Source organism: Afipia sp. P52-10 (genome assembly GCF_000516555.1).
Classification (GTDB): domain Bacteria; phylum Pseudomonadota; class Alphaproteobacteria; order Rhizobiales; family Xanthobacteraceae; genus P52-10.
In genome coordinates this window covers 461,374-576,716 of record NZ_AZSJ01000003.1, presented here as the reverse complement: position 1 = coordinate 576,716, position 115,343 = coordinate 461,374, and the positions used below count along the sequence as shown (strand labels likewise).

At 63.2% G+C, this 115,343-nt stretch carries 101 protein-coding genes and 1 pseudogene (1 of these 102 running past the window's edge); 56 read left to right on the top strand and 46 right to left on the bottom strand.

Annotated elements, in window-relative coordinates; all coding sequences use genetic code 11:
- The first annotated feature begins 23 nt into the window (after positions 1-23).
- The 3 genes from X566_RS03995 to X566_RS03985 are packed head-to-tail and all read left to right on the top strand — an operon-like array spanning position 24 to position 3,165.
- Positions 24-935: an SDR family NAD(P)-dependent oxidoreductase gene (locus X566_RS03995; protein ID WP_034463685.1), complete on the top strand. Its 912-nt coding sequence runs from the start codon at positions 24-26 to the stop codon at positions 933-935.
- Positions 936-994: 59 nt separating this feature from the next.
- Entirely contained in the window at positions 995-2,224 is a 1,230-nt protein-coding gene (locus X566_RS03990) for an ABC transporter substrate-binding protein (RefSeq protein WP_051443856.1), read from the top strand.
- 38 nt (positions 2,225-2,262) lie between these two features.
- Complete coding sequence (locus tag X566_RS03985) at positions 2,263-3,165, top strand: SDR family oxidoreductase (protein ID WP_034463684.1); 903 nt, start codon at positions 2,263-2,265, stop codon at positions 3,163-3,165.
- A gap of 87 nt (positions 3,166-3,252) precedes the next feature.
- On the opposite strand, the gene X566_RS03980 is transcribed toward X566_RS03985, so the two are convergent.
- Positions 3,253-4,152: a LysR family transcriptional regulator gene (locus tag X566_RS03980; protein WP_034463683.1), complete on the bottom strand. Its 900-nt coding sequence runs from the start codon at positions 4,150-4,152 to the stop codon at positions 3,253-3,255.
- 111 nt (positions 4,153-4,263) lie between these two features.
- Here X566_RS03980 and X566_RS03975 point away from each other — a divergent pair, with 111 nt between their 5' ends.
- Genes X566_RS03975 through mmsB form a run of 3 tightly spaced genes read left to right on the top strand, consistent with a single transcriptional unit; the run spans position 4,264 to position 7,836 of the window.
- A complete protein-coding gene (locus tag X566_RS03975; protein ID WP_034463680.1) occupies positions 4,264-5,760 on the top strand; it encodes a CoA-acylating methylmalonate-semialdehyde dehydrogenase in 1,497 nt (498 codons plus the stop codon).
- Positions 5,761-5,772: 12 nt separating this feature from the next.
- A complete protein-coding gene (locus tag X566_RS03970; RefSeq protein ID WP_034463677.1) occupies positions 5,773-6,912 on the top strand; it encodes an acyl-CoA dehydrogenase family protein in 1,140 nt (379 codons plus the stop codon).
- 36 nt (positions 6,913-6,948) lie between these two features.
- Positions 6,949-7,836: a 3-hydroxyisobutyrate dehydrogenase gene (gene mmsB / locus X566_RS03965; protein WP_034463674.1), complete on the top strand. Its 888-nt coding sequence runs from the start codon at positions 6,949-6,951 to the stop codon at positions 7,834-7,836.
- Between the two features lie 15 nt (positions 7,837-7,851).
- On the opposite strand, the gene X566_RS03960 is transcribed toward mmsB, so the two are convergent.
- The 15 genes and pseudogenes from X566_RS03960 to X566_RS03890 form a co-directional block, all read right to left on the bottom strand.
- The gene (locus X566_RS03960) at positions 7,852-8,979 is read right to left on the bottom strand and encodes an ABC transporter ATP-binding protein (protein ID WP_081740044.1); all 1,128 of its coding nucleotides are present in this window, start codon (positions 8,977-8,979) and stop codon (positions 7,852-7,854) included.
- Positions 8,976-10,685: an iron ABC transporter permease gene (locus X566_RS03955; protein ID WP_034463672.1), complete on the bottom strand. Its 1,710-nt coding sequence runs from the start codon at positions 10,683-10,685 to the stop codon at positions 8,976-8,978. Before X566_RS03955 ends, X566_RS03960 begins: the two co-directional genes overlap by 4 nt.
- A gap of 53 nt (positions 10,686-10,738) precedes the next feature.
- Positions 10,739-12,047, bottom strand: a pseudogene (locus tag X566_RS03950) (ABC transporter substrate-binding protein).
- Positions 12,048-12,208: 161 nt separating this feature from the next.
- Positions 12,209-12,829 (bottom strand): 2-hydroxychromene-2-carboxylate isomerase, encoded by a 621-nt coding sequence (locus X566_RS03945; RefSeq protein WP_034463670.1) that lies wholly within the window; start codon positions 12,827-12,829, stop codon positions 12,209-12,211.
- 33 nt (positions 12,830-12,862) lie between these two features.
- Positions 12,863-14,470 (bottom strand): acyl-CoA carboxylase subunit beta, encoded by a 1,608-nt coding sequence (locus X566_RS03940; protein ID WP_034463669.1) that lies wholly within the window; start codon positions 14,468-14,470, stop codon positions 12,863-12,865.
- Positions 14,471-14,474: 4 nt separating this feature from the next.
- Complete coding sequence (locus X566_RS23835; protein WP_193786188.1) at positions 14,475-14,978, bottom strand: biotin/lipoyl-containing protein; 504 nt, start codon at positions 14,976-14,978, stop codon at positions 14,475-14,477.
- A 2-nt stretch (positions 14,979-14,980) separates the two neighbouring features.
- The gene (locus tag X566_RS03930) at positions 14,981-16,465 is read right to left on the bottom strand and encodes an acetyl/propionyl/methylcrotonyl-CoA carboxylase subunit alpha (protein ID WP_034463667.1); all 1,485 of its coding nucleotides are present in this window, start codon (positions 16,463-16,465) and stop codon (positions 14,981-14,983) included.
- Between the two features lie 60 nt (positions 16,466-16,525).
- On the bottom strand, positions 16,526-17,695 hold the full coding sequence (locus tag X566_RS03925) for an ABC transporter substrate-binding protein (protein ID WP_081740042.1): 1,170 nt from the start codon (positions 17,693-17,695) through the stop codon (positions 16,526-16,528).
- 30 nt (positions 17,696-17,725) lie between these two features.
- The gene (locus tag X566_RS03920) at positions 17,726-18,772 is read right to left on the bottom strand and encodes a branched-chain amino acid ABC transporter permease (RefSeq protein WP_034463665.1); all 1,047 of its coding nucleotides are present in this window, start codon (positions 18,770-18,772) and stop codon (positions 17,726-17,728) included.
- 1 nt (position 18,773) lies between these two features.
- Positions 18,774-19,646, bottom strand: coding sequence for a branched-chain amino acid ABC transporter permease (locus tag X566_RS03915; RefSeq protein WP_034463663.1), 873 nt, complete (start codon positions 19,644-19,646; stop codon positions 18,774-18,776).
- Positions 19,646-21,502: a long-chain fatty acid--CoA ligase gene (locus tag X566_RS03910; RefSeq protein ID WP_051443854.1), complete on the bottom strand. Its 1,857-nt coding sequence runs from the start codon at positions 21,500-21,502 to the stop codon at positions 19,646-19,648. Before X566_RS03910 ends, X566_RS03915 begins: the two co-directional genes overlap by 1 nt.
- Entirely contained in the window at positions 21,499-22,275 is a 777-nt protein-coding gene (locus X566_RS03905) for an ABC transporter ATP-binding protein (protein WP_034467782.1), read from the bottom strand. Before X566_RS03905 ends, X566_RS03910 begins: the two co-directional genes overlap by 4 nt.
- Positions 22,272-23,072, bottom strand: a complete 801-nt coding sequence (locus tag X566_RS03900; RefSeq protein WP_034463660.1) for an ABC transporter ATP-binding protein — start codon at positions 23,070-23,072, stop codon at positions 22,272-22,274. The genes X566_RS03905 and X566_RS03900 overlap by 4 nt, the downstream gene beginning before the upstream one ends.
- Positions 23,073-23,108: 36 nt before the next feature.
- A complete protein-coding gene (locus tag X566_RS03895) occupies positions 23,109-24,929 on the bottom strand; it encodes an acyclic terpene utilization AtuA family protein (RefSeq protein WP_034463657.1) in 1,821 nt (606 codons plus the stop codon).
- Between the two features lie 7 nt (positions 24,930-24,936).
- The gene (locus X566_RS03890) at positions 24,937-25,719 is read right to left on the bottom strand and encodes an enoyl-CoA hydratase-related protein (protein ID WP_034463654.1); all 783 of its coding nucleotides are present in this window, start codon (positions 25,717-25,719) and stop codon (positions 24,937-24,939) included.
- Between the two features lie 378 nt (positions 25,720-26,097).
- Between X566_RS03890 and X566_RS03885 the strand changes: the two genes are divergently transcribed.
- Entirely contained in the window at positions 26,098-26,949 is an 852-nt protein-coding gene (locus tag X566_RS03885; protein WP_034463649.1) for an SDR family oxidoreductase, read from the top strand.
- A gap of 35 nt (positions 26,950-26,984) precedes the next feature.
- Here X566_RS03885 and X566_RS03880 read toward each other — a convergent pair whose 3' ends face one another.
- Positions 26,985-28,178: an acyl-CoA dehydrogenase family protein gene (locus X566_RS03880; RefSeq protein ID WP_034463646.1), complete on the bottom strand. Its 1,194-nt coding sequence runs from the start codon at positions 28,176-28,178 to the stop codon at positions 26,985-26,987.
- Positions 28,179-28,397: 219 nt separating this feature from the next.
- On the opposite strand from X566_RS03880, the gene X566_RS03875 reads away from it, so the two are divergent.
- The 7 genes from X566_RS03875 (at position 28,398) to X566_RS03845 (ending at position 35,794) form a co-directional block, all read left to right on the top strand.
- Positions 28,398-29,111, top strand: coding sequence for a TetR/AcrR family transcriptional regulator (locus tag X566_RS03875; RefSeq protein WP_051443853.1), 714 nt, complete (start codon positions 28,398-28,400; stop codon positions 29,109-29,111).
- A gap of 89 nt (positions 29,112-29,200) precedes the next feature.
- Positions 29,201-30,754: a class I adenylate-forming enzyme family protein gene (locus X566_RS03870; protein WP_034463643.1), complete on the top strand. Its 1,554-nt coding sequence runs from the start codon at positions 29,201-29,203 to the stop codon at positions 30,752-30,754.
- A 52-nt stretch (positions 30,755-30,806) separates the two neighbouring features.
- Complete coding sequence (locus tag X566_RS03865) at positions 30,807-31,592, top strand: enoyl-CoA hydratase/isomerase family protein (protein WP_034467777.1); 786 nt, start codon at positions 30,807-30,809, stop codon at positions 31,590-31,592.
- A 254-nt stretch (positions 31,593-31,846) separates the two neighbouring features.
- Entirely contained in the window at positions 31,847-32,575 is a 729-nt protein-coding gene (locus X566_RS03860) for a TetR/AcrR family transcriptional regulator (protein ID WP_160170437.1), read from the top strand.
- Positions 32,576-32,703: 128 nt separating this feature from the next.
- On the top strand, positions 32,704-33,225 hold the full coding sequence (locus tag X566_RS03855; protein ID WP_034467772.1) for a thiamine pyrophosphate-binding protein: 522 nt from the start codon (positions 32,704-32,706) through the stop codon (positions 33,223-33,225).
- A complete protein-coding gene (locus X566_RS03850) occupies positions 33,219-33,818 on the top strand; it encodes a thiamine pyrophosphate-dependent enzyme (RefSeq protein WP_034463640.1) in 600 nt (199 codons plus the stop codon). Before X566_RS03855 ends, X566_RS03850 begins: the two co-directional genes overlap by 7 nt.
- Before the next feature lie 305 nt (positions 33,819-34,123).
- A complete protein-coding gene (locus X566_RS03845; protein WP_034463638.1) occupies positions 34,124-35,794 on the top strand; it encodes a thiamine pyrophosphate-binding protein in 1,671 nt (556 codons plus the stop codon).
- A gap of 128 nt (positions 35,795-35,922) precedes the next feature.
- Here X566_RS03845 and X566_RS03840 read toward each other — a convergent pair whose 3' ends face one another.
- The 4 genes from X566_RS03840 to X566_RS25570 all read right to left on the bottom strand — a co-directional run bounded on the left by X566_RS03840 (position 35,923) and on the right by X566_RS25570 (position 38,910).
- Positions 35,923-36,801, bottom strand: a complete 879-nt coding sequence (locus X566_RS03840) for an MBL fold metallo-hydrolase (protein ID WP_034463636.1) — start codon at positions 36,799-36,801, stop codon at positions 35,923-35,925.
- Between the two features lie 43 nt (positions 36,802-36,844).
- Positions 36,845-37,636 (bottom strand): alpha/beta fold hydrolase, encoded by a 792-nt coding sequence (locus tag X566_RS03835; protein WP_160170436.1) that lies wholly within the window; start codon positions 37,634-37,636, stop codon positions 36,845-36,847.
- A gap of 194 nt (positions 37,637-37,830) precedes the next feature.
- Positions 37,831-38,490, bottom strand: a complete 660-nt coding sequence (locus X566_RS03830; RefSeq protein ID WP_034463634.1) for a sulfite oxidase-like oxidoreductase — start codon at positions 38,488-38,490, stop codon at positions 37,831-37,833.
- Positions 38,491-38,616: 126 nt separating this feature from the next.
- On the bottom strand, positions 38,617-38,910 hold the full coding sequence (locus tag X566_RS25570; RefSeq protein ID WP_409337825.1) for a DUF1127 domain-containing protein: 294 nt from the start codon (positions 38,908-38,910) through the stop codon (positions 38,617-38,619).
- Between the two features lie 135 nt (positions 38,911-39,045).
- Here X566_RS25570 and X566_RS03825 point away from each other — a divergent pair, with 135 nt between their 5' ends.
- The 22 genes from X566_RS03825 (at position 39,046) to X566_RS03720 (ending at position 66,466) form a co-directional block, all read left to right on the top strand.
- Entirely contained in the window at positions 39,046-39,918 is an 873-nt protein-coding gene (locus X566_RS03825; protein WP_034463632.1) for a LysR family transcriptional regulator, read from the top strand.
- Positions 39,919-40,019: 101 nt separating this feature from the next.
- On the top strand, positions 40,020-40,970 hold the full coding sequence (locus tag X566_RS03820; protein ID WP_034463630.1) for a 1-phosphofructokinase family hexose kinase: 951 nt from the start codon (positions 40,020-40,022) through the stop codon (positions 40,968-40,970).
- A 124-nt stretch (positions 40,971-41,094) separates the two neighbouring features.
- Complete coding sequence (locus X566_RS23830) at positions 41,095-41,532, top strand: hypothetical protein (RefSeq protein WP_051443850.1); 438 nt, start codon at positions 41,095-41,097, stop codon at positions 41,530-41,532.
- A 505-nt stretch (positions 41,533-42,037) separates the two neighbouring features.
- Positions 42,038-43,381, top strand: coding sequence for a hypothetical protein (locus X566_RS03810; RefSeq protein ID WP_244434672.1), 1,344 nt, complete (start codon positions 42,038-42,040; stop codon positions 43,379-43,381).
- A gap of 11 nt (positions 43,382-43,392) precedes the next feature.
- Entirely contained in the window at positions 43,393-45,189 is a 1,797-nt protein-coding gene (locus tag X566_RS03805) for a FecR domain-containing protein (RefSeq protein WP_034463627.1), read from the top strand.
- Between the two features lie 441 nt (positions 45,190-45,630).
- Entirely contained in the window at positions 45,631-47,931 is a 2,301-nt protein-coding gene (locus X566_RS03800) for a CHASE2 domain-containing protein (protein ID WP_051443849.1), read from the top strand.
- Between the two features lie 121 nt (positions 47,932-48,052).
- Positions 48,053-48,727 (top strand): Crp/Fnr family transcriptional regulator, encoded by a 675-nt coding sequence (locus tag X566_RS03795; RefSeq protein WP_034463624.1) that lies wholly within the window; start codon positions 48,053-48,055, stop codon positions 48,725-48,727.
- Positions 48,728-48,733: 6 nt separating this feature from the next.
- Positions 48,734-49,618, top strand: a complete 885-nt coding sequence (locus X566_RS03790; RefSeq protein ID WP_034467760.1) for a DUF6537 domain-containing protein — start codon at positions 48,734-48,736, stop codon at positions 49,616-49,618.
- A 107-nt stretch (positions 49,619-49,725) separates the two neighbouring features.
- Positions 49,726-50,133 carry a DUF3307 domain-containing protein gene (locus X566_RS03785; RefSeq protein ID WP_034463619.1) on the top strand — a complete coding sequence of 136 codons (408 nt, stop codon included), beginning with the start codon at positions 49,726-49,728 and terminating at the stop codon, positions 50,131-50,133.
- A 116-nt stretch (positions 50,134-50,249) separates the two neighbouring features.
- Entirely contained in the window at positions 50,250-50,777 is a 528-nt protein-coding gene (locus X566_RS03780; protein WP_034463617.1) for a cupin domain-containing protein, read from the top strand.
- A gap of 241 nt (positions 50,778-51,018) precedes the next feature.
- Positions 51,019-51,660: a flavin reductase family protein gene (locus tag X566_RS03775; RefSeq protein WP_034463615.1), complete on the top strand. Its 642-nt coding sequence runs from the start codon at positions 51,019-51,021 to the stop codon at positions 51,658-51,660.
- Between the two features lie 217 nt (positions 51,661-51,877).
- A complete protein-coding gene (locus X566_RS03770; protein ID WP_034463613.1) occupies positions 51,878-54,142 on the top strand; it encodes an acyl-CoA dehydrogenase in 2,265 nt (754 codons plus the stop codon).
- Positions 54,142-55,425, top strand: a complete 1,284-nt coding sequence (locus X566_RS03765; RefSeq protein ID WP_034463611.1) for an acetyl-CoA C-acetyltransferase — start codon at positions 54,142-54,144, stop codon at positions 55,423-55,425. Before X566_RS03770 ends, X566_RS03765 begins: the two co-directional genes overlap by 1 nt.
- A 7-nt stretch (positions 55,426-55,432) precedes the next feature.
- Positions 55,433-57,568 (top strand): 3-hydroxyacyl-CoA dehydrogenase NAD-binding domain-containing protein, encoded by a 2,136-nt coding sequence (locus X566_RS03760; protein WP_034463609.1) that lies wholly within the window; start codon positions 55,433-55,435, stop codon positions 57,566-57,568.
- Between the two features lie 498 nt (positions 57,569-58,066).
- Positions 58,067-59,023, top strand: a complete 957-nt coding sequence (locus tag X566_RS03755; RefSeq protein WP_034463607.1) for an ABC transporter permease — start codon at positions 58,067-58,069, stop codon at positions 59,021-59,023.
- Entirely contained in the window at positions 59,023-59,928 is a 906-nt protein-coding gene (locus tag X566_RS03750) for an ABC transporter permease (RefSeq protein ID WP_081740040.1), read from the top strand. Before X566_RS03755 ends, X566_RS03750 begins: the two co-directional genes overlap by 1 nt.
- Positions 59,929-59,961: 33 nt before the next feature.
- A complete protein-coding gene (locus tag X566_RS03745) occupies positions 59,962-61,668 on the top strand; it encodes an ABC transporter substrate-binding protein (protein WP_051443847.1) in 1,707 nt (568 codons plus the stop codon).
- A gap of 99 nt (positions 61,669-61,767) precedes the next feature.
- Positions 61,768-63,474, top strand: coding sequence for an ABC transporter substrate-binding protein (locus X566_RS03740; RefSeq protein WP_034463604.1), 1,707 nt, complete (start codon positions 61,768-61,770; stop codon positions 63,472-63,474).
- Positions 63,475-63,526: 52 nt separating this feature from the next.
- On the top strand, positions 63,527-64,504 hold the full coding sequence (locus tag X566_RS03735) for an ABC transporter ATP-binding protein (protein ID WP_034463601.1): 978 nt from the start codon (positions 63,527-63,529) through the stop codon (positions 64,502-64,504).
- A gap of 22 nt (positions 64,505-64,526) precedes the next feature.
- Complete coding sequence (locus X566_RS03730) at positions 64,527-65,552, top strand: ABC transporter ATP-binding protein (protein WP_081740039.1); 1,026 nt, start codon at positions 64,527-64,529, stop codon at positions 65,550-65,552.
- 47 nt (positions 65,553-65,599) lie between these two features.
- Positions 65,600-66,019 carry an acyl-CoA thioesterase gene (locus X566_RS03725; protein WP_051443846.1) on the top strand — a complete coding sequence of 140 codons (420 nt, stop codon included), beginning with the start codon at positions 65,600-65,602 and terminating at the stop codon, positions 66,017-66,019.
- Between the two features lie 246 nt (positions 66,020-66,265).
- A complete protein-coding gene (locus tag X566_RS03720; RefSeq protein WP_034463598.1) occupies positions 66,266-66,466 on the top strand; it encodes a hypothetical protein in 201 nt (66 codons plus the stop codon).
- Positions 66,467-66,478: 12 nt separating this feature from the next.
- On the opposite strand, the gene X566_RS03715 is transcribed toward X566_RS03720, so the two are convergent.
- The 3 genes from X566_RS03715 to X566_RS03705 form a co-directional block, all read right to left on the bottom strand.
- Complete coding sequence (locus tag X566_RS03715; protein WP_034463594.1) at positions 66,479-67,339, bottom strand: SDR family NAD(P)-dependent oxidoreductase; 861 nt, start codon at positions 67,337-67,339, stop codon at positions 66,479-66,481.
- Between the two features lie 255 nt (positions 67,340-67,594).
- Entirely contained in the window at positions 67,595-68,824 is a 1,230-nt protein-coding gene (locus X566_RS03710; protein ID WP_034463591.1) for a lytic murein transglycosylase, read from the bottom strand.
- A gap of 129 nt (positions 68,825-68,953) precedes the next feature.
- Positions 68,954-70,411 carry a short-chain fatty acyl-CoA regulator family protein gene (locus X566_RS03705; protein ID WP_034463588.1) on the bottom strand — a complete coding sequence of 486 codons (1,458 nt, stop codon included), beginning with the start codon at positions 70,409-70,411 and terminating at the stop codon, positions 68,954-68,956.
- A 189-nt stretch (positions 70,412-70,600) separates the two neighbouring features.
- Here X566_RS03705 and X566_RS03700 point away from each other — a divergent pair, with 189 nt between their 5' ends.
- Both X566_RS03700 and X566_RS03695 read left to right on the top strand, forming a co-directional pair.
- Positions 70,601-70,807 (top strand): hypothetical protein, encoded by a 207-nt coding sequence (locus X566_RS03700; protein ID WP_034463585.1) that lies wholly within the window; start codon positions 70,601-70,603, stop codon positions 70,805-70,807.
- Positions 70,808-71,137: 330 nt separating this feature from the next.
- Positions 71,138-71,695, top strand: a complete 558-nt coding sequence (locus tag X566_RS03695) for a hypothetical protein (protein ID WP_034463582.1) — start codon at positions 71,138-71,140, stop codon at positions 71,693-71,695.
- Positions 71,696-71,819: 124 nt separating this feature from the next.
- On the opposite strand, the gene X566_RS03690 is transcribed toward X566_RS03695, so the two are convergent.
- On the bottom strand, positions 71,820-72,713 hold the full coding sequence (locus X566_RS03690) for a metallophosphoesterase (protein WP_034463579.1): 894 nt from the start codon (positions 72,711-72,713) through the stop codon (positions 71,820-71,822).
- Positions 72,714-72,836: 123 nt separating this feature from the next.
- Here X566_RS03690 and X566_RS03685 point away from each other — a divergent pair, with 123 nt between their 5' ends.
- Both X566_RS03685 and X566_RS03680 read left to right on the top strand, forming a co-directional pair.
- A complete protein-coding gene (locus tag X566_RS03685) occupies positions 72,837-73,337 on the top strand; it encodes an NUDIX domain-containing protein (RefSeq protein ID WP_034463577.1) in 501 nt (166 codons plus the stop codon).
- A gap of 84 nt (positions 73,338-73,421) precedes the next feature.
- A complete protein-coding gene (locus X566_RS03680) occupies positions 73,422-73,943 on the top strand; it encodes a GNAT family N-acetyltransferase (protein WP_034463575.1) in 522 nt (173 codons plus the stop codon).
- A 63-nt stretch (positions 73,944-74,006) separates the two neighbouring features.
- Here X566_RS03680 and X566_RS03675 read toward each other — a convergent pair whose 3' ends face one another.
- From X566_RS03675 to X566_RS03655, 6 genes are all read right to left on the bottom strand, one after another.
- Entirely contained in the window at positions 74,007-76,211 is a 2,205-nt protein-coding gene (locus tag X566_RS03675) for a TonB-dependent receptor domain-containing protein (RefSeq protein ID WP_051443845.1), read from the bottom strand.
- 163 nt (positions 76,212-76,374) lie between these two features.
- Positions 76,375-76,752, bottom strand: a complete 378-nt coding sequence (locus tag X566_RS24590) for a DUF2946 family protein (RefSeq protein ID WP_152539787.1) — start codon at positions 76,750-76,752, stop codon at positions 76,375-76,377.
- 196 nt (positions 76,753-76,948) lie between these two features.
- Complete coding sequence (locus tag X566_RS03670) at positions 76,949-79,012, bottom strand: membrane protein (RefSeq protein WP_034463574.1); 2,064 nt, start codon at positions 79,010-79,012, stop codon at positions 76,949-76,951.
- A 105-nt stretch (positions 79,013-79,117) separates the two neighbouring features.
- Positions 79,118-81,973, bottom strand: a complete 2,856-nt coding sequence (locus tag X566_RS03665; protein ID WP_034463569.1) for a DUF4159 domain-containing protein — start codon at positions 81,971-81,973, stop codon at positions 79,118-79,120.
- On the bottom strand, positions 81,970-82,896 hold the full coding sequence (locus X566_RS03660; RefSeq protein ID WP_034463566.1) for a DUF58 domain-containing protein: 927 nt from the start codon (positions 82,894-82,896) through the stop codon (positions 81,970-81,972). The genes X566_RS03665 and X566_RS03660 overlap by 4 nt, the downstream gene beginning before the upstream one ends.
- Positions 82,896-83,897, bottom strand: coding sequence for a MoxR family ATPase (locus X566_RS03655; RefSeq protein ID WP_034463563.1), 1,002 nt, complete (start codon positions 83,895-83,897; stop codon positions 82,896-82,898). Before X566_RS03655 ends, X566_RS03660 begins: the two co-directional genes overlap by 1 nt.
- 308 nt (positions 83,898-84,205) lie before the next feature.
- Here X566_RS03655 and X566_RS03650 point away from each other — a divergent pair, with 308 nt between their 5' ends.
- From X566_RS03650 to X566_RS03625, 6 genes are all read left to right on the top strand, one after another.
- Positions 84,206-84,799 (top strand): DUF1285 domain-containing protein, encoded by a 594-nt coding sequence (locus X566_RS03650; protein ID WP_034463560.1) that lies wholly within the window; start codon positions 84,206-84,208, stop codon positions 84,797-84,799.
- Positions 84,800-84,850: 51 nt separating this feature from the next.
- Entirely contained in the window at positions 84,851-85,540 is a 690-nt protein-coding gene (locus X566_RS03645) for a CoA pyrophosphatase (protein ID WP_409337805.1), read from the top strand.
- Positions 85,537-85,800, top strand: coding sequence for a DUF6111 family protein (locus tag X566_RS03640; protein ID WP_034463557.1), 264 nt, complete (start codon positions 85,537-85,539; stop codon positions 85,798-85,800). Before X566_RS03645 ends, X566_RS03640 begins: the two co-directional genes overlap by 4 nt.
- A complete protein-coding gene (locus X566_RS03635) occupies positions 85,797-87,044 on the top strand; it encodes a CCA tRNA nucleotidyltransferase (RefSeq protein WP_244434671.1) in 1,248 nt (415 codons plus the stop codon). The genes X566_RS03640 and X566_RS03635 overlap by 4 nt, the downstream gene beginning before the upstream one ends.
- Before the next feature lie 124 nt (positions 87,045-87,168).
- Positions 87,169-87,939 (top strand): TSUP family transporter, encoded by a 771-nt coding sequence (locus tag X566_RS03630; RefSeq protein WP_244434670.1) that lies wholly within the window; start codon positions 87,169-87,171, stop codon positions 87,937-87,939.
- Positions 87,936-88,811 (top strand): serine hydrolase, encoded by an 876-nt coding sequence (locus X566_RS03625; protein WP_081740038.1) that lies wholly within the window; start codon positions 87,936-87,938, stop codon positions 88,809-88,811. The genes X566_RS03630 and X566_RS03625 overlap by 4 nt, the downstream gene beginning before the upstream one ends.
- 63 nt (positions 88,812-88,874) lie before the next feature.
- On the opposite strand, the gene X566_RS03620 is transcribed toward X566_RS03625, so the two are convergent.
- From X566_RS03620 to X566_RS03605, 4 genes are all read right to left on the bottom strand, one after another.
- On the bottom strand, positions 88,875-89,150 hold the full coding sequence (locus X566_RS03620) for a YodC family protein (protein WP_034463555.1): 276 nt from the start codon (positions 89,148-89,150) through the stop codon (positions 88,875-88,877).
- A gap of 119 nt (positions 89,151-89,269) precedes the next feature.
- Positions 89,270-90,013, bottom strand: coding sequence for an HAD family hydrolase (locus tag X566_RS03615; protein WP_152539786.1), 744 nt, complete (start codon positions 90,011-90,013; stop codon positions 89,270-89,272).
- Entirely contained in the window at positions 90,004-90,894 is an 891-nt protein-coding gene (gene hemF / locus X566_RS03610) for an oxygen-dependent coproporphyrinogen oxidase (RefSeq protein ID WP_034463553.1), read from the bottom strand. The genes X566_RS03615 and hemF overlap by 10 nt, the downstream gene beginning before the upstream one ends.
- A complete protein-coding gene (locus X566_RS03605) occupies positions 90,894-91,364 on the bottom strand; it encodes a tRNA (cytidine(34)-2'-O)-methyltransferase (protein ID WP_034463551.1) in 471 nt (156 codons plus the stop codon). Before X566_RS03605 ends, hemF begins: the two co-directional genes overlap by 1 nt.
- A 291-nt stretch (positions 91,365-91,655) precedes the next feature.
- Here X566_RS03605 and petA point away from each other — a divergent pair, with 291 nt between their 5' ends.
- From petA to X566_RS03570, 7 genes are all read left to right on the top strand, one after another.
- Entirely contained in the window at positions 91,656-92,183 is a 528-nt protein-coding gene (gene petA / locus X566_RS03600; protein ID WP_034463550.1) for a ubiquinol-cytochrome c reductase iron-sulfur subunit, read from the top strand.
- A gap of 53 nt (positions 92,184-92,236) precedes the next feature.
- Positions 92,237-94,297: a cytochrome c1 gene (locus X566_RS03595; protein WP_034463548.1), complete on the top strand. Its 2,061-nt coding sequence runs from the start codon at positions 92,237-92,239 to the stop codon at positions 94,295-94,297.
- A 461-nt stretch (positions 94,298-94,758) separates the two neighbouring features.
- Positions 94,759-95,433, top strand: a complete 675-nt coding sequence (locus tag X566_RS03590) for a dienelactone hydrolase family protein (RefSeq protein ID WP_034463547.1) — start codon at positions 94,759-94,761, stop codon at positions 95,431-95,433.
- 249 nt (positions 95,434-95,682) lie between these two features.
- A complete protein-coding gene (locus X566_RS03585) occupies positions 95,683-97,851 on the top strand; it encodes an anthranilate synthase component I (RefSeq protein WP_034463546.1) in 2,169 nt (722 codons plus the stop codon).
- The gene (locus X566_RS03580) at positions 97,848-98,306 is read left to right on the top strand and encodes an SAM-dependent methyltransferase (RefSeq protein ID WP_034463544.1); all 459 of its coding nucleotides are present in this window, start codon (positions 97,848-97,850) and stop codon (positions 98,304-98,306) included. The genes X566_RS03585 and X566_RS03580 overlap by 4 nt, the downstream gene beginning before the upstream one ends.
- Before the next feature lie 17 nt (positions 98,307-98,323).
- Positions 98,324-98,863 (top strand): adenine phosphoribosyltransferase, encoded by a 540-nt coding sequence (locus X566_RS03575; protein WP_034467737.1) that lies wholly within the window; start codon positions 98,324-98,326, stop codon positions 98,861-98,863.
- Between the two features lie 120 nt (positions 98,864-98,983).
- Positions 98,984-99,658 carry an MgtC/SapB family protein gene (locus X566_RS03570; RefSeq protein WP_409337824.1) on the top strand — a complete coding sequence of 225 codons (675 nt, stop codon included), beginning with the start codon at positions 98,984-98,986 and terminating at the stop codon, positions 99,656-99,658.
- Positions 99,659-99,774: 116 nt separating this feature from the next.
- Here X566_RS03570 and X566_RS03565 read toward each other — a convergent pair whose 3' ends face one another.
- The 4 genes from X566_RS03565 to X566_RS03550 all read right to left on the bottom strand — a co-directional run bounded on the left by X566_RS03565 (position 99,775) and on the right by X566_RS03550 (position 103,612).
- Positions 99,775-100,443: a hypothetical protein gene (locus X566_RS03565; RefSeq protein ID WP_034463541.1), complete on the bottom strand. Its 669-nt coding sequence runs from the start codon at positions 100,441-100,443 to the stop codon at positions 99,775-99,777.
- Between the two features lie 183 nt (positions 100,444-100,626).
- Entirely contained in the window at positions 100,627-101,394 is a 768-nt protein-coding gene (locus tag X566_RS03560) for a hypothetical protein (RefSeq protein WP_034463540.1), read from the bottom strand.
- A 296-nt stretch (positions 101,395-101,690) separates the two neighbouring features.
- Positions 101,691-102,857: a M48 family metallopeptidase gene (locus tag X566_RS03555; protein WP_034463537.1), complete on the bottom strand. Its 1,167-nt coding sequence runs from the start codon at positions 102,855-102,857 to the stop codon at positions 101,691-101,693.
- A 194-nt stretch (positions 102,858-103,051) separates the two neighbouring features.
- A complete protein-coding gene (locus X566_RS03550) occupies positions 103,052-103,612 on the bottom strand; it encodes a LemA family protein (protein WP_034463534.1) in 561 nt (186 codons plus the stop codon).
- Between the two features lie 243 nt (positions 103,613-103,855).
- Here X566_RS03550 and X566_RS03545 point away from each other — a divergent pair, with 243 nt between their 5' ends.
- On the top strand, positions 103,856-105,262 hold the full coding sequence (locus X566_RS03545) for an adenylate/guanylate cyclase domain-containing protein (protein ID WP_034463532.1): 1,407 nt from the start codon (positions 103,856-103,858) through the stop codon (positions 105,260-105,262).
- A gap of 10 nt (positions 105,263-105,272) precedes the next feature.
- Here X566_RS03545 and X566_RS03540 read toward each other — a convergent pair whose 3' ends face one another.
- From X566_RS03540 to X566_RS03525, 4 genes are all read right to left on the bottom strand, one after another.
- Positions 105,273-106,247, bottom strand: coding sequence for a small ribosomal subunit Rsm22 family protein (locus tag X566_RS03540; protein ID WP_034463526.1), 975 nt, complete (start codon positions 106,245-106,247; stop codon positions 105,273-105,275).
- A 246-nt stretch (positions 106,248-106,493) separates the two neighbouring features.
- Positions 106,494-109,958, bottom strand: a complete 3,465-nt coding sequence (gene smc, locus X566_RS03535) for a chromosome segregation protein SMC (RefSeq protein ID WP_034463524.1) — start codon at positions 109,956-109,958, stop codon at positions 106,494-106,496.
- Between the two features lie 223 nt (positions 109,959-110,181).
- Positions 110,182-110,844, bottom strand: a complete 663-nt coding sequence (locus X566_RS03530; RefSeq protein ID WP_034463521.1) for a DsbA family protein — start codon at positions 110,842-110,844, stop codon at positions 110,182-110,184.
- Between the two features lie 125 nt (positions 110,845-110,969).
- Positions 110,970-111,461 carry a DUF721 domain-containing protein gene (locus X566_RS03525; RefSeq protein ID WP_034463518.1) on the bottom strand — a complete coding sequence of 164 codons (492 nt, stop codon included), beginning with the start codon at positions 111,459-111,461 and terminating at the stop codon, positions 110,970-110,972.
- 61 nt (positions 111,462-111,522) lie between these two features.
- On the opposite strand from X566_RS03525, the gene mutY reads away from it, so the two are divergent.
- Entirely contained in the window at positions 111,523-112,635 is a 1,113-nt protein-coding gene (gene mutY / locus X566_RS03520) for an A/G-specific adenine glycosylase (protein WP_034463514.1), read from the top strand.
- Between the two features lie 108 nt (positions 112,636-112,743).
- On the opposite strand, the gene X566_RS03515 is transcribed toward mutY, so the two are convergent.
- Positions 112,744-113,415 carry a YafY family protein gene (locus X566_RS03515; RefSeq protein ID WP_034463511.1) on the bottom strand — a complete coding sequence of 224 codons (672 nt, stop codon included), beginning with the start codon at positions 113,413-113,415 and terminating at the stop codon, positions 112,744-112,746.
- A gap of 76 nt (positions 113,416-113,491) precedes the next feature.
- Between X566_RS03515 and X566_RS03510 the strand changes: the two genes are divergently transcribed.
- On the top strand, positions 113,492-113,923 hold the full coding sequence (locus X566_RS03510) for a PaaI family thioesterase (protein WP_034463508.1): 432 nt from the start codon (positions 113,492-113,494) through the stop codon (positions 113,921-113,923).
- On the opposite strand, the gene X566_RS03505 is transcribed toward X566_RS03510, so the two are convergent.
- Positions 113,920-115,188 (bottom strand): flavin-dependent oxidoreductase, encoded by a 1,269-nt coding sequence (locus X566_RS03505; protein ID WP_034463506.1) that lies wholly within the window; start codon positions 115,186-115,188, stop codon positions 113,920-113,922. The genes X566_RS03510 and X566_RS03505 overlap by 4 nt on opposite strands.
- A 149-nt stretch (positions 115,189-115,337) precedes the next feature.
- Positions 115,338-115,343, bottom strand: partial view of a site-specific DNA-methyltransferase gene (locus tag X566_RS03500; RefSeq protein ID WP_034463504.1) — the final stretch only. It continues 1,128 nt past the right edge of the window; only the last 6 of its 1,134 coding nucleotides appear in the window; its start codon lies off the right edge, out of view; the stop codon is at positions 115,338-115,340.

The window sequence follows — 115,343 nt, the reverse complement described above, 5'->3', positions numbered from 1 at the left end:
CGTTGATAGCGAGGAATCTGGATATGGGCCTGCTGGATGGGAAGGTGGTGATCGTGACCGGCGGCGGGCGCGGGGTCGGCCGTTGCATTGCACTCGATGCGGCGCGCGAAGGTGCTAAGGTTCTGGTCAACGACCTGGGCGGGGACGAGGCGGGTCGCGGCGGCGAGATCGGGCCCGCGCAGGCTGTCGTGAATGAAATCAAGGCGTTGGGCGGCGACGCGCGTGCCGACGGGCACTCCATTGCCGATTGGGACGAGGCGCATCGCATCGTCCAGCATGCGCTCGATGCCTTCGGCCGCCTCGACGGTGTCGTCAACAATGCAGGCATCCTGCGCGACAAGATATTCCACAAGATGTCGCGTGAAGAGTTCGACGACGTCGTGCAGGTGCATCTGAAAGGCTACTTCTATGTTTCGCGTGCCGCTGCCGATCCGTTTCGCAAGCAGAACCAGGGCGCGTTCGTGCACATGACATCTACATCGGGATTGATCGGCAACTTCGGCCAGGCCAATTACGCAGCCGCCAAGATCGGCATCGTCGGTTTGTCGAAGTCGATCGCGATGGATATGCAGCGTTTTGGTGTCCGTTCTAATTGCATTGCGCCGTTTGCCTGGACACGACTGGTCGGCACCATTCCTGCGAACACGCCCGAGGAGCAGAAGCGTGTCGAGGGATTGAAGAAGCTGGAGCCGGAGAAGATATCTCCGTTTGCAGTGGCGCTGCTGTCCGATGCGGCAGCCAATGTCAATGGTCAGATATTCGGCACGCGCGCCAATGAAATCTTTCTGTTCGGGCAGTCTCGTCCGATTCGCTCCGTACACACCGCGGAAGGCTGGTCGCCGGATACGATCGTGGAGCGCGTGTTTCCGGCGATGGACGCATCGTTCTATCCGCTGCATCGATCGGGCGACGTGTTCTCCTGGGATCCGATCTGAGATCGGCCTCTCAAATCTCGGCGGAGCTTTCACCAACGAAGATCGTCAACGTCGTTCAAATGGAGGAAGCAGTGATCAAGTCGAAAGGAATCGTGGTTGTCGCAGCGCTCCTGAGCTTGGGATCTGCGGCGTCTGCTGCTGAGAAGGCTTATGGTCCTGGCGTGACTGACACGGAGATCAAGATCGGCAATACGTCGCCCTACAGCGGTCCGGCATCTGCCTTTGGCATGGTTCCGAGAACATCGGCGGCGTACTTCCGAAAGATCAATGCCGAGGGCGGCATCAATGGCCGCAAGATCGTTTTCGTTTCCTATGACGATGCCTACTCTCCGCCGAAAACCGTCGAGCAGACCCGTAAGCTCGTGGAAGGCGATGAGGTTCTCCTGGTGTTCAATTCACTCGGAACGGCGACCAATTCCGCTGTTCAGAAATATCTGAACGCGAGAAAAGTGCCGCAACTGTTCGTATCGAGCGGGGCGGCAAAGTGGAACGATCCGAAGGGCTTTCCGTGGACCATGGGCCTCGCTCCCAGCTACGAGAACGAGGGTCATATCTATGCCAAGTATCTCTTGAAGGAGAGGCCGGGCGCACGGATCGCCATCCTTTATCAGAACGATGATTACGGTAAGGATTATCTGAAGGGCATTCGGCTTGGCCTTGGCGACAAGGCGCCGTCGATGATCGTCGCCGAAGAGGCGTTCGACGTTTCGGAGCCGACCATCGACTCCCATATCGTCAAACTGAGATCGACCGGTGCCGATGTTCTGATGGACATCGCGACACCGAAATTCGCGGCACAGACCATCAAGAAGACGGCTGAGCTGGGCTGGAAACCATTGCATATTCTCAGTTACGTTTCGGCATCGATCGGCAGCGTCATTAAACCGGCAGGGTTCGAGAACGCGCAAGGGATCATCTCGGCGGCATATTTCAAGGATCCAAATGATCCGAGGTGGAGGGGCGACCCGGGTCTGAAGAACCTCAATGCTTTTCTCGATACGTATTTTCCGGATGCCAATCGCAGCGATACGTTGATCGTCAATGGATACAACGCGGCTCAGCTCCTGGTACAGGTGCTGAAACAATGCGGTGACGATCTCACGCGTGAGAACGTGATGCGGCAGGCGAGCAGCCTGAAAGATGTCCAGCTGGACATGCTGCTTCCGGGCGTCACGGTGAATACATCGCCGAGCGATTTTGCGCCGATCGAGCAGTGGCAATTGATGCGCTTCGAGGGGTCGAACTGGCATCTGTTCGGCGACGTCATCGTCGGCGAGCCACCGGGCTGAACGATTGCAATCGTCATCACATCAAGAAAGGACCAAGGATGGGACAATTGTGCAAGGGGCGGGTGGCGATCGTCACCGGCGGCGGCCGCGGACTTGGGCGCGAGTACGCGCTGATGCTGGCAGAGCAAGGCGCCAGGGTCGTCGTCAACGACCTGGGCAGCAGCCAGTCGGGCGAAGGGCACGATCTTTCGCCAGCGCAAGAGGTGGTCAATGCGATCAAGGCGGCCGGCGGCGAGGCGATCGTCAACGGCAATGACGTCAGCGACTGGGCCGGCGCCAAAGCGATGATCGACGAGGCGATCAGCACCTTCGGCAGTCTCGATATCCTGATCAACAACGCCGGCATCTTGCGCGATCGCATGATGGTCAATATGACCGAGGCGGAGTGGGATGCCGTCATCAAGGTGCATTTAAAAGGCACGTTCGCGCCGTCGCATCACGCGGCGCAGTATTGGCGGCAGCAGGCGAAGGCGCGCGGTGCGCCGGTCAACGCGCGCCTGATCAACACGTCGTCGGCGTCGGGCATTTTCGGCAATGTCGGGCAGACGAACTATGGTGCGGCCAAGGCCGGTATCGCGGCATTCACGATCATCAGTGCGATGGAGCTGAAGCAATACGGCATCACAGTGAATGCCATCGCGCCGCGGGCCCAGACCCGCATGACCGAAGGTCTGCGGCAGCGGACCGAGGAGGAAATCCAACGCCGCGATCCGCGTTGGGTCGCGCCCATCGTGGTGTGGCTCGCCAGCGAGGAATCGGTCGATGTCACGGGCCGGGTGTTCGAGGCGGGTGACGGCATCCTGAAGGTGGCGGAAGGCTGGCACGCCGGGCCGGGGATCGAGCCGGTGGAGGATCCGAACGAACTGGGGCCGAAGATCGCCGCGTTGATGAAACAGGCCCGACCGAATGCGGATATGTGGGGGCGGGACATCCAATCCTGATAGCCAGCTTTGGAAAGTCGCGCTCGCCGCGCTGGATTTATTCCATCTGTGGCGAGCGCGTCTTCTTGGGCTCACTCAAATTGGCCCTCATTCAAAGAGGGTTCGCTCGCTCTCGACCTGTCCAATGATGAACTCGCTGACGGTGCGCACGCGGGCAAGGTTGCGGATGTCGGTATGGACGACCAGCCAGAAGCTGCGAATGAGTTCGATGGTTTCGGGAAGAATGCATTCGAGCTCAGGGTGAGCGCGGGCCATGAAGGTCGGTAGAATACAGATGCCGGCTCCCGCCAGCGTCATTTCAAGCTGTGCGACCAGGGTCGAGCTCTTCAGCAAAGCCCTTGCGTCCTTGGCGGCTAGCCGCAGGTAGTCGAGCTCGGGTGTGTAGAGCAAGTCGTCGACGTATCCGATGAACCGGTGTTGACTGAGAGCGGCAAGAGTGTCGATGCGCGGGTGTCGCCGCAGGTAAGCGGAAGCTGCGTACATCTTCAGGCGATAGTCGGTCAGCTTGTAGCCATGCAGCCGCTTCTCCTTCGGTCTGCTGAGGCCGATCGCGATGTCCGCCTCACGCTTGGACAGGCTGAACACCCTGGGCAGGGCCACGAGCTGCACCTCGAGGTTGGGGTGCGTTTCGGTCAGCCGGCCGATGCGGGGCGCGAGGAAGAATGAACCAAAGCCATCTGGCGCGCCGATCCGTACGGTGCCTGAGAGGCTGAGGTCGGTATCGGCGAGATGGCTCTGCGATGTGAGGGCGATTGCCTCCATTTCCTCCGCTGAGGGGAAAAGCTTTTCACCGGCGGGCGTGAGCTTGTAGCCACCAGGCTCCCTGTCGAACAACCGTGCCCCCAGCGCCGTTTCGAGCGCGGCCAGACGACGGCTGACTGTCGAATGTTCGACCTTGAGCCGTTGGGCGGCGGAGGTTAGTTTTCCGCTGCGCGCAATGGCCAGGAAATAACGTAGATCGGACCATTCGAAGGCGTGTTTTGGCATGTGAATTGTCGCACAAGGACTGTGCAATTATAGCAGTTGCCGTGCAAAAACAAACGCGCAATATCCAAGCAAACATCCAACGAGACTGAGCGGTATAAGCGGAGGAACACCATGCGCGAGATTGGTCATCTGATTGGCGGGAAGGCGGTTGGCGGGAGTTCCGGCCGGTTCGCGGAGGTGTTCAACCCGGATACGGGCGAGGTGCGGGCAAAGGTGGCCTTGGCCTCGCGCAGCGAAGTCGAACAGGCGATTGCCAATGCCGAAGCCGCGCAGCCGGCCTGGGCTGCGACCAATCCGCAGCGCCGCGCCCGCGTGCTGTTCAAGTTCCTGGAGCTGATTGCCAAGGAGACCGATTCGCTGGCGGCGATGCTGTCGTCGGAGCATGGCAAGACCCTCCCCGACGCCAAGGGCGACATCCAGCGCGGCGTCGAGGTGGTGGAGTTCGCCTGCGGCATCCCGCATCTGCTGAAGGGCGAATACACGGAAGGCGCGGGTCCCGCGATCGATCTCTACTCGATGCGCCAGCCGCTCGGCGTGGTTGCCGGCATCACGCCGTTCAATTTCCCAGCGATGATCCCGATGTGGAAGTTCGCGCCTGCGATCGCTTGCGGCAATGCCTTCATCCTCAAGCCCTCGGAGCGGGATCCGTCGGTGCCGATGCGGCTCGCCGAACTGATGCTGGAGGCGGGCCTGCCGCCGGGCATCCTCAACGTGGTCAACGGCGACAAGGAAGCGGTGGACACGCTTCTGACCGACGCCCGCGTCAAGGCGATCGGCTTCGTCGGCTCGACGCCGATCGCCGCCTACATCTATGCGACCGGCACCGCGCACGGCAAACGGGTGCAGTGCTTCGGCGGTGCCAAGAACCACATGATCGTGATGCCGGATGCGGACCTCGACCAGGCGGTCGATGCGCTGGTCGGCGCGGGCTACGGCTCGGCGGGCGAGCGATGCATGGCGATCTCGGTGGCAGTGCCGGTGGGCAAGACCACTGCGGATCGGCTGATCGAGAAGCTCGTGCCGCGGGTGGAGGCGCTGAAGATCGGTCCCTCGACCGATACCCAGGCCGACTATGGCCCGATGGTGACCCGAGCGGCGGTGGAGCGGGTCAGAGAGTATGTCGATATCGGCGTCAAGGAAGGCGCCAAGCTGTTGGTCGATGGTCGCGGCTTCAAGATGCAGGGCTATGAGAATGGCTTCTTCATGGGCGGCTGTCTGTTCGACAATGTCACGCCGACGATGCGCATCTATCAGGAGGAGATCTTCGGCCCGGTGTTGTCGGTCGTGCGAGCGCAGACTTACGAGGACGCGCTGCGGCTGCCGTCGGAGCATGCATATGGCAACGGCGTGTCGATCTTCACCCGCGACGGCGATACCGCGCGCGACTTCACCAACCGGGTGCAGGTCGGCATGGTGGGCGTGAACTTCGCGATCCCGGTGCCGCTCGCCTATCATACCTTCGGCGGTTGGAAGGCCTCCGGCTTCGGCGATCTCAACCAGCATGGTCCGGATTCGATCCGCTTCTACACCAAGACCAAGACCGTCACCTCGCGCTGGCCCTCCGGCATCAAGGACGGCGCAGAGTTCGTTATCCCGACGATGCGGTGATCGGTTACGCCGATGGATTTCCATCTGACCGAAGAGCAGCGTGCGTTCCAGGAGAGTGCACGCGCCTTCGCGCGCGAGGAGATGATGCCGCATGCGAAGGCCTGGGATGAGGCGTCCACCTTTCCGGTGGAGACGTTGCGAAAGGCGGCAGCACTGGGATTCGGCGGCATCTATGTGCGCGAGGATGTCGGCGGCTCGGCGCTGACACGGCTGGATGCTGCGCTGATTTTCGAAGAGTTGGCGCAGGGCTGCACATCGACAGCGGCCTACATCTCCATCCACAACATGGCGGCGTGGATGATCGATACTTACGGCAGCGATGCTCTGCGGCGTCGCCTGCTGCCGAAGCTCTGCAGCATGGAGCACTTCGCCAGCTACTGCCTCACCGAGCCGGGAGCTGGTTCGGATGCGGCGAGCCTTGTGACGAAGGCTGAACGGGATGGCGACCATTACGTGGTCAATGGCGCGAAGGCCTTCATTTCCGGCGGCGGGCGGTCCGACATCTATGTGGTGATGGCGCGTACCGGCGGCCCCGGACCGAAGGGCATTTCCTGTCTCGTGATCGAGAACGGCACGCCCGGCCTGAGCTTCGGCGCACAGGAGAAGAAGCTCGGCTGGAAATCGCAACCGACGGCGGCGCTGATCTTCGAAAATTGCCGCGTGCCGGTCAGCAACCGTGTCGGTGAAGAGGGCGAGGGCTTCAAGATCGCGATGGCGGGGCTCGACGGCGGACGGCTGAACATCGCCGCCTGTTCGCTCGGCGGAGCGCAATTCTGCCTCGACCGGACCCTCGACTACATGCGTGAGCGCAAGCAATTCGGTACGCGGTTGGCGGATCTTCAGGCGTTGCAGTTCCGGGTCGCCGATTATGCCACTGAGCTGGAGGTTGCACGGCTGATGTTGCGGCGGGCGGCCTGCGCCGTCGGCGATAAGGAGGCCGGCGCCACCCAGCTCGCAGCGATGGCGAAGCGTTTTGCGACCGACGCCGGTTTCGAGATCGTCAACGGGTGCCTGCAACTGCACGGCGGCTATGGCTATCTGCAGGATCACCCGATCGAACGCGTGCTGCGCGACGTGCGCGTGCACCAAATCCTTGAGGGCAGCAACGAAATCATGCGGTTGATCATCAGCCGCAATATCCTGGCGTCCTGACGGACAGTCACACACCATTGCGGGGAGGATTGGATAATGGCGCGGATCGGATTCATCGGACTCGGCAACATGGGTTTGCCGATGGCGCAGAACCTCATCAAGGCGGGTCACGAGCTGCAGGGGTTCGACATCTTCCCGGCCTCGGTTGACAGGCTCGTGGCTGCCGGCGGCAAGGCTGCCGCCGATGCCGGCGCAGCGCTAAAGGGGGCGGACGTTCTCATCACCATGCTGCCGTCCGGCAAGGAGGCACGGGAAATCTACCTTGGCCCCAAGGGGCTCATTGCGCAGGCCGCGACCGGAACGTTGCTGATCGATTGCTCGACCATCGATGTCGCGAGCGCACGCGCGGTCGCGGCTGCTGCCGCCGAACGCGGCCTGGAAATGCTGGATGCGCCGGTGTCGGGGGGAGTCGGCGGCGCGCAGGGCGCGACGCTCACCTTCATGGTCGGCGGCAGCGACCAGGCATTCGCGCGGGCGAAGCCCTACCTTGAGGTTATGGGTAAGACCATCGTGCATGCGGGCGGTTCCGGCAACGGACAAGCCGCCAAGATCTGCAACAACATGGTGCTGGGCATTTCCATGATCGCGGTTTCCGAAGCGTTCGTGCTGGCGGAGAAGCTCGGGCTCGATCACCAGAAACTGTTCGACATCGCGTCGAAATCGTCGGGACAGTGCTGGTCGCTGACGACCTATTGCCCGGTACCGGGGCCGGTGCCGACTTCGCCTGCAAACCGGGATTATCAGGCGGGCTTCACCGCAGCGATGATGCTGAAGGATCTCAAGCTGGCGCAGGATGCGGCCCGCGAATCCGGTGCATCGACACCGCTCGGTGCGGAAGCTGCGATGCTCTACAATCTGTTTGTCGGGCAGGGAGCGGGCGCAAAGGATTTCTCCGGCGTCGTCAATTTCCTGCGCGGAGCATAAGCAAGCGCTCGCACGTCATGCTGCGAGCCAGTGGATCGAACCGGTCGCGATCGATACCGTGACCGGTTGGCCGAGCGCATAGAGTGCATCGCCGGCGCGAAACGGCATGTCGGCTAGGATTTCCGCGCTCCCCAAGCGAACGCCATAGCGCACGCTCGCGCCGAGAAACTCACGATAGCTGATAACACCGGAGATTCCGGCGTTCGGGACCGGAGCGTCGGCAAGAAGCGTGACGTCCTGCGGCCGGAAGACCATGCGCGCGCCTTCCGGGATCGCGGCATCCGGTGCAATCGGGATTCTGAGACCGTGGCCGGCGTCGAATGCACGCTGCGAGCCGGCGCCCTGCGGCCTGCCGGCGAGGATGTTGGCGGTGCCGAGAAAGTTGGCGACGAACAGGTTGGCTGGAGCTTCGTAAAGCTCGGTCGGCGGGCCGACCTGCTGGATTTCACCCGCATTCATGACCGCGACCCGGTCGCAGATGGTGTTCGCTTCTTCCTGATCGTGCGTGACGAGGATGGTCGTCAGGCCGAGGCGCTGCTGCAGGTCGCGTAGTTCGCGGCGGACTTGTATGCGTAGCTTGGCATCGAGATTCGACAGAGGTTCGTCCAACAGCAGGATTTTCGGCTCGACAGCGATGGTACGGGCCAATGCGACGCGTTGCTGCTGGCCGCCTGAGAGCTGGGAGGGCCGACGATCGGCAAGCCTGGTGAGGCCCACGAGATCGAGCGCAGCAGTGACTCGCCGGGTCACTTCCGCGCGCGGCACGCGCCGCTCCTCGAGGCCGAATGCGACGTTACGCGCGACCGATAGGTGCGGCCAGAGCGCGTACGATTGGAACACCATGCCGACGTCGCGCTTCCAGGGCGGCAGATGGGAGATGTCCTTGCCGCCGACGATCACGCGGCCGCTGTCGGCTTCGGCAAAGCCTGCGATCAGGCGCAGCAGGGTGGTCTTGCCGCAGCCGGACGGGCCGAGCAGGGCGAAGAATTCCCCAGGGGCGACGCTGAGATCGATGCTGTTGAGAACGCGGTTGTCGCCGTAGGCGAGGCTGACTCCCTCGATGCGCAGATCGATCGCCTTAAGGTCGATGTTCGGCGCGGTGCCAACCGTGTCGCGCCGTGCCGAGTGCGATATCGCCGTCATGAGATGCCAGCCTTGATGGTGCGGTCGCGTTCGACCAGGTATTGCGAGAGCACGGTGCATGCGGCAACCAGGATCACGGCGATGACGCCGAGAGCTGCGCCAGGACCGCGTCCGGCCGGAGACTGCATGAAGACATACAGTCCATACGCCAGCGGCGCGTCGGCATTGGCCTGGACCAGCATCAGCGTCGCTGAAAGTTCGACGGCGGCGGTGGCGAAGCTGGTGACGAAACCTGCGACCAATCCTCCGGTCATCAGCGGTACGACAATGCGACGGACGGTGCGGACCTTCGTCGCGCCGAGGTTCTCGGCGGCTTCTTCCAGCGAGACGGAAATCTGCTGGAGGGCCGCGAAGCAGGCACGGAGCGCGTATGGCAGGCGGCGAACCGCGAGTGCCAGAACGATCACGATCCAGAGGGAGGCGACCGGCGTGCCGTCCCAGAGCTGCACGCCGTAATAGGTGCGGAGATAGCCGATGCCGAGCACGATCCCGGGAATTGCGAGCGACGCGGAGGCGATCCAGTCGAGCCATGTCCGGCCGATCAGTTTCGTCCGCAGGACCAGATAGGCGATCGCCGTGCCGATGATGATGTCGATCAATCCTGCAAGCGAGGCATAGATCAACGTATTCTTGATATAGAGCGAGCTCTCGCTGAACACCCGACCGTAATGCGCCAACGTGTAGGCGTCCGGCAGGGGAGAGAACGACCAGATGGTTGCGAACGACAGAAGCAGCAGGCCGATGTGCGGAGCCAGCACCAGAAGCAGAACCAGCGCGACCACCGCATAGGCGACGGCGGCTTCCCACGGGCGCAGGGTGCGTCGGGCGAGGCCGCCACCGCCTCGCTGCACGGTGGCATAATCGACGTTGCGGGTCGCCAGCGACGACACCCACATCGCCGCGACCGAGGTTACGATCAGGACCACGGAGATGACATAGCCCATCGGATCGGCAATCCCGATCGAGGTGACGCGCAGATAGGCCTGTGGGGCCAACATGTCCTTGACGTTCAAAAGCAGCGGCGTCGCCAGGTCGTCAAAGACCTTGACGAAGACCAGCGAAGCTCCGGCGATATAGCCAGGCATGGCGAGGGGAAAGACAATGCGGCGGAACAGGCGGAATCCATTCGCGCCGAGGTTCTGCGCCGCCTCCTCCATCGAGCGATCGATATTGCGAAGGGCCGCCGACAGATTGATCAAAATGAACGGAAAATAGTGCAGCGACTGCACGAAGATGACGCCGTTCAGCCCTTCCATGAAAGGAATCTTGATCCCGATCCAATCATCCAGCAGGAGATTGAACGTGCCGTTGCGACCAAACAGAAGCTGCATGGCCACTGCGCCGACGAACGGCGGCATGATCAGCGGCAGAAATCCGAGCACCTGAATAGTAGCCGCGCCTTTGAATGCGAACCGCGTCGTGATGTAAGCGAGTGGCAGCGCGAGAAGCGAGGCGCAGATGACGGCGGCCGCGGAAACGTAAAGCGAATTCCAGAATGCGCGCACGAACAGATCGGTGCGCGCGAAATCCAGGAAATTGACCAGGGTGAAGGCGCCCGTGCCCTTCTCGGTAAAGGCGACCCAGATCACGGTCGCGACCGGCCATACCAGGAACAGCACGAGGAACGTCAGGATGCCAAGGGCTAGAGCGATTTCACCCCATTTGATCCGTGCGCCAGCCGCAGGTGCGATCGAGAGCGATGTCATACCGCTGCGATCCTACGGATAGGGCCGCGTGCGAGTCAAACGATCCGGCATCGCTATCGGATGAGTTTCAGCGCATCCTCTGCCTTGGTCTTGGCTTGTGCATAGTTGGTCTTGGCGAAGGAGGCCCATTTCTGCTCGAGTTCGGCCTGACGTGCGCCCTTCTCCTTCGTGCCGGTGAATGCGCCGGCGGTTTCGCTGGCGGAAGCATCGGCCTCCGTGATCGGCATGGCGGAAACCAGTGTGCGCGCTTCGGTCAGCAGTCTTTGCGCCTCTGGATGGGGCTTCTTTGCGAGCGCCGCCTCCGCCGTCTGGATAGTCTTCGTCGCCTGCTTCAAATCGGCAAGTTGGAATGTGATGATCTGGTCGAACAGAGCGTCGACGATGTTGGTGCGAACTTCCGACTTCTTGACGTCGAACTTCACCATGCTGTTCAGACGCGGATCCTTGAACGGATTCGGATAACCGGCCGGAGCCTTGTCATAGATCGCAGGGTTCACGGGCAGGCGGCGAATGCTGGGATCGAACAGCATCTGCTGCCCGGCGGGTGACAGCAGGAATTCGACGAAAGCCTCCGCGCCGGCCTTGTTCGGTGCGTTGGCAACGATGCCGACATTGGCGGGAACGATGGTCGTGACCGATGGGTAGACGAACTTCACGGGGAATCCAGAGGCCTGGGAGGCGAACGCGAAGAAGTCGATGACGATGCCGTAGCCGACCTGGCCCGAGTTGACCGCCTCCGGCACGCCGAACGACCGTTCGGTGACATCGCGGAAATTTCCGGCCACGGCCTTGATCGTAGCCCAACCCTTATCCCAGCCTTCACCCTGAAGGATCGTTTCGATGGTCAGGTGAGTCGTGCCGGATCGGGAGGGAGCTGCGATGGAGACATGGTCGAAGTAGGCAGCGCCCGCCAGATCCTGCCACTCCTTCGGCTCCTGGAGCTTGTTCGCCTTGACGTAGCGCTCCCGAGGCGGCGAAGCCGAAATAGTAGCCTTGCGGATCGTTGATCGGGAATTGACCGATGGTTTCCGGAATGCCCGTTGCCTTCGGCTTGTAAGCCTGCAGCAGCGATTTTCCCTTCAGCACTTCGAAGGCGTCGGGCGCCGAGGCCCAGAACAAGTCTACCTGATTGTTGGCTTTTGTCTCTTCGAGATACTTCACGCCCGAGTTGGTGTTGCGGTTCTGAACGTCGAGCGTGACGCCGGGGACGGCGGCTTCGAACGCTTTCTTGATCGGATCGGTCAAATCCTTTGAGTAGGATGTCACGACGCTGATCTTGCCGGAGGGGCTCTGGGCCATCGCCATCGATGATGCGAACAGCAGAGCTAGGATTGCGGACGTCCAACGCAGGTGTTTCAGCATCGATTCCTCCGGCCTTGCATGCGTCTACCCCGACGAAAATCGGGTACGGAGCGCCATGGTTTCTTGTCTGATAGATAACATCAGACTGTCGCCGGCAAAAAGCCGAAATTGACCGTCTTCCGTCTCGGAGAAGGTCAGTCAGCAGACGGCCGAAACGGTCGTCAGCTTTCAGCCGACACCCGTTGACGGAGCCACCAGTCCATATGCGGAAGCCGGTCTGCGCCGAAGAACGGCTCGTTGTCGATCACGACGAATGGAGAACCGATCATGCCCTTCACCGTGGCGGCCTCCACAGCGGCGCGCAAGGCCGCCTTGGCGCCGTCGCCGGACGCAGCCGCAAGGATGTCGCCGCCCTTGAGGCCAAGCTTGTCTGCGACGTCAGCCATGACCTCGGGATGGGTGATGTCACGATCATGCACATAATGCGCTTGCAGCGTCGCGTATCCAAAGCGCCTCGCCATCGCCGGATCGGCGCGTTCGATTGCGTAGAACATCCGTGCTGGCAGCGGCGAGACGGCGGGAAATGCAGTCGGATGTTTGTACGTTACGCCGTAAACCTGTGCGGAACGCAGCATGTCGTGAAGCAGATATGTGCGCTTGGCGGGAGCCTCCATCGGCGGTGGCAGGCCCTGGGTCTTGAAAACAGCGAATAGCAGAATCGGCCGCCATGTCACTTCGCGGCCATGTCGTGTGGCGAGATCGTTGAGGCCATCGGCGATCAGCCAGGCAAATGGCGAGGCGAAGTCGAAGTAGAACTCGATCGGGGCTGCCGCTTGCGTCACGATATCTCTCCGGCCGTGCGCGCCGCGATCCGGCTACATCCGGAATACACCGAAGCGCGGTGCTTCGATCGGCGCATTTAGCGTGACCGACAGCGCAATGCCAAGAGCGTTGCGGGTATCGACCGGATCGAGAATGCCGTCGTCCCACAGCTGCGATGTCGAGTAGTAGGCGCTGGATTGCCGCTTATATTCGTCGAGGATCGGCTCACGGATCGCGGCGATCTCCGCCGATCCGAGCTTTTCGCCCGCGCGCTGGAGCTGCTTGATCTTGATATCGGCGAGCACATTGGCAGCCTGTTCGGCGCCCATGACCGAAATCTGGTGTTGCGGCCAGGTGAACAGGAAGCGGGAGTCGAAGGCACGGCCGGACATGCCGTAGTTGCCGGCGCCGAACGAGCCATTGACCATAACCGTGATCTTCGGGACGTCGGAGCCCGCGACCGCCATGATCATCTTGGCGCCGTCCTTGGTGATGCCGCGATGCTCGTACTCCCGGCCCACCATGTAGCCGGTGATGTTCTGCAGGAACAGCATCGGTGTGCGGTTCTGGTTGCAGAGTTGCATGAAATGAGCCCCCTTCAGCGACGAGTCGTTGAAGAGCACGCCGTTGTTGGCGAGGATGCCGACCTTGTAGCCCCAGACGTGGGCGTAGCCGCAGACCAGCGTGGTGCCATATGCGGGTTGGTATTCATGGAAGCGGCTGCCATCGACGATGCGGGCGATCACCTCGCGCATGTCGAACTGCACCTTGATGTCGCGCGGGATGATTCCGTACAGCTCCTGCGGATCGTAGTGCGGAGGTTCAGGGTCGATCCGCTCGATCGCGAACTTCTCGCGCCTGCGGAACTGGGCGACGATCTCGCGGGCGATGGCGATTGCCTGTTGCTCGTTGGCGGCAGGGTAGTCGGCCGTGCCGGAGATGCGCGTGTGAACGTCGGCGCCGCCGAGATCTTCGACCGTCACGATCTCACCCGTGGCCGCCTTCACCAATGGCGGGCCGCCAAGAAAGATCGCGCCGGTGCCGCGCACGATCACATTGTATTCGCTCAGCGCCGGGATGTAGGCGCCCCCGGCCGTGCAGTGGCCCATCACCAGCGCCACCTGCGGGATGCCCATTTTCGAGAGGATCGCCTGGTTCCGGAAGATGCGGCCAGCGTAATAGCGGTCGGCGAACAGCTCGGCCTGGGCAGGTAGGAAGCCGCCGGCGCTGTCGCAGATATGGATGACGGGCAGCCGGTTCTCGATGGCGATGTCCAGCGTGCGGACCATCTTCTTGATCGTCAGCGGATACCAGGCGCCGCCTTTGACACTCGCGTCGTCGGCGCGAATGATGACTTCGCGGCCGGCGACGATGCCGATGCCGCTGACATTGCCGGCTCCCGGCACGTCTCCATCGTAGTCCATGTTGGCGGCGAGGGTGGACAGTTCGAGGAAGGGCGTGCCTGGATCGAGCAGCATCTCGATGCGGTCGCGCACGAACATCTTGTTCTGCCGCGACAGCCGTTCGAGGTCTCGCTGCGGTCGCTCCAGGCGGGCGCGGTGCTGGCGGGTGCGCAGCTCGGCGACGACGGTCTCGTTGTGCGCTACGTTGGCGCGGAATTCATCGGAATGGATATCGAGTTTGGTTTCGATTCTGCGCATCGCGTCAGCTCTTTGTCTCGGGCGCGAACGTGACGAGCGCTGCCGAGCGCTCGAAGGTGCGGCCTTCGGAGACGTGAACCGTCTCGACGGTGCCGTCGCGCCAGGCCTTAATCGCGGTTTCGAGTTTCATGCTCTCGATCACCATCAGCGTGTCGCCGCGGGTGACCTGTGCGCCGGGCGCAACATGCACGGCAATGACGACGCCCGGCATCGGCGCGACGGCGGTGTCCTCGGCAGAGGTGCCGTGATCGCCCGCGTAAAGATCAATCGGTTCGAGATAGCGAAGCTCGTAATGCTGGCCGTCGAGATGGACGTGCAGCGTATTGCCATCGACTGCGATCAGCGCATCGGCGGCGGCTCCATCGAGTATGAGGCGTTGGCCGCCGTCGCCGTCCGGCGTCGCGGCGACGACATGCTGCGAACCGCCGATATCCAGAGTGTATCGGCCGGCATTCCCGCCGAGCCAGAGGGTGTAAACATCGTCGTTGAATTTGAAAGTGTGTTGCATGATCAGTTCCGCCATCCGCCGATGGCGGCGTGCAGGGCTGGAATGGCGTCCGCGGCATCGCGTACGGGGCGGGTGTTCAGGGCCGCGGCGGCGAGCAGCCGCGTGACGATTGCTGACGATGGCGCTGGCTCCGTAGCAAGGCTCGGATTGGCGTCGAGAAAGCCGGTATGCACTTCGCCCGCTCCAAATGCCGGGTGATTGACGAGACGGCGCAGGAAGGATGCGTTGGTCTCGCAGCCGAGCAAGGCGAAGCGGGCCAGCGCCGTGTCGGCCCGCGCGATGGCTTGATGACGATCGGTGCCGTGTACGATCAGTTTCGCCAGCATCGGATCGAAGGCCGACGTGATCTGCTGGCCCTGTACGATCCCGCTGTCGATGCGGATCCCGTCGCCGGCGGGCCACCGCAGAGCAAGGGCCCTGCCGGTGGTCGGTGCAAACCCCCGCGACGGACTTTCCGCATACAGGCGAAACTCGATGGCGTGGCCCGATACGAAGATGTCGTCCTGTGTAAAACTTAGCTTTTGCCCCGCTGCGATACGAAGCTGTTCGCGCACGAGATCAATGCCGGTCACCATTTCCGTCACGGGGTGCTCGACCTGAAGGCGGGTATTCATCTCCAGGAAATAGAACTCACCCTTGCCATAGATGAACTCAATGGTGCCTGCGTTGCGATAGTTGGCCGCCTGGGCGATGCCTGCGGCGGTTTCGCAGATGGTTTTCCGTTGTGCATCACTTAAGGCCGGTGATGGAGTCTCTTCGACGATCTTCTGAAATCGCCGTTGCACCGAGCATTCGCGCTCGAACAAATGGACGACATGGCCATGTGCGTCGCCGAGCACCTGCACCTCGATATGGCGCGGCTGCTCGATGTATTTCTCCACATAGAGCCGGCCGTCACCGAAGTAGCGTTCGCCTTCGCTGCGGGCGCGCGCAATCTCCTCGTTCAGGGCGGCAGGATCGCGAACGATGCGCATACCCTTGCCGCCGCCGCCTGCGGAGGGTTTGATCAGCAGCGGAAATCCCACCTTGCGCGCACGTTCGGCAAAATTGCTCGGGTCGTCGTCCTCGATTGCCGATGGCGCGACGGGAAAGCCATGCTTGGCGACAAAGGCGCGGGCGCGGATCTTGTCGCCCATCAGTTCGATGGCGTCCACCGTGGGGCCGACAAAGGCGATGTCTGCCTTGGCGACCGCACGCGCGAAATCGGCATTTTCCGATAGGAAGCCATAACCCGGATGGATCGCTTCGGCGCCAGTCGTCTTTGCAGCCGCTATGATCTGCTCGGCATCGAGATAGGCCGCGACCGGGCTGCGTCCCTTGATCTCAATAGCTTGATCGGCCATGCGGACCGCAGGGCTTGCGGCATCCACCGCGTGATAGACCACGATGCCCTCGATGCCGAGTTCGCGTAACGTGCGCAGGATACGTACGGCGATCTCGCCTCGGTTGGCGATGAGAACGCGGCGGAAGGGCGGTTTGTCTGTCATCGATCGATAGCCGTCAATTCACGAAAGCGGGCGCCCGTACACAAGCGCCCGGAGTTGGTGTCAGTACTGAACGAAGTCGGTCAGCGACTTGAAGGTCTTCTTCTCGAGATCGAGCTGATAGACTTTGACCGCTGTGCCCGAGAGCTGCTTCGGATTGTCGAAGCTGATCGGCGCCATCAGGCCGGCGGTATCGAAGTTCTTTATTTTCCGCAGTTGCTCCACCGTACAGGCGCGGGTCAGTGCCTTGCCACAACCTTCCATCGCCTTGGCGATCACCTTGAGGCCGGCATAGCCGAGCACGGTGTAGCGGTTGTAACCCTTCAGTTCGTCTTCGGAGACGTATTTCTTGGCCTGCTCGATGAATTTGTCATTGGCCGGTTCGTTCAATGCGACGTAGTCGCTGACGAGATAGGGGTATCCGGCGGGCGCCGAGAGATTGACCGACGGCGGCATATCCTCACTCCAAACCGCCGCGACCTGGAGGGGCATATTCAGCTTCCGAGCCTCGCTCAGGATATTCGCAGCGCCTGCAATGATCGCGCCATTGACGAGCACGTTGACGCCGGCATCGCGAAGCTGCGCGACCTCGGCGGCGAAGTTGGTCTGGCCGCGCTTGTATTTTAGACGGATCGCATCCTTCAGCTTGAATTGCTTGATGGCGCGATCGTAGCCTTCTTCGACCGCCGCACCGAAGTCGTCGTCTTGCCGGATCAGGCCGTAGACGGCATTGGCGGGCTGGATCTTCTCATGGATATGCTTGACCTGTGCGAAGAACGCATCCTGATAGGTCGCGCCGACGGTAAAAACGGTCGGGCGAACGGGGGTGTAGACCAGCTCGTTCGGCGTGGTGGTGACGACCGTCGGCAGGTTGTTGTCGGTGATCAGCGGCATCATCGCGAGAATGTTGGCGGAGCCGGAGGTGCCATTGAGCGCGAAAATCTTGTCGACCTCGACCAGCTTCTTCAGCGCCTGGAACGACCGCGAAGGCACATAGCCGTCGTCCTCCGTTGCCATCACGATCTTGCGGCCGTGGATGCCGCCCGCAGCGTTGATTTCCGCGGCAGCGATCTTGGAGCCGAGCGAGACGGCGCGGCCAATGAAGGACGCCGGGCCGGTCAGAATGTTGACGTCGCCGATCTTGATCTCAGTATCGGTGACGCCGGGATCGGCTGCCAAAGCCGCGCCCGACAGCATCAGTAAGCCTACGCTGGATGCCAGTATCCGATTCATTGTCTCTCTCCCTGTCCTTGTTGATTGTCGTCAGTGCGCGAGCGGCCAGTTGCTCCAATATTTGCGGGTGTCCCGCCACAGGCCGATCAGTCCATCCGGCTTGAAGCGCAGGAAGGCGACGATCACCACGCCATAGGCGATACCGCGGATCTCGTAGACATAGGTGGTGTAGGTCGTTGAGTTCGGATCACCGAAGGTGGCGAAGGCGATGCGGATCGCCTCCGGCAGGAGCGTCAGGAAGATCGCACCGAGGATCGCACCGGCGATCGAGCCGAGTCCGCCGAGGATGATCATCGCCAGCGCCTCGATCGACAGGATCAAGCTAAAAACGTCAACATTCACGAAGCGGATCTGGAGCGAGAGCAGCGCGCCAGCGATGCCGACGAAGAACGACGAGATCATGAAGGCAAGCAACTTGTAGCGCACGAGGTCGATGCCCATAGCGCGGGCGGCGATGTCGTGATCGCGGATGGCAATCCAGGCGCGGCCGATGCGGGTGCGCGCGAGATTGAGCGCTGCCAGCACGGTCAGGACGGTGATCGCCAGAACGAAGTAGAACAGGTGGCTGTCCTTGGCGAGATCGAAGCCGAATACGAATACTTTGGGTAGGAAAATGCCATTCGGTCCGTGGGTCAGCTTCTCTGCATAGAGAATGACGTGGTTAACGATGAAGGCAAAAGCGAGTGTGGTGATGGCGAGATACAGCCCCTTCAGCCGCAAGGATGGAATTCCGACAAGCAGGCTGAGCAGGGCTGCGATCAATCCAGCCGCCGGTAACGAGAACCAGACCGGCCAGTGATAGTCGGCGAGCAGGATGCCGTTGGCATAAGCGCCGATCGCGAGAAATCCCGATTGTCCAACCGAGATCAGCCCAGTCATTCCGGTGAGAAGGTTGAGGCCGACCGCGCCGACAATGGCGACCATCGCCGCGGTCGCGATCGTGAGAGCGTAGTTGCCGGCAGTAAGCGGCATCAGCAGCAGGATGACGCCGAGCATGCCGATCGCGGTCCATACCAGCGCGCTGTCTGTGAGCGCGGTCAGTTCGGCGTAAGATCGTTTGAAGCTTCCGGTTCTCATCTCACACCCGCTCGATCTCACGTTCGCCGAACAGACCGTAAGGACGGACCATCAGCACGATGACGATGACGGCGAAACCAGCGATCTCACGCAGACCTTGGCCGAGATAGCCTTGCGCCAGGTTCTCGATGACGCCGATCACGAGGCCGCCGATGGCTGCGCCAACGATCGAATCGAGGCCGCCGAGGATCACGGCGGGGAACGACTTCAACCCCTGGAACCACATGTCGGGGCCGAGCTTGAAGTTGGCCGCGAACAGGACGCCGGCAACGGCGGCGATGGCCGACGACAGCACCCAAGCAAGGCTGTGGATGCGGTTGACGGCGATGCCCATCAGCATCGCCGCCTTCTCGTTGGCAGCAACCGCGCGCATGGCGATGCCGTAGCGGCTGAAGCGCAGGAAGGCCCAGGCGGCGGCAACCAGCACGGCGAGCGCGGCCATCGCAGCGAGCTGTGCGGGATAGAACGGCAACGGACCGATGCGGATGGCGTCGCGCGGCAGGCCGATCGGGAAGTCGAACGGGTCCGGCCCCCAGATCATGATGGTGACGCCGCGCAGGATGACGGCCAGCCCAATCGTTACCATGACGATGGCGAACGGTGGTTCGCCGAGCATTGGCCGGATGAAGACGCGCTCGAGCCCGAGGCCAATCAGCATGGCGACGGGGATCGTCACGGCCATCAGCGCAAGGAATGGCAGGTTCAGCGAACTTGCAATCGTGAACGCGATGTATGCGGTCAGCATCACGAGTTCGCCTTGGGCGAAGTTCACGACGCCGGTCGCCTTGTAGATGACCGCGAACCCCATCGCGATCATGCCGTAGGCGGCACCCGAAACGAGACCGGAGGCAACTAGCAGGGCGAGGAATTCCATCAGGCCGCGCTCCCGTAAATGGCTTTGATTTCGACGGCGAACTTCTCGTCGATCACGCGGCGGCGGATCTTCATCGTCGCGGTCAGCTCGCCGTCGTCATGATCCAGCTCCTTGGACAGGATGACAAACTTGCGGATGTTCTCAACGCGGGCGAAGCGTGCATTCACCTTGTCGACCTCGATTTGGATCAGGTCGGAGACTTCGGTGTGTTCGGCGAGATTGCGATAGGTGGTGTAGGGCAGGCGCTGCTGCTGCGCCCATTGACCCACTGTATCGTAGTCGATCTGAATAAGGGCGGCGAGGAACTTGCGGCCATCGCCGAGCAGGATCGCTTCGCGGATATAAAGAGAGTCCTTCAGTGCGTTCTCGATCAGCGAGGGGGTGATGTTCTTGCCGCCGGAAGTGATGATGATGTCCTTCTTGCGGTCGTAGACGGTGACCTCCCCATCGCTCTCGAATTTGACGATGTCGCCGGTATGCAGCCAGCCGTCCTGCAGCGCGCGAGCACTGGCGGCATCGTCGAACAGGTAGCCAGCGAACACGGATGGACCCCGCAACAGCAGTTCGCCGTCGTCGGCAAGCTTCTGTTCGAGACCCTCGATCAGCAGGCCGGAGCTGCCGGAAAGCGTGAAGCCTGGCTGCTGCATGTGGGTGACGCCGCCGGCTTCGGTCATGCCGTAGATCTGATACACCGGGACGCCAAGTACCCAAAAGAACATAAGCACCGTCGGTGACACCGTCGCGCCACCGCAAAAGCCGTTGCGCACACGATCAAGGCCGAGAAAACATTGCAGGCTGCGATAGCAGACGAGCCATAGCAGAAAGAACGTTATACGATCGCCGATGCTCGCGAGCCGCCCGCCGTTTTCGAGGCGGCGTTCGGCGATTGGTGTGCCGAGCCGCATGCAGGTCTCATACACGCGTCGCTGCAGCGGGCGAGCGTCCTTGATGCGGTACTGCACGCTCTGCTGCATCTTCTCCCAGATGCGTGGCACGCCGAGAAAGCCGAGTGGGGCGATCTCGCGCAGGTTCGTGACCACGGTATCCACGGACTCGGCGAAGGAAACGACGCATCCGGTCAACAGATGCATGAGCGTGGAAAAGCTGCGCTCCGCGACATGACATAGTGGCAGATAGCAGACGACGGAATAAGTCGATGCGGAAAGACCTGCGGTCTCGACCACCTTCGACGCCGGATACAGCATGTTGCGATGGGTCAGCATCGCGCCTTTCGGCATGCCGGTGGTGCCGGAGGTATAGACGATCACGGCCACATCGCCGGATTTGCCGGCGGTGAGAGCCTGATCGACCAATGGTCCATAATCGGCTTCGTGCTTGGCGCCGAGTTCCAGCAACGCCGCGAACGACATCAGGTTGTTCTGGCGATAATGCCGCATGCCTTTCATATCGACGCAGACCAGACGAACGAGATCGGGTAGGCCGCCCTCGTTGCGCTGGGCATCGATCACCTTGTCGGTCTGCTCCTGATCGCCGCAGATGACGATTTTGGCCTGGGAATGGCGGACGATGTACTGCAACTCGGGCCAGGGATTGGTCGGATAGATGCCGAGACAAGCCCCACCCAGCATCTGCGCGGCCATGTCGGCGTATAACCACTCCGGAGTGTTCTCGCTCGCCACCGCCAGCCGATCGCCGGCGCGGAAGCCCAGCGCATAGAGGCCGATAGCGCATCGGCGTGCGTTGGCGAAATATTGCTGCCACGATGTTTCGCGCCAGATGCCGCGGTCCTTCTCGCGCAATGCGAGTTGATCGGGGTGGGCGTCGGCGCGACGCTTCAGCACCTGTGGCATGCTCAGCGCGGCGAGCGTTGCAGGCGAGAGGTCGAGCGTCGTCATGCTGCCGACCTCCTGGCGCCGAGATAGGCGTCGATCACCGCCGGATTGGCGGAGACGTCCGCCGGCGTGCCATCGGCGATCTTGGCGCCGTAGTTCATCACGCAGACATGATCGGAGATATCCATGACGATCCCCATATCGTGCTCGACCATCAGCACGGTGAGGCCGAGCTCGTCCTTCAGGTCGAGGATGAAGCGGGCGATGTCCTCGCGTTCTTCCTGATTCATGCCGGATACCATTTCATCGAGTAGCAACAGCCGAGGCTGGATCGCCAGGGCCCGGCCGAGTTCGACGCGCTTCTGCAGGCCGTAGGAGAGGGTGCCGACTGGCTGGTCACGGATGTCCTCGATCTCCAGGAATTCGATGATCTCCTCGGCGCGTTCCCGCGCGGCGATTTCCTCGCGACGTGCGCGACCGAAGAACACGGCCGCCGAGAACGGATCGGTCTTCAGGTGCGTATGCATGCCGACCAGCAGATTGTTGACCACGGTCTCGTGCTTGAACACCGCCAGGTTCTGGAAGGTACGGGCGATGCCGAGCTTGGCGAGCGCATAGGTCGGCAGCCGGGTGATCTCGGCGCCATCAAACAACACGCGGCCGCCGGAGGGTTTGAAGATGGCACTGATGAGATTGAAGACCGTGGTCTTGCCGGCGCCGTTCGGGCCGATCAAGCTGCAGATGCTGCCTTGCTCGACGGCGAAGCTGACGTCGGAGACGGCTTTGATGCCACCGAAGCTCTTGGAAAGGTTTTCCAGCTTGAGGAGTGCGGTCATGACAGCCACCGCTTGCGGCGCTTGTAGTGCTTGACGTCGCGCATGCTCTTGCGTTCGCCGGCGTCACCGAACCCGAGGTAGAACTCCTGCACGTCGAGATTGGCCTGCAGCCGTGCGGATGGCCCGTCGAGGACGATGCGGCCGTTCTCCATGATGTAGCCGTAGCTGGCGACCGAGAGCGCAAGCTGAGCATTTTGTTCGACCAGCAGCACCGTGAGCTTCTGCTCGGTGTTGAGGCGTACGATGGTATCGAAGATGCCGTCGACGATCTGCGGCGCGAGACCGAGCGACGGCTCGTCTAGCATCAGGATGCGCGGCTGTGCCATAAGCGCGCGGCCGATCGCCACCATCTGCTGCTCGCCACCGGAGAGATAGCCCGAGATCTGGTTGCGCCGCTCCTTCACGCGGGGAAACAGGTCGTAAACACGGGCCAGTGCGTTACGCACCTCGCCGCGATCGCGGGTGTAGCCGCCCATCAGCAGGTTTTCTTCCACGGTCAACGTGGCGAACAGCGCGCGGCCTTCCGGCACCTGCACCAGCCCGCGCGAAACGATCCGATCCGCCGACCAGCGGCTGATGTCTTGGCCGTCCAGCCGCACGATACCGCCGCGGATTTCACCGTCCTCGCGGTCGAGTACGCCCGAGATCGCCTTCAGCACGGTGGACTTGCCGGCACCGTTCGAACCAAGCAGGGCGACGATTGCGCCCTCGCTGATATCGATGGAGATGTCGCGCAACGCTTCGATGGCGCGATCGTAGAAGACCTGGATGTTGGCAAGCGTGAGGATGGACGCCATCGTCTCAGCCTTCGGTTGTGTGGTCGCGAGGAGCTCTCACGAGGCAGCTCCTTCGCTCGCAGCGAAGTTCGCCAGAGGTCCTTGCGCGTTAAGCCATGCACGCGGCACCTGGATTGGTGCATCGAGCAGCATCTGTGCGAACGCCTTGCCTTGCGGGTCGTGGCGCAGCGAGGCGACGCCGCCGCCATCCAGCGCGCCGTGCAGCACGAAGTTGAAGCCATGCAAGCCCGGCAGCGGAAACCGCTCGACCGGCCCCGTGACGATATGGGCGAAGTAGGTCTTGACCGCGTCGGCCGTCAGCGAGGTATCGATCGCATCAACGAACTCCGGCCGCCGCGCGAGGACGCCGATATTGGCGCTGTCGCCTTTGTCGCCGCTGCGGCCATAAGCCAGAGCGATCAGCGGCACGGTGGCAAGAGGACCGGCAGGCGGAGCAGCGGGTGGTGGCGGAGGAGCATCAGCAGACGGAACAGCCGCGGATGCGGTGGAGACCTTCACGTCATATGTGCGGTCGCCGATCGTCACCCGCGGCGTCAGTCTGCTCTTGTCGATCAACAACGAATGCAACCGCACCAGCGGCGCAACCTTCGGACGCCCGGCGGCAAAGCCGGTGATGCCCTGCGCCATCGCCGTTGCACTCGGCAGGAACTCGCGGGAGAAAATCTCGCACGCTTCCTTATCGTCGTGATGCACCGCGACTTTCAGGATCACCTCGCGCGAAGCGCCTGCGCGGGCGTTCGCGCCATAGGTCTCCTCTGCGCCGAGCACCTCGATCGAGGTGCGGCGGAAGTCACCGATGCTGCGTGCTGTCATCAGTCGACGGCTGCGGGCGAGGATCGCCTCAGCCGTTCGGCGCGCCTTGGCGGCCGCATCGCGGCCCGCGATCATCATGGTGCCGGAAGCTTTGAATCCGTCGGCGTAAGTGGCGCTGACCTTGTAGCTCGGCGTTGGCGCCGTGCCTTGCGCTCCCGAAATGCGCACGAGGTTCGGGCCGATCTCATCGATCCTGACATTGCTGAAGTCGCACACGACGTCGGGCAGGATGTAACGCTTAGGATCGCCAATTTCGTAGACCACCTGCTCGGCGACGGTTTGCCGGTTGATCAGCCCGCCGGTGTGGTCGGGTTTGGAGAGAACGAATGTGCCGTCGGCGCTGCATTCGGCGATCGGGAAGCCCATGTCCTCCCAGCCTGGCACGTCCTGCCAGTCCGTGGTAATGCCGCCGGTGGCCTGCGTGCCGCATTCGAGGATATGGCCGACGAGACTGCCCATCGCGAGATGGTCGTAGTCGTCGTCGCCCCAGCCGAACGCGTGCATCAGCGGGCCGAGCGCGAGCGCACTGTCGGTGCAGCGGCCAGTGATGACGATATCGGCACCGGCTGCCAGTGCGGCCGCAATCGGACGCGCGCCGAGATAGGCGTTCATGCTCCAGAGATCTTTCGGCAGCGGGCTGCCGGAGAACATCTCTTTCGAATCTTCCGCGCGCAGCTCATCCGCGAGCGGCATCACGTCGTCGCCGGTCACGACGGCGACGCGCAGGGTGACACCAGCCTTCTTGAGAGCCGCCTCGATCGCATCGCGGCAGCCGAGCGGGTTGACGCCGCCGGCATTGACCACGACGCGGATTGCCTTGTCGGCGAGCGGCTTCGCCAGCCGTTCCATCATCGAGACGAAATCGGGCGCGAACCCGGCTTGCGGCTGTCGTGCGCGGGCGCGTGCGAGCAGCGACATGGTTATCTCGGCAAGATAATCCATGATCAGGACGTCGATACTGCCTTTCTCGACGAGTTGGATCGCGCCATGTTCGGTGTCGCCCCAGAAACCACCGCCGCCGCCGATGCGCAGGGTTTTGCTCATCGCCGCCTCACTTGCCGGTAAACTTCGGAGCGCGCTTCCCCGCGAAGGAGCGCATGCCTTCGCGCACATCCTGGGTCTGCGCCATCATCGGCAGCATGATCTGCGCATACTCCCAGCCGGCGCGGATCGTCATGTCGCGCATGGCGTGGAAGCCGATCTTGCCGAGGCGAATCCCGGTCGGTGAGCGATCGACGATGCGCGCTAGCAGCCATTCGACCTTTGCGTCGAGCTCGGCCGCAGGCACGACATGATTGACCAATCCGGCGGTGAGTGCCTCCTGCGCGTTGAGCACTTCGCCAGTGATGCACAGTTCCATCAATCGTCGAGCCGGGATCACGCGCATCAGGTGCGGCATGATCATCATCGGGAACAGGCCGATCTTGGTCTCCGGCGTGCCGAAGGTGACGTTGTCGGCCGCGACCGCGAGATCGCAGGCGCAGAGCAGGCCGAGGCCACCCGCCAGCGCGTGACCATTGACGCGGGCGATGATGGGAAGGTCGCATTCCTCCATCAGCTTGAACAGGTTGACGACATAGTTGCGCGGCTGCGAAGGATCGACAGTGAACGGCGCGCCGTCTGCGGTCGGGCTGAGATCGCCACCGGCGCAGAAGGCGCGGTCGCCGGCGCCGGTGAGAACGATGGCGCGGATCGCACCGTCGGCGCCTGCTTGGCGGATGCCGTCAGCGATGCCCTCGATCACCGCCTCGTTGATGGCGTTGCGCCGGTCGGGGCGGTTGATCGTGATCCACTGCACGGCGCCGTGTCGCTCGATCAGGACTTGCTCGGACATGACTCTCAGCTCGTTCGTTCGGCCGCTGGGGCCATCCCGTTGCGGCAACTAAATAAATTCAACTCATCAATGAAGGGCAGGCGTCGCTTGCGCGCAATGTCGGCGCCGGTCCGGTATCCGCGATGACCCGGACGGACTGAACAGCGGGCGCAGCAATGTCGGCAAAAGTTGAAGCTTGTTTCCTCCATTTCGACCAGCGTGACGCGCCGTTATTGTCTCGCTCAGTCCCGTCTCACCTTGACCAAGGGTGATGGCTGAGCTTTAGTGAATTGTCCTCATTAACAGATATCGCTCTTGCGATGTCAACGCAAAAAATGAAACCGTGGGACAGGGTGAGAGCGCAGCAGGATCGCCTGCGCGATTGGGGAGGGCGTCGCGATGTCAGAAGTGAACACGTTCGGATTGACCGACGCGCAGCTTGCGTCATGGCCGACTGTCTATCGGTCCGATCTGTTCGCCGGCCGCAAGGTGCTGATCTCCGGCGGCGGTAGCGGGCTTGGTAAGGCGACGGCCTGGCTGTTCGCTCGGCTCGGCGCCCATGTGGTGATCTGCGGGCGCAAGGCGGAGAAACTTGAGGCGGCGGCGCAGGGAATGCACGCGGCAGGTCTCAAGGTCGAGACGGTCCCCTGCAATATTCGCAGTGCGGAGGATGTTGCTGCGTTGTTCAAGACCGTGGCCGAGCGTATCGGCTCGCTGGATGTTTTGATCAACAACGCAGGCGGTCAGTTCCCGCAGGCTGCTATTGATTTCTCGGCGAAAGGCTGGAGTGCCGTGATCGACACCAATCTTTCCGGCACATGGTCGATGATGCAGAGCGCCGCGCAAGGTTGGCGCGATGCCGGAAGGCCCGGCGTGATCGTCAACATCATCGCTGTGGTGGATCGCGGTATGCCAGGCGTCGCTCACACCTGCGCGGCGCGTGCCGGCGTGGCCGGCCTCACGCGGACGGTGGCTGTGGAATGGGCGCCGCTCAATATCCGCGTCAACTGCGTCGCGCCTGGTGCGATCGAGACCGAGGGCATGGCGGTGTATTCGGAAGAGGCGCGTGCGAGCTACAAATATTCCAACCCGCTGAAGCGGCTCGGCGATGCTTTCGACATCGCCGAAGCCTGCGTCTATCTCGCGGCGCCGTCAGGCAAGTATGTCACCGGAGAAACGCTGACGGTGGATGGCGGCGGTCGCTTGTGGGGCGAGCTCTGGACTATTCCAAAGCCCGCGTACTTTCGTTGAGGAGGGTGCGCGCGGCTTCGGCCGGCGCGCGGGGCTCAACGCAGCAGTTCCTGGCTGATGATGATCTTGCGCACCTCAGTTGTTCCGGCGCCGATCTCGAGCAGCTTGATCGCACGGTAGAGCCGGTTGATCTCAGATTCCCAGATGTAGCCGGAGCCGCCATGGATCTGCACGGCTTCCGACAGCACGCGGTTCATGGTGTCGGCTGCGTACATGACCGAGGCCGCGGTTAGAGCGTGAATCTCGCCGCGGCCGCCGCCGCCGATCTCGAGGCTGTTGGCCTCGGCAAGGACGCGATAGTTGAAGGTTCGCATCGTCTCGATCCAGACATACATGTCGGCAAGCTTCGACTGGATCATCTGGAATTCAGCGATCGGCTTGCCGAACTGCTTGCGCGTTTTGGCGTAGTCGATGCTGAGCTGCAGGGCGCGCTCGCTGATGCCGAGACAGATCGGCGAAATCATCGCGCGCTCGAGATTGAGGCCGCTCATGACGACCGCGACGCCGCGGTTTTCCTCGCCGACCAGGTTCTCGGCCGGCACGCGGCAGTTATCGAACAGGAGTTCGGCGGTCTGGCTGCCGCGAAAACCCATTTTCTCCAGCTTCTGCGCGACCTTGAAGCCGGGGAAGCCCTTCTCGACGATAAAGGCGGAGATGCCGTGCGCGCCCTTCTCCGGTGCGGTCTTTGCGTAAACCAGCAGGACGTCGGCGACGGCTCCGTTGGTGATGTAGATCTTGCTGCCATTCAGGACGTAATGATCGCCATCGCGTCGTGCGGTGGTGCGCATCGAGCCGAGTGCGTCGGATCCGGCTTCGGGTTCTGTCAACCCGAGCGCGCCGACCGCCGTGCCGTTGCAGAGCCCAGGCAGGTACTTTTTCCGCAGCGTATCGCTGGCATTGCGGAAGATGTTGTTGAGGCAAAGGTTCTCATGCGCCACCCAACTTAGCGCCAGCGCATGATTCCAGCGTGAGAAGGCCTGCAAGATGAGGCCGCTGGTGAACAGGTCGCTGCCTGCGCCGCCATATGCGGTGGAAACGGGTACGCCGAAGAAGCCTGCCGCGCCGATTTTGGGGAAGGCTTCTGTGGGCCACCATTCCTCCGCGTCCATCCGCATTGCCAACGGCGCGAGTTCGCTACGGGCAAATTTGTCGGCGGCATCCAGCACCTCGCGATGCTCGTCGTTTAGGCTGAAAAGAGCCGCAGTATCGTTCAGCCGATGGTCGGTCATGGCGTCTATCCCGCTGGTCGTGCAATTGGTGAATGGTATTCATTATTGGCCGCATAGAACTTAGGAGGCTTCGCGGTCGCCCGTGAGGCGATAATTTGGGATTCCAAGGGGCGCATGCATCACTTCAGCGACCCCTCCGTAGTTTGGTATCGTTGACACAAGGCAAATTAATGAGTTCTGTTCATCTCGCTTGTCAAGGCTTCGAGTCAGGATCGTCACATGAGCAAGCCGCTGTCTCGTCCGGTTTATCGCCTGCCGCGCGAGCGGCGCGTAGCCGACATCATGAGGGCGGCACGGACGGTGTTCGAAGACAAGGGCTACGACGACGCGCTGATTTCCGAGATCGCCGAACGGGCCAAGGTCGTCGAGGGGACGATCTATCGCTATTTCGAGAACAAGCGCGCGCTGCTCGCACAGGTGGCTGAGCGTTGGTATGCGGACATGCTCACCGACTACGATCAAGGACTGCAGGACATTCGTGGGACCTGGAACAGGCTGCGCTTCATGATCTGGCGGCATCTGGTCACGGTCCATCAGGAGCCGGCGATGTGTCGGCTGGTGTTCCAGGTGCTGCGCATGAGCGAGGGCTATCGCGATACGGCGGTATTTCAGATGAATCGCGCCTACACCCGCCGCGTCGTCGACATCGTGAGCGAAGCGCAGGCGAGCGGCGAGTTTGCCGACGACATTCCCGTGCGGCTGGTGCGCGACATGGTCTATGGCTGCGTCGAGCATCACACCTGGGCCTACTTGCGCGGAGAGGGCGATTTCTCACCGGACGATGCGGCGGATGCGATCACCGATTTGGTCTATCGCGGGCTTGCGACGCCGAAGGTGACGGCACCGCTATCTGGGGAAGCCTATGCGACACGCCTTGTCGACGTCGCCGGCCGGTTGGAGCGGATGACGATGAGGTCCCGCGATACCAGCTGACTTATTGAATGAGACGACCCGCGCCAAACGACCACAAAGATATGCGGAGGCATGGGAAGGCAGGATGGAGAAGCCAGGGGAGGCTAGGGATGGCGAACGAGAACGCCGCACATGGTGGGCAACACGCCGCATCGGCTGATGTCCGCCGCGCGGGGCACGTGTCGGTCTATGAATTGTTCCGCTCGCGTGCGCGACGTGAACCGGACGCGCTGGCGATCGAGGAGGGTGCGAAGCAGCTGAGCTACCGGCAGCTTCACGCACGGGTCTGCCGGACCGCGACACTGTTGCGTCAGTACGGTGTGCAACACGGCGATCGTATTGCCCTGCTTTCGGAGAACCGTGCCGAATATCTCGAGGTGCAACTTGCCGCAGCGCGCATCGGCGCCATCGTCGCCTGCCAGAACTGGCGTTTGGCGTCCGCCGAGCTGCAGCATTGCATCAACCTGGTCACACCGAAGCTCGTTGTCGTCTCCGAGCGTTACGCGCCGGCCTTGGCGTCACTCGATCTTGGCCGGGCCAGCGTGGTGGCGTTTGGCGTCGCGTACGATACGACGATCAATGCGCTGGCGCCGGATACGATCGAGACGGCCGTCGACCCTGAGGATGGGCTCGTCATCCTCTATACGTCGGGCACCACCGGCCTGCCGAAGGGCGCTCTGATCAGCCACCGTGCCGAGATCGCCCGCAATGCAGTGTTGCGCATGGATATGGGCGCCACCGACCGCGACGGCTTCGTGGCCTGGGCACCGATGTTTCACATGGGCTCGACCGACCAGGCGCTAGGCGCGATCATGTCGGGCGCCGCCGTCATCATCATCGATGGCTTCGATGCCGAGGCGATCGTCGATGCCGTCGCCCGGCATCGCATCGGCTGGCTGCTGTTGATGCCGGGCTCGATCGAACCAGTGGTGAATCTGCTGCAGCAAAGGCCGATGAAGGTGAAGGGCGTGCGCGTGGTCGGGGCGATGGCGGACCTACTGCCGACCAAGCTGATCGCGGCGCTGTCCGGTCTGATCGGCGCGCCGTTCCTCAACAGCTTTGGCTCGACCGAAACCGGCCTTCCCCCGGCTTCCGGCACATTGATTCCGCCAGGCATTGTCCCCCATTCGCTATCGAAACGCCAAAGCGCGCTCTGCGACGTCAAGCTGGTTGATCCCGACAACAATGAGGTGGCGGACGGAGAGCCCGGCGAAGTCGCAATCCGCGGGCCGACGGTGTTCTCAGGCTACTGGAATGCGCCGGAGACCAATGCGCGCGATTTCGCCGGCGGATGGTTCCGGATGGGTGATCTGTTCCGCCGCAATCCTGACAATTCGTTCGATTTCGTCGATCGCGCCAAGTACATGATCAAATCCGGCGGCGAAAATGTCTATCCGGCGGAGATCGAGCGGGTGCTGCTCGCCGATCCGCGCGTGGCGGACGCGGTGGTGGTGCGCAAGCGCGATGCGCGGTGGGGCGAAGTGCCGGTGGCGTTTGTCGCGCGGTTGGATGCGGCCTTGAGCGAAGCCGATATCGAGGCCATGTGCCGGCGTGAGCTTGCGAGCTACAAGCGGCCGAAGCATGTTCACTTCGTCGCCTTCGAGGATCTCCCGCGCAGCACGACCGGAAAGATCCAGCGTCACGAGGTTGAGAAATGGCTTTGATCGCGCCGATGACGTGGGAACCAAGCGCACGAATCCCAAGCGGACGATCGCCATGAGTGACGCGCCAGTTCTCACCGAGGTCAGGGATCACGTTGGCATCGTCACGTTCAACCGGCCGAAACGCCTCAACGCGATCGACGTGCCGACGCTGCAAGCGATCGAAGCAGCTCTCGCTGCATGCGAGGTCGATGAGCGCGTGCGCGTCATCGTCTTTACGGGCACCGGCGACAAAGCCTTCATGGCGGGCGGTGACATCGAGGGGCTGAACACCCGTCGCGGCCTTGCGCATTACGTGGAGTTCTCCGATCTAGTGCATCGTGTTTTCCGCCGCATCGAGCTGTGCGACAAGCCGACGATTGCGGCAGTGAACGGTTATGCGCTCGGTGGTGGTATGGAACTGCTGCTGGCAACGGATATCCGCCTTCTGGCGGATACCGCGCGCATCGGTTTGACGGAGATCGCGCTCGGTCTGTTTCCCGGCGGCGGCGGTACCCAACGGGCACCGCGTCAGATGGCGCTTTGCGTGGCGAAGGAGCTGATGTTTACCGGCGACCATCTTAGCGCACAGGAGGCAGTGCAACTCGGCCTTGCCAACCGGGTCGTGCCTCGGGCGGATCTCATGCAGGAGACGCTGGCGCTGGCGGGGCGTATCGCCGAGAAATCGCCGTTGGTGCTGAAGCTGATGAAGCGCGCGATCGCCAATGGCACCGAGATGACGCTGGCAGCAGGCCTCGCCTACGAGGCGAGCATGGTCAGTCTCGTCTTCGACAGCGAGGACGCGCACGAAGGCTGCCGCGCGTTTCTCGAGAAACGCAAGCCGACGTTCAAGGGTCGCTAGCTGACGTATCATGATCCGGATCTGAGAGGGATCGCGTTAGCGAAGCGGCGTGGTTTCCAAACAGATCGAGGTTTCGGATGGCACGCTCGCGGCGATCATCATTCACCTCGATTTTGTCGTGCCTGCCGGCCGCAGATGCCGAACCTGCCATCTCGCAAGGACGCTTGCTGGGTGCCGCCTGGTTGGTCTAGGAACGGGGTATGAGCGAAACGGCTGAACGGCGACAGGTTTTCAGGCTATCGCGGGAGCGGCGCGTGGCTGACCTGATGGCGGCTGCACGGCAGGTCTTTTCCGAGAAGGGTTATCAGGAGACCTCGACGGCGGAGATCGCCGAGCGTGCGGGCGTTGTCGAAGGGACGATCTATCGTTACTTCTCGAACAAGCGGGATCTTCTCATCAAGGTGGTGGAAGCCTGGTACGATGAGATGATCTCCGATTACGACGAGCAGCTCAGCCAGATCAGCGGCACCTGGAACAGGTTGCGCTTCCTGATCTGGAAGCATTTGTCGGTGATCCACAAGGAGCCGGCATTGTGCCGCTTCATGTTCACCGAATTGCGTGCCGATCCCGACTATCGCTCGACCACCGTGTTTCTGTTGAACCGCGCCTATACCCGCCGGATGATCGAGATCATCGATGCGGCGATGAAGAGCGGCGAATTCCGTTCTGACATTCCAACGCGGATGGTGCGGGACCTCGTGTTCGGCGGCGTCGAGCACCACACCTGGAGCTATCTGCGCGGCGAGGGCAACTTCTTCGTCGACAGTGCCGCCAACAGCATCACCGATATGGTCTATCGCGGTATGGCGGTGCAGCCGGAGGCCGCAGAACATCCGTTGGAACAGGTCGTGCGCCGCCTGGAGGCGGTCGCCGACAAGCTCGGTGCCGAGCCTGCGGGATCGGCTTCGCAGTCTCGGGCGAAGCGCAAGGTCGCTGGCAAATCGATAACCAAGCCCACGCGCCGTTCTCCATCGAAACGTTGATCGCGCAGTCGGCCTCGCGGCCGATTGCCTCAAGCCTGCCCCTCGACAATTGCAATGGCATTGCGCATCGTTATGCGCCACGCTGGGCTTACGATGTAAGACCGGATGAGGGGGAAGAGGAGACGCTGATGCATGACGTGACCACGTCTCGCTGGCCGGCGGAGCTCTATAAGGTCTTGAAGGACAGCGGTGTCCGGCAGATGTCTTATGTGCCCGATGCGGGACATTCGGCATTGATCCAGATGTTCCATGCCGATCCGGCCGTGACGTGCAACGTGCTGACCACCGAAGAGGAGGGCGTCGCGATTGCTGCGGGCGCTTGGCTCGGTGGCGAACGCAGTGTGCTACTCATGCAATCGAGCGGCGTTGGCAATTGCATCAACATGTTGTCGCTTCCGGTGATGATGCGCGCGCCGTTGCTGATGCTGGTGACCATGCGCGGCGAGTGGGGCGAGTTCAACCCCTGGCAGGTGCCGATGAGTCGGGCTACGGAAGCTTCGCTCAATGCGGTCGGCGTGCGAACCGTGCGGGTGACGAGCGCGGACGAGGCCACCGACGTCGTCGCAGCATCTGCCGTGGAGGCTTATGAGGCCGATCAGCAGATGGCCGTGCTATTGTCGCAACGTTTGATTGGACGCAAGAAATGGTGACGGCGGTTTCGGATAACTCGCTGGACCGCCGCGCGGCGGTTGCGGCGCTGCTCGTGAGTCGTGACGACCTGCTCGTCATCAGTGGCCTCGGCTCGTCGAGCTATGATGCCAATGCGGCCGGCGATCACGAGGCGAACTTCTATCTGTGGGGCGCGATGGGAAGTGCCGCGCTGGTTGGGCTTGGGCTCGCGCAGGCGCAGCCGGCACGGCCGGTCCTGGTCATCACTGGCGATGGTGAACAGCTGATGGGCTTGGGCGGGCTCGCGACCATCGCCGTCGCTGCGCCGAAGAACCTGACGATCGCGGTGATCGATAACGGCCATTTCGGGGAAACGGGCATGCAGGTGAGCCACACCGGTCGCGGTCTGGATCTCGCCGCCATCGCCGCTTCCTGCGGTTTTGCAAAGGCCGAGACACTACATGAACTGGAGCAGGTCAAGGCTGCCCGGTCGTCGCTCAGCGCGCAGGCAAGGGGACCTCAGCTTTATGTCATCAAAGTCCGGGCTGAGAATTTACCGCGTTCGCTGCCACCACGCGATGCGGTCCATCTGAAGAACCGGTTTCGGGCGCAGCTCGGATTGCCGCCGAATTGATCGGCGCTCCGACAGGCAGAACGCTGTAGGCAGGAAGCGCGCGCCGTACTCGCGCCGTGCTGCGCAGTAAGCGATAAAAATAGGCAGCAACAGGTGCGAGAGTTGCGCCGACTGTGCCGAATGTTATCATGGCGACAGGTTCAAATATCGCGCGACCGGCTGTGCATTCGGCACTGTTCTGATGCAGCAAGTCCTTGGGACACAGCCGTTTCTGCGAATGTGCCTGGACCGCAGCACCAGTCTTGTTCGGGCGGTCCGCCACCCGGAACAAACAACAAGCAAGAACACGCCTGAGGATATTTTTCATGAGCAATGTGCCCACCTATGTCGCGCTCGCCAACGCTTTCGCTGCTGAAGGCGTCGATCATCACTTCGCGCTGATGGGCGACGGCAACATGCACTGGGTGACGGCGATGAAAGACATCGAAGGCATGAACACCTATCATGCTCGTCACGAGCACTGCGCTTGCGCCATGGCGATGGGTTATTACAGCGCCACCGGCAAGGTCGGCGTTGCGTCGGTGACATGCGGTCCGGGCTTCACCCAAATCATGACGGCCTTGACGTCGGCTGCGCGCAGCCGCGTGCCGATGGTCGTGTTCGCGGGCGAGGTGCCGATCGGTGCCAAGTGGTATGGCCAGTGGATCGAGCAGCAGCCGCTCGCCGCGGCCTGCGGCGCGCATTACATTTCCGCGCATTCCCCGGTGCGCATGTATCAGTATGTGCGCGAGGCGTTCCATGTCGCCCGCCACGAACGCAAGCCGGTCGTGATCGGCATTCCTTATGATCTGCAGCTTCAGCCGCTGCCGAACATCGGCGAGTACAAGCCTGCAACCCAGATCACGCCGGTCGTGGCGCCGATCCCGCCGAATCCGGATCAGGCGGCGATGGTCGCCGAGAAGCTCGCCAAAGCGAAGCTGCCGATCATTATTGCAGGCCGGGGCGTCGTCTGGGCCGATGGCCGCAAAGAGGTGGAAGAGCTCGCCGAAGCGAGCGGTGCGCTGCTTTCCACCACGCTGCTTGGTCGCGGCATGTACGATCATAACCCGTTCTCGATCGGCATCGCCGGCGGTTTCTCTCGTGCCATCGCGCGCGAGCTGTTCGCTGAAGCCGATCTCGTGATCGCGATCGGTGCGAGCCTGACCTACTATACCGTGGACGGCGACAACCTGTTCCCGCAGGCCGAGGTGGTGCAGGTCGATCTCGCCCCCATGGGTCTGCGCGATGGCAACCAGGCTGCCGACATCTACATGAAGGCCGATGCAAAGCTGACGGCGGCCGATCTCACCAAGCGCATCAAGGCGATCGGCAAGACTGCTGCGAACATCCGTTCGCCTGAACTCGCCAAGCGCATCAAGGAAGAGCCGGCAGACGATACGCCTTTCACGGTGAAGCCCGGCGAGCTCGATCCGCGTGAGGTGTTCAAGGAACTCGAGAATGTGATTCCGAAGGATTACGACGTGGTGTCTGGTTCCGGTCACCACTCGTACTTTCATACCACGATGCGCGGCGGTGATCCGACCCGCTATCACGCGATGCGCGATTTCGGCGCGATCGGCAACTCGATCTCGTACGCGATCGGCGTCGCGGCGGCGCGCAAAAACGGCAAGGTGGTTCTGTTCGAGGGTGACGGCAGCTTGCTGATGCACATTCAGGAACTGGAGGCGGTGAAGCGTCACGGCATCAAGCTTCTGATCGTCTGCGCCAACGACGGCGCCTATGGTGCCGAGATCCACAAGTTGCGGGCCGACGGCATCGACGACAGCGGTGCGATCTTCGGCCGCCCGGACTTCAAGGCGATCTCGAACGGCTTCGGCCTTGGTGGTGCGACCGTCACCGACGTCAAGCAGTTCAAGGCGCTGATGGAAGCCTATGAGAAGGGCAGCGAGACGGTGATCTGGGACGTTATCACGTCCGATCAGGTGACCACGCCGAAGATGCGCGCAGGCGTCAAGGCCGGGCACGGCGTCCGCTAAATCGCGCGATCTCTAAGGAGATCAAAAGAAAAGGCGGCGCGAAGTTCGCGTCGCCTTTTCTTGTTTGTCGCAGCAGCTCTTGTTTGTCGCAGCAGCGCTTGCTTGCCGTAGCAGTGTCGGACGGGTGCTCAGAACGTCTGCACCCAGGCCTCGGGATAAATCCGGTACGCGTCGCCGTCGCGGGCCAGTCGCGAGAACGCCGGGAAGTGCAGATGCATGCCGGCGATCAGAATGCGGTCCGACGCTACGCGGTCGAACATGCGCTTGCGCGAGGCTGCGGCGGCGGCGAGGTCGGTATCGAACGCCATGCCAGCGTCGGGGAATGCGGTCTGCACTTCGGGAACGTGCACGGTGTCGCCCCAAATCATCAACTGATCGTCGCCTGACGCAATCAGGTAGGCGGTATGGCCCGGCGTATGGCCCGGGCTCGGCACGGCGGTCACGCCGGGAAACACCTCGCCGTCCTTGAACAGTCGGGTCTGCTTCTTGTACGGCTCGACCTGCTCGCGTCCGGCCAGGAAGTACATTTTCTGCGAGCGCTCGTCGGCCTTCGACATCGCGCTGTCGTCGAACCAGTGCGGCAGCTCCTTTTCGTGCATCACCAATTCGGCATTGGGGAAGAACAGCTTGCCATTCGACATATCGGTGAGGCCAGCCGAGTGATCCGGATGCATATGCGTCAGCAGCACCGTATCGATCGAGGCTGGATCGATTCCGGCCGCGGCGAGGTTCTGCTGCACCTTGCCGGCGCTCTGCTGCAGGTAGTTGCCGGATCCGGTATCGACCAGCGCGCGGCGGCCCTTGGAGTGGATCAGGAAGGTGTTGACGCTGGTACGGCGCGCGGGACGGAAGGCGTCGGCGAGCACTTTGTGTGCCTTGTCGAGATCGACATTGCGCATCACCTCGAGGTTGCCATCGAGATAACCGTCGCTGATGACGGTCACGACGATGTCGCCGATCTTGCGATGATAGACGCCGGGAATTTGCTGGGCGGGAGGCTGGTTCATGGCTGCGATCTCAGGCTTGGGTCGTAGGACCAGTGGATGTCGATCAAGCGTCGACTGACTTCAAGAAGTTGCCGATGGTGTCGGCGATCAGTTCGGGGGTTGCCGCGGCCATGTAGTGGCCGGTCGGCAGCTCGACGAAACGCGAACCGGGGATCAGCTTGGCGACGGCCTCTGCCGCGGCCGGTGGCCGGACGCGATCGAGCGTACCGCCGATCACCAGCACGGGACAGGCCAGCGTGCGGAGTTCCTGGTCCATCTCGTTGTTGACGAGCATGCGATAGATTGCTGCGTAGCTGGATGGATCGCTGCCGAGCCAACGTGCGCGGAATGTCGCGAAGCGGGCCGCGTCGGTGCGCAGCTCCGGCGCGTAGCCGGTGAGCATCGAGTCGTCGACCAGTTTGCTCAAGCCTTCGACTTCCATCTTGGCTGCGCGCTCCAGCAGGCCGGGCCGGCGATCGGCAGTAACGCCGGTGGCAGGACTGCCGACCACGATGGCGCTCGTGCGCTGCGGATAACGGGCGGCGAAGTGCAAGGCGATGGCGCCGCCAACGGCGACGCCGGCGAGCGCCACCTTGCCCTTGATGCCAAGCGTACCGAGCAGGGAGGCGATGTCATCCGCCATGGTGTCGATGTGCAGCTCGCCGCGGATTTTCTGCGACATGCCCGCGCCGCGGGTGTCGTAGCGCAGCACCCGCCGCGACGGGGTGAAGTGGGGAACGACCTCGTCCCAGCTCTCCAGCGTGCCGCCCATTTCGTGCACGAGCACGAGCGTCCGCTCGCCTGTGCCGGAGAGTTCGTAGCGCAATCCGACGCCGTTGGCTTCAACGTAGTTCATGATGCTCTCCTGAGTCCGGTCCATGCGGTGGCGAGCGCATGTGCTCTCTTTTGATCTTTCGCCGGAGCTGTCAGTTATTGCTGGCTAACTTGCTCGCCGCTGCGCGTGCGTCTGTCAAGCGCACGCATGCGATTTGCGTATGCATCATTCCAATGCTGCGCGCTGTAAGCACGCATCGTGCCGTGCGGAGGAACCTACTCCGAGTATCGCTGCTCGGCCCACGGGTCACCGCGATTGTGATAGCCGCGCACTTCCCAATAGCCCGGCGCATCCTTGGTGAGGAATTCGATACCCTGCAGCCACTTCGCACTCTTCCAGAAGTAGAGATGCGGAACGACGAGGCGCACCGGTCCGCCATGCTCGGCTTCGAGCGGCTTGCGTGCCCACGTATGTACGAGCAGCGCGTCCTCGGCGGCGAAGTCCTCCAGCGTCAGGTTGGTGGTGTAGCCGTCGTAGCTGTGCAGCACGACAAAGCCGGCGTCGGCTTGCGGCTGCGTGATCGCCACCAGGTCGCGCGTGGTGAGGCCGGTCCATTCGTTGTCGTAACGCGACCAGGTTGTAACGCAATGGATATCGGAGATGACCGTGCTTTGCGGCTGGCGCATGAACTCGGCCCAGTCCCAGAACACCGGATTGTCGATGGCGCCGTAGATGTCCAGCCGCCAGCGCTGCAGGGGGATGTCGGGCGTGACGCCGAGATCCAAAACAGGCCAGTCCTGGGTGAGGTGCTGACCGGGAGGGAGCCGTTCGGACTCCGGCCGTGCCGTACGGCCGGTCAGGAAACGTCCCTCGCGCGCCCAACGCTCTTTGGTGCGGGTCAGCTTGGTTTCTGGCGGTGTGCTGTCGTCGGCCATCGGATGCCTATACAAGGGCGCCGCCATACATTCATGGCGACGCCCTTGAAGCTTAGCGCTGGCGGAATGGTCCGCAACGTACGAATGGGCGTATCAGCAGTCCGTATTCAGTAATGCAGTCCGTATTCAGTAATAACGGCTTTCGATTGCGCCCCGCGCTCGCTCGCGGGCGCGAAGGGCAAGCAGTTTGGTTGGATCCGCATCCATCGGCAGGGCTTGTGCCGATTGTACATCGTACGGGGTCAGACCTATGTCTCGTAGTTCGCGGGTATCCATGGCCGCGAGCTGGTGGAGCGCTTGCCTGGCGCGATAGACGCGGATCGGCCAGAGCAACGGACGGACGAAGCGCGCGGCGAGAGTTAGAAACGCGGTTCGACCAGCAACGGGGTGAACGCTTAAGCCTATGTTTCTATAAGGCATTGTCTTGGTTCCGGGTTGTTTCGGCCGAAGATTCCCAGCCGGGAACGTATCCATCCATGCGATCAATATTGCGCTGCATTATTGATCGATCTAACGAATGTTTTTAATGTAACTGATCAGGTTTGGAGATGGGTTATGCTCGACACCGATCAACTCCGGTCCTTTATGGCCATCGTCGATACCGGGTCGTTCACCCGCGCTGCGGAACGGGTGAACAAGACCCAGTCTGCAGTCTCGATGCATATCCGAAGGCTCGAGGAGCAACTCGGCCGCCCATTGTTCGTCAAGCACGGTCGCGGTGTGCGGCTATCCGACGATGGCGAACGGCTGGTGGATTTTGCGCGCGAGATGCTGCGCATCGAGGCGTCCGCCTTGATGCAGGTGGGACAAAAGGGACTGGCGGGGCATGTGCGGCTCGGCATTCCTGACGACTACGCCGAACCGTTTCTGCCGGCGATCATGGAAGGTTTCGCGCGCAAGCATCCACTGGTTGAGGTATCGGTGATCTGCGAAGGGTCGTTGGCGCTCGCGGAGCGCGTGCGCAATCATGAGCTCGACATCGCGCTCGTGACCGATTGTGCCGCCATTCATCACGTCGAGGTGGTGCGCGAGGAACCGCTTGTCTGGGTCGCGCATCCGCGATTTGTGATTCCGCGCGGCGAGCCGCTGCCGCTCGCGCTCGGTGCGGTCACATGCCAGTGGCGACAGGTGACTGAGGCGGCATTGCGGGAGGCGGGACGCGATTTCCGCATCACGCTCGTCTCGAATAATTTTTCCGCGATCGAGCCGATGATCTCGACCAGGCTCGCTATGACCGTTCTGCCACTCGGAGCGGTGCGTGAAGGCATGAAGGTATTCGGGCCGGCCGATGGTCTGCCTGACCTGCCCGAGTCGCGGATGGGGCTCGTGTTCGCGCCGCCGCCTAGCAGCGAGGCTATGGCGCTCGCCGAGATGGTGCGGGCGGGTGTCGCAGTTCACGATCGCACGATGGCGAAGGCGCTTGGATGAGTTGGACGAGCGACACGAGTTGCGTGGAACCATGCTTGGTTCCACGCGTTGTCAGCGATCGGCTGTAGCCGCATCACGACGTTGAAGGCGCGGGCTTCACCTTGTCCGAAATTGTTACGCTCACATTCAACCCGTCCGTCGATATCTCGACCTCGGTTGCGAAGATTGCGCCGTTCAGCAAGCTGCGCTGCGCACCCCCTCATTATGACCCGGGCGGTGGCGGCATCAATGTCGCCCGCGTGATCCATCGGCTCGGCGGCGATGTCTCTGCCGTTTTCCCGGTGGGGGGCTCGACCGGACAACTGCTCAGGCGGCTGCTGCGCGACGAGGGCGTCGATTGCATCACGGTCGATGCGGTGTCCGAAACCCGTCAGGTCTTCACACTGGTCGAAGATACGACTGACCAGCAGTATCGTTTCGTGTTGCCGGGAGCGCCGCTCTCGGAGAGTGAATGGAACGCGTGCGTCAATGAGGCCGCGTCGGTGCAGCCTCAGCCATCGTTGATCGTCATCAGCGGCAGTTTGCCCGAGGGCATCTCGAGTGAGAAGTTCGGCCGGGCCATTCGCACCATCAAGGCCTGCGGCGCAAAAGTTGCGCTCGATACGTCCGAGGGCCCGCTGAAGGCGGCGATCGACGAAGGCATCTATCTGGTGAAGCCGAACCTGAAGGAGTTTCAGGATCTCGTCGGCGTCAGCAGCAGCCAGGATTCGGTTCTCATCGATGCTGGCCGGGCGCTGATCGCCCGAAAGGCGGTTGCGATTATCGCCATCAGTCTCGGCGATGACGGTGCTTTGTTGATCTCGGCGGATCGGGCGTTGCGCGCTCGGCCGCTGCATGTGGAGCCGGTGAGTGTAGTCGGTGCGGGCGACAGTTTCCTCGGGGCGCTGGTCTGGCGTCTTTCGCGGACGCCGGATCTGGGCGATGCGCTGCGGTGTGCGATGGCCGCGGGAACCGCAGCCGTGCTGCGTGCGGGCACGTCGCTGTCGCGTGTCGAAGATATTGAGCGCATTCGCAGCGAAGTCCGGATCGAAGAGCTCAAGATGGCGTACTGACCCGCTCTCCTGTAATTTGATGAGTATGAGGCACGTCAGGATTTGCGGTGCCTTCATCCGTGCACGATTGGTTGGGAGAACCGGCACATCGAATCATGGTTTAGTGAGTTGAACGGGTTTGTGGATGGGGATTGACGACAAGGAAAGCGACGACCGCAGGATCGCCGCGATCATGGCGATCGCAGAGTCGCTTGCGACCGACGATGTACAGGACGGCTATTCGCAGGCTGGTCCGGTGACGTCGGATGCATTTCGCTTCAAGTGGACTGCGCGTGAGTTGGAGGATGGCCGTTTCGTCGTCGACGAGACGATTGGTGGTGGCACTGTGGCGGTCAGTTCGCGGCCGATGCCGAAGGAAGCCGTGCAGGCTTATATCGAAGACCGGCAGCGGCAGATCGAGGCCAAGATCGAAAACACCAAACGCGAACTCGACAGCCTCCAATCATCCCTCGGATTGCCGCCGGCGGCGATGCCTGCGCCTTCGCCGCCCGCAGTGGAGGAGGCGCCGGACCCGTTGCAGATGTTCGACAAGATCCGGCAGTTGCTGAAGGACAGCAAATAAATTGCGGAATGAGGACCTGCCGCTTCCGCTGCCGTCGATCATGGAATACTTGAGGTCGGATCAATGGACGTATGTGGCGCCGGCCGGCTCATGGCTAGCGCCACCTCCTTTTGTCACCACGGTCACGCTGACGGCGTGCCGGTATCCCATGCGGGCTAGCGCAGCCGACACGGCACACGTTCAACACTTCAAGCCGGTGCGGCTGCGATTGCGTTGCTCTTCGGCGTACGGCTAGCTCATCATCGCCGATGCTCTGCGCGCGATCGCGCGCCAAGTGTCTCAAAAATGAACAAAGCGGCTGCCATGTGTGTGGCGATTCTGTAACGAATCGCTGCGGAAAGCCGCGCAAACTCTTAATATTCCTTTTCTTTTAGTGCTGCCGACCTATCATTTTCCGCGATTGAAGATCGCATTCCGAGGCACTTGGGTCCGCAGGTTCTGCCTGAGTTCCCGTGCGGATTTCTGGCTCAGTTTTCTGGTTGAATTGATAGAGGGGCATTTCGGCGTGAAGCGGTTTGCAGCGTTTATCGCGGTGATTGTCTGTGCGGCCGCAGGCGTGCCGGTTGGGGGACGCATCGCTGTCGCGCAGCCGACGCCCGCGTCCGTCGTCAGCGACAGCTACGAGACCCTGTTCAAGCAGATGTTCCAGAACCCGTCGAACCTGGATGTCAGCTTCAGGTTCGCCGAGCAGGCGGCGGCGCGCGGCGACTACGAAGCCGCCATCGGCGCGCTCGAACGTATGCTGTTCTTCAATCCAAACCTGCCGCGGGTCAAACTCGAACTTGGCGTGTTGTATTTCAAGCTCGGGTCGTGGGACCTCGCGCGCGGCTACTTCCAGGATGCGGTCAAGGGCAATGACGTGCCCGACGATGTCCGCGCCCAGGTCAATGCGTATCTCGCCGAGATCGCGCGCCGGCAAGCGCCTTACGAATTCGCCGCGTTCGTCCATGCAGGTGCGCGTTGGCAGAGCAACGCCAATGTCGGTCCGAACAACCTGATCGTGCGGGCGATCGGCCAGGACGCGATCCTCAACAGCCAGTTCGCCAAGGCGCCGGATTGGAATTGGTTCCAGCTCGCGGCCTTGCAGTACAATCACAAGATCAACAAGCGCGGCGACCAGTTCGAAATCGGTTTGATCGGTTATGCCTCGCAGCAGCATCGCTTCACGCAATTCGATCTCAACCTGGTCGAGGTGACGGCGGGTCCGCGCGTCGCGATCGATCAGACTCAGTCGTTCAAGTTCTACGGCATCGGCACGCTCGCCGGCCTCGCGCACCGGAAATACATTGAATCATCGGGCGTGGGCTTTTCGTATCGTACGACACTCGGCAGCTTCGGGCTGGCGGAGGCCTATGTCGAGCATCGCTCCCGGCGCTTCTTCAATTCGGACGACTTTCCGACGGCCAGCGAGCAGACCGGAAATCTGTTGACCGCAGCGGTCAACAGCGAGCTTCGCTTCGGCGGTATCCGCCTGACATCGCGGTTCGGCTATGACCGCAACAATGCGCGCTCGGGGTTCGATTTCAACAGCTATCAGCGTTATTCGGCCGATGTCGGCGTGCCGATCGAGTTCAGTGTGCCGTCACTGTTCGACAATGCCAGGCGCCAGATCGTCCTGACGCCGACGGCGGGCTATAGCGAGACCCGCTATGACGAGGCCAACATGATTATCGATCCGCTCGTGGTCCGTCGCGACCGCGAGACGCGGGTCGGCGGCATCCTCGATGTCCAGCTCTACCAAAATTATGGAATCCGGACGGTCGTGACGCATACGTGGATCGATTCCAATCTGCCGAACTTCGACACCAGGAACTTCACCGTGGCCGTTGGGCCGACCGCACGGTTCTGAGGGGAATTGTGATGATCGCCTTGCATCCGTTGAAGCGCGTGATCGGACTGGGCGTCTGCGCTGCAGTCGCTGTTCTATCGCTGCCAGTCCCGGTCGTGTTCGCGCAGCAGGTCGGCACCGCCGCTGCGGTGAATCCGGCCGCGCAGGCGCGGGGCTCGGGCGCGGCGCGGACCATCGTCATCGGCCAGTCGATCGCCCATCGCGAGCGAATCCAGACGACGGCATCGGGATCGGTGCAACTGCTGTTCCTGGACAAGACGTCGATGACGATCGGTCCCAACAGCGACCTGGCGATCGATGAATATGTCTACGATCCGCAGGCGAATACCGGTAAGCTTGCCGCTACGCTGTCGAAGGGCGTGATGCGTTTCGTCGGCGGTCAGATCAGCCATGGCGGCAACGCACAGATCACCACGCCGAATGCGGTGGTCGGTGTCCGGGGTGGCGTCGGCATCTTCAACCCCAACAGTGTTTACATCGGCTACGGCGAGGGAACGGTGACCTCCGGCGCGCAGACGGTGACGCTCGGTGCGGGCGAGTTCACCCAGACTTTGGGTGGAGGGACGCCGCCGACCAACCCGACGTCGCCGCCGCCCGGCTTCATCCAGGCGTTGCTGACAGCGCTCCAAAGCCAGCCCGGGCAGGGCGGCGGCGCGCGTGCGACAGCGGGCCAGATCAATCAGGCGCGGACCAATGCGTCGGGAACACCGGCGGGCAACATCGCGACGAACGTGCAGAACGCCGTGCCGACAAATCCCAATGCCGGCAATCAGAACGCGGCTTCGAGCTTCAACCAGACGATTCAGACGACGGCCAATCAGACGCGGGCGGAGCAGATCGCGCAGGAGATTCCAAACAACAATAACGGCGGTAATAACGGCGGTTCTCCAGTCGAGCCACAATACCTGCAGGGGTGGGGTGGCGGCCTCGTGCGTTCCTTCAATCAGAGCGGTCCGATCGGTGCCTTGCGCGCGGCCTTCGGTGCCGGCGTCGTCGAGACCGATGCGCAAGGCAACACGGTGGCGGTGTATGCGGCTGCGCCGATCGCGAACGGCAGCTACACCTCCTACAATTATCCGCAGCCGGACGAGTTTACGGGAGGCGCCTATCAATTCGGCCCGAAGACCGGCACGGTGCAGGTCAACCCGCTGACGGGATTGCAGGCGAACGTGCTATTGCCGACGACCACGCCGGATGGCCAGCAGGTCGCGGTGGTCAATGGTCAGGTCGTGAATCAGTTTAATGGCGGCTTTGTCGAAGTCAGGCCAGGCACCGCGCTGGCGCAAGCGGCGTCGCAAGCGGTGGGAACGCAGTTCTGCCAGTGCGATTACACTAAATGGGGTCTGTGGACGGCCGAGACCACCCGCACATCGAACGGCACGCCGATCCGGGACAACGCCGAGATGTTCTGGGTTGCAGGCCGGCTGCCAGGATCGGCATCCGATGTGCCGACGACCGGCAGCGCGACCTACACCGGTCATGCGATCGCCAACATCGCCAACAACGGCCAGTCGTATGTGGCGGCTGGTCAATTCCAGAACACCGTCAACTTCGCAACGCGCGTCGGTAACGTCACGGTCAATGGGTTGGATTCAACCAACTATGCCGGTCAGGTGAATTTGAGCATTGCCGATCCGCGCTATTTCGTGGGTTCTCTCTCGGGTGTCAACAATACCTCCCGGACGATGGAGCTCTACGGCAGTTTCTTCCAGGGACGCACCAGCCCGGTCGGGGAGATGGGCGGCGGGTTGACGATCTCCGGCTACAATTACACCGGCGGCGGCGTCTTCCTCGGCAAAATGCAGTGAACGGCGCGACGCCGCTCGCGCTTTCTTAGTGGGCCGGCATTCGGGCACGCCGCTCGTGCTGCCGGATGCGTCGAGAGCATGCGTCGACGGGAAGAGGATATAAGACTCCGGTGAGACAAGACCCGGTAAGATAAGACGACGGCATGGCCGTCATCAAACGCGGACAAAGCGTTTTCGAGGGAAAGTCTGTCTCGGACTTGATCCGGGATTGATACCGGTTCGCATGAAGAAAACGCGTCAAACAAGAGGCCAGAGCTTTCGGCTCTGATGCCATCAGAACCGAAAATGCTTCTAGATCACGATTTTCGGGGCCCGATTGAGGGGAGATAGCCGGTTGGCACAGAGATCCCGGCGGCCGATCGTCGATCAAAAATTTGAACCAGCAAAACCCGTTTCCCATCAAAGGGATTGCGCGCTAATGAACTGAAGCGGGTTTTGACCATGACGTTTTCGGAACGGATCAGGATGCTGCTGCGGCGCGGGAGCCTTGCTTTCGTCGCGCGCCTGCGGCGCTTCGCCCGGAGCAAGCACGGGCACGCGGTCGGTGCCGCCCTGATCGTGCTTGCCGCCGTCACCTGGCTGCGTACCGAAAATCCCTGGATCGTCACGGAGTTGCAGGAGCGCACGTTCGACGCCTACCAGCGCCTGCAACCGCGGTCGTATGCCGATTTCCCCGTCCGGATCGTCGATATCGATGAGGCCTCGATCGCGGCCTACGGACAGTGGCCCTGGCCGAGGACACGGCTCGCGGCCATGACCAACCGCCTGGCTGAACTTGGCGCCGCTGCGACCGCGTATGCGGTGATCTTTCCGGAGCCGGATCGCACAACTCCAGCGCAGATCGCCGGCGATCTGCAAAAGGCCGATGTCCCGGACCGTGAACTGACGTTGGCGCTGCTGGCGAGCCTGCCCGACCACGACAGGATGTTCGCCGATGCGATGGGCAAAACGCCGACGATTCTCGGCTTTGCGGCCAGCCGTTCGAAGAGCGAGGCGCACCCGGCGATGAAGGCCGGCCTGGCCTTCGTCGGCGTCAAACCGACTGACGTGCTGGTGCCCTTCTCGGGCGCCGTCGCCAATCTTCCCGTATTGGAGGAAGCCGCTGCCGGTGTCGGCGGCATCAACGTCTCCTCCCGCGACCGATCCGGCGTGGTCCGTCGCATTCCCATGCTGTTTTCCGACGGCGAGCGCATTTATCCGAGCCTTGCCGTCGAGGCGTTGCGGGTGGCGCAAGGCCAGAAGGGCATCGTCGTTCGCGGCACGGGGGCGAGCGGCGAGGCGGATAGCGGCGAAGCCGCCCTGCTCGATGTGCGAATCGGCGATTTCAAGGTGCCGCTGACCGCCGACGGCGAGGCATGGCTGTATTTCGATCGCGACCGGCCTGAACGCTATGTCTCTGCAAAGGATCTGCTCGATCCTGCCAAGGAAGCGGAGGTCCGTCCGCGGATCGAGGGATCGATCGTCCTGGTCGGAACGTCTGCGGCAGGGCTCGCCGATGCGCGGGCGACACCGCTGCGGCAGATCGTGCCGGGCGTTGCCGTGCATGCGCAACTGATCGAGCAGATACTCTCGCAGGATTTCATCAGCCGTCCGGACTGGGCGAACGGGCTCGAGATCATCGTCACGGTCCTGCTGGCGGTGCTCGTCGCTATCATGCTGCTGTCGTTCGGTGCGCAATTCTCGCTGATCGGCGGCGTCATTGCGCTGAGTTTGGCGATCGCGGGCTCCTGGTTCGCCTTCTCGCATTTCCGCATTCTGCTCGACCCGATCTATCCCTCGCTCGCAGCGATCACGATGTATATCGCCATGGAGCGGACGCTGCGGATCGCCTCCGATAAGGAAAAGAAGTTCGTTCGCCAGGCCTTCGGCCAATATCTTGCGCCGGAGCTGCTGGCGCGGCTGGAGAATTCACCGAAGGCGATGCAGCTCGGTGGCGAAGCGCGCGAGATCACGGTGATGTTCATGGATGTGCGTGGCTTCACGCCGATTTCCGAGGCGCTGTCGGCGACCGAGCTGGTGGACTTCGTCAATACGCTGCTGGCGCCGTTGTCGGAGGCGATTCAAGGGGAGCTCGGCACGATCGACAAGTATATCGGCGATTCCATCATGGCATTCTGGAATGCGCCGCTGGATATCGCTGACCACCCGGCACGGGCCTGCCGCGCAGCACTCAGAATGCGGGATATCGTCAAGGAGCTGAACGAGGATGATGCGTTCGGTTTTGCCGCTCGCGGCTTTGCGGATGCGGCCGTCCGGATCGGGGTCGGCGTGAATTTCGGCGTCGCCTGCGTCGGCAACATGGGCTCCGAGAAGCGCTTCAATTATTCGGCGATGGGCGATGTGGTGAACATGGCGGCGCGCATCGAGTCGGCGACGAAGTCATTCGGTACGGATCTGCTGATATCGGAGGATGTTGCCAAAGCCGCGCCCGGCATCGCCGCGTTGGAAGCTGGTGAAATCCTGTTGAAGGGCAAGTCACGGCCCACCAAGCTCTATGCCCTGGCCGGGGACGAGACGATGTCAGCGACCACCGAATTCGCCGAACTGTCGCGGCTGCACGGCCGCTTGCTTGGCGCGCTTGCTGAAGGCGACGGCGCGAAGGCTGCCGGTCTGCTCAATGCTTGCCGCGGTCTCGCGCCCGTGGCGTTGGCGGGGCTGTACGATCGTTTCGGTGATAAGATCGACGCGCTGAATGTCGCTGCTCCGGCATACGCGCAGGCTGTCCAGCAGGCAGGCGCATGACGGGCAGTTGCACCATCAGCAGGAGCGCTCGAGCCGCGCAGCCGGAGACCTGTTGCCGGGCGTGCGCGCCCTGCGTCGTAATTTCGAGACTCTAACGTCCCACAGGACCGGATCATTCGCCATGGATATGTCTCACCTTGTAGCCAACGCGGGCGGCGTGTTCTCGTCGGTTTTTCTGATCGCGTCCTACACCATGACGACGATGATCCCGCTGCGCATTTTCGGGATTCTGACGAACCTCGCCCTGATCACGTTCTCGGCCACCACGGGCAACTATCACACCATGATCCTGCATGCGGTGTTGCTGCCGCTGAATGCCTATCGGCTGAATCAGATGTTGCAGCTCGTGCGCGAGGTGAAACGGTCGGTCAACAGTGACCTGTCGATGGCATGGCTCAAGCCGTTCATGACCGAGCGGACGTGCGAGGCCGGCGAGGTGCTGTTCTATAAGGACGAGAAGGCCGAAGAGATGTTCTACATCGTCAGCGGCCGCTACCGTCTGGTCGAGATGGGCCTCGAATTGCCGGTCGGCTCGCTGGTCGGCGAGATGGGCATGTTGTCGCCGGCCAACAAGCGCACCGGCACGCTCGAGTGCATCGAGAGCGGCTTGATTCTGGCGGTGAGCTATCGGCAGGTGGAGGAGCTGTACGTGCAGAATCCAGCCTTCGGCTTTTATTTCTTGCGGCTCGTCAGTGCGCGGCTGTTCGAGAACCTCAATCGTATGGAAGCGCGTGTCGGCGAATTGACCGCAGCACAGGCGCGGCTTCAGGCGCAGGCCGCCGGCAAGCCGGTGTGAATGGCCATGGCGGAGGCGATCAGACCGCTGCGGGCGCTGACCAACTATCTGCTCGGTGAGGACGATCAGCACAGCCCGCCGCTGCCGGACGGGTTGTCGCCCGACCTTTCCGCCGTGATCTCCCAGCATGTGGAGATGCTGGTTGAATTCCAGAATACCGAATACGCCGCACTTTACCTCGACCGGTTGGGCCGATTTCACGACCGTTACGGCATCAGCTCCGGGTTGTTCCGGGAAATTGCCGATCTGTTGGCCCTGCGGATGAGTTTCAATGATCCGATCCGCGTCGCACAGATCATACTCCGTCGTGCGCCGCAGGCCGATCCTGTTGCCGGGCGGATCGATCCGCCGAACGGACTCTACCGTCCCGAAATCCGCGAGATCGTCGAGATGCTGCCGCGCGATCAAGCCGAGAGCCTTGCCGACGGTCTGATGGCGATCAAGATGTTGCGTGGCCGTCTGCGCATTCATGTCGACCGCGGTAAGGGGCCCTTGCTGTTGAGGTTGTTCGTTCGGTGCCGGCGCTTGCGTCCGTCATCGCTGCGCTTCGTGCGGGAGAATTCGTCCGTGGAGCGCTGGCTGCACATGATCGATCGTTCCCTCGCCAAGTGTCCGGACGCAGTTGCCGAAGTGGTGCGGTCTGCGGCAATCGTCTCCGGGTACGGCGCGAGCTATCATCTTTCGCTGACGAACTGGAATCTCGCCATCAACAAGCTGGCGAAGCCGGTCTTTGATGGTGAGCTGGACCTGCCGCAGCTGCCGGCGGCGCTTGCGCAGGTCCGAAGCGCGGCCGGGGCCGATCTCAGCGGCGAGGAGTTGCGGCGGGTGATTGCGGACGTTCTCACGAGCGCGAGGCCGGTTACTGCCGCTGCGGCTTCGCGGCCTGTATGAGCGTTGTATGAGGGTGTTGCGGACGGATGTCGCTCGCTACTGGTGTCTAAGAATATTGCCTGGGGCGTTGTCGTGGATTGTTTTGAGCGGACGTGGGGCTTGCCAGAATGATTGTTCCTGATCTGTCATCCGCAGTGCCCGTTGGGACGCTGACCTTTTGGATGGTGCTGTTCGCGATCAAGCATGTGATCGCGGACTTCGTTCTGCAAACGTCATGGATGGCGACGGGCAAGGATGCCAAGAGCGGATGGGCGCTGCCGCTGCTGGTTCACTGCGCGATTCACGGGGCGCTGGCCACGGCGATCCTGGTGGTGCTGGCGCCGAAATTCTGGTTTCTCGGGATCGCCGATTTCGTCGTCCACCTTATCATCGATCGGCTAAAGGGGTTTTGCGTCGCGACCTTCAATGTCACCATGGAGCACCAGTGGTTCTGGTGGCTGATCGGGATCGATCAGGCGTTGCATCACCTGACCGGCTTCGGCCTCGCCGTGGTCCTGGCGGCGAACGGAGCGTGACCGGCATGCTCATTTCGCTGGTTGGCAAACGATCCTGGACCCGCTAATCGGACTCTTGCTAGCCCGAAGGCAACCGCCTAGCTTCCGGTTGCTGCCAACAAGAATGAAAGCATGCCATGAGCGGTTCCCATCACGGTCACGACCATCACCACCATCATCCGCACCACCACGATGACGATCATGCGCATGATCCGGATCGCTGGAAGCATGATGGCGTGCGCGTCATTCCCGGCAACCAGCTCGACCCGAACGTGCCCTCGACCAAGGGCATGGATCGCAAGGCCGCCATCAACTTCGCCCGTACCGGTGCGCAGAAGTTGTGGGCCGGAACGGTGACCATTCACGCCAACGCCAAGACCGGTGCGCATCACCATGGCCATCTCGAAAGCGTGATCTATGTGGTGAAGGGCAAGGCGCGGATGCGTTGGGGCGAGCGGCTGCAGTTCACCGCCGAAGCCGGTCCGGGCGACTTCATCTTCGTGCCGCCTTACGTACCGCATCAGGAGATCAACGCCTCTCCGGACGAAGTGCTGGAATGCGTGCTGGTGCGCAGCGACGGCGAGGCCGTGGCGATCAATCTGGATATCGAGCCGGTCGAGAAGCCGGAGACCGTGCTCTGGATCGATCCGATTCATCGCGGTTGAATCCTGCGGCGTGCCACTCACGGCAGACGATTCTTTCTAAAAACCCTCGGGATCTGTTCCCGAGGGTTTTTGTTTATCCCGGATGTGTTTCTTGGCGGGCTGTTTCGCCCGGTAGGTGGAACGAAAGTGCCGCGCTGCGGCTCATCTCGCGCAATTGCGATCCCACAGGCATTTGCGGCGTTCGCATCCGTCTCGCGACGGTGTTAGGGTGCTATGTGGGTTGTCTGCTCGAGAGGACGAGATGAACGTGTCGGTTTCGACGATCGTGAACGATATGCACAGCTACGAGCCGGCCGACGGGCACGGCCTGAAGCACGATCCGTTCAATGCCATCATTGCGCCGCGGCCGATCGGCTGGATGTCGACCATGGGAGCCAGGGGCAACCTCAATCTCGCGCCTTACAGCTTCTTCAATGCCTTCAACTACAAGCCCCCGATCCTCGCCTTCTCCTCCACCGGCTGGAAGGACACGGTGCGCAACATCGAGGAGACGCGAGAGTTCGTCTGGAATCTCGCCACCATGCCGTTGGCGCAGGCGATGAACACCACCTCCGCTGGCGTGCCGCCGGACGTCAGCGAGTTCGAGACCGCGGGGCTTACGCCGGTGCCGTCGAAGCTCGTCAAGGTGCCGCGGGTCGGCGAAGCCCGCGCGGCGATGGAGCTGAAGCTGATCAAGATCATGCAGCTCGAGACCAAGGAAGGTCGCAAGGTCGAGAACTGGATGATCCTCGGCGAGGTGGTCGCCGTGCATATCGACAAGTCGCTGATCGTCGATGGCGTCTATATGACAGCTTTGGCCCATCCGATCGCTCGCGCAGGTCGCAAGGGCGACTATTTCGAAGCGACGCCGGACCGCATGTTCGACATGCCGCGGCCGGATTGAGCGCGGGCCAGCCTGCTCAGGCTCCCTCGCTGACTCGCTCCTGATGCTGCAAAGCGTCGCGGGAACGCTTGTTGCTTGGCAAGGTTAAGGTTTTGGCAGGACGGGTGTGAGAATGCCTCGGTGTTCCGCAGGGCAGTTGTAAATATCTGCGCGGACCATAGGTCTTCCGAAGGGCAGAGCATCCGCCCTGAGGATCGATCGCGCGAGGATTTCTGGCATGGGCACTTTCCGTCGTGACACCATCACCCGACCGATCTTCGCCTGGGCGAAGAAAGCCATGCCGGCAATGTCCGATACCGAGCGCGAGGCGCTGGAGGCCGGCGACGTCTGGTGGGACGCGGACCTGTTCACGGGCGCCCCGGATTGGTCGAAACTCCTGGCGGTCACCCCGGCGTCGTTGACGGCGGAAGAGCAGGCTTTCCTGGAAGGGCCGGTCAATGAGCTCTGCGCCATGCTCGACGACTGGAAGATCAGTTGGGAGCTGCGCGATCTGTCGCCGGAGGTCTGGGCCTTCATCAAGAAGCATCGCTTCTTCGGCATGATCATCCCGAAGGAGTTCGGTGGCCTCGGCTTCTCGCCTTATGCGCATTCGGAAGTGGTGCGGAAGGTGTCCACCCGGTCGGTCACCGCCGCGGTGACGGTGATGGTGCCGAATTCGCTCGGCCCCGGCGAACTGTTGATGCATTTCGGCACCGATGAGCAACGCCAACACTGGCTGCCTCGGCTTGCCGATGGCCGGGAGATTCCGTGTTTCGGTCTGACGAGCCCGGAAGCCGGCTCCGACGCGGCGTCGATGATCGATACCGGCATCGTCTGCAAGGGGACGTTTGAAGGGCGCGAGGTGATTGGGCTGAAGCTGAACTGGCACAAGCGCTATATCACGCTGGGCCCGGTCGCGACCGTGCTGGGGCTCGCCTTCAAAGCCTACGATCCCGATCATCTGCTCGGCCAGGAGGAAGACCTCGGCATCACCGTCGCGTTGATCCCGACGCACCTGCCGGGCGTCGAGATCGGCCGCCGCCACCTGCCGTCGATGCAGGTATTTCAGAACGGCCCGAACTGGGGCAAGGACGTGTTCGTCCCGCTCGACTACATCATCGGCGGTCAGGCCCGCATCGGCCAGGGCTGGAAGATGCTGATGAGCGCGCTCGCGGCCGGTCGTGGCATTTCGCTGCCGTCGCTGTCGGCGGCCGCCGCCGCGTACTGCGCCCGCACCTCGGGCGCCTATGCGCGTATCCGCGAGCAGTTCGGCATCCCGATCGGCAAATTCGAAGGCATCGAGGAGCCGCTCGCGCGCATTGCCGGCACCGCCTACCTCGTCGATGGCGCCCGGCGATTGACCTGCGCCGCCCTCAATCAGGGGCATCATCCCGCCGTCATTTCCGGCATCATGAAGCTGCATGCCACCGAGCGGATGCGGATCGCGGTCAACGATGCATTCGATATCCATAGCGGCAAGGCGATCATCGACGGGCCGCAGAACTATTTGGGCGCGCTCTATCGCGCGGTGCCGATCGGCATCACGGTGGAGGGCGCCAACATCCTCACCCGTAACCTGATCGTTTTCGGGCAGGGCGCGATCCGCGCCCATCCGTTCATGCTGGAGGAGATGACGGCGATCGCCGAGCCCGATGCCGAAAAGGGGCTCGACCGGTTCGATAAGGCGTTCTGGAAGCATGTCGGCCATAGCGTCAGGACCATGCTGCGGGCCTGGGGCCATAGCTGGACCGGCGGGCTGTTTGCGGCCGCCCCCGATGCTGGCAAGGCCAAGCCGTTCTACCGTCAGCTTTCGCGTTTTTCCGCTGCGTTTGCCCTCTCCGCCGACATGGCGTTGCTCACCATGGGGGGCGCGTTGAAGCGGCGGGAAATGATCTCGGCGCGCTTCGGCGACATCCTGTCTGAGCTTTACCTGCTGTCCGGTGCGCTGAAGCGTTGGGAAGATGAGGGCCGCCAGCAGGCCGATTTCCCGGCCTTGGAATGGTGCATGGAGACCGGCTGCAAGACGATCCAGACCAAGTTCGCCGAAATCTTTGCGAATCTGCCGAACCGCTTTGTCGCCCTGCTGCTGCGCTTCCTGTTGCAGCCGCTCGGCGCGCGCGACACCGGTCCGACCGATCGCAACGTGCATGAATGCGCTCAGATGATCCTGGAGCCGTCCGCCGCGCGCGAACGCCTGACGGCTGGGCTCTATCATAAGGATGACGATCGCGGTCTGGCCCGGCTGGAGAAAGCGTTCGTGCTGGTCACGGCAGCGGAGGCTATTGACCGACGTATGCGCGCGGCGCGGATCAAGGACTGGCGCGAGGCGGTCAAGCTTGGTGTCATCACCGCCTCCGAGGGCGAAAAGATGCGGCTGGCTGACGAAGCCGTTGCAAAAGTCGTCGAGGTAGACGACTTTGCTCCGGAGCAACTCTCGCAGGCTGATGTGAAGACGTTGTCCCGCGAGGAGTTGTTTGCACGAGAGGTGCGGGCAGCAAGCTGATGTCGCGACCTGTTTTCATTGTTGATGGAAGCCGTACACCATTCCTGAAAGCGCGGACCGGCCCCGGTCCGTTCACGCCGGTCGATCTGGCCGTGCAATGCGGGCGGCCGCTGCTGGCGCGGCAGCCCTTCGCGCCGACCGAATTCGACCAGGTCATCCTTGGCTGCGTCAACGTCATCGCCGACGAGATGAACCCCGCCCGCGTCGCAGCCCTCCGGCTCGGCATGGGCGAGCGGATGGTGGCCTTCACCGAGCAGGTGAATTGCGGCTCCGGCATGCAGTCGATCGATACCGCGTTCCGTTACATCCGCGAAGGCCGCTGCGACCTGATCCTGGCGGGCGGCGCCGAGGCGCTGAGCCACGCGCCATTGGTCTGGCCGCAGCAGGGCGTGCGCTGGTTTGCGGGGCTGGCAAGCGCGAAGGGGGTTTTCGCTAAGGCTGCGGCGGCTTTGAGGGCGCGGCCAGCCTATTTCAAGCCGATCATCGGCCTAGAGCGGGGACTGACCGATCCGGTGGTCGAGATGAACATGGGCCAGACGGCCGAACTGGTCGCCCAGCTTTTTGGTATCACCCGCGAACAGTGCGACGCCTATGCGGTGGAGAGCCATCGCCGGCTGGCGCAGGCGCAAGTCGAGGGATACCTCAAGGGCGAGGTCGAAACCGCCTTCGCCCGCGACGGCAAGGTTTACGATCATGACGACGGGGTGCGGCCGGATTCCTCGATTGACAAGCTGGCGAAGCTCAAGCCTGCCTTCGAGCGGCCGTGGGGCAAGGTGACGCCCGGCAATTCTTCGCAGATCACCGACGGCGCGTCCTGGGTGATCGTCGCCTCGGAGGAGGCGGTGAAGAAGCACGGGCTGACGCCGAAGGCGGTGATCGTTGATAGCCAGTGGTCGGCGCTCGATCCGAGCATCATGGGATTGGGACCGGTGCTTGCCGTCACCGAGCTGATGAAGCGCAACGGCATGCGGCTCGATGACATCGAGCTGCTGGAATTGAACGAGGCCTTCGCCGCACAGGTGCTGGGCTGCCTGGCGGCCTGGGAAAGCGAGAAGTTCTGCAAGGACATTCTGGGCCTGGAGGGGGTGGCCGGAACGTTCGACCGGGCGAAGCTGAATGTCGATGGCGGCGCCATCGCGCTCGGCCATCCGGTCGGAGCGAGCGGCAACCGTATTACGCTGCATCTGGTCAATGCGATGAAGCGGCTCGGCAAGAAGCGCGGTATCGCGACGCAGTGCGTCGGCGGCGGCCTCGGCGGCGCCGTGCTGATCGAGATGGCGTGAGGACGTCATGGAAAGCCGCATCCTCGACACCTTCAAGGACCGCCTGATCGAGCTTGGGCCGCATAAGGGCGCGCAGCCCGGAGCGGACGGGCTGTGGAAGAATTTTCGTCTGGCCAAGGATGCCGATGGCGTGGCCTGGCTGCTGGTCGATCGGGCCGGCACCAGCGCCAACACGTTGTCCGCCGATGTGATCGAGGAGTTGGACAGTGTGCTGGCGGCGATCGAGAGCGATCGGCCACGGGCGCTGGTGATCCGCTCGGCCAAGCCGTCAGGCTTTATCGCCGGCGCCGACGTGAATGCGTTTCGCGGCGCCACTGATCCGCGCGAGGTCGAGGCCGAGATCTCCCGTGCGCACCGCGTCACCGACCGTCTCGAAAATCTCGGCATGCCGACCATTGCCGTCATTCATGGCTTTTGCCTCGGCGGTGGTTTGGAGATCGCGCTGGCATGTAAGTACCGGATCGCCATCGACGATGCGCGCTTCGGCTTTCCCGAGGTGATGCTCGGTCTGCATCCGGGGTTGGGCGGCACCGTGCGGTTCACGCGTCTGATCAACCCGATGGAGGCGATGACGCTGATGCTGACCGGGCGCACGATCGACGCCCGCCGTGCCAAGGCGCTTGGGGTTATCGATGCGGTGACGCAGGAGCGGCACGTTCTCAATGCGGTGAAGGATGCCGTCAGCGGCAAGTTGGCTCGCGCCAAGCGGGGCCTCGTCGCGTCCGTCCTGTCGAGTGGTCCGGCGCGCAGTTTTCTCGCCACCCGCATGCGCAAGGAGGCGGCGAAGACGGCTCCGGCCGAGAACTATCCCGCGCCCTATGCGCTGATCGACCTGTGGGAGCAGTATGGCGGCGAAAGTTATGCCATGTTCCGTGCCGAGCAGGCGTCGTTCGCCAAGTTGATGGTGACGCCGACGGCGCAGAACCTGATCCGGGTCTTCTTCCTGCGCGAGCAGATGAAGAAGCTGGCGGACGGCGACAGCGGCATCAGGCATGTGCATGTCATCGGCGCCGGCGCGATGGGCGGCGACATTGCCGCCTGGTGCGCGCGGGAGGGCCTGCGTGCGACCGTCTCCGACATGAAGGCAGAGCCGATCGCGGGTGCGATCAAGCGTGCCGCCGAGCTTTACGGCAAGATCATCCGCAGGCGGATCGATCAACGCGACGCGCTCGATCGGCTGGTGCCTGATCTCGACGGAGAGGGCGTGCGCAATGCGGATCTGGTCATTGAGGCGGTGCCGGAGAAACTGGAACTGAAGCAGAAGGTCTATGCTGGCATCGAGCCGCGGATGAAGGCCGATGCGATCCTGGCGACCAACACATCCAGCATTCCGCTGCAGGACTTGCGCACCACACTGAAGGCTCCGGAACGACTGGTCGGCGTCCACTTCTTCAACCCCGTTTCGCGCATGCAACTCGTCGAGGTGGTCAGCCACGACGGCAACGATCCGCAGGTGCTGGCGCGGACGCGTGCGTTCGTCGGTCAGATCGATCGCCTGCCATTGCCGGTGAAGAGCGCGCCGGGCTTCCTCGTCAACCGGGCGCTGACGCCTTACATGCTCGAAGCAATGGTGTTGCTGGACGAGAAACTGCCGAAGGAAGTGATCGATGAGGCGGCGGAAGCCTTCGGCATGCCGATGGGGCCGATCGAACTCGCCGATACGGTCGGACTCGATATCTGCCTCGCAGTCGGCGACTCGTTGCGTGCGAAGCTTGGCGATGCGTTGCCGCCGGCTCCGGACTGGCTGCGGAAGAAGGTTGAAGCGAAGGAGCTCGGCCGCAAGACCGGCAAGGGCTTCTACACCTGGAAGGATGGGCGGGCACAGAAGTCGAAGCCGGCCGGTGAAGCGATGATCACGGGTGCCAATTCTGCCAAATGGGCCATGACCGAAGATCTGACTGATCGACTGATCCTGCCGATGCTCAACGTTTGCGTCGCTTGTCTGCGCGAAGGGATCGTCGACAATCCTGACGTCGTCGATGGCGCGATGATTTTCGGCACCGGCTTTGCGCCGTTCCGCGGCGGCCCGTTGCACTATGCCCGTACCCGCGGGGTTGCGGATGTCGTTGCGACGTTGCGCAAGCTTGCGGATGCGCATGGCGCGCGTTTCGCCCCTGATCCCGGCTGGGATTCGTTCAGCTAGATTTTGCAATGATGTGCAAGACCGCACATCATTCGTTCCACGCTTCGTTCGCTCTGCGAAAATCATGCAGCGCTTCACGCGTCGCAATGCAATATCTGTGTCGCAGAAGGCAGTTCCATTCCGCATCGTGAAATTGAATCGGCGCGATCTGCTCATTGCATAGCCAGCTTATTGCATGGGCAACTGCATTGATGGTGTCGCGTCTGATGTCTGATCGGACGTTGTGTCGCGGAGTCACTGCGAATTTCTCAATTCATTTGACAACGCATGCAACTAGACGTTCTAGTCACGCGAACAACAACAACATCGGAAGTCGCGATGACTTCTGGAGGGACGGCTTGGACGTGCTTTTGCTCGCGGGATTTCGCACGCCGCATTTGCGGATCGACAGCAGTGCTGACCTTTTTGTGTTTTGCGGTGCGATGACGCGCTTGCAGCGTAATCCCGGCTGGCCGGGTGCGTCTGTCACTTCGGCGTATCCACGGAGCTGAGGGGATTATGCAGGGCTATATCGTTCGCCGCTTCATTGCATTGATCCCGACGCTGATCTTCGCCTCCTTCATTGTCTTCATCACGGTTCGTTTGATCCCCGGCAACATCATCGATCTGATGCTGTCGCAGAACGACGTCAGCGCGTCGAAGCAGACGCGTGAACAGCTTGAGGCCGTGCTCGGGCTCGATACGCCGATCTACATCCAGTACTTCAAGTGGATGGGGGCGCTGCTGTTCAAGGGCAGCCTCGGCAACTCGCTGTGGACCAACACGCCGGTGATGGAGGAAATTCTGTTCCGTCTGCCGGTCACATTCGAGCTCGGTGTGATGGCGCTGCTGGTGTCGCTGATCGTCGGCATTCCGATCGGCGTGTATGCGGCGCTGAAGCAGGACACCATCGGCGACTATGTGCTGCGCACGCTCTCGATCCTGGCGCTCGCCATCCCGGGCTTCTGGGTCGGTACACTGGTGATGGTGTTCCCATCGATTTGGTGGGGCTGGTCGCCGTCGGTCCGCTACGTGCCGTTTTCGCAGGACCCCTGGGCGCATTTCCTGCAGTTGCTGATCCCGGCCCTGATCCTGGGCAAAGCATTCTCCGCAGTGATCATGCGGCTGACGCGAACGCTGATGCTCGAAGTGTTGCGACAGGATTATGTCCGCACGGCGCGCGCCAAGGGACTGTCCACCGGGACGATCGTGATTCGGCATGCATTGCGCAACGCGCTGATTCCCGTGGTGACGCTGGTGGGCCTGCAGGCGCCGCTGCTGTTTGGTGGCGCGGTGATCCTTGAGCAGATCTTCGTCATTCCGGGGATGGGACTGCTGCTGCTGGAGGCTGTCGGAAGTCGCGATTATCCCACCATCACCGGCGTCTTCCTGGTGATCGGTGTTGCCGTGGTGCTGATCAATCTGCTGGTCGATCTGAGCTATGGCTTCCTTGATCCGAAGGTGAGAAACCGCTGATGGCCGAGATCACCGATACCACCGTTGTCCGTCAGACCGCGCCACACCGTCCGCCGAACGCAACGCTTGTCTTCATCGGGCGTCTGTTCCGCGAGAAGCCGCTGGGTGCCATCGGCGCCGTGATCTGCCTGATCTTCCTGTTCGCCGGCATCTTCGCCGACGTGCTCGCCCCCTACGGCTTCAATCAGATCATGCCGATCAATCGGATGAAGCCGCCGAGCTGGCAGTTCTGGTTCGGGACCGACAACCTCGGCCGCGACATCTTCTCGCGCATCCTGTATGGCGCACGGCTTTCGGTAATCATCGGCCTGTCGGCGGCGCTGCTGGCCACCGTGCTCTCGGTCTTCCTCGGCATTACCACGGGCTATCTCGGCGGCAAGTTCGACATGATCGTGCAGCGCTTCGTCGATGCCTGGATGAGCTTTCCGGATATCGTTATCCTGATCGTGGTCGTGGCGGTGGTCGGTCCCGGTATGCCGCAGGTGATCGTCATTCTCGGTTGTCTCTACGGGATTGCCGGCTCGCGCATCATCCGCAGCGCGGTGATCTCGGTGCGGGAGCAGAGTTACATCCACGCAGCGCAATCGATTGGCGGTACGACGCCGCGCATCCTATGGCGGCATGTACTGCCGAATGTGATGCCGCCGGTCATCGTGCTGTTCACGACCCGCGTCGGCGCGGTGATCCTGGCCGAATCCGCGCTTTCGTTCCTGGGCCTTGGCGTGCCGCCGCCGGCGCCGACATGGGGCGGCATGCTGACCGGTAGTGCGCGAAACTACATGTATCTCGCGCCGTGGATGGCACTGGCGCCGGGCATCTGTCTGACCCTGGTGGTGTTCAGCATCAACATGTTCGGTGATGCGTTGCGTGACCTGCTCGATCCGCGCATGCGCAGCCATCGCTAACCAAATAACAAGACCGTTCGAGGGGAGGGACCTATGGGGACGAAACTGTGGCGCGGCTTGATTGGAACAACCGCACTCGGCTGGCTGCTGGCTGCTGGTCCGGCGGTCGCGGAGAGCAAGCTGGAGGCGCCGAAGTATGGCGGCACGCTGGAGATCTCCACCGTCAATGCGACGATCTCGGCGCTGTCGTTCGACAGCTACGACTGGCCGTGGAAGCACAACCACGACACCGGCCAGGTCTATGAGCAATTGTTCGCCGCAGATATCTCCAAGGCGAAGTCGCGCGGCGGCAAGTTCAGCCTGATCCCGGATGCTTATGTCCCTACCGAACTGATCCGTGGCGAACTCGCCGAGAAGTGGGAGTGGCAGGAGAATCCGCTGCGTCTGGTCATCACCTTGCGCAAGGGCGTGATGTTCCCGGAGAAGCCCGGCGTGATGAAGGCGCGTGAGTTCGTCGCCGACGACGTGGTGTTCAGCTTCAAGCGGCTGGCGAGCAGCCCGAAAGCGACCAAGAATTATTTCGACTACATCAAGGACGTGACCGCGCCGGACAAGCATACGGTCGTGTTCGAGATGAACCAGTTCAATGCCGAATGGGATTACCGCTTCGGCTATGGCTACTACTCGGCGATCATCCCGAAGGAGGTGGTCGATGCGGGTGCCTCGAACTGGAAGAACGTCAACGGCACCGGCCCGTTCAAGCTGACCGATTACGTGCAGGGCAATTCCAACACCTACGAGAAGAATCCGGATTACTGGGACAAGGAGACGATCAACGAGAAGGAGTTCAAGCTCCCATACATCGACAAGCTCGTTTACCGTATCATCAAGGACGAGGCCACCCGCATCACCGCCTTGCGCACGGGCAAGCTCGATATCATGGAGCTGGTGCGCTGGCAGGATGTCGAAACGCTGAAGAAGAGCACGCCGGACCTGAAGTGGAACAGGTGGCTCGCGACCAGCGGCACCTTCCTGGCCATGCGTGTCGATACCAAGCCGTTCGATGACATCCGCGTGCGGCGCGCCATGAACATGGCGATCAACAAGGAAGAGATCATCAAGGCGTATTATAACGGCAATGCCGAGCTGTTCGCCTATCCGCAGCACCCGGATTACGGCGCTTACTTCCAGCCGCTGAACGAGCAGCCCGCGTCGGTGCAGGAGCTGTTCAAGTACGATCCGGCCAAGGCCAAGAAGCTGCTGGCCGAGGCCGGCTATCCGAACGGCTTCACCTTCAAGACCCAGGTCTGCTCCTGCAGCGCGGACCATATGGATTTGATCCCACTGGTGTCTGCTTATCTTGAGCAGGTCGGCATCAAGATGGAGATCCAGACCATGGAGTACGCTGCGTTCCTGTCGGCGATGACGACGCAGACCAATGCGCCGGGTTATTTCATGAATAATGGGCATACCAACCCGACGACGACCATCCGCAAGAGCTTCGTTCCAGGGCAGGTCTGGAATCCGTCGCAGTGGAATGATCCGAAGCTGACTGCGCGGATGGAGGCGGTCTACAAGGAGCGCGACGAGGCCAAGCGGCAGGCGGAGCTGCGGGCGATGACCACCGAGATGCTCGACAACGCGCCGTATGTCTGGCTGCCAACGACCTACAACTTCACGGCTTGGTGGCCGTGGGTGAAGGGTTACGCGGGCGAGCTGCGCGCCGGCTCGGTGCGGCCAGGTCCGATCTATGCGCGGATCTGGATCGATCAGGATCTGAAAAAGAAGATGGGGTACTGAGCGTCGAGGCGTCAAGGCGGCTGCCTATGTCTGCCGCCTCGGTTCATCGTTGGGGCGAGTCCGGCCGTCATTGACTTTCGAATACCAGGGGAGACGAGAATGAGGATATCAATCCCGCGCGTGCTGTCCTGCATTGCGGCCTTCGGTTTGGGGCCGCTGACGGCTGGGTCTGCGGCGGCGCAGAAGATGGAGGCGCCGCAATATGGGGGAACCCTCGAGGTCGTCACGTTATATCCGACCATCTCCTCGTTGTCCTGGGACAACTACGACTACAACTGGAAGCACAATCACGACACCGGCCAATCCTACGAACAGCTGTTTGCCGCGGATGTCTCCAAGGCCAAGTCGAGGGGCGGCAGTTTCACCCTGATCCCCGAGGCTTACATTCCGACGGAGCTGATGCGCGGCGAACTCGCCGAGACATGGGAGCTGAAGGAAAACCCGCTGCAGGTCGTCATCAAGCTGCGCAAGGGCGTGATGTTCCCGGATAAGCCTGGTGTAATGGCCGCGCGCGAACTCACTTCAGAGGACATCCGCTACACCTTCAATCGGCAGAACACGAGCCCGAAGAAGGTCGACAGCATGTACGACTACGTCTCCAGCGTGGAGACGCCGGATCGCTATACGGTGGTCTTCAACCTGAAGGAATACAACGCTGAATGGCCCTATCGCTTCGGCTACGGCTATTACTCCGCGATCATTCCGAAGGAGGTGGTGGATGCCGGCGCTGGAAACTGGAAAAACGTAAACGGCACGGGGCCGTTCCGTTTGACCGATTTCGTCTCGGGCAATTCCAACACCTACGAGAAGAACGCCAACTACTGGGGCACCGAAGTCGTCAACGAGAAGGAGTTCAAACTCCCCTACATCGACAAACTTGTCTATCGCATCATCCGGGATGAAGCGACGCGCATCACGGCACTGCGTACTGGCAAGGTCGATGTCATGGAGACGATCCGTTGGCAGGATGCCGAGACCCTGAAGAAGAGCGTTCCCGCGCTCAAATGGAACAGGTGGCTGGCCACCAGCGGAACGTTCCTGGCGATGCGGGTGGACACCAAGCCGTTCGACGACATCCGCGTTCGCCGGGCGATGAACATGGCGGTCAACAAGGAAGAGATCATCAAGGCGTACTACAACGGCAACGCGGAGCTGTTCGCCTATCCGGAGCATCCGGACTACGGCGCCTACTTCCGTCCGCTGGCACAGCAGCCGGCATCCGTGCAGGAGCTATTCAAATACGATCCGGCGAAGGCGAAGAAGCTGCTGGCAGAGGCCGGTTATCCGAACGGTTTCACCTTCAAGACTCAGGTTTGCTCCTGCAACGCGGACCACATGGATCTGTTGCCGCTGATCTCCGCCTATCTCGAACAGGTCGGCGTCAAGATGGAAATCCAAACGATGGAATACGCCGCATTCCTGTCGGCGATGACCACGCAGACCAACGCGCCGGGCTTTTTCATGAACAACGGCCATACCAATCCGACCCGCACGCTGCACAAGAGCTTCGTGTTCGGTCAGGTCTGGAATCCGTCGCAATGGAACGACAAGGCCTTCAGCGCCAAGATGGATCAGGTCTATCTGGAGAAGGATGAAGCCAAGCGCATCACGATGATCGATGAGATGACCACCGAGATCGTCGACAAGGCACCCTATATCTGGCTGCCGACGCCCTATAATTTCACGGCCTGGTGGCCGTGGGTGAAAGGCTACACCGGCGAGCTGCGTGCCGGCTCGGTACGGCCCGGCCCGATCTATGCGCGAATTTGGATCGATCAGGATCTAAAGAAGAAAATGGGATACTGACTCTCGGCCTCTTTCGCGCGACGAGGAAGTAAGTGACAGGAGCATTGGTTTCGTGAGTACGCCTCTTCTGCAAGTTCGGAACCTGACGACCAAGTTCGGCAGCGGGCCCGGCGCAGTAACTGCCGTCAACAACGTGTCGTTCGATGTGAACGCGGGCGAGACGCTTGCGATCGTCGGTGAGAGCGGTTCGGGCAAGAGTGTGACAGCGCTGTCGATCCTGCGGCTGGTGCCCGATCCACCGGGCCGTATCACCGAGGGCGAGATCATCTTCGATGGTGCCGATCTGACGAAGCTGTCGGAAAACGAGATGCGGGCGATCCGCGGCAATCGCATCGCGATGATCTTTCAGGAGCCGATGACCTCGCTCAATCCGTCGCTGACGATCGGGCTGCAGATCGCCGAGCCGATCAATCTGCACACGCGCACGCCATGGGCCAAAGCCTACGATAAGGCCAAGGAGCTTCTGGACCGAGTGCGCATGCCGGATGCGCGTAGCCGCCTATCATCGCATCCGCACCAGTTCTCCGGTGGCATGCGCCAACGCATCATGATTGCGATGGCGCTCGCCTGCCAGCCGAAGCTGATCATCGCCGATGAGCCGACCACTGCACTCGACGTGACCGTACAGGCGCAGATTCTCGAACTGCTGAAGGAGCTGACCCGCGAAACCGGTTCGTCGCTGATCCTGATCACGCACGACCTCGGCGTGGTGGCGCGCTATGCCGATCGCGTGTGCGTGATGTATGGCGGCAAGGTGATCGAAACCGCCAGTGCGAAGGACCTTTATGCCAAGCCGCTGCATCCTTATACGCGCGGGCTGATGGCTTCGATTCCGCGGCTCGATCAGCCGGCGGGAATCCGTCTGGTGCCAATCAAGGGACAGCCACCGAATCTGGCGCAGTTGCCGACCGGCTGTTCGTTCAATCCGCGCTGCGGTGAGGTCGTCGATCGCTGCCGCCGCGATGTCCCGCCGCTAATGCGGGCAGATGACAAGCACATGCACGCATGCTGGATGGCGCCCCATGTCTGATGCTCCCATGTCTGATGCTTTGATGGCTGATGCTTCTGACACGCTGGTCCGCGAGCAGGCCACAAAAGGCGTCAAGCCGAACGTCATTCTCAGTGTCGAGAATCTGAAGATCCATTTCCCGATCTATGGCGGCTTCTTGCAGCGCGAGGTCAGCTCGGTAAAGGCCGTCGACGGCGTTTCATTCGAGGTGCACGAGGGCGAGACATTGGGTCTCGTCGGTGAAAGCGGCTGCGGCAAGTCCACCACGGGCCTTGCGGTGCTGCGGATGCTGCCGGTGACGTCGGGTCGTATCGTGTTCGAGGGTATCGATATCACCCACCACGACCAGAACCAGATGCGGCCGATCCGGCGACGGATGCAGATGGTCTATCAGGACCCGTTCGGCTCGCTCGATCCGCGCATGTCGGTCGGTGAGATCATTGCCGAGCCGCTGGAGATCCATAAGCTCCATGGCAGGAGGGCCGAACGGCGCGAGCGGGTGATGCAGCTGCTCGAGATGGTCGGCTTGCGGCACGACATGATCGACCGCTATCCGCACCAGTTCTCGGGCGGTCAGCGCCAACGCATCAGCATCGCGCGGGCGCTTGCCGTTGAGCCGCGGCTGCTGATTTGCGACGAGCCGGTGTCGGCACTCGACGTGTCGATCCAGGCGCAGGTGGTCAACCTGTTTCAGGAACTGCAGGAGAAGCTTGGCATCTCCAGCATCTTCGTAGCGCATGACCTGGCGGTGGTTCGCCATGTCAGCCAGCGCATCGCGGTGATGTATCTCGGCACCATCGTCGAGGTCTCTACGCGAGACGAACTCTACGCCAATCCGAAGCATCCTTATACCAAGGCGTTGATGGCGGCGATCCCGGTGGCTAATCCCGAGATCGAGGCCGAGCGCGTGCATCAGACCATTACTGGCGAGGTGCCGAGCGCGCAGCGGCCGCCGTCGGGCTGCCGGTTCCACCCGCGCTGCATCCATGCGATGCCGATCTGCAAGGAGAAGGTTCCGGAGCTGCGTCCGGAAGGGAATAGCACCGTGGCATGCCATCTGTATTCCTGATTTAATGCTGCTGCGTCGCTCGACGGCGCGGCAGTAGGTGCAGCACGATGGCCGATGCGCATTCGGGCAACCTGTCCACGAACGTTCCGGACGCGCCCCGCGGTGACCTGTCGCTACGCACGCTGGCGATGCCCGCCGACACCAACCAGAACGGGGATATCTTCGGCGGCTGGCTGTTAAGCCAGATGGATATCGCCGGCGGCATCTATGTGCAGAAGACGGTTCATTCGCGTTGCGTGACCGTTGCGATCGACGCCATGACCTTCCGCAAGCCGGTGTTCGTCGGCGACGTCGTTTCGGTCTACACGGACAGAGTGCGGGTCGGGCGCACGTCAATGGCGGTGCGGGTGGAGGCTTGGGTCATGCGCAGCAACGAACAGCACATGATACTGGTGACGGACGGTACGTTCACTTACGTCTCGGTCGATGAGCAGGGTCACCCGCACCCGATCGTATTGCGCGCGTGAAGCGATGCTGTGAGACGAAATAGCCACGGCGGGAACCGCGTCAACCTTGCCCAAAAAAGATGGTGTGAAAACAGACCAAGTCCTGTTCCAATCCGGCTGGAACGTGGTCTGATGACGGGAATGCCATGGGGCGGTCATGCTTCTGTCGCGCGAACCACTTAGGCGATGCTGGCCAATGCAAGGCGCCGGTACCTGCGAAACCTTTCGCGGTTTAGCGCGTTTGTTGGGATCATCGTTGGGGCAGCAATGTCGGATTCCTACATCATCGAAGTTCAATCCAAAGCCGCAGGCATCGTCGTACGCGAAAGAGGCGGGTTCCGCTTCTTTGCGGCATCGGACGATTTCAACCGGATGGAAGGTCAGTATTTCCGGTCCGCGCGGGAGGCGGAGCGGGAAGCATTGGCGCATATGAAGCAGGGAAAGGCGCGGGCTGAGCCCGCGCCGTGATTGCGTGCTGGTTCAGCCGCGTTGAATGCCAATCATGTGGCCGCCATCGACGGCGAGCGTGTGCGCGTTAACGTACGACGACTCGTTCGACAGCAGGAACAATCCCGCATAGCCGACTTCCCAGCCGGTGGCCTGACGGCCGAAGGGAACCGCAAGTGCGCGGTCGGCGCGGCGGCGGCTCGCATCGCGGCCCATCGGCGTGTCCACGAAACCCGGCGTGATGACGTTGCAGCGGATGCCCTTCGCTTCGCCCTGGCGGGCGATGGCACGACCGAGCGCGAGCTGCGCCGCCTTCGATGACTCGTAGGACGGGTTGAAACCGCCCGCGCGCTGGCTTGCCATCGACGAGATCAGGATGACCGAGCCGCCGGGTTGCATCACCTCGAGCGCCTGCTGTGCGAACAGCATATGGCTGCGGACGTTGACAGCAAACACCTGGTCCCAAGCCTCTTCGGTCTGCTTGTCGAGCCGCAGCCCGTTGGAGATGCCGACGATCAGCGCGAGGCCGTCGAGGCCGCCCATGGTCTGCGCGCATTTTTTCACCATCGGACCGATCGCGGCCGAATCGCTGACATCCATCACCTCCGCGAACGCCTTGCCGCCTTCGGCAGTGATCTGGGCGACAGTCGCTTCGGCTGCCTCCTTGCGATTATCAATGCAGGCGACGTGAGCGCCCTCACGGGCGCAAAGGACGGCGATTGCGCGGCCGTTGCCGATCGGCGGGTTCTGATCCACCACCTGCCGCTGGCCTGCGCCGACGACGATGATGCGCCGGCCCTGCATGCGCCCGCGGCCTTTGGCCTGTCCCAGGGTTTCGGGATGGATCGAGGCGGACGGATCGAGTGTCTGCGGGGCCTGTGTGGTGGTGGACATGAGGATGCTTGCCTTCTTGGTGAGAGCATGGCCGCGATCATGCGCGGGTTCAGGAGGTGTCGAGTCCGATCCGCGCCCGGCGCATCGGGATCGCGCCGCGCGGGGTTCGATTTCAGCATTTGCGTTCCGTCGCGGCAACGGTCGCAAGCGTATGACACTCGCCTGGCGAATTGCAGCCGGATGCGAACGTCAAAGTCGCCACGCGAGCAATAATCGAGGCGCGTGCCAAGCGGTAGCGCGAAAAACGCGTAAGCCTCAGCCGCCGCTGCGCATCCTCGCCAGCAGTTCTGCCGTCGGCCATGAGTCTGCCGGCAGGCCATAGCGGCCCTGCATCGTCTTCACGGCGATGCGGCTTTGCTGGCCAAGGATACCGTCCTGCTTGCCGACGTTGAAGCCGGCACGGGTGAGCAGATGCTGCAGCTCCTTGATTTCGTTGAACGAGAGCTGGTGCACCTGGGCCGAGGGACGGCGCATCGGCGGCGCGCCGGCGATGCGGGTGGCGAGATAGCCGGCGGTGGTCGAATAGATCAGCGAGTTATTCCATTCGGTGTAGGCGGCGAAGTTGGCATAGGCGAGAAACGCCGGCCCGTCCTTGCCCATCGGCAGCAGAACCGACACCGGCATGGCGTCATTTGGCAGCGGCCGCCCGTCCGGATAGGTCACGCCCCATTGCGCCCATTTCGCGCGCGGATGTTTAATGGCGAGGTCGGTCTGATCCCACGGCAGGTTTGCCGGCACCCGCACCTCCTGCAGCCAGGGTTCGCCGGGCCGCCACTTCAGTCCGGCGGAAATGTAATGCGCGGTGGAGCCGATCACATCGGCCGCGCTGTGGATCAAGTCGCGGCGGCCATCGCCGTCGAAGTCCACCGCGTAGTCGTAATAGTGCCGCGGCAGAAACTGCGTCTGGCCGAGTTCGCCCGCCCACGAGCCGATCATCTCGCTTGCGGAGAGGTCGCCACGATCGATGATCTTCAGCGCCGCGATCAGCTCTTCATGGAAGCGATCGGCGCGCCGGCAGTCGTAGGCGAGTGTCGCCAAGGACTTCAGGATCGGCAGCTTGCCGGAGTTGGCGCCGAAGTCGGTTTCCAGGCCCCAGAACGCGGCGATGACCGCGGGCGGCACGCCATATTCGCGTTCGGCGCGGGCGAAGGCGTTGGCATACTGCCTGATCCGCGCCTGGCCGCCCTGCACGCGATGCACCGCGGCCATTCGGTCGGAGAAGGTGGTGAAGATCTGCCCGAACACGCGCTGGCCGCGGTCGCGACGGATGATGTTCGCATCGAATACGAGCTGCGGCGAGGCTGCATTGATCGCCCGCTGCGACACGCCTGCCTTCGCCGCATCCTGCTTGAGTTGCGTCAGCCAGCGCTCGAAATTCGTTCCGGCGCGGCAGGCGCCGACGTTCTGGGCACGCGCGGGGGAAACGGCAAGGACCAAAAGCCCGAACGCGATGGCGAGGACAGGCGACTTCAAGCGTGGCAGCATGATTTCCTCTAGGAGGCAGGGGTGACCGGACACACTATACTGTCATGTCCGGCCATGTACCTTGCGTCCAGTTCTTTTGAACATGAATTCAGAGCAGTGCGGTGGCGTGGGAAGCACCGCCTGTAAAGCTCACAACTCGCGTGCGTTGCTGAACGAGAACGACGACAGCCGCCGGGTGTTCTCGTCCAGGATCAGCGAGCGCGTCAGCGGCGGTTCCGCGCGCTGGCTGCAGTCCTCCCGCTCGCACAGGCGGCAGTTGACGCCGATCGGCGTGCCCTGGCTGTTGTCAAGGTCGAAGCCGCCCGCATAAACGAGACGCGAGGCGTGACGCAGCTCGCAGCCGAGCCCGATAGCGAAGCGTGGCTGTGGTTGCGGGTGTGGTGCAACGGGCCGGCGCACCATCTGCGCGATCGAGAAATACTTGCTGCCGTCCGGCAGCTCGACGATCTGCCGCAGCAGCCGGTCAGGTGTGTCGAAGGTTGAGTGCACATGCCAGAGCGGGCAGGTGCCGCCGAACTTCGAGAAGGGAAACGTGCCGGACGAAAACCGCTTGGAGACGTTGCCCGCATTGTCGACGCGCAGCATGAAGAAGGGGACGCCGCGCGCGCTCGGCCGTTGCAGCGTCGTCAGGCGGTGGCAGACCTGTTCAAAGCTTGCATTGAAGCGCTGCCCCAGCACGTGCACATCGTAGCCGAGGCCTTCTGCCGCCGCATGGAAGGGCTGATACGGCATCATCACCGCTGCGGCGAAGTAGTTGGCGAGCGTGATGCGATAGAGCCTGCGGCTCGTGTCGTCGAGCGCGGCGCGATTGGCGACGGCATCCAGCAACGGCCCCTGTTCGGCGATGCCGAGTTGGAAGGCAAGCTGGAAGACCCGGCCGGGCTGATCGACCAATTCGGAGATCAGGATCTGCCGGCGGTGGCGGTCCCAGCGCCGCAACGTTTCGCGCATCACATCGACCGGCATGATCCGGACCGTCGCCGAGTGCTTCTCGCGCAGACGCGTGCCAAGCGCGGCAAACAGATCCTGGCTCGTGACATCGATTTCGTCGCGCAGCGCTTCGGCGGCTTGCTCGATATCGGGGAAGTAGTTGCGGTTGGCCTCGATCAGATCGCGCACGCGCTCGATCGGATTGGCCTCGAATGGCGCGCTACCGGCGCGGTCGGCGATCTGGGCTGCGACCATGGTCTCGCCGCGTCGCGCCTCGACATAGGCGGCGTAGAGCCGTTGCAGCGCATGGGTGACGCCCGGCGCGAGTTCGGCGAGATCGCGCAGCTCCTGCTTCGGCAGATCGATCTGACGGAAAAGCGGATCGGAGAAAATTTCGTTCAGTTCGGCGAAGAAACGATCCTCGTCGGCGGTGGCGAGGTCACGCAGATCGAGATCATACGTCTCCGCCAGCCGCAGCAGCAGCTGCGCCGTAACCGGCCGCTGGTTACGCTCGATCAGGTTGATGTAGCTGGGCGACATGCCGAGCCCTTCGGCGATCTGGGTTTGCGACAGGCCGAGTTGCTGCCGGATCCGCCGGAAACGCGGGCCGACGAACAGTTTCTTGCCGCTTTCGCTGACTTTCGGGCGTGTCGCCATGGTTCCCGCTCCAAGATTGGCGATTTACAAATTTTACAAAATTACATTTGTAATAAGTGATGATGTTACAAGACATCACGATTCCTGTCCATCACATCTATCGAAAATATCCAGTTTGGCGTTACATCTTCGCCACGGTTTCGCAACTGCATTGTCACGAATGTCGAAGGCTAGGAACGGAGACGGAAAATGCACGGCACGCATTATTGGGTTGTGGGCGGAGAGTTCCGTTCGTTGAATTTCCACCAGCTCGTGCATGGGACAGCGCAGGTTCAAGGTCCTTTCCCGACGCGCAAGGAGGCCGAGACGGCTTGGCGCGATCTGTCGGAGAAGAACCGCCACCGCTGCAATGTGCGCTTCTCGATCGTCGAGGAGCCGCGCAAGGCGATGGTCTGATCCACCCGCCGCGGCGGGTCTTCAGGGACCCTGCGCGATCCGCCGACACAAAATATGCAACGGCCCTGTCCGGGAGCTCCGGGCGGGGCCGTTGTTCATTTTCGGGACAGCTCCTGGCCGCGAGGGGTGAAGTTGATCCGTCGCGTCCGCCCGCGCGGTCCGCATGCCGGTGGATAGCGGCTTTCTGCGATAGATCGCATCCGGCCAATCGGTTAGGCGATTCGAGTGTCTTGGGCTCGCCTGAGTCGGGGCGGTAGCGCCGCCGAGGTCTAAACCCTTGTTTCCTGTATGGTTATTGATAGGTTAACGCGAACGGTGACAGGGAAGCCCATGAGCGACAGCACCTCCGGCGGGGCGGCGTCAGACGGCACGGCAGGACGTCCGCGGCGTCTGCGGGATGCATTGCGGCAGGCCCGGATCGAGGCGGCGGACCGGACAGGCGTCGTTGTCGATCTGCGTGACGCGGAAGTCGCGCGACTGGACATTCTGAACGAGGCGCTGGATCCGCTGTTTGCGCAAATTCCGGATACCGTCGATCTGTTCGACCGTGGCATCAGCCGCGGCGATCCGCCGAGACTGTGGATTGACGTCGTTGCCCATGTGGTGATGGGCCGCGACAAACGCACCTATCGCTTCGTGCAGGACACGCGCTATGGCCGGATCGTCCTGGCCGAATCGAACAACGTCGCCACCGTGGCCGAGGCCATCACCAATTACGTCGCCCGCCGCATGGTCGAGCGCGAGCAGGCGCTGGCCGTGCACGTCGCCGTGGTGCCGCCGCAGGCCGTGCCGCCAAAGCGTTCACGCCTTGGGCCGTTTTTGCTCGGCATGCTGGCCGGTGCCGCCGTCCTGTTTGCCGTGGCGCTGATCGCTTCGCTGCGGGGCTGAGGGCCTCTCGCAGCGTCCGCTTGGATCGGACTCTGCCCGCTTTGTTGCATCAAACGTCCAGCAGAGACCTTCGTTCAAAGAGCCTTGCGTCCGAAATGGGTTTCGGCTCGTCGGAATTCTGGTCTTAGATCAGGCGCTGCGTGCGCAACTCCGTAATCCCATCCCGCGCTTCGCTGTAGCCGCGCACGCTCCAGTCACAGCGCCAGGCATCGCTTTCATGCGCAACGCGGAAAAGATTGTAGGCCGCCGCATCGTGCTTGCCGCCGATCGCCGCTGAGGTGGATGGCACGCCGACCGCAGGAATTTGCCTTGCCGGTCCGTCAAGCCACATCAACGAGTGTTTGTGATCGTGACCATGCAGGATCAACTCGGCGCCGTATCGGCGAAGGATATCCAGCAGGGCAGCAGCATCGGTCAAGCGCTTGTGCCAGTGCTTCGCGCGCAGCGGGTGATGGATCAGCAGCACCCGAAAGCTGTTGTTTGCGGTTTGCGACAATACGCGTTCGAGCACCGCGAGCTGAGGTTGCCCCAGCGTGCCAGTCGCCATGAACGGCGGCGTCGGGACCGCCGTCGAGGCTCCGATCAACACCAGCGGCCCACGTTTGCGTAAGTAAGGAAAGGCGAGTTGCGTCTGTGTGTCGGCGCCATCGCCACGCATGTAGTCCAGCCACTGCGCAGCACAACGCGGATAGGTCTCGCGCACATAGGCGTCGTGATTGCCCGGAACCAGCGAGACGTCGTGCGGTTGGCCGAGGCTGCGGAGCCAGTCGCGTGCGGCGGCGAACTCCGTGTCCAGGCCGATGTTGACGAGATCACCGGTCACCGCGATGTGATCCGGGTGCTGTGTCTTGATGTCGGTGACCAGCGCGTCGGCGAATGCGCGCGACTGACGGTGTTTGCGATTGCGATGCCAGTTCAGATAGCCGAGCACGCGCTTGCCGAACAGCTCGGACGGTTTCGGCTGCGGCAGGGGCGCGAGATGCGGATCGGAGAGGTGGGCGAGCGTGAATGCAGTCACGCCGATGCTCCTGGGGAACGGATGTCGACGGGCGCGCGATCTGACGGTTGATACATGGCTTGTTTTGACAAGCGTGCCTGATCCATGCAAGCGAGAACAGTGTCTGCCGCATGAAGTAAACCGATGACCCAATCCCGCTTGCGCATTCTGATCGAGCCATTGGTTCGCCGCTGCTTGCATTTCTATTGGCGTTTCGCGCGCGGCATGACGTTTGGCGTGCGCGGGCTGGTGATGGATGGACAGGGCCGCGTGTTCCTGGTCAAGCATAGTTACGTTGCAGGCTGGCATTTGCCTGGCGGCGGCGTCGAGGTCGGCGAGACGGCGCGCGAGGCGCTGTGCCGCGAGCTGCATGAGGAAGGCAACATCGTCGTCGAGGGCGAGCCGCAACTGCATGGCATTTTCTTCAATCGCCATGTCTCGCGGCGGGATCATGTGGCGGTCTATCTGGTGCGCAGCTATCGTCAGGACTCAAAGCCCGAGCCGAACGGCGAGATTGTCGATTGCGGCTTTTTCGATGCAGCGGGGTTGCCCGAGGGAACGACCAGGGGGACCCGGCGGCGGATCGCCGAGGTCCTCCAGGGGGGGCCGGTGTCGACCGACTGGGCGCCAACCGAGGGGGACTGATCGCGTCGCCGTTGGCAGCGGAAGGCGTGACGTGGAATGGACCTCGCCGGGCGCAAATGCTAAGTCGCGCTCCGGACAACACCGATGACTGACCTTTCCATTACCATCCTGCCCGAAACCGTGGCCGACGCTCAGCAGATCGAGCGGCTGCACGAGCGGACCTTCGGTCCCGGCCGCTTTGCGCTCAGCGCCTATCGTCTGCGCGAACATGTTGATCACCGGCTCGACCTGTCATTCACCGCCCGGATCGGCACGTTGCTGGTCGGCTCGGTGCGGCAGCTACCGATCTGCGTCGGCGAAACCAAGGCGCTGATGCTGGGGCCGCTGACCGTCGAGCCGCCGTTCCGCAGCCACGGCATCGGGCGGATGCTGATCGAGAAGTCGTTGACCGAGGCGAAGGCCAAAGGCCATCGCCTGGTGCTCTTGGTCGGCGATGCGCCGTATTACACCCGCTTCGGCTTCAAGCTGGTGCCTCGGGGCCGCGCCTCGATGCCGGGGCCCGTCGATTACGGCCGCGTGCTGGTGGCCGAACTCGAGGACAACGCCTTCGAGGGCGTGTCCGGACGCATCCGCCCGGACTGGGATTTCGCCCGCGCCGTCATTTGACGCAGACATCGTCTCGTCGGCTTGCCCGGAATGCGGTGTCCGCATCCCGGAGATTCTGCCGTCTTAGAACGTCGTGCTTGCGAACAGCCGGACTGAACGGCCGGGCAGCAGCACCTCGTCCTTGCGGAACGAGACGTGGTTGCGCACCTCGTCGTTGAGCAGGTTGGTGCCGACGATGCCTAGACGCGTTTCCTTGATGCCGAGCGTGTTCGGTGGTGCCTTCATCGTGTAGGCGAGTTCCGCCTTCAGAAGGTTGTAGCCTTTGGTCGGCGTTTCGTTCAATGCCAGATTGTTCTGCGCGAACGCGTGTAGCAGGCCGACGCGAGCATACCAGGCGCTGTTCTTGAGGTAGACGCCGCCGCCGAGCCGATGCGGCGGAATGCGCGGCACGAAGCTGCCATCGCTAAAGCGCGCATCGACGAAGTCATACTGACCATCCACGCCGAGCGTCAGCTCGCCGATCTTGGTCAGGTCCAGTTGGGTCGCGAGTTCAGCCCCCCAGAACCGCGCATTGCGCTGCGCGTAGACCACCTGGCGAAGCTCGTCGCCGCCGCCGCTGCCGCAGGATTCGAAATCGTCGTCGCAACGCAAGCCCGTTTCCTGGCGATAGATGAAATTGTGGTAGCGCGTGTAATAGACAGTGGCATCGAAGCGCCAGCGGCCTTCCACCTTGCGCAGGCTGGCCTCGACGCTGCTGGCGGCTTCCTTGGTCAGGTTCGGATTGCCGATCTCGAACGTGCCTGACGCATCGTGCGGGCCTTTGGCGAACAGCTCGATCGCCCGCGGTGCGCGTTCGACATATTGCGCCGAGAGACCGGCGACGAGGCCGTAAGGCAGCGCCTTCAGGGCTCCGAGGCTCGCACTCAGCGGAGTGAAGTCGCGCTTGGCACCGAACTCCACCGGCTCGCCGCTCGGCCCATCGAGGTCGGCCGGAAAGGTCGCCGCCGTCCCCTGGACATGCGCATGATCGACACGGGCGGCCGCCTGCAGCTTGAAGGTCGGCGTCATCTGCAGTTCGTTGAACACATAGAAGGCGCCGGCGGTGGTTTCGCTCGGAGCGAGCAGCGAGCCCGCTTCGCCCTCGGTGCCGAGCTTCTGATGGTTGAACTGGATGCCGGGCGCGATCGTCAGCGCCCCAAGCGCGGTATCGATCGGCTTGAACTGGGTTTCCAGCCGCGCCTCCTGCTCGCGGTTGCGGAACGTTGCCTGCACGCCGTCGCTGCCGTCTTCGCCGATCCCCTTTTCGAAGTGACGATACTCGGTGGCACCGAACCATAAACGAACCGCATCGATGATCGCGGAGTCGGGGCGGAATTCGCCCTTACCGAGAAGCTTGGTCTGCTGCATGTCGATCCGGGTATTGGTCTCGGCCGATTCTGTGCCGGGGATGTGGTAGAGCGCCGAGGTGTTGGTCAGTGCGACGCCGAAGTATCCCTGGTCGAAGAAGTACGAGCCGCCGACCGCGCCGCCCGCGATCCGCGAGGCCGAGTTCGCCTGCACGCCGCCCGGGATGTTGTAGTCGCTGGTGCTGCGTCCGAACGTATCGAGATGGATCGCGGCGTTCTCGCCGCGCCCGTTGATCGCGAACGAGCCTTCGCCGCCACGATCGACCGACGAGAAGGCGCCGCTGGCGCGGCCGGAAATTCCTTCCGGCGTCCACGGCATCGGGATGCGGTTGTTGTCGATACTGACCACGCCGCCGATCGCCTGCGAGCCGTACCGCAGCGTGGCTGGTCCGCGTACGACCTCGACCTTGTCAGCTGACAGGGTGTCGATTGGCACCGCATGATCTTCGCCGAGATCGGAAACGTCGAGCGCCGAGGTGCCGTTTTCCTGCACGCGGACGCGGAAGTTATCGAGGCCGCGGATCACCGGGCGGCTCGAGGCCGCCGAGAAGGTCGAACCAGTGATGCCAGGCTTGTCGAACAAGAGATTGCCGAGCGCGCCGCCATTGCCGAGACCGCCGCCGTTCTCGCGTTGGATCTGTTCGGCGGTCATGCTGGTGACGGCAGAGAAGCTCTGGTCGATCAGGTTCGGCGTGTCGTCGGTGGGAGCCGGTACCGCTGGCGCTGGAGCTGCGGGCGCCGCCGTCGCGGGGCGTTGCGGCCGCGCTGCCGGCCGGCGCGCTACGATCGGGCTCGCGGTCACCGCGATCTCGGGCAGCGTATTGGTGCCGGCGCTTTGTGCGTGGGCCGTGCCATCGAGGGCGGCTGCGAGGATGAGGGTCGAGCTGCAGCACAGCAGCGTGCGCCGGAGGTGGGGAGGCATGATGTTCAGTCCTGGATCGGGCCGTCACGCCGCGCCACACGAGGAGGCCGCAGCTGTGCCGGTTGCCGCATTGTCAGCAGAGGAAGTTGGAATCGCCCGTTACGGTCTTGCCGCCACGCGACGTGCGAGCGGGGAAACCAAGGGAGGCGGTCGACGGTCGCGGTCAGGCGGAGGGCGGCGCGCGGGACCGGAAGGCGGCGCGGCGCCTATCGTGTAGCGCTAAGCCGAGGCGGACGGTCAGGTGACCGATGGCTGCGGGCTCGTGTCGCGGCAGGTCGGGCGGCGTGGCGGCGAATGGCGCGGCCATCGCCACGGCGCAGACGAAACACGGGTGCGGCAGGCCATGATGGTCGTGATCGTGATCGTGGTCTGTGTCGCTGTGATCGGATGACGGGCTCAGCGCCTGTTGGACGACGCTGATCTCGTGGCTGTCATGGGCGCCGCCCCAGTGCAGATGGCCGAACGACAGCACGAGATTGAGCGCCAGCGCGAACAGCGCAAGGCATGCCCCCAGTCTCGGTCTCGATCGAAACCACCCCATCGTCGCGCCAATGACCCCAAGTCAGCGTGAAAGTCAGCGTAAAAGTCAGCGTGGATGCTGGCCCTCTGACCGGTCCCCCAAGACCAGCTCCTGCAAATGTTATAATATAACATTGCAGTGCCGCATGGACCTGTCAATGGCAGAAACGCTTGGGCGTCGTGCGTCAAACGCGTTGGAGACGAGGTGAAGGGCGACGTCAGCGCCCTTCACGCAGCCAGGTGGCGGCAAACGCCCCGAGCAGCAACAGGAGGCCGATCACGCCGGCGAAGATCGGCAGCACGCCGATGCCCTTCACCACGCTAGCCTCGCGCATCTTCAGGCCGAGCCAGCTATCGCCACGGAAGACGCTGGAGGCACGGACAGGGAGAATGCGCGGCATGTCGAGGGAGGTGCCGTCCATCACCCGCCGCGCGTCGCCGCCAGTCGCCTGTGCCAGGGGAGCCAGCATCTCGGTGGTGGAGGTGACCTCCGAGAATTCCTTCGGGTTGACCGGGCCGACATTAATCAGCGCGGTCAGCTTGCCGTCGGTCGCCTGCCACAGGCCGAGTTCGTCGGCATTGACGGTGGCGCGCCAGAGCCCCGGCTCGGACGCCGTGAGGTTGAGCTCGCGCTTGGCACCGGACGGCGAAGTCACGGTCACCGGCGGAACTTCGTCGGTCATCGTCTGACGGGTGATGATCAAATCGTGGCCCTGCACCGACATGCGCAGCGCCTCTTCCTCCAGATCCGGTTGCTTCATCAGCCAGTGCGACAGCCGCCGCAGCAGGTCGAGGTGTGGTCCGCCACCTTCGTAGGCGCGCGCCCACAGCCAAATATGATCGGAGAGCAAGAGTGCGACGCGGCCTTCGCCCTGCCGCGACAGCACCAACAGCGGCTTGCCGTCAGCGCCTTCCATGATCGACGAACCGGTGACGTTGCGGGTGTCGATCTGGCGGAAGAACCGACTCCAGTGCGGCGGATCGCTATCGGCGCCTTCCAGTCCGCGTGTCACCGGGTGGCGTTTGCCTGCATCGTTCACGCGGGCATAGAAGCCGCGCTCGGTGACGCTCACCGGTTCGGCCGGCAGCACGGAATCCAGCGGCGTGCGCCAGATGCTGCTGCTGCTGGCGTAGTCGGGCCCGGCCGCGACCAGCACCGCGCCGCCATTGCGGACATAACGGGCGATGTTCTCGAAATAGCCGATCGGCAGCACGCCTTGCCGCGCGTAGCGGTCGAAAATGATGAGCTGGAATTCGTGGATCTTCTGCAGGAACAGCTCTCGAGTCGGGAAGGCGATCAGCGACAGCTCGTTGATCGGCGTGCCGTCCTGCTTCTCCGGCGGCCGTAGAATGGTGAAGTGGACGAGATCGACGCTGGCGTCAGACTTCAGAAGGTTGCGCCAGGTGCGCTCGCCCGAATGCGGCTCGCCGGAGACGAGCAGCACCCGCAGCTTGTCGCGTACGCCGTCGATCGAGACGACCGCGCGGTTGTTGACCGGCGTCAGCTCGCCTTCGAGCGGCGAGGCCTCGATCTCGACGATGTTCGGGCCTGCATGCGGGATATCGACCTCGATCGAGGAGGTCTGGCCGCTCATCATCGTGCGTTGGGTCAGCGTCTGGCCGTCGTGGCGGATCGTCACTTGCGCGCGCTGGCCGGTGACGCCCTGATCGTCCAGCCGATAGGTGATCCGCTGGGGTTGGCCGACGATACCGAACCGAGGCGCGGCGACGATGGCGATACGGCGGTCGCGCTCGTCCTTCTGGCCGGTGACGAGGGCATGCAGCGGGGCGTTGAAGCCGAGCGCCGTCACGTTTGCGGGAATGTCGTGGACACGGCCGTCGGTGATCAGGAAGGCGCCGGCGACGCGATCGGTCGGCACGTCGGAGAGCGTGGAGGCCAGCGCCGAGAACAAGCGGGTGCCGTCGGTCTCACCGTCGGCCTGGCCGGCCTCGACCACGCGCACCTCGAGGCCCTTGATCTGCTTCAGCCGGTCGATCAGCGCCTCGCGGACCTGCTCGGTCTCCTTGGCGCGGTTGCCGAAGTTCTGGCTCGGGCTCTTGTCAACCACGACGGCGGCGACCGACGACAGCGGTTCGCGGTCCTCGCGGGTGAAGGAGGGGTTTGCGAGCGCGAGCAGGATCAGCGACAGCGCAGCGACGCGGATCGCCGCGCCGCGCGCCCGCGTGAACGCCAGCACGGCGGCGATGATGATGATCGCCGCGAGTGCGATCCAGAGAACAAGCGCCGGAACCAGCGGCGCGAAGGCAATGCCATACTGCATGGGCGCTACTCTAGGTCATCGTCCGGTTAGCCCGGACCATGATCTCATTGGTTGGTTGGTGCATGATCCGATCGGAAAACCGGTTCCCGCTCTTCCGGGTCATGCCTATTGCCCCAGCCGCTCGATCAGAGCCGGGACATGCACCTGGTCGGCCTTGTAGTTGCCGGTGAGCGTGTACATCACGATGTTGACGCCGGCGCGGAACGCGAATTCGCGCTGGCGCGGTTCGCCGGGCGAAAGCGGCAACATCGGCTGGCCGTCCGGACGCAATGCCCAGGCGCCGGCGAGATCGTTCGAGGTGATGATGATCGGTGAGACGCCGTCGCCGCCGCGTGCGGGCCGTTGCGCGCTCTCGTCGTCCTCGTTCTCGCGCGGCAACGCCTCCACCCAGGTCTGGCCTGTGGTGAAGCGGCCAGGAAAGTCGCGCAGCAAATAGAAGGTCTTGGTCAGCACATGCTCGCGCGGCACCGGCTCCAGCTCAGGCACGTCGAGGGAGGACAGGATGTTGCGCAGGGTCAACATACCGGGCGTCTCCGATTCGCCGTTCGGCGTTGCCGGCGCTTCGATGGCATCGCGAGTGTCGAACAGCACCGTGCCGCCCTGTTTCATGTAGGCGTCGAGCTTGTTCAGTGCCTCCTGCGGCAGGCGCGGCGTGCCGGCGATCACCGGCCAATAGATCAGCGGATAGAACGATAGTTCGTCGCGCGCGGGATCGATGCCGATCGGATCGCCGGCTTCGAGCGCCGTGCGTTGCGCCAGAAACAGGGTCAGGCCCGCCATGCCGGCTTTGACGATCGAATCCACGTCGGCATTGCCGGTGACGACATAGGCGAGCCGCGTCTGCGCAACCGCCTTGATGGCGGCTTCGTCGTTTTGCGAAGAGGGGGGCACAGCTGCTGGCGCGCTTTGCGGCTGTTGCGCGTATCCAGCAGTCGGCGCGCCGGCGATCGCGGCGGCCGCAAACAGCACGGCGATGATGGAGGCAGCGGCGCGGCGGCGCAGCAGTCCGGCAATGCCCGCGCCCATGATCGCGATCACCAGCGCATCGAGCAGGAACAGGCCGAGCGCGCCGGACAGCAGCCAGCCGCGCAGGTCGCGCGGCTCGGCGTTGCGATAGGCCGCATGCTGCGCACGCAGCGGCGAGGTGTCGAGTGCGGCGATCCGGTCAGCAGCCGCAAGCGTGTTGACGGCGAGCGGGCTGTCCGCCGGTCCGTAGAATCCGGGCGGATGATCCGGCGTCGCCCGGTCGCGGTAGTCGGCTTTCAGCGGCTTCGCGGTGGCTGGTGGCGGGCCGAACGCTCCGAAGCCATCGAGAATGCGCGTCGGCGCTACGGTCTCGGTGGTCGCTTCGCCTGCAGGGCCGGCACCCGCGGTTTGGGTGTAGCCCGAAATGTCGACGATGCGTCTCAGCATTTCCACGAATGTACCTGAAAGCGGCAGGTCCGACCAGCGCGTGTCGGCGCTGACATGGAAGAGGGCAACGACACCCTTGCCGCGCTGTTCGCCCGTCACCAGCGGCGTGCCGTCGGCAAGCGAGGCCCAGCTCTTGGCGGTCAGCGATGCATCCGGTTCCGCCAGCACCTGCCGCGTCACGGTGATGTCCTTCGGCACGGTCAACCCGGCGAACGGGCCATCGGGCGAGAACGCGGCAAGGTTCTGCGGCTTCTCCCAGGTGAGCGCACCGCCGAGGCTGCGCCCGCCGCGTCGCAGTCTCACCGGCACGAGATCGTCGTCGGCCGCGGCAAGCCGCGGGCCCGCGAAGCGCACCAGCACACCGCCTTGGGCGATCCAAGCATTCAGCCGCTCGCGGATTTCAGGGGCAAGCGTGCCGACGTCGGCGAGCACGATCATCGGTAGCTTCTGATCGAGGAAGCGGCCGATGGCGGTTGCGGGCGCGCCGCGATCGCCAGGGCGCACGTCGGCGAACGGTCCGAGTGCGCGCGAGAGATAGAAGGTGGACGCGAGCAAGGGCTGGGCGGTATCGGAGGTGGCTCCGCTGACGATACCGACCGCGCGCCGCCGCCAGCGCTTATCGAGGAGCTGCACGGCGCCGGCGGAGCGTTCGCCGGCGATCTCGAGCCGGGTGATGTCGTTGCGCAGTTCGACCGGCAGGTCGAATGCGGCTTCGGTCTCGCGGTCAGTCAGGTTGAAACTGAATTGCGCATCGCCGATCGGTGCGCCCTTGGCATCCAGCGCCCGCACGAGACCACTTTCCGGCAGGCCGCCGGAAGGCCGCAGCACCTTCACGACCATCCTTGCCGCGGCGTTCTCGGCCCCGGCCAGGGCATGGGACGGCGCCGTGCCGCTGTCGTAGATCGTCAGCGGGCGGCTGCCGATGGCGGCGGGAAGGCCCGAGACGAACTCTGCTCCGCGGCCGGTATCCACGCCATCGGAGATCCAGACGACCTCGGCATCACCCGTGGCGTTTAGGAAACGACCAATGGCGGGCAGCATATCGACGCGCTCGACCGCGTAGGGTTTCGGCGCAAGCTGGCGCAGCGCGACCCGCGCATTGCCGGCGGGCATCAGCGTGATGTCGCGCGCGGGCTCGGACATCGGGATCAGAGCCACGCCGCGGCTGTCAGTCTCGGCGGTCGCGATCAGCTCGTCGGCGGAGCGGATGCGCGTCTCCCAGCTTGCCGCGGCGCTCCAGCCGTCGTCGATCAATAGCACGAGCGGTGCACTGGAACGGGCGGCGCCCGCAACCGGATTGTAGATCGGACCTGCTGCGGCGAAGATCACGAGCGCTGCGGCAAGCAGGCGGATCAACGTCAGCCACCATGGCGTGCGCGCCGGCGTCTCCTCCTTCGGTGCGATGTCGAAAAGCAACCGCGTTGGCGGAAAGTCGATGCGCCGCGGGCGCGGCGGCATCACGCGCAGCAGCCACCACAGCACCGGCAGGCTGACGAGCCCGATCAGCATCAGCGGCTGGGCAAAGGCGATAGGCAAATTTCCGATCATGCGCGGCGTCCGATCTGGCCGCCCTTGTTGGCCGCCATGCCGCTATGCAGATAGAGCAGCAGCTCGGCTGCCGAACGATCCGTGTTGTGGATCGGGAATAGCCAGCCGCGCCGTCGGGTTTCCGCCCGGATGTGTTCGCGATGCAGTTCGACGCGGGCGACATAGTCGGCGGCCCAGGTCTCGGCACGTCCGGCGGTGACGACGCCGGCGCCTTCCGGTTCGACGAATTCGATACGGCCGGAATAGGGAAACGTCTCCTCGGCGGGATCGACGACCTGGACCAGCGTGCCGTGCGCGCCGGTGGACGACAATCCGTTCAGCGTTGCCCGCACCTCGTCGATTGGCGACCAGAAATCCGAGAAGACGACGACTTCAGATAACGGGGAGGGCACGAAGGCGGGCGGTAGGCTGGCGCGGGTCGTGGTGTCGTGAATGATCGCCTGCGCCATTTTGTCAACGACATTGCGACTGCTGGTCGGGTTCATCAGGCCCGGAATGCCGACGCGCTCGCCGCCATCGACCAGAAGATCAGCCAGCGCGAACGTGACGATCAGCGCGCGCTCGAGTTTGCTGTCGCGGGCCTTCTTCGAGGCGAAGGCCATCGACGGCGACCGATCCGGCCACAGCCAGACCGTGTGCGAGGCTTCCCATTCCTGCTCGCGCACGTAAAGATGGTCGTCGCGCGCCGAGCGCCGCCAGTCGATATTCTGTGCCGGCTCTCCGGTGGCAAAGCGGCGATACTGCCAGAAGCTTTCGCCAGGGCCCGCGCGCCGGCGCCCATGCAAGCCATGGATCACGTTGTTGGCGATGCGGCGCGCTTCCAGCACCAGACGCGGCAGCGATGCCGCGAGCGAACGGCTCTCGCCATCCGCGCGCCTGACTGCCTCGAGTTCGCCTGCCGTGTGGACCGCCGCGTCCGCCATCAACCGATCCGGGATTTGAGCTGGCCGATCACGTCAGCCACGGTGCGCCCCTCCGCACGCGCGGAGAACGTCAGCGCCATGCGGTGCTTCAGCACGGGTTCTGCAAGGTCGAGCACGTCGTCCACTGACGGCGCGAGGCGGCCGTCGAGCAGCGCGCGGGCGCGGACCGCCAGCATCAGCGCCTGGCTGGCGCGCGGACCGGGCCCCCAGGCGATCGCCTTGGCGATCTCGCCGCCGTCCGGTCCCGGACGCGCCGAGCGCACCAGCGACAGGATGGCCTCGACCACGGAGTCGCCGACCGGCAGGCGGCGCACCAGCCGCTGCGCCGTCATCAGCACGTCCGGCGTCATTGCGGGCCTGGCTTGCGTTTCCTCGGCGCCGGTGGTCTCGAACAGGATGCGCCGCTCGGCGTCACGATCCGGATAGTCGACGTCGATCTCCATCAGAAAGCGGTCGAGCTGCGCTTCGGGCAGCGGATAAGTTCCTTCCTGTTCAAGCGGGTTCTGCGTCGCCAGCACATGGAACGGCTTTGGCAGGTCGTGGCGGGCGCCGGCGACCGTCACATGCTGCTCCTGCATCGCCTGCAGCAACGCCGATTGGGTGCGCGGCGAGGCACGGTTGATTTCGTCGGCCATCAGGAGCTGAGCGAACACCGGGCCGGTGATGAAGCGGAATGAGCGCTTGCCGGTCGTGCTCTCGTCCAGCACCTCGGCGCCAAGAATATCGGATGGCATCAGGTCGGGGGTGAACTGGATGCGCTTGGCGTCGAGGCCAAGCGTGATGCCAAGCGTCTCCACCAGTTTGGTCTTGGCGAGGCCGGGCACGCCGATCAGGAGCGCATGGCCACCGGACAGGATTGTGACAAGGGTGTTTTCCACAACCTGTTCCTGTCCGAAGATGATGGTGCCGATCGCTTCCTTCGCCGTCTTGATGCTGGCGGCGACCTGCTCCGCGGATCGTACGATCACGTCTTCCAGTTTCTCGACACCTTCCGCAGCCATCCTGATCTCCTGTTGCAGGCTCCGCGCAACCCTTTGCCAACCTTGCCGCCGTTTGTCGCGCTGCAAGCTCCATGCCTCGCCTACATGCCTGATCCAACGGCACCTAAGGTGGCACCTAAGGCCCGGCTTGCGCGCTGAATTGGCAGCTATGCTAAACAGACCCTAAGCTAGACTCTTCGTAAGCTTATGTATTCCCTTGAATTCCGATATTCCCGCATTATCGGGGACAGGGAAGCATCGGCCAATCACGTTCCGGCGACCTCGCGTCACCGGTGCGAACGCCAGAGCAAACAGCGTCAGGACAAACAATGGCGAACCAAGGGCAAGTTTCCTCACAAGGTCTGGACGGGCTTGCGACCGCTGCGCGCACGGCTGCGAAGAAAGGATTGCCGCCGGTCCACCTGTGGAACCCGGACTTCTGCGGCGATATCGACATGCGCATCGCCAGCGATGGAACATGGTTCTATCTTGGCACGCCGATCGGACGGCCGGCGTTGGTGCGGCTGTTTTCCACTATTCTCAAGCGCGAGGGCGACAAGCACTTTCTAGTGACGCCGGTGGAGAAGGTCGGCATCCGCGTCGATGATGCGCCGTTCATGGCGGTGGAAATGCAGAAGGACGGCGAAGGCGATAGCCAGCGCCTGCATTTCCGGACCAACGTCGATGACTGGGTGGAGTGCGACGCCGAGCACGAGTTGCGCTTCAAGCAGGGCAAGGACGGCGGCCTGACGCCATACCTGCATGTGCGGCGCGACCTGTGGGCGAAAGTGACGCGGCCGATCTACTATGATCTCGTCGAACTCGGCGAGGAGCGTCACTACAACGGGCAGGAGATGTTCGGCGTTAGCTCCGGCGGCGTATTTTTCCCGATGGCGGGAGCCGAGCAGGTGCGGGAGATTTGAGGGGGAGGGCCCAAGGCCAGAGGCTTGGGTCATCAGACGAGGAAACGACTGTTGAGCAATTCGGCAACGACGGTGGGGGCACCGGCCGCTCTCAAGGACGTCACGTTGACGTCCGATGAGTTCTTCCAGCGCGTCCGCGAGCGCTTCAATTTCGATATACCGCCAGGCCTGACCGATCCATCCATCATTCCCCGTACAGATGACGAGGGCATGAATCGCGTGCTGGAGATCATCGCCAAGGAGAAGCCGATCCGCCCCGCCGCGGTGCTGGTGCCGATCATCGACCGCGCAGAACCGATGGTGCTGCTCACCCAGCGGTCGGCGCATCTGAACGATCATGCGGGGCAAGTCGCGTTTCCCGGCGGCAAGATCGATCCGACCGATGCATCGCCGAAGGATGCCGCGCTGCGCGAGGCGGAGGAGGAGGTCGGGCTCGACCGGTCGTTCGTCGAGCCGGTGGCCTATATGGATTTGTATGGCACGCCGTTCGGCTATCGGATCCTGCCGATGATCGCCCGCGTGAAGCCCGGTTTCGAGCTGCGCGTCAACGCCTCCGAGGTCGACGACGTGTTCGAGGTGCCACTGGCGTTCTTGATGAACCCGGCGAACCATTTCCTGAAGACGCGGCAGTTTCGCGACATCACCCGCAGCTATTATGAGATGCCTTACGGCGATCGCTACGTCTGGGGCGTGACCGCCGGCATCCTGCGTGCGCTCTATCAGCGGGTCTTCATTCCATGATCCGTCCGGTTCTGACCGAAATCGGAATCTTCCTTATCCCCTTTGCTGTCTATGCGGTTTACCTGATCGTGACCCGCTCGGCGCTGTTTCATCGGAGCTCCTGGCCTCTGCCGGTCGTCGGCTGGCTGACGGCGGGTGCGCTGGCGCTGGTATTCATAAGCCTGGTTTTGCTTGCGAATTTCTCCGGCACGCCGCCCGGATCGACCTATGTCCCCGCGCATATCGAGAACGGCAAGTTGATACGGGGGAGGGAGCAGTGAGCACGGTCCGCACCGTCGAGCGGTTGCGCGGCGCTGGCTGGCTCGCGACCGGCGGCGCGGCGAAGGTGCTGGCATTGCTCAATGCGGGCGGCGAGGAGGCGCGCGTCGTCGGCGGCGCGGTGCGCAACGCGCTGCTTGGCCTTCCAACCGGCGACATCGACATCGCCACCACCGCCACGCCAGATGAGGTCGTCCGCCGGGCGAAGACTGTGGGCATCCGCGCGGTGCCGACCGGCATCGAGCACGGCACGGTCACCTTGCTGGCCGATGGGCAGCCATACGAGGTGACGACGCTGCGCGAAGACATCGAGACGTTCGGTCGCAGGGCGAAAGTTGCGTTCGGCCGCGACTGGGCGCGTGATGCCGAGCGACGTGATTTCACCATCAACGCGCTGTCGGTGTCCGCCGATGGACTGGTGCACGATTACGTCGGCGGTCTTGACGATCTGGCCGGGCGGCGCATCCGCTTCATCGGCGAACCGTCGCGGCGGATCGCGGAAGATTACCTGCGCATCCTTCGGTTCTTCCGCATCCATGCCATCTATGGCGCGGGTCCGGTGGACCGCGAAGGGCTGCAGGCGTGTATCGCGGGCCGAGCCGGCCTTGCTGGGTTGTCTGCCGAGCGGATTCGGATGGAAATCGTGAAGCTGCTGGTCGCGCCAGGAGCCGCGGACGCGCTGCAGGAGATGGGCGACGCCGGGCTGCTCCTGCTCCTCTTCGGCGGGGTCACCTATCACGCGCCGCTCGCCGCGATGGTCGAAGCTGAGACAACGCTGGCGCTCAAGCCGGACCCGATGCGCCGCCTGGCGGCACTGGCCGTCGCAACCGTCGAAGATGCCGAGCGGCTTGCGGGCCGGCTGCGGCTATCGAATGCGGAAGCGCTGCAACTCGATTCGATGGCGCATCGCTGGTGGCGGCTCGAGTCGCTCGATGAGGCGCAGGCGCGGGTGCGACTCTACAAGCTCGGCGCGCAACGCTTTCGCGATCGTGCCATGCTTGCCTGGGTTCGCTCCGGGACGCGCGCGGACTATTGGCGTGATCTCGCCACCCTCGATCGTCGCTGGGCAGTACCGGTGTTCCCGCTGAAAGCCGCCGATTTCATCGCGCGCGGCATGCAACCCGGACCTGCACTGGGAGAGGCGCTCGGCCGCGCCGAGCAGGCGTGGATCGAAAGCGGTTTTTCCGCTGAGCCGACAATGCTATCGGCCATCGCCGATCGGATCGCGCAGGAGCTGCGCGCGTAGCGACGCTCTGGGCTGCAATAGCTGCCGCGATCTGTGATGGTCAGGCGCTTGTGATAGGTTTCCGCCCCGCGCCGGGACGATTTCACGACGGGAATCGCGGTCGCGACTTCGAGGCTCCGCTTCCGTGCCACTGCTCGCCGACATCGCTGCTGGGTTTGCCGACATCTCGCTGCCTCAGATCGTACTGGTTGCCGCTGTGGCGCTGTTTGCGTCGGTGGTCGGCGGTGTCGCGGGTTACGGGACTGGCGCATTGATGCCGCTGGTGCTGGTGCCGATGGTCGGAGCCGAGCCTGTCGTGCCGATCATCGCCATCTCGGCGCTGTTTTCCAACACTGGACGCATCGCCGCGTTCTTCAGGCAGGTTGATGTCCGCCGCGCGCTGATCGTGATTGCGGGCGCGGCCCTGACCTGCGTTCTCGGTGCTTACGGCTATTCGCGGCTGACCGGTGTCGGTGCCGCGCTGGTGATCGGCACGATGCTGATCCTGAGCGTGCCGTTGCGGCGGCTGGCGCGGCGGAGCGAATTGAAGCTCGGCGATCGCGGCCTTGCGGCGGGCGCGGCGGGCTTCGGATTGTTGGTCGGGGGCACTGCGGGCTCCGGCGTGATCCTGCTGACGCTGTTGATGTCGGCGGGATTGCAGGGGGCGGCGGTGGTCGCGACCGATGCAGCGATCTCCGTGGTCGTCGGTATCGTCAAGGTGTCGGTGTTCGGCATGGCCGGTGCGGTGACGGCGCAGGTGATCGCGCTTGGGCTGTTGATCGGCATGATCGCCTTTCCCGGCGGCTTTCTCGCCAAGATGCTGGTCGACCGCATGCCGGTCCATATTCATACCGCCATGCTGGATGCGGTGGTGATCGTCGGCGGCGCGACGATGATTCTGTCGGCGTTCCGATGATCACGGCATCTGCGACGGTGGTGAGTGGTGATCTTGCCGAATGCCATTCCACCGGCGATCATGATAGCGATCGAGATGTGCCCTGGTGGAGTTTCACCAAGACGCTGATCGCGGCGGCGGCCCTCGTTCTGGTGCGCGACGGGCGCCTGCAGCTCGATACACACATGCCGGGACGGCGCTTCACGCTGCGTCAGCTTTTGCAGAATCGCGCGGGCGTGCCGAATTACGGAGGTCTTGCCGCCTATCATCGCGACGTGGCGGCAAACCGCGATCCGTGGCCGGTCGCGGAGTTGCTGCGCGCCGTCGATGCGGATCAGCTGCGGTTCTCGCCCGGCGAGGGCTGGGAGTATTCGAATGTCGGCTATCTGCTGGTGCGTCAGGCAATCGAGGAGGCGTGCGGAAGCGATCTCGATCATGCGCTGAAGCGGCTGGTATTCGCGCCGCTCGGTATTGCCGGTGCGCGCGTAGCGTTGGCGCGCGCCGACCTCGCCGATGTCGCTATGGGCGAAGCCGCCTCCTATCACCCAGGTTGGGTGTATCACGGGCTCGCGGTCGGACCGATCGGTGATGCCGCGTCGATACTGGATCGCTTGCTCACCGGCGATCTGCTGCCAGCGCCGTTGCTGGCTGCGATGTGCGATGCGCACCCGCTTGGCGGGCCGGTCGAGGGGCGGCCGTGGCAGACGGCGGGCTATGGTCTCGGATTGATGATCGGCACTGGCCGCGTAGGCCAGCGTGTGCTGGGACATACCGGCGGCGGTCCAGGAAGCGTGATTGCCGTTTATCGGTGTCCGGCGCGCAACCGCACGATCGCGGCATTTTCGCCGAGCGCCGACGAGAATGCCGTCGAGTCGTTCGCATTTGCGGACTGAGCGCAGCCGTCGCCGACGCACACGGGACAAAGCGTCAGCGCAGGCCGCCCCGTTGAATGGGTGTCAGGCAACGGCGCGATTTGCGTCGTCCGCGTCTTCATCCTCTTCGTCGTCGTGACCGTTGGCCGAGGCTTCCGCCTCGTCTTCATCGTCTTCGTCGTCGTCCTCATCGTCTTCGATCTCGACGAGTTCGAGGGCGATGGCAGGAAGCGTCTCACGGAACAGATCGCCTTCCTCACCGAGCCAGATGCATGCGACGCTCTGGTCGTTCACTTCGGCAACGGTCAGCGGCTGCCCGCCGGATTTCAGAACAACGACATCGCCAGCCTTCAAGGTCATTATCGGCTCCTGTTGCAGGGGTATGCGCACGATAGGCCTCTCGCGTGACAGGCCAATCACAGGAGCATGTCGCGGCAGGGATCGCCGACGTCAGGCGTGTATCGCGGCTGCGTCCCGCGTCAGCCCGGCAGCAGTTCCGACAGCGAACGGATGATGCGGTCGGGTTTCACAGCGGAGCCTTCCGGTAGGCCCTCGTCATGCGCGTCCATCCAGATCGCATAGATGCCGAGCCGCTGCGGTGCGATGACCTCCCATTCGAGGTTGTCGCCGATCATCCAGGTGTCGCACGCACTGACCCCGAGCGCATTCATCGCGTGGTGATAGGCGCGCTCCTCCGGCTTGCCGAAGCCATGCTCGCCCTCGATCTGGATGTGATCGAAGCGATGCGTTAGCGCGAACCGCTCCACCTTGGCGCGCTGGGTGGGGCCTGCGCCGTTCGTCACCAGCGCGAGCTTTACGCCGCACGCCTTCAACGCGTCGATCGCATCGTGCACACCGGGGAAGAGCGCCATGTTCTCATCGCGGAAGGCCGAGAAGCGATCGGCCATGCGAATGCAGAAGTCGCGCGACATCGGTTTCTGACCGGCCGCTGCGAGGGCGGCGAAGCCGGCCGCCACAGTGATGCGCCGCGCTTCGTTCAGCTTGAGCCGCCAGTGCGCCTCGGCCGAATCCCAGAACTGCCGCGCGGCAGCCAGGATGGCGGCCGCCGCTTCGTGCGGCAGGATGGGCGCGAACTCGGTTGCGAATTCTTCCGCCACCGCCTGCCAGGCCAGTGCGGGCTTGCCGTAGGCCGACAGAATGGTGTCATCCATATCGATCAGCATGGCCCGGGGCAGGGCAGGGATCTTGCTGCTCACGGCCATTTCACCTCCGGGGGCAACGACGACAGGATCGAGTTCACGTTGCCGCCTGTCTTTAGGCCGAACACGGTGCCCCGGTCATGCAGCAGGTTGAACTCGACGTAGCGCCCGCGCCGGATCAGTTGCTCCTCGCGGTCGGCTGAAGTCCATGGGGTTGCGAAGTTGTGCCGCACCAGCGCGGGATAGATGGCGGCGAACGCGCGGCCCACCTCCTGGGTGAAGGCGAAATCCGCATCCCAGTTACCGGAATTGTGGTGATCGTAGAAAATGCCGCCGATGCCGCGCGGCTCCTTACGATGCGGCAGGTAGAAGTATTCGTCGCACCAGGCCTTGTATTTGTCATAAGGCGCCACCGCCGCGTGGGCGTCGCAGGCGGCCTTCATCGCTGCATGGAAGGCACGGCTGTCGGCATCCTCCTGGGTGCGGCGCCGATCCAGCACTGGCGTCAGGTCGGCGCCGCCGCCGAACCAGGCCTTGGTCGTTACCACGAAGCGAGTGTTCATGTGTACGGCCGGCACATGCGGGTTGCGCAGGTGAGCGATCAGCGAGATTCCGGATGCCCAGAACCGAGGGTCTTCGGCGGCGCCGGGCATCTGCGCCCGGAATTCGGGAGCGAACTCGCCGTGCACCGTCGAGCAATGCACGCCGACCTTCTCGAACAGCCGTCCGCGCATCATCGACATCACCCCGCCGCCGCCCTTGGCGCCGGTGTGGTCGGTCCGCTCCCAGGGAGTCCGCTCGAATCGGCCGGCTTCATCCTGATAGAGGGCTGCGGGGGCTTCGTGCTCGAGCGCCTCAAACGACGCGCAGATATCGTCGCGGAGGCTTTCGAACCAGGTGCGGGCGCGGGCCTTCTTAGCCTCGATATCGTCGGGAAGGGTCATCAGCCGGTTAGTCCTGTTGGAATGCCTCTTGTTTGCCTCAAGGCCTCGCCGAGCGCCATCGCTGCCGCCATGGCGACATTCAGCGAACGCATGCCGGATCGCATGGGAATCAGCAGCCGTTCGTCGGCCGTTGCTGCGACCTCGTCGGGAACGCCTGCGGACTCCCGGCCGACCATCAACACGTCGCTGGCTGCATAACGGCAATCGAGATAGGAGCGGCTGGCCTTGGTGGTCAAAAGCAGCAGCCGTGCGCCTGCCTCCTGTCGCCAACGCTCGAAGTCGGCCCACGAGATGTGTCGGAAAACGCGCACCTGATCGAGATAATCCATCCCGGAGCGCCGAAAATGCCGATCGGAGATCGGAAAGCCGGCCGGCTCGATAATATGAGCCTCGACCGCGAGGCAGGCGCATAGCCGGAGAATCGTTCCGGTGTTCTGGGGAATGTCCGGTTGGAAGAGGGCTATGCGCATGAGCGATCGGCAGCGTTTTCCGGCATGTCTTTTTTGGGGAAAAGTCACACTGGGCTAAGGATTTGCCGGCTCCGGTCGCCGCAGCACGATGCGGGCTTGCGCTACCGCGGCAAGGGTGTCAATAGAACCGTTCTGAATGGGGGTGTTTCGGCGCTTTTGCGGCGAGCATGCCCATGTGGACCTACCGCCGCGGGGGCGCGGCGCCGGTGGCTATCCTTGGGTCAGCGCATGCGTCGCATGCAGGCCTGATCGGGGCGGTTGGCCGGCCATGACCGGAAAGGGTTAAGAATCGTGACGACGACGGCTTCGGCGCACGCGACGCGCCGTGATTTTCTCTACGTCGCAACCGGGGCGGTTGCAGCAGCGGGAGCCGCGGCGGCCGTTTGGCCGCTAATTTCGCAAATGAATCCAGACGCCTCGACCATCGCCGCCGGCGCGCCGATCGAGGTCGACCTGACGCCGATCGCCGAAGGGCAGCTGATCAAGGTCTTCTGGCGCGGCAAGCCGATCTTCGTCCGCCATCGCACCCCGAAGGAAATCAAGGAAGCTCAGGACGTCGATGTCGCGAGCTTGCGTGACCCGCAGGCGGACTCGGCGCGCGTCAAGGAAGGCCACGCCGACTGGCTGATCGTTTACGGCAACTGCACCCACCTTGGCTGCATTCCGCTCGGCAACCAAGGTCCCTATGGCGGCTGGTTCTGTCCCTGCCACGGTTCGGTGTTCGATACCTCGGGCCGTATCCGTCAGGGGCCTGCACCGACCAACCTGCCTGTTCCTCCCTACGCATTCGTCTCCGACAGCAAAATCAAGATCGGCTGAAAACAGCCGGGACCGATGAACGTCGCGCAATATTTCTCTCTCAAGGTTGCATCATGAGCGGACCGTCCACCCTAGAGCTCCAGAATCCAGTCCTGAAATGGTTCGAGCGGCGGCTGCCGATCATCGGCCTCGTGCACTCCTCGTTCGTGGCGTATCCGACGCCGCGTAACCTGAACTACTGGTGGACCTTCGGCGGCATCCTGTCGTTCATGCTGGCGGCGCAGATCGTCACCGGCATCATCCTGGTGATGCACTACACCCCGCATGCGACGCTCGCGTTCTCGTCGATCGAGCACATCATGCGCGACGTGAACTACGGCTGGCTGATCCGCTACCTGCACGCCAACGGCGCGTCGATGTTCTTCATCGCCGTCTACATCCATATGTTCCGCGGCATGTACTACGGCTCCTACAAGGAGCCGCGTGAGGTGCTGTGGATCCTCGGCGTCATCATCTACCTGCTGATGATGGCCACCGGCTTCATGGGCTACGTGCTGCCGTGGGGCCAGATGAGCTTCTGGGGCGCCACCGTCATCACCAACCTGTTCTCGGCCTTCCCGTTCGTTGGCGAGCCGATCGTCACCTTCCTCTGGGGCGGTTACTCGGTCGACAACCCGACGCTGAACCGCTTCTTCTCGCTGCACTACCTGCTGCCGTTCATGATCCTCGGCGTCGTGATCCTGCATGTCTGGGCGCTGCATGTGGCGGGTCAGGGCAATCCGGCTGGCGTCGAGCCGAAGACCGACAAGGACACGGTGCCGTTTACCCCGTACGCGACCATCAAGGATGCGTTCGGCCTGGCCTGCTTCCTGATCTTCTACATGTGGTTCGTGTTCTACGTGCCGAACTATCTCGGCCACGCCGACAACTACATCCCGGCCAACCCGGGTGTGACGCCGGCGCACATCGTGCCTGAATGGTACTACCTGCCGTTCTACGCGATCCTTCGCGCGATCCCGAACAAGCTCGGCGGCGTGCTGGCGATGTTCGGTGCGATCGTCGTGCTGGCCTTCCTGCCATGGCTCGACAGCGCAAAGACTCGTTCGGCGCGCTATCGTCCGCTGTTCAAGCAGTTCTTCTGGATCTTCGTGGCGGTCTGCCTGGTGCTGGGTTGGCTCGGCTCGAAGCCGGCAGAAGGCGCGTATGTGATCGTCGCCCGTATCCTGACGGTCTACTACTTCGCGCACTTCATCATCATCCTGCCGCTGCTCTCGCGCATCGAGAAGCCGCGTCCGATCCCGAACTCGATCGCCGACGATGTGCTCGGCAAGAAGGCGATTGCCTCGGTCGCCGTGGCGGCCGTCGCCGGTGCGTTCCTGTTCGCCAGCGCCGGCAGTTCGCTCGCTGCCGATGAGGGCCACAGCCAGCCGACCCCGCCGCCGCAGAAGTGGTCGTTCGCGGGGCCGTTCGGCAAGTTCGACCGTGGTGAGCTGCAGCGTGGCTTCAAGGTCTACAAGGAAGTCTGCGCGACTTGCCACAGCATGAACTATCTGGCGTTCCGCAACCTCGCTGAGCCCGGTGGTCCCGGCTTCACGCAGGCGCAGGCCGCGGCAGTGGCTGCCGAGTATAAGATCAAGGACGGTCCGAACGATCAGGGCGAGATGTTCGAGCGTCCCGGCCGTCTGGCGGATCGGTTCCCGGCACCGTTCCCGAACGAGCAGGCGGCGCGTGCGGCCAATGGCGGCGCCTTCCCGCCGGACATGTCGCTGATCGCCAAGGCTCGCACCTATGAGCGCGGCTTCCCCTGGTTCCTGATCGACATCTTCACCCAGTATCAGGAGCAGGGCCCCGACTACATCGTCGCGCTGCTGCATGGCTACGAAGATGCGCCACAGGGATTCACGCTGCCGCCGGGCACGAACTACAACAAGTACTTCCCCGGTCATGCGATCGGCATGCCGAAGCCGATCAATGACGGTCAGGTGACGTACGATGACGGTTCGCCGCAGACGGTCGATCAGTATGCGAAGGACGTGACTGCATTCCTGATGTGGGCGGCCGAGCCGCACATGGAGGCGCGCAAGCGCATCGGTCTGCAGGTTCTGGTGTTCCTGGTGCTGCTCTCGGGCCTTTTGTACTTCACCAAGCGCAAGGTCTGGGCGGCTGCGCACTAAGCGCTGACGCGATTGTTAAACGACACGAAAGGCCCCGCTGGACGGGGCCTTTCTTTTTGGGAGGGCCAAACCATCGATCCCGGGCTCATGCTGCGAGCCGACTGAAAATGCAGCCTAAATTTCCGGTATTGTCTTCGTTATGGTCGAGCATAGCCGTTTGAAGGCCGGCATCGCTTCGGCTCTCTTGCGACGATGCGGCGCTGACGTGGATGCGCGGGTGAACTCCATGCAGGACGGCTGAGATAGCTTTGCGGCCGAGACGTATAGTCGGCACGCTCGACATGAGGGGCAGGCTCTGCGCGAAGCTCAACCAGTCGCTTAGCCGCACGCGTTGAGCATTGCGGATTGCGTGCCGCAGCGCCACAATATGAGGAGGGAGCATGATTTTTGGAAAGCGCCTGCTGCTCTCCCATGCTTCGTCCTGTTAGTGCACGACCGCAGAAACGCGAGTGGAGGATCGAATGGGCACCAGCATCAGCTACAAGCGCCCCGACGGAAAAGAGAATGGCGGCTACTTGGCCTCGGCCGGACGCTCCGGTGCGCCGGGCATCGTCGTCATCCAGGAGTGGTGGGGTCTGCAGGACCAGATTAAGGGCATCTGCGACCGCTTCGCGCTCGCCGGTTTCGATGCGCTCGCGCCCGATCTCTATAACGGCGTCGTCGTGCCATATCACGACACCGACGCTGCGGGAAAGGAAATGAACTCCCTGAATTTCATGGATGCAACCGATCAGAACGTGCGCGGCGCGGCGCAGTTCCTGAAACGCAACGGCGCCAAGGTCGGCCTCACCGGTTTTTGCCTCGGTGGCGCGGTGACGGTGATCGGCTCCACCCGTATTCCGGAATTGTCGGCAGGCGTCGCTTTCTACGGCATTCCGCCGGAGCAGGCGGCCAAGGCCGTCGATGTGAAGATTCCGCTGCAGGGCCACTTCGCCAACCGCGACGACTGGTGCACTCCGCAGGTGGTCGACGCGTTCGAGGCTGGGCTGAAGGCGGCCGGCAAGACTTACGAGTTCTTCCGTTACGATGCCGACCATGCCTTCGTGAACGAGCAGCGGGCTCCGGTGCATGACCGGCAGGCTGCCGAGCAGGCCTGGGGCCGGGCGGTCGCCTTCTTCAATAAGCACCTCGGCTGAGGCCGCCGAGCCGTTCCGGTGGCTGTTTAGCCGGCATTTGAGCGGGTTCGCACACCGGGCGCCCTTGACAGGCGGGGCGTCCGGTGATGTCTTGCCGGCCATGCGCTCCGCTGCCCAGTACATCCGACTCTGGTGGCCCACCTTCTAAAAGGTGGCCAGCGCGATTCCGTCTTCATCACAATCGTCAAAAGGCCGCCAACGCAGTGCGGCGGTCTTCTGTTCGTTTGCCCTGCGTGTTAGCGAGGACATATGAACAGGACAGTTTTTTCCCTCCCAGCCCGCAGCGAGTATGCCACCGCTGGCGGCCTTACCGTCACCCGGACCATCGAAGGGTTTTCCGGCGGGGCCTCGCTTGATGCCCTGATCGAGCTGCTCGACCGCCGGCGCGGCGTCGTGCTGTCGTCGGGAACGACGGTGCCGGGTCGCTATGAGAGCTTCGACCTCGGCTTCGCCGATCCGCCGTTGCGGCTGGAGGCGACCGGGATCAATTTCTTCATCGACGCGCTGAACGAGCGCGGCAAGGTGCTGATCGCCTTCCTGAGCGAGGTGTTGAACGAGCCTTGCGTGACCTTCACGGCGCGAACCACAACGCGGCTGACAGGCCACATCGTCCGCGGCGAAGCTCCCGCCGACGAGGAGCAGCGCACCCGTCGCGCTTCGATCATGTCGCTCGTGCGTGCGATGATCGCGGCGCTTGCCCATGCCGAGGAGCCGATGCTGGGCCTCTACGGCGCGTTCGGCTACGACCTCGTGTTCCAGATCGAGGACCTGGTGCAGAAGCGCGCCCGCGAGGCGGATCAGCGCGATGTCGTGCTCTACATCCCGGATCGCCTGCTGGCCTATGACCGCGCCACCGGCCGCGGCGTGACGATCGCTTACGACTTCGCCTTCAAGGGCAAGAGCACCCAGGGGCTACCGCACGAGACGCCGGACAGCATCTATGTGCAGTCAGGCCGTCAGGGCTTCGCCGACCATGCGCCTGGCGTCTATCAGGCGACGGTGCAGAAGGCGCGCGAGGCGTTCGCGCGTGGCGACCTGTTCGAGGCGGTGCCCGGCCAGTTGTTCGGCGAGCCCTGCGAGCGTTCACCCGCGGAGGTGTTCCAGCGGCTCTGCAAGATCAACCCCTCGCCCTATGGCGGCCTCGTCAATCTCGGCGACGGCGAATTCCTCGTCTCCGCTTCTCCGGAAATGTTCGTCCGCTCCGATGGCCGCCGGGTCGAGACCTGTCCGATCTCGGGCACCATCGCCCGCGGCGCGGACGCCATCGGTGATGCCGAGCAGATCCGCGAGCTGTTGAACTCGGAGAAGGACGAGTTCGAACTCAACATGTGCACCGACGTCGATCGCAACGACAAGGCGCGCATCTGCGTGCCCGGTTCGATCAAGGTGTTGGCGCGGCGCCAGATCGAGACATACTCGAAGCTGTTCCACACCGTCGATCACGTGGAAGGCATGCTGCGGCCAGGCTTCGATTCCCTCGATGCGTTCCTCACTCATGCTTGGGCGGTGACCGTGACCGGCGCGCCGAAACTGTGGGCGATGCAGTTTGTGGAAGATCATGAGCGGTCGTCGCGCCGCTGGTACGCTGGCGCTTTCGGCTTCGTCGGTTTCGACGGCAGCATCAACACCGGCCTCACCATCCGCACCATCCGCATGAAGGACGGCCTCGCGGAGGTGCGTGTCGGCGCGACCTGTCTGTTCGATTCGGATCCCGCGCTCGAAGACAAGGAGTGCCAGATCAAGGCGGCGGCGCTGTTCCAGGCGCTGCGTGGCGATCCGCCGAAGCCGCTCTCCACCTTCCAGCCCGACGCAACCGGCTCCGGCAAGAAGGTGCTGCTGATCGACCACGAGGACAGCTTCGTGCACATGCTGGCGGACTATTTTCGCCAGGTCGGTGCGGAGGTCAGTGTCACCCGCCACAACCATGCGCTCGAAATGTTGTCGAAGGACACGTATGACCTGCTCGTGCTGTCGCCAGGTCCAGGCCGGCCCGAAGATTTCAAGATTGCCAAGACCCTCGATGCGGCGATCGCGAAGAAGATGCCGGTGTTCGGCGTCTGCCTCGGTGTGCAGGCGATCGGCGAGTATTTCGGCGGCACGCTGAACCAGCTCGCGCAGCCTGCGCACGGTCGTCCCTCGCGGGTTCAGGTGCGCGGCGGCTGCCTGCTCAACAACCTGCCGAACGAGATCGTCATCGGTCGCTACCACTCGCTGCATGTGGCGCGTGACTCGATGCCTGCGGTGCTGAATGTCACGGCAACGACGGAGGACGGCGTGGTGATGGCGCTGGAGCATAAGGCACTGCCGATCGGCGGCGTGCAGTTCCATCCGGAGTCGCTGATGTCGCTCGGCGGCGAGGTGGGCCTGCGGATCGTCGAGAATGCTTTCCGTCTCGGCCAGGACATCCCGAAGGCATGAGCGAGATCCTGCCCATCGGTGTCGTACGCGGTGGGCGGACCGAGCCCGTCGATGACGATTGGGGCCGGGTCGAAGCGGAGATCGTGCTGGATGCGGGCCAGTTCAGTCCGGAAGCCACGGCAGGGCTTGACGATTTCAGCCACATCACGGTGATCTATCAGTTCCATCGGGTGTCGGCCGAGGAGATCACGAGCGGCGCGCGGCATCCGCGCGGCCGTACCGACTGGCCGAAGGTCGGTATCTTCGCCCAGCGCGGCAAGGGCAGGCCGAACCGCATCGGCGTCACCACGTGCGAACTCGTGGCGGTCGACGGGTTGACGTTGCGTGTGCGCGGACTTGATGCCATCGATGGAACCCCGGTGTTGGACGTCAAGCCGCACATGACCGGTTTTGCGCCGCGCGGCGCCGTACGCGAGCCAGCCTGGGTCAAAGAGATCATGAAAGATTACTGGTAAGATTGGACCTGCAACCGATGAGCCTCGAAAGCGATCTCCGCTCTGCGATCAGAAACATACCCGACTATCCGAAGCCGGGTGTCATCTTCCGCGACATCACCACGCTGTTGGGCGATGCGCGGGCGTTCCGTCGCTCGGTGGACGAGATGGTGCAGCCGTGGGCCGGTTCGAAGATTGACAAGGTGGCGGGCATCGAAGCGCGCGGCTTCATCCTGGGCGGTGCGGTGGCGCACCAGGTCTCCGCCGGTTTCGTGCCGATCCGCAAGAAGGGCAAGCTGCCGCATACCACCGTGCGCATCGCCTATTCTCTGGAATACGGCGTGGACGAAATGGAAATGCACGAGGACGCGGTGAAGCCCGGCGAGCGGGTCATCCTGGTCGACGACCTGATCGCCACCGGCGGCACGGCGGAGGGTGCGGTGAAGCTGCTGCGGCAGATGGGCGCTGAGGTGCTCGCGGCCTGCTTCGTGATCGATCTGCCGGCGCTCGGCGGTGCGGACAAGCTGCGCAAGATGGACGTGCCGGTGCGGACCTTGATCTCGTTCGACGGGCACTGATCCGCGCGCGGGGCCGCTCCGCGCAGAACCGGGTTTCCGTTTCATCATTTACAACCGGCCCTATCGGCGCATCATGCATCGGGATTTGATGCATCGCGTGAGGGCCCGGTCATGCCAGAGATGGAAATGCTTGTTCGTCTGCTTGGGGCTGCGTTCCTCGGCAGCCTGATCGGTTTTGAGCGCGAGCGGCTGTTGTGGGCGGCGGGCATCCGCACGCATATGCTGGTCTGCGTCGGTTCCTGCCTGATCATGATCGTGTCGCAGTACGGCTTCGCGCATATCCTGACGCAGGATCACGTCGTGCTCGACCCGTCGCGCGTTGCCGCCCAGGTGGTATCGGGTATCGGCTTCCTTGGTGCGGGCGCGATCCTGGCGCGCGGCGAGATCGTGCGCGGCCTGACCACGGCCGCCAGCATCTGGACCGTCGCGGCGATCGGCCTCGCAGTCGGCGGTGGGCTCTATCTCGCCGCCGGAGCCTCCACCATCATCATCCTGATCATCCTCGCCGGCATCAAGCCGCTCGAGGAAGCCTATCGTGCGCGCAACCAAAGCTGCCAGCTCAAAATCGAGGTCGAAAGTGGCGGCCTTACGCCCGATCAGCTTCGCGCGGCGCTGGATTTGCGGCCGGCACAGGTGAAGCGCTTTCTGGTGGAGAGCCGGAATTCGGAAGGATTCGATCAGCTTGTCGTGCATGTCAGCAAGGTCTCATCGCAGGACATCGCATCCTTCCCGCAACGGCTGAAGGAGCTGGATGGCGTTCGCGATGCCTCCGTGAAGCGAAAGGCCAACGGCTGATTGAGGTCGGTGACGCTAAAGCATGATCCGGAAAAGTGCGAAGCGATTTTCCGAAGGGGGTCATGCTTAAACAAGAAGCTAAGGGCGAGGATGATTCATCCCCATCTCATTGCGCTTTAGAACCTGTGCAGCATCAGGTTCACGCCGAGTTCGCGGAAGCGGAAGAAGCCGTTCCGGATCCACTGGTAGAGCTCGGAGGAGGGATCGTTTGAGGTCTTCAGGAAGTTCGTGAACGAAAAGCTCGCGCGCTCGATGTAGCCTTTGAGAAAGCTAGGCAGGATCGCGATGTCGAGCAGCCGCGCATCGTCGAGCCAAGCTGGAACTTCGCCGAACAGCACCTGCTCGTTGTTGACCGGGATCACGGCGGCATTGTCGAACCGCTCGCGCAGCAGGGCCCAGCCGCGCTGCGAAGTGCGGTCACGGTCGGCGATGTACAGGATGACCGGCTGCACGCCGCGCCGCTCGGCTTCCTTCGCATAGCCGACTTCCCAGGCCATCTTGAAGAAGCCGTCGAAGGCATGAAAGCCGAGATCGACCACCTTCGGCACCTCGTCATGGACGATCAGCCGGTCCATCAGTTTCATCTGGCCGAAGGTATCGTCGATCGTTGCCGTTTCGGTCCAGATCGGCAGATAGTCGATCAGCGACGGCTCGTTGAGGTTGATGTCGAACGCCGAAACCTGGCGGTGCTCAAGCGCAAGATACTCGGTCAGAAGCCGCGCCAGCAGCGTCTTGCCGACGCGGGGGCGGGGCGAGCAGATGATGTAGACGTGCGTGCGGTTCATCGAGGCATGATCCCGCGAGAGGGACCCGGTTCTCGGACATAGATCATGCCGACAGGATCAGACAAGCGAAGAATCGCGGGCGCGATCACATCGAGCAATCGGATGTCACGACCGGGTGCAATTCGCCTGATCGAGGCTGCACCCGGGACGTGCCGTGTCAGACGAAGGAGATGCCGCTCCGGCTCACGCCGATGGCGCTTCCGCCTTGGTGGCCTTGCCGCCCTTGTCTTTTCCAACGATGTCGGTGAGCTTGATGCGGTCGAACTCGCTCCAGACATTGCCCAGCCAGTGTCGCACATAGCCGCGCAGCACGAACGAGTAGTTCGCGGCGTCGTCGCGCTGGCCCTTGTTGGCGACGAATTTGAGGAATGGCACCGAGGCCACCTCCACCTGCTCGTAAGCCATCTCGTTGAGCTTCGGGATGGTGATCTCGGTCGCGTCCTTGATCTTGCGGAAATACGAGTTGTAGGTGGCTTGGTCCCACTCGAAGAAGCTGGTGTTGTTGATGAAGTTCTTCACCAGGAAGTATTTCGCGCCGGACATGAAGTTCGCGGTCTCGGCGATCTCGTCGAGCGAGGCGATCGAGGGGCCGAGGATGTGGAACACGGCGAAGGTGATCTGGCCAGATTTTGCCGCATCCAGGAAGCCGATGTCACGCAGCGACGCCAGCGTTGGCGACAGCAGGCCGGCGCGCACGTCGATGACGGTGACGCTGGCGTTGGCCGTGTTGAGGGTATCGAAAATCTTCATCTGATCGGATGTGGAGGTCACATCGACGATCTCGGTGATCTCCGGATGGAAGCGCTTCAGCGTACCGCGCGGCGCCTCGGTATCGAAGGCGCGGGTGGGTACGTTGTTGGCGCTGAAGTAATCGAGAACGGTCCGGGAAACGGTGGTCTTGCCGACGCCACCCTTGTCCGCCCCCACGACGATAACTGCTGGCTTTGCCATGGTGCCCCTTGAAGTTGTCCCATCGTTGCGACGGTGGCCGGCATTCTCGCCAGGCCAGAGCGCCAGTCACCCACCATCAGTCACCCAGACAATATGTCCTGGATCAGCGATCCAAGTGCAGACGATCCGTGAGCGGCTGATGACCCCTGAGTGACAGGGCCGCGGTTCTGTGCGGCCGCGACCTTGGCAGACACTGGGGGGAATTCAAGGCGTTACAGTGACGTCGGGGTTGCCTTCAGGCAATTCATGGTAAACGCCGCAGGCCGGGAACTGGCTGCCGTCAACCTTTTGCAAAGTCATTGCCGCAGCGTCGGACCGCCGAACGGACTCGCCGGCGCGGCCGGCGATCCCCACGGGCCGGGATGAGAAGCCGGTGATGCATCGGTAGGCATTGCGCCGCCAGCGTCGGGCACCGAGCCGCCAGCAGGGGTGATTTGAGCATTCTGCAGGTCGGCGAGGCGGCCGGGGTCGTGCCCGCCTGCGAATTTCACCAAGGCGCGGACGCGGGAGTCCACCGATGGATGGGTGGCGAACAGATCGGCAAAGCCCTCGCGCGGATTGTCGACGCACATTTCCATAACGGAGGAGGTGACGCCCTCCAGCTCGCCGCGATTTTCGATCTTGCGCAACGCCGAGATCATGGCGTCCGGATTCTTGGTCAATTCCACCGAGCCGGCATCGGCGAGGAATTCTCGCGAACGCGACAGGGCGAAGCGCACGACCAGCGACAGGAACCAGGCCAGTGCAATCAGTACGACAGCGATCAGGATGGCGACGATCGCGCCGCCGCCTCCACCCTTGCGGTCGCCGTCGCTGGAAGAGGAGGAGCGTCCGCCGCTGCCGCCACCAAAGCTCCAGCGGGAATTAAAGACCATGCGGAACACCAGCTCGGCAAAGAAGCCGACAACTCCGGCGATGATGACGGCAACCACCATGAGCTGAACGTCGCCATTGCGAATGTGCGTCAACTCATGGCCCAGCACCGCCTCGACTTCCTGATCGTCGAGGTTCTTCAACAGGCCGGACGTGACGGTGATGGAATATTGCCGCGGATTGAGCCCGCTGGCGAATGCGTTCAGCGCATCCGTCTCCATGATCTTCAGTCTCGGCATCGGAATGCCGCGCGAGATGCACAGGTTTTCGAGCAGGTTATAGAGCCGCGGCTGCTCCTTGCGGGTCACCGTGTGCCCGCCGGTCACCGCATCGATGATCGCCTGGTTGAAGAAGTAAGCGATCACGATCCAGATGGCGGATACGATGGTCGCGATCGGCAGCGCCTTGTAGAGATCGACCCAGGCGGCGCGCAGATAATAGTCCACGGTCCGATCGGGACTGAGGAATACCTCGGCGATCAGCGCGCCTGCATAGACCATCACATAGATCAGCAGGAACAGCCCGACCAGCAGCAGGATCGAGCGCGTCTTGTTCGAGGCGATGTGGGTATAGAGACCGTAAGCGGCCATTCCGCTGCTCCGCTAGTACGAATTTCTGGTCCACCACTAGAATCATGAATTTGCTAGTGTCCCTATCGAATCCGAGGTTCGCTCTGAGCGCGCTGCAAAGGACAGCGAACTTCGGATTCGGGACCGAGAGCGTGATCCGGAGAAACAGGAATCGGCCTCCAACCCGATCACGCTCGAAACAGACGTCGGTCTGTTCAGAACTTCACGCTCGGAGCCTGCTCGAGCTGGCCGCGCTGCTCGCCCAGGTCGAAGAAGTCTTTCCGCGTGAAGCCGAGCGAGGCCGCAAACAGCGCCGCTGGAAGCTGCTGGATGCCGGTGTTGTATTCCTGCACGGCGTTGTTGAAGAACCGGCGCGACGCGGCAAGCTTGTTCTCGATGTCGGACAGCTCGGTCTGCAGCTGCTGGAAGTTCGCGTTGGCCTTCAGGTCCGGATAAGCTTCCGACAGCGCCAACAGGCCGCGGAGTGCGGTGGTCAACTGGCCCTCGGCGGCGGCGACCTGCGCCGGTCCCTGTGCGGTCAGCGCAGCATTGCGCGCCTTGACCACCTCTTCCAGGGTGCCGCGTTCGTGTCCGGCATAACCCTTCACGGTCTCGACGAGGTTCGGGATCAGGTCATGCCGCTGCTTCAGTTGCACGTCGACATCGGCAAACGCCTGGTCGACCCGTTGCCGCATCGCAACCAGGCCGTTGTAGACGCTGAAAACCCAGAACGCGAGGACGACAAGAACACCAAGGACGATCCAGCCGGTTGACATGAATGATGGCTCCTAATGGACGACGAGGCTGCAGCGTAGACGAGAATCGCACCGCACGGCAGGGGGACTATCCCCTTGTTGGTCGTTTGAGGGAGGCGTCCGGTTCAGCGGGCCGTCATGTCAGGATCTGGCATCAGACTGCGGTCGGGCTTCGCCCGCCGCCTTGTCCAGGGAGCGCCGGCATACTATCTGAGCCGACATCGTCGAGGTTTCCCCGAGACGGTTTTGGCATACTGTCCAGCCATGAGCGAACCGCAAGCCCTGTTCGACGTCCTGAGGCATTCGGCCGATCCTAAGGCCGCCGATGCGATCGAACGGCTGGTCGCGAGCGGCAGTGACCGGGCGCTCTGCCGGCTTAACGTGCTGGATTTCGCCAGGGCGAACGGTCTCGATGAGGAGCGGGCGATCGCAGCGTTCCTGCATGCCTCGCGGCTCGGTATCTTCGACATGTCGTGGAATCTCCTTTGCCCCGGCTGCGGCGGCGTGCTGGAGGCCGGTGCGACGCTGAAGTGTCTTGAGCACGACACCTACGATTGCGCCCTGTGTTCGGCCGGCTATGAGCCGACGCTCGATGAGATGGTAGAGGTGACATTCACTGTCTCGCCGCGCGTTCGCAAGATCATCGGCCACGATCCGGACGCTCTGTCGTTCACCGAATACTGCCGGCAGTATTTCTGGGGCACGGGCATCGATCTGCCGGACAATCTGGAACAACACCTCGACGAGTTCACGATCGAGGCGCTGGAGCTGCCAGCGGGCGAGAAGGCGATCGTGTCGATCCAGCTGCCGGCGGAGTTCGTCATCGTGTTCGATCCGGTGACGCATGCAACGCAGTTCATCGACGTGCAGGGCGAGCCGACGCGCGAACGGCAGACGTTGCCGCTGGTCTTCAATGACGTCAAGGCGCAGACCGGCACGGTGACGATGCATCCGGGGCCGCTGCGGATCGCGTTCGACAATCAGAGCGGCCGGCGCGTGCTGCCGGGCATCTGGATCGCCAACGATGCACTGCATCAGATGCTCGGTCGGCGGAAGCCGTTTCTCACCGCCAAGCGGCTTCTGACCAACCAGACCTTCCGCGACATCTATCGCACCGATACCATGGACGTGGACCAGCGGCTGAAGATCACCAGCCTTACGTTCCTATTCACCGACCTTAAGGGATCGACCCAGCTTTACGAGCGGGTCGGCGACCTCGCCGCCTACGATCTCGTCCGCCATCACTTCCGGGTGCTGAACGAGATCGTTGCCGCCGAAACTGGCGCGGTGGTGAAGACCATCGGCGATGCGGTGATGGCGACCTTTCCGACTCCGGACCGGGCGCTCGCTGCGGCGCTGCGCATGCGCGACGCGATGCAGACAATCAATGCCGCGCGCGGCAGCGAGGATTTGCTTCTGAAGATCGGCATCCACGAGGGGCCGTGCCTTGCGGTCACGCTGAACGATCGGCAGGATTACTTTGGCCAGACCGTCAACATGGCGGCGCGCGTACAATCGCTGGCTTCCACGCGTGCGATTTTCGCCACCGGCGCGATCGTCGAGGATGCGGCGTCGTCGAAGATCCTGGCCTCGTCCGGCCTGCATCCGGTGCAGCAGCGTGCAGCGCTGCGCGGCATTTCTGACGAGATGCTGGTCTACGAAATTCCTTGATGCCGATACTTCAGGCGTCGGCTTGAACCGCATCACCCCAACGCCAACGCCGGGCCTGCGCGTAAGCCTGTTTGTCGCGCCGGGGGACGGCGATCCCAGTGACATCGTCCGGCATGCATAGCTTCGCCTCGACCGCCGCCTTGCCGACGCGCGGTGGCGCCAGCACCCGCGACATCGGGGTGGAAACGGGCGCCCGCGAGAGCGCCACGTAGGAGAATTTTTCGTCCTCGAATGGCACTTCGGCGCCCTTCACCAGCATGTGGTCGCGCAGGCGCGGCAGCCGCTGCGCGAAATGGCACCAGTCAGGCAGGACCAGCGGGCAGGCTTTGTCGTGCGGGCAGGGGGCCGCTACATGGGCACCTTGCGCGATTAGATGCGCCCGCAGCGCGATGATGCGCGCGTAGCCGGCCGGTGTGCCGGGTTCGACCACCAGCAAGGTGTCTTGCGTCTTCTGCCACAGTAGGTCGGCGAAGGCGGCCTGATCTGCTTCGGGCAGTTCGCCGAGCACGTAACTTGCCGTGACGAGATCGACACCTGGCGATGTCTCCAGCGCGGTTCGCACATCACCCTGGCGATAGCCCGCGTGGTAAAGCCGCGGATGGCTTTCCATCAGCGTCAGTGCCAGCGCGCGCAGCGCCGGGTTGGCGTCGAGCAGGACGAAGTCCGCCAGCGACGGCAAGGCGCCAGCAGCAGCCCAGGCGGCGGTGCCCGGACCGGCACCGGCATCGAGCAGCGAGACCGGGGCGAAGTCAGGCCGGGCTTTAGTCAGCGCTGCGAGGCAGGCGGTGACGGCAGCATAGGTCGCCGGCATGCGCACCAGCGCGTAGGCCAGAGCGTCGTGTGCGTCGGCGATCGGCTTGGATGTCCCGCCGCTGCGATAGGTCTTGGAGATGGCAGCCGCCCGCGTGGCGAGGGACTGTCGCGACAGCCCTTCGGTCAGCCGCTCAAGCGCGGCGCGCAGCTCGGGCGGAAGCTGAGAGTCCATGGCGTGATCCCAAAAAGTGGGAACTGGTTTTTGGAAGGGATCACGCTCAACTAAAGCATGATCCCGAAGAGTGACGCTGGTTTTCGGATCAGATCATGCCTGCAAAAAGCATGATGCCGAAAGTGGCCTGGTTTTTGGACCCGATCGCGCCGACGACGCGCGATGTCCGCGCGTGGCGAAGCAGGTTTTGGATCAGACCACGCGCCGCAAAGCGCGTGGTCTTGTTTTCGTGTTCGCGCGGTGCGGTCAGGCGACGGCCGAGTCCCTGATCTGCACGGCGCCTTCGAGGTCGACCGAGACGAGCTGCGACACGCCGCGTTCGGCCATGGTCACGCCGTACAGCCGGTTCATCCGCGCCATCGTGATCGGATTGTGGGTGATGATGATGAAGCGGGTTTCCGTGGACTTCGTCATCTCGTTCAGCAGGTTGCAGAACCGCTCGACGTTGTGGTCGTCCAGCGGCGCGTCCACCTCGTCCAGTACGCAGATCGGCGACGGGTTGGTGAGGAACACGGCGAAGATCAGCGCCATGGCGGTCAGCGCCTGCTCACCACCGGAGAGCAGCGACAGCGACTGCGGCTTCTTGCCCGGCGGCTTGGCGATGATTTCGAGGCCGGCCTCGAGCGGGTCGTCGCTCTCGATCAGGTGCAGTTCCGCCTGACCGCCGCCGAACAGTTCGGTGAACAGCCGTTTGAAGTGGCCGTTGACGATTTCGAACGAGGTCAGGAGCCGCTCGCGGGCCTCCTTGTTCAGGCTGCCGATGCCTTGGCGCAGGCGCTTGATCGCCTCGACCAAGTCGTCACGCTCGGTGGTCAGTGAGGTATGCTGGGTCTCGACCTCGCGGAGCTCTTCCTCGGCACGCAGGTTGACGGCACCGAGCCGCTCGCGGTCCCGGCGCAGCTTTTCCAGATCGGCTTCCACATGCTCGACCGGCGGCAGCTCCGCACCCGGCTCGATCTCCGCCATGGCGGCCACGGCCGACGGTTCGACTTCGAGCATGTCGTGAATTTCGCGCTCGATGTCCTGCAGGCGGCGCTTGGTGCCTTCCATGCGCTCTTCGGCGCGGGCCGTGGCCTCGCGGGCCGACGACAGCGCTTCCAGCGAGGCGCGGGCGACGCGGTCGGCTTCCGCCATCTGGTTTTCCGCCTCGGCGAGCTTGTCGGCAGCCTCGCGGCGTGCGGCTTCCGCGGCTTCGATCTCCGAGATCAGCGCGTTGCGCTTCTCGGCGAACACCGTCGGCGCTTCCTCCAGCTCGGCCCGCTCGGTACGGGCTTCGCCGATGCGCGCTTCGATGGTGGCGATCTGCGAAGCGGCGCCATCCTTGCGTGTCTGCCATTCGTTACGTTCGGCGCCGATCGCCTGCAGACGACGGTCGGCAAGCTCGGCTTCGCGGGCGAGCGCCTGCGCCTCGGCGCGAACCTGCGCCGCGGCGGTGCGGCGGCCGGCGATGTCCTCGCGCACGGTGGAAAGCCGCGCCTCGGCCTCTTCGGTCGGTGCCAGCTCGGCGATCGCTTCCAGCGCGGTCTCATGCGCGGCATGGGCCTCGCTGCGATCGCTGGTCAGGCGGTTGCGGGCTTCGGTGAGCGCGGAGTTGCGCGCCGCGTGGCGGTTGATCTCGCGCTCAGCGTCCGCATAGCGCTCGCGGGCGGCGTCAGCCTCGCGCTGGGCGTTGCGCCAAGTTTCGCGCGCCGACGTCTCGGCGATGGCGGCGGTCTTCAGCTCTTCCTCGGCCATCTCCAGCTCTTGCCGGCGGGTGGCCGCATCGATCTTGGCCTGTTCCAGGTCGGCCTCGATGTCGACCAGCCGGGCGCGTTCGGCGAGGCGTCGGGCCGCTCCGGTCGGAGCGTGGGCGGCGGCGACGAAGCCGTCCCAGCGCCACAGGTCGCCTTCCGGCGACACCAGCCGCTGGCCGGTCTTCAACTGGCCTGCAAGCTCGCTGCCGCGCTCGCGGCTGACGACGCCGATCTGGCGCAGGCTGCGATGCAGTTCGACCGGGGCCTCGACGTGATCGGACAGCCGCTCCACGCCTTCCGGCAGGCTCGGATCGTCGTCATAGGAGCCGGCCTGCGTCCAGCGCATCGGTGCCGACGGATCGACCGGCGCATCGAGGTCATCGCCGAGTGCTGCGCCCAGCGCCTTCTCGTAGCCCTTCGCCACATGCACGCCGTCGATGATCGGCGGCCAGAGGTTCTTGGTTTCGCCATTGACGATCTTGGAGATCGTGCGTGCTTCGGTCTCCAGCCGCTGCACGCGCCGATCGGCATCGGCGAGCGGCGCGCGCGAGGCTTCGAGCTTGGCGCGGGCGGCGACATGCGCCGCTTCGCTGGCGCGGGTCGCGGCTTCCGATTCGGCAAGGAATTGTTGCGCCGTCTCGCGGGCCTCGGCCAGTATCTCCAAGTCACCGAAGCCGCCGGTGGCCTGCACCAGCCGTTCGATCTCGAGTTCGACGTTGCCGATCTCCTGGTCGAGTCTTGCCACGCGATCACGGTGGGTGCGGACGTTCGCTTCCAGCGAATTGCGCTGCGCCGTCAGCGCGGCGAGCGCAGTGGTCAGTTCGGAGAACACCTTCTCCGCCTCGGCGAGTGTTGCCTCCGCCTCGGCGACGCGGCCATCGACGCCGCTGCGCTGTTCGATCTTCGCCTTGATCTCTTCCTTCAGCGTCGCATCCTCGGCGTCGAGGCGCGTCAGCGCCACGTCGGCATCCGAGGAGAGGCGCTGTTCGCGCTCAATGTCGGCGGTGAACTGCGACAAGCGACGATCGAGTTCGCCCATGCGCTCGCGGGCGCGGGCTTCCTCGCGGTCCAGCATCTCGCGCGTATTGGTCAGGCGCTGCAGGCCGGCGGCGGCGGCGGCCTCATTCTCGCGCAGGCCCGGCAAGTCGGCGGCACGTAAGGCCTGCAGGCGAGCGGTTTCGGCCTGCTCGCGGGTCCGCTCGGCGAGGTCGCGCACGGACACGTCGTGGACATGGGCGGCGTCGTTGACGTCCGCATGGGCGGCGAGCCAGCGCAGGTGGAACAGCATCGCCTCCGCCTTGCGCACCTTGGCGGCGACCTCGCGATAACGGATCGCCTGCCGCGCCTGACGCTTCAGGCCGTCGATCTGGCCGGAGAGCTGGCCGACCACATCCTCGACGCGGGTGAGATTGGTTTCGGCTGCCTTCAGCCGCAGCTCCGCCTCATGGCGGCGCGCGTGCAGGCCGGCGACGCCGGCGGCGTCTTCCAGCACGCGGCGGCGCTGTTCGGGCTTCGCCTGAATGATCTCGCCGATCCGCCCTTGGTGGACGAGAGCCGGCGAGCGGGCACCGGTTGCAGCGTCGGCGAACAGAATCTGCACGTCGCGTGCCCGCACTTCGCGGCCGTTGATGCGATAGGCGGAGCCTGCCTCGCGCTCGATACGGCGGGAGATTTCCAGATAGTCTTCATCGTTGACCGCCGCAGGCGCCGTGCGCTCGCGGTTGTCGATGCTCATTGACACTTCGGCATGATTGCGCGACGGCCGGTTGCCGGAACCCGCGAAGATCACCGAATCCATGTCAGCTGCGCGCAGCGACTTGTGCGAGGTTTCACCCATCACCCAGCGCAGCGCTTCGACCAGGTTGGACTTGCCGCAGCCGTTCGGGCCGACGACGCCGGTCAGACCAGGCTCGATATGAAAATCCGTAGGCTCAACGAAAGACTTGAAGCCGTGCAGGCGGAGTCGCGTCAGTTTCATGGAGTACTGGTTCTTTCAGCAGGCAAACGATCACGTTCGCCGCGGGGCTGTCATTCGAATCTATACCCAAAGGGCACTGAGTCGCATCCCGCGACAAGCGGTCCGGACATTGACCAGACCACTCCCCCGCTGCAACCGCCTTACTCAGCTTTTCCAGACATTTAGCTGGGCGCTCGCGGATCAAAAATAGCTGTTGATCCGCCGGGTTCCACCTTCCAAAGCGTCAGCTTTTCAGGTTCGGGTCGATCAGCTTCTGGAAATCTTCGAACGAGGCGCCACCCTTCAGCCGGGTTCCATTGACGAACAGCGTTGGCGTGGAATCGACCTTCAGCTTCTCGAACGCGAAGTCCTGGCCCTTCTTGATGGCGTCGAGCATGCTCTGGTTGCTCAGACAGGCATTGAAGGTGTCGTCGCTCATGCCGGCCTGTTTACCGATCCGGCGCAACTGCTCGGACGTGTCCTTCAGCACCCAGTCGTTCTGGGAGGCGAACAGGATATCGATCACAGCGAAATACTTCTTCGGATCATCCTTGCCGACGCAGCGCGCCAGCATGGAACCAGCAGCGGCTTTGATGTCGAGCGGGAATTCGCGGAAGATGAAGCGGATTTTGTTGGTATCGATGTATTCTGACTTCAGCTTCGGGAACACCGTCTTATGAAACTCGGCACAATGGCCGCAGGTCATCGACGCATATTCCACCACGGTCACCGGTGAGTTGGTTGCGCCGAGTACGACGTCGCCGAGCGGCGAGGGCTGGGCGAGATCGGTAAGACTCACGTCCTGGGCAAATGCGCTGCGGATCAGGCCCAGCGGCGAGGCGCCCGCTGCGGCAACGAGTGCGGTCAGGGACAGGGCGGCGGTGAACTCGCGACGGGTGAGGGTCAAAGGCTTGCTCCTGAAACGGCGTGGGGCCGCCGGACCTGGCGGTTGGTTGCCGGAACCCCGGCAGTGGCTAGCTTGAAACAGGCATTGTGGCAATGGCAGGCCGATGGCGGCAGGCCTGCCCGGACTCAATTTCGCTTGATTGGCTTTGTGACGGCCGCGCCGAGGCGGGCGAGCGCATCCTTCAGTCCGTCATCCTCGACCGCCGTCAGGCCCTTGGCGATTTCGGCGACCTTGGCGGCGTCGAGCTTCTTTGGCGGCCGGCGCGTTTCGGGTCGCGTCAACGGCGCCTGCCGCAGCGATAGCCGCCCCACCGCCTGCCAGCCGAGGAAGCGGTTCACTCGCTCCAGGATCACACCCGAGCTGTGCTGGATTTCCAGCGCCATCGGCCCTTCCACTCGCAGCACCAGCGTCGCCGGTTCCGGTGGCTGGTCGCCGACCGGTCGCTGCCACTGGATCTTCAGCGGCTGCGAATGCTCGGCGATCTCGGCCCCGGCGATCTCGGCCCAGCGCGTCACCAGTTCGCGCGAGGCGAACCCCTGCTTGGCGAAGACGTCGTTGACCGTCTTGCCGATGATCGCGGCAAGCGGTTTGGCAAAAAGGGGACCGGGCTTGGACATTTGGTCAGGAAACGGTTGGCATCCACTTGTCTCGCAGAAACCACTCTGCGACACCTGAGGCATGACCTTATCAGGGGCAGCCGTCAGGCGGAAGAAAGCCGAAGCGCGTGCGGGGGACGAGGCGCTCGCCAGCCGTCCCGCGCAGCTGCTCGCCTGGTATGACCGGCATCGCCGGGTGTTGCCATGGCGGGCGCGGGAGGGCGAGCGCAGCGATCCCTATCGTGTGTGGCTGTCGGAGATCATGCTGCAGCAGACCACGGTGAAAGCCGTCGGTCCATATTTCGAGAAGTTCACCCAGCGCTGGCCGACAGTGGAAGCGCTGAGCGCGGCCTCGCTCGACGACGTGCTGCGGATGTGGGCGGGGCTTGGCTACTACTCGCGGGCGCGCAACCTGCACGCCTGCGCGGCCGTGGTGTTGCGCGAGCATGGCGGTCGATTTCCGGATACCGAAGACGGCCTGCGCGCGCTGCCGGGCATCGGCGCCTATACGGCGGCGGCGATCGCCGCGATCGCCTTCGATCGCCCGTTGATGCCGCTCGACGGCAATATCGAGCGCGTGGTGTCGCGACTCTATGCGGTCGAGGAGGAACTGCCGAAGGCGAAGCCGAAACTGCAGGCGCTGGCGCAAACCCTGGTCTCGCCGGAGCGGCCTGGCGATGCCGCGCAGGCGGCGATGGATCTCGGCGCCACCATCTGCACGCCGAAGAAGCCGGCCTGCGTGCTGTGCCCGTTGACGGACAGGTGTGCCGCGCGCGCGGCGGGCACGCAAGAGAGCTTCCCGCGCAAGACCCCAAAAAAGAGCGGTGCGTTGCGGCGTGGCGCAGCCTTCGTGGTGATCCGCGATGCGGACATCCTCGTCCGCACCCGGCCGGAGAAGGGCCTGCTCGGCGGCATGACCGAGGTGCCGACATCGGACTGGATTGTCGATCACGACGATGAGCTGGCCTTGCAGGCGGCGCCGGCGCTCGCGGGCGTCAAGCGGTGGCACCGGAAAGTGGGAGTGGTGACGCACGTGTTCACGCATTTTCCGCTGGAACTCGTCGTCTACACGGCGCATGCGCCGCGCGGTTCGCGCGCCCCGCGTGGCATGCGTTGGGTGCCTATCGCGACGTTGAGAGAGGAGGCGTTGCCCAACGTCATGCGCAAGGTCGTCGCGCACGGGCTTGGCGAGTAGCGCCTCAGAGTCTGTTTTTGGAGGGGCTGATTTCTTTGAGCATGATCCTCGGGTCGCGCCCGTGGACAAGCCTTGTTGGAAAACCAGTGCCACCGTTCCGGATCATGCTCAGTGCCGCTGCTTGAGGTAGGTGGAGAGATCGCGGCCGGCCTGTTCGACGAAGCCCTGATCGCTGATCGTCACCTGCTGCATGCGGTCGAGCCGGAATACGCGAAAATCGTTGCGATCGGGGCACCACGAGATCAGCAGCCAGCCATGAGCATAGGTGGTCAGCGCCAGCGGATGCACCAGCCGTTCGGTGTGCTGCTGGGCGGCATCGCGGTAGCTGAAGCCGAGCAGCTTGCTCTGGCGGATCGCCTTGCGCACCAGTGCGGCGCATCGCGGGGCGCGCTGTTCGAACAGCTGCCGTGCGCGCAGTCGCCGCTGCGAGGGCGGTGGCGTCGGTTGCTCGGCCCAGGCCGCGTCGATCTTGGCACGGGCCTCGCGGGCCGCGGCGGCGAGCTCGGGATCGCCGACCTGTTCGACGAAGGCGAGCCCGAGCGCGATGGCGTCGAGCTGGTCGTGGCCAAAGGCGAGTTGCGGCAGGTCGACGTTCCCCCGGAGCATGTAGCCGACGCCAGCCTGCCCGTCGATCGGCAGGCCCATCGCCTGCAGGGTTGCGATATCGCGATAGATGGTGCGGACCGATGTCTCCATCGCCGCGGCGAGATCCTCGGCGCGGATCAGCGGCTTCGCTTTTAGCCGGGCAACCAGATCGATCAGGCGGTCGGCACGTCGCATGGCGAGCTCTCCTGACCCCACGCTGTCAGGAGAGCGGTGGTAATGCAAGGTGTTTCAACGTTTAAGAGAGACGGGAATGGTCCGGACCGCGCTCGATGATTTTCAGATGCCGCCATGCTCGCAGCTTCTCGGCTGGACGATGTTGGATGCGAAGCCGGACGAGGGATGGATTCGCCTGAGCTTTCAGGGCCGGCCGGAGTTTTGCAATCCAGCGGGCTGCATCCAGGGTGGATTCCTGACGGCGATGCTCGACGACACGATGGGGCCGGCGGCGTTCATCATGACCGGCGGCAAACTTTATACGCCCACCGTGACCATGACGGTGAACTTCCTTGCCCCGGCCAAGGTCGGCACGATCTATAGCGAGGCGAAGGTGGTGCAACTCGGCAAGACGGTCGTGTTCGTCGAGGCGAAATTGACCGACGGCGATGGCGTCCTTCTCGCAACCGCAACGTCTACGTCGCGGCTGGTCGATGCGGTGAAGGCGATACGTCAGGCTCTGCGCTAGGCTTTGGCGGCGAGCTGCACGATCGGCGGTTTGGCGTTCAGTGCATCGACCTGGAAGCCCGCCACGCGCTTGTAGGTGCTGGCGATGTCTTCAAGCTCGGCCTGCGACAGCACGTCGGTCACGACATCGAAGCCGTCCGGCGCGCGCTCTTCCACGAGCTGCATCACCTGCTCGGGACCGTTGCGGCGGTTGAGCCGCACGAGCTCGGCCGTCGCGGGGCGCCGCTCCGTCTCGTAAGCCTCAAGCGCTGCAACCGTGGGACCCTTGGCAAGAAGCTCGCGCGCAAGCGTGCGTGCATCGAGGATCGCCTGCGAGGCGCCGTTCGAGCCGATCGGATACATCGGATGCGCGGCATCGCCCATCAATGTGACGCGGCCGAAGGTCCAACGATCGAGCGGATCGCGATCGACCAACGGATATTCGTAGACGTGGCTGCAGTGTTCGATCAGCGTCGGCACGTCGAGCCAGCCGAAGCGCCAGTCCTCGAACCACGGCAGGAACTCGTCGAGCCTGCCGGCGCGGTTGTAGTCTTCGCGCCGCCATTGGTAGCTCGGGTCGAGCGTGCGCTCGGCGATCCAGTTGATCTGCTGCCGACCTTGTGAGTCCTCTTGCGAGATCGGGTAGCAGACGAATTTCACGTGCTGGTGCCCGGCCATGATCATGGTCCGGCCGGACAGATAGCTGTCCCCGGTGGTGATGCCGCGCCAGAGGATGCGGCCGTTCCAGATCGGAGCGCCCTCCTGCGGATACAGCGTCTCGCGCACAGCGGAATGGATGCCGTCGGCGGCGATCAGCAGCGTGCCGTCGCGACTGCCCTGTGGCTTGCCGGTCGCCTTGTCGATGAAGGTGGCGCGTACGCCGTCCGCGGTCTCGTCCCAGCCGGTGAGGTGATGGCTGGTGAGCACGTTGTCGCGGCCGATGCGTTCGAGCACGGCATCGAGCAGGATCTGCTGCAGGGTGCCGCGATGGATCGAGAATTGCGGCCATTTGTACCCGGCATCGAGCCCGCGCGGCTCTGACCAGATCGGCTTGCCGTGCTTGGAGAAGTAGGCAAGCTCCTTGGTGCGAACGCCGGCGGCGTCGAGCTTGTCGAGCAGGCCGAGTTCGATCAGTTCGCGGCCAGCATGCGGTAGCACATTGATGCCGACGCCGAGCGGCTTCAGTTCGCTCACGCTCTCGAACACGCGACAGGACATGCCGATCTGATGCAGGCTGAGTGCCAGCGCGAGACCGCCGATTCCGCCGCCTGCGATAAGGATGGTCATGCGTCAGCCCTGGTGCTTGCGTGAATTCGGCCAGGGTGATGGCATGGCGGAGTATGGCGCGGCAACCCCGTCTTGCGACTGACGTGGGCATATGGAAGGCATGCGAACGCCGGGCGAGATATCCCGACGTTCGGTTGCGAATGATAGGGTCAGCT

Excerpts from the sequence above, each read along its gene's own strand:
- X566_RS03995 (WP_034463685.1), top strand. The coding sequence starts at position 24 with ATGGGCCTGCTGGATGGGAAGGTGGTGATCGTGACCGGCGGCGGGCGC.
- X566_RS03990 (WP_051443856.1), top strand. The coding sequence starts at position 995 with ATGGAGGAAGCAGTGATCAAGTCGAAAGGAATCGTGGTTGTCGCAGCG.
- X566_RS03985 (WP_034463684.1), top strand. The coding sequence starts at position 2,263 with ATGGGACAATTGTGCAAGGGGCGGGTGGCGATCGTCACCGGCGGCGGC.
- X566_RS03980 (WP_034463683.1), bottom strand. The coding sequence starts at position 4,152 with ATGCCAAAACACGCCTTCGAATGGTCCGATCTACGTTATTTCCTGGCC.
- X566_RS03975 (WP_034463680.1), top strand. The coding sequence starts at position 4,264 with ATGCGCGAGATTGGTCATCTGATTGGCGGGAAGGCGGTTGGCGGGAGT.
- X566_RS03970 (WP_034463677.1), top strand. The coding sequence starts at position 5,773 with ATGGATTTCCATCTGACCGAAGAGCAGCGTGCGTTCCAGGAGAGTGCA.
- mmsB (WP_034463674.1), top strand. The coding sequence starts at position 6,949 with ATGGCGCGGATCGGATTCATCGGACTCGGCAACATGGGTTTGCCGATG.
- X566_RS03960 (WP_081740044.1), bottom strand. The coding sequence starts at position 8,979 with ATGACGGCGATATCGCACTCGGCACGGCGCGACACGGTTGGCACCGCG.
- X566_RS03955 (WP_034463672.1), bottom strand. The coding sequence starts at position 10,685 with ATGACATCGCTCTCGATCGCACCTGCGGCTGGCGCACGGATCAAATGG.
- X566_RS03940 (WP_034463669.1), bottom strand. The coding sequence starts at position 14,470 with ATGCGCAGAATCGAAACCAAACTCGATATCCATTCCGATGAATTCCGC.
- X566_RS23835 (WP_193786188.1), bottom strand. The coding sequence starts at position 14,978 with ATGCAACACACTTTCAAATTCAACGACGATGTTTACACCCTCTGGCTC.
- X566_RS03930 (WP_034463667.1), bottom strand. The coding sequence starts at position 16,465 with ATGACAGACAAACCGCCCTTCCGCCGCGTTCTCATCGCCAACCGAGGC.
- X566_RS03925 (WP_081740042.1), bottom strand. The coding sequence starts at position 17,695 with ATGAATCGGATACTGGCATCCAGCGTAGGCTTACTGATGCTGTCGGGC.
- X566_RS03920 (WP_034463665.1), bottom strand. The coding sequence starts at position 18,772 with ATGAGAACCGGAAGCTTCAAACGATCTTACGCCGAACTGACCGCGCTC.
- X566_RS03915 (WP_034463663.1), bottom strand. The coding sequence starts at position 19,646 with ATGGAATTCCTCGCCCTGCTAGTTGCCTCCGGTCTCGTTTCGGGTGCC.
- X566_RS03910 (WP_051443854.1), bottom strand. The coding sequence starts at position 21,502 with ATGACGACGCTCGACCTCTCGCCTGCAACGCTCGCCGCGCTGAGCATG.
- X566_RS03905 (WP_034467782.1), bottom strand. The coding sequence starts at position 22,275 with ATGACCGCACTCCTCAAGCTGGAAAACCTTTCCAAGAGCTTCGGTGGC.
- X566_RS03900 (WP_034463660.1), bottom strand. The coding sequence starts at position 23,072 with ATGGCGTCCATCCTCACGCTTGCCAACATCCAGGTCTTCTACGATCGC.
- X566_RS03895 (WP_034463657.1), bottom strand. The coding sequence starts at position 24,929 with ATGAGCAAAACCCTGCGCATCGGCGGCGGCGGTGGTTTCTGGGGCGAC.
- X566_RS03890 (WP_034463654.1), bottom strand. The coding sequence starts at position 25,719 with ATGTCCGAGCAAGTCCTGATCGAGCGACACGGCGCCGTGCAGTGGATC.
- X566_RS03885 (WP_034463649.1), top strand. The coding sequence starts at position 26,098 with ATGTCAGAAGTGAACACGTTCGGATTGACCGACGCGCAGCTTGCGTCA.
- X566_RS03880 (WP_034463646.1), bottom strand. The coding sequence starts at position 28,178 with ATGACCGACCATCGGCTGAACGATACTGCGGCTCTTTTCAGCCTAAAC.
- X566_RS03875 (WP_051443853.1), top strand. The coding sequence starts at position 28,398 with ATGAGCAAGCCGCTGTCTCGTCCGGTTTATCGCCTGCCGCGCGAGCGG.
- X566_RS03870 (WP_034463643.1), top strand. The coding sequence starts at position 29,201 with ATGGCGAACGAGAACGCCGCACATGGTGGGCAACACGCCGCATCGGCT.
- X566_RS03865 (WP_034467777.1), top strand. The coding sequence starts at position 30,807 with ATGAGTGACGCGCCAGTTCTCACCGAGGTCAGGGATCACGTTGGCATC.
- X566_RS03855 (WP_034467772.1), top strand. The coding sequence starts at position 32,704 with ATGCATGACGTGACCACGTCTCGCTGGCCGGCGGAGCTCTATAAGGTC.
- X566_RS03850 (WP_034463640.1), top strand. The coding sequence starts at position 33,219 with ATGGTGACGGCGGTTTCGGATAACTCGCTGGACCGCCGCGCGGCGGTT.
- X566_RS03845 (WP_034463638.1), top strand. The coding sequence starts at position 34,124 with ATGAGCAATGTGCCCACCTATGTCGCGCTCGCCAACGCTTTCGCTGCT.
- X566_RS03840 (WP_034463636.1), bottom strand. The coding sequence starts at position 36,801 with ATGAACCAGCCTCCCGCCCAGCAAATTCCCGGCGTCTATCATCGCAAG.
- X566_RS03835 (WP_160170436.1), bottom strand. The coding sequence starts at position 37,636 with ATGAACTACGTTGAAGCCAACGGCGTCGGATTGCGCTACGAACTCTCC.
- X566_RS03830 (WP_034463634.1), bottom strand. The coding sequence starts at position 38,490 with ATGGCCGACGACAGCACACCGCCAGAAACCAAGCTGACCCGCACCAAA.
- X566_RS25570 (WP_409337825.1), bottom strand. The coding sequence starts at position 38,910 with ATGCCTTATAGAAACATAGGCTTAAGCGTTCACCCCGTTGCTGGTCGA.
- X566_RS03825 (WP_034463632.1), top strand. The coding sequence starts at position 39,046 with ATGCTCGACACCGATCAACTCCGGTCCTTTATGGCCATCGTCGATACC.
- X566_RS23830 (WP_051443850.1), top strand. The coding sequence starts at position 41,095 with ATGGGGATTGACGACAAGGAAAGCGACGACCGCAGGATCGCCGCGATC.
- X566_RS03805 (WP_034463627.1), top strand. The coding sequence starts at position 43,393 with ATGATCGCCTTGCATCCGTTGAAGCGCGTGATCGGACTGGGCGTCTGC.
- X566_RS03800 (WP_051443849.1), top strand. The coding sequence starts at position 45,631 with ATGACGTTTTCGGAACGGATCAGGATGCTGCTGCGGCGCGGGAGCCTT.
- X566_RS03795 (WP_034463624.1), top strand. The coding sequence starts at position 48,053 with ATGGATATGTCTCACCTTGTAGCCAACGCGGGCGGCGTGTTCTCGTCG.
- X566_RS03790 (WP_034467760.1), top strand. The coding sequence starts at position 48,734 with ATGGCGGAGGCGATCAGACCGCTGCGGGCGCTGACCAACTATCTGCTC.
- X566_RS03785 (WP_034463619.1), top strand. The coding sequence starts at position 49,726 with ATGATTGTTCCTGATCTGTCATCCGCAGTGCCCGTTGGGACGCTGACC.
- X566_RS03780 (WP_034463617.1), top strand. The coding sequence starts at position 50,250 with ATGAGCGGTTCCCATCACGGTCACGACCATCACCACCATCATCCGCAC.
- X566_RS03775 (WP_034463615.1), top strand. The coding sequence starts at position 51,019 with ATGAACGTGTCGGTTTCGACGATCGTGAACGATATGCACAGCTACGAG.
- X566_RS03770 (WP_034463613.1), top strand. The coding sequence starts at position 51,878 with ATGGGCACTTTCCGTCGTGACACCATCACCCGACCGATCTTCGCCTGG.
- X566_RS03765 (WP_034463611.1), top strand. The coding sequence starts at position 54,142 with ATGTCGCGACCTGTTTTCATTGTTGATGGAAGCCGTACACCATTCCTG.
- X566_RS03760 (WP_034463609.1), top strand. The coding sequence starts at position 55,433 with ATGGAAAGCCGCATCCTCGACACCTTCAAGGACCGCCTGATCGAGCTT.
- X566_RS03755 (WP_034463607.1), top strand. The coding sequence starts at position 58,067 with ATGCAGGGCTATATCGTTCGCCGCTTCATTGCATTGATCCCGACGCTG.
- X566_RS03750 (WP_081740040.1), top strand. The coding sequence starts at position 59,023 with ATGGCCGAGATCACCGATACCACCGTTGTCCGTCAGACCGCGCCACAC.
- X566_RS03745 (WP_051443847.1), top strand. The coding sequence starts at position 59,962 with ATGGGGACGAAACTGTGGCGCGGCTTGATTGGAACAACCGCACTCGGC.
- X566_RS03740 (WP_034463604.1), top strand. The coding sequence starts at position 61,768 with ATGAGGATATCAATCCCGCGCGTGCTGTCCTGCATTGCGGCCTTCGGT.
- X566_RS03730 (WP_081740039.1), top strand. The coding sequence starts at position 64,527 with ATGGCTGATGCTTCTGACACGCTGGTCCGCGAGCAGGCCACAAAAGGC.
- X566_RS03725 (WP_051443846.1), top strand. The coding sequence starts at position 65,600 with ATGGCCGATGCGCATTCGGGCAACCTGTCCACGAACGTTCCGGACGCG.
- X566_RS03720 (WP_034463598.1), top strand. The coding sequence starts at position 66,266 with ATGTCGGATTCCTACATCATCGAAGTTCAATCCAAAGCCGCAGGCATC.
- X566_RS03715 (WP_034463594.1), bottom strand. The coding sequence starts at position 67,339 with ATGTCCACCACCACACAGGCCCCGCAGACACTCGATCCGTCCGCCTCG.
- X566_RS03710 (WP_034463591.1), bottom strand. The coding sequence starts at position 68,824 with ATGCTGCCACGCTTGAAGTCGCCTGTCCTCGCCATCGCGTTCGGGCTT.
- X566_RS03705 (WP_034463588.1), bottom strand. The coding sequence starts at position 70,411 with ATGGCGACACGCCCGAAAGTCAGCGAAAGCGGCAAGAAACTGTTCGTC.
- X566_RS03700 (WP_034463585.1), top strand. The coding sequence starts at position 70,601 with ATGCACGGCACGCATTATTGGGTTGTGGGCGGAGAGTTCCGTTCGTTG.
- X566_RS03695 (WP_034463582.1), top strand. The coding sequence starts at position 71,138 with ATGAGCGACAGCACCTCCGGCGGGGCGGCGTCAGACGGCACGGCAGGA.
- X566_RS03685 (WP_034463577.1), top strand. The coding sequence starts at position 72,837 with ATGACCCAATCCCGCTTGCGCATTCTGATCGAGCCATTGGTTCGCCGC.
- X566_RS03680 (WP_034463575.1), top strand. The coding sequence starts at position 73,422 with ATGACTGACCTTTCCATTACCATCCTGCCCGAAACCGTGGCCGACGCT.
- X566_RS03675 (WP_051443845.1), bottom strand. The coding sequence starts at position 76,211 with ATGCCTCCCCACCTCCGGCGCACGCTGCTGTGCTGCAGCTCGACCCTC.
- X566_RS24590 (WP_152539787.1), bottom strand. The coding sequence starts at position 76,752 with ATGGGGTGGTTTCGATCGAGACCGAGACTGGGGGCATGCCTTGCGCTG.
- X566_RS03670 (WP_034463574.1), bottom strand. The coding sequence starts at position 79,012 with ATGCAGTATGGCATTGCCTTCGCGCCGCTGGTTCCGGCGCTTGTTCTC.
- X566_RS03665 (WP_034463569.1), bottom strand. The coding sequence starts at position 81,973 with ATGATCGGAAATTTGCCTATCGCCTTTGCCCAGCCGCTGATGCTGATC.
- X566_RS03660 (WP_034463566.1), bottom strand. The coding sequence starts at position 82,896 with ATGGCGGACGCGGCGGTCCACACGGCAGGCGAACTCGAGGCAGTCAGG.
- X566_RS03655 (WP_034463563.1), bottom strand. The coding sequence starts at position 83,897 with ATGGCTGCGGAAGGTGTCGAGAAACTGGAAGACGTGATCGTACGATCC.
- X566_RS03650 (WP_034463560.1), top strand. The coding sequence starts at position 84,206 with ATGGCGAACCAAGGGCAAGTTTCCTCACAAGGTCTGGACGGGCTTGCG.
- X566_RS03640 (WP_034463557.1), top strand. The coding sequence starts at position 85,537 with ATGATCCGTCCGGTTCTGACCGAAATCGGAATCTTCCTTATCCCCTTT.
- X566_RS03625 (WP_081740038.1), top strand. The coding sequence starts at position 87,936 with ATGATCACGGCATCTGCGACGGTGGTGAGTGGTGATCTTGCCGAATGC.
- X566_RS03620 (WP_034463555.1), bottom strand. The coding sequence starts at position 89,150 with ATGACCTTGAAGGCTGGCGATGTCGTTGTTCTGAAATCCGGCGGGCAG.
- X566_RS03615 (WP_152539786.1), bottom strand. The coding sequence starts at position 90,013 with ATGGCCGTGAGCAGCAAGATCCCTGCCCTGCCCCGGGCCATGCTGATC.
- hemF (WP_034463553.1), bottom strand. The coding sequence starts at position 90,894 with ATGACCCTTCCCGACGATATCGAGGCTAAGAAGGCCCGCGCCCGCACC.
- X566_RS03605 (WP_034463551.1), bottom strand. The coding sequence starts at position 91,364 with ATGCGCATAGCCCTCTTCCAACCGGACATTCCCCAGAACACCGGAACG.
- X566_RS03595 (WP_034463548.1), top strand. The coding sequence starts at position 92,237 with ATGAGCGGACCGTCCACCCTAGAGCTCCAGAATCCAGTCCTGAAATGG.
- X566_RS03590 (WP_034463547.1), top strand. The coding sequence starts at position 94,759 with ATGGGCACCAGCATCAGCTACAAGCGCCCCGACGGAAAAGAGAATGGC.
- X566_RS03585 (WP_034463546.1), top strand. The coding sequence starts at position 95,683 with ATGAACAGGACAGTTTTTTCCCTCCCAGCCCGCAGCGAGTATGCCACC.
- X566_RS03580 (WP_034463544.1), top strand. The coding sequence starts at position 97,848 with ATGAGCGAGATCCTGCCCATCGGTGTCGTACGCGGTGGGCGGACCGAG.
- X566_RS03575 (WP_034467737.1), top strand. The coding sequence starts at position 98,324 with ATGAGCCTCGAAAGCGATCTCCGCTCTGCGATCAGAAACATACCCGAC.
- X566_RS03570 (WP_409337824.1), top strand. The coding sequence starts at position 98,984 with ATGGAAATGCTTGTTCGTCTGCTTGGGGCTGCGTTCCTCGGCAGCCTG.
- X566_RS03565 (WP_034463541.1), bottom strand. The coding sequence starts at position 100,443 with ATGAACCGCACGCACGTCTACATCATCTGCTCGCCCCGCCCCCGCGTC.
- X566_RS03560 (WP_034463540.1), bottom strand. The coding sequence starts at position 101,394 with ATGGCAAAGCCAGCAGTTATCGTCGTGGGGGCGGACAAGGGTGGCGTC.
- X566_RS03555 (WP_034463537.1), bottom strand. The coding sequence starts at position 102,857 with ATGGCCGCTTACGGTCTCTATACCCACATCGCCTCGAACAAGACGCGC.
- X566_RS03550 (WP_034463534.1), bottom strand. The coding sequence starts at position 103,612 with ATGTCAACCGGCTGGATCGTCCTTGGTGTTCTTGTCGTCCTCGCGTTC.
- X566_RS03545 (WP_034463532.1), top strand. The coding sequence starts at position 103,856 with ATGAGCGAACCGCAAGCCCTGTTCGACGTCCTGAGGCATTCGGCCGAT.
- X566_RS03540 (WP_034463526.1), bottom strand. The coding sequence starts at position 106,247 with ATGGACTCTCAGCTTCCGCCCGAGCTGCGCGCCGCGCTTGAGCGGCTG.
- smc (WP_034463524.1), bottom strand. The coding sequence starts at position 109,958 with ATGAAACTGACGCGACTCCGCCTGCACGGCTTCAAGTCTTTCGTTGAG.
- X566_RS03525 (WP_034463518.1), bottom strand. The coding sequence starts at position 111,461 with ATGTCCAAGCCCGGTCCCCTTTTTGCCAAACCGCTTGCCGCGATCATC.
- mutY (WP_034463514.1), top strand. The coding sequence starts at position 111,523 with ATGACCTTATCAGGGGCAGCCGTCAGGCGGAAGAAAGCCGAAGCGCGT.
- X566_RS03515 (WP_034463511.1), bottom strand. The coding sequence starts at position 113,415 with ATGCGACGTGCCGACCGCCTGATCGATCTGGTTGCCCGGCTAAAAGCG.
- X566_RS03510 (WP_034463508.1), top strand. The coding sequence starts at position 113,492 with ATGGTCCGGACCGCGCTCGATGATTTTCAGATGCCGCCATGCTCGCAG.
- X566_RS03505 (WP_034463506.1), bottom strand. The coding sequence starts at position 115,188 with ATGACCATCCTTATCGCAGGCGGCGGAATCGGCGGTCTCGCGCTGGCA.